The following is a 103,680-nucleotide window of genomic DNA, read 5'->3' as shown; positions in this document are numbered from 1 at the left end:
AGCACATTCTGCTCGGCGGCGACAACATGGACCTCGCGCTCGCCCACGTGGTCGCGCGCAAGCTCGCGACCCAGGGCACGCAGGCCGATCCGTGGCAACTGCGCGCGCTGACCTATGCGTGCCGCTCGGCCAAGGAAGCGCTGCTGAGCGACGCCTCCGTCGATACGGTGCCGATCGTCGTGCCGAGCCGCGGTTCGAAGCTGATCGGCGGTTCGATCCGCACGGAACTCACGCGCGCCGAACTCACGCAGATCATTCTCGAAGGCTTCTTCCCGCAGGTGGACGCCGCCGCGCGTCCCGCCGTGCGCACGCGCGTCGGTCTCACGCAGCTTGGCCTGCCGTATGCGCAGGACGCGGGCGTTACGCGCCATCTCGCGGCCTTCCTCGGCCGCCAGGTGCAGGCGCTCGCGGAACTCGAAGGCTTTGGCGCGCCGCCCGCAGGCGCGAGCTTCCTGCATCCCACGGCGGTCCTGTTCAACGGCGGCGTGTTCAAGTCGGCGCTGCTCTCGCAACGCGTGCTCGATATCCTCAACGGCTGGCTCGCGGCCGAGGGTGCTGCCCCCGCGCGTCTGCTCGGCGGTGCCGATCTCGACCTCGCGGTGGCGCGCGGCGCGGCCTATTACGGCTACGTGAAGCGCGGCAAGGGCGTGCGCATTCGCGGCGGCACGGCGCGCGCGTATTACGTGGCCGTCGAATCGGCCATGCCGGCGGTGCCGGGGCTCGAGCCGCCGGTGTCGGCGCTCTGCGTCGCGCCGTTCGGCATGGAAGAGGGCACCGAGGCGGCGCTGCCGCCGCAGGAGTTCGGCCTCGTCGTGGGCGAGCCGGTGCACTTCCGTTTCTTCGGCTCTTCGGTGCGGCGCCTGGATCAGGTCGGCACGATGCTCGACTACTGGTCGCCCGAAGAATTGCAGGAGCTGGAGGAAATCCAGGCGACGCTGCCGACCGAAGGCCGCACGCCCGGCGAAGTCGTGCCCGTGAAGCTGCACGCGCGCGTGACGGAGGCGGGCACGCTGGAGCTCGAAGCCATGCCGAGCGGCACGAACGAGCGCTGGAAGGTCGAGTTCGACGTGCGTGGCGGAGCAGGCGACTGAGCCCGATGAAGCAATACGTCGTCGGCATCGACCTGGGGACGAGCAATACCGTCGTGGCGTACGTGGAGGCTGGCGGCGACGCCATCCGCGTGTTCGACGTCGAGCAGCTCACCGGCCTCGGGGAAGTGGGCGCGGAAAAGATGCTGCCTTCCGCGCGCTATCACCCGGCGGCAGGCGAGCTTGCGGCAGGCGATCTGCGTTTGCCGTGGCGCGCACCGACGCCCGGCGACGACGCCGTCATCGGCCGCCTCGCGCGCACGCTCGGCGCGCAGGTGCCGGGCCGGCTCGTGGCGAGTGCGAAAAGCTGGCTCTCGCACGCCGCGGTGGACCGCCTCGCGCCGATCCTGCCGTGGGGCGCGCCCGACGACGTCGCCAAGGTTTCGCCGGTGACCGCGAGCGCGAGCTATCTCGCGCACGTGCGCGCCGCGTGGAACCATCGTTTCCCGCATGCGCCGCTCGAAGATCAGGACGTGGTGCTCACCGTGCCCGCCTCGTTCGACGACGGCGCGCGTGCGCTCACGCTCGAAGCGGCGCGCATGGCGCAATTGCCCGCGCTGCGTCTGCTCGAAGAACCGCAGGCCGCGTTCTACGACTGGCTGTATCACCATCGCGCGACGCTCGATGCGGAGCTGGGCGCGTCGCGCCTCGTGCTCGTGTGCGACGTGGGCGGCGGCACGACCGACCTCACGCTCATCAAGGTGCAGTTCGACGCCGGCGAGCCGCAGCTCACACGCATTGGCGTGGGCAATCATCTGATGCTCGGCGGCGACAACATGGATCTCGCGCTCGCGCATCTGGCCGAAAGCCGGCTCGCGAACGCGCAAACGCGGTTGAGCGCGGCGAGCCTTTCGCAGCTCGTGGAACGCTGCCGCGTCGCGAAGGAGCAGTTGCTCGACACGAGCGCGCCCGAGTCCGTGCCGATCACGCTGCTCGGTGCCGGCGCGCGTCTCGTGGGCGGCGCGCGCACCACGCAGCTCGGCCGCGAGGAAGTCGCGCAGATCGTGGTGGACGGCTTCTTTCCCATGGGCACTGCCGGCGACCTGCCGCGCCGCTCGCGCGCGGCGATCGTCGAGTTCGGCTTGCCCTATGCCGCCGATCCGGGCATCACGCGCCATATCGCAGCGTTCTTGCAGCGCTTCGCGGCGCAGTCGCGCGAGGCGCTGGGTTTGTTTGGCGCTGCCGGTGAACCGGAAGCCGCGCTGCCCATGCCCGACGCGCTGCTGCTCAACGGCGGCGTGTTCCGCGCTCGCTCGCTTGCGCAGCGTCTGGCCGATACGCTCGGCACGTGGCGCGGCGAGCCGCTCAACGTGCTGCAGAACGATCAGCCCGACGTGGCCGTCGCGCGCGGCGCGGTCGCCTATGCGCTTGCGAGGGCAGGCAACGCGCCTCGTATCGGCGGCGGCTCGCCGCGCAGTTACTTTCTCGTTCTCGATGAAGGCGCGGGAGCCGATGCCGCTCCGCGCGGCGTGTGCGTCCTGCCACGCGGCACGGAGGAAGGCCACGAGCTGCATCTGGACGACCGTACGTTCGCCTTGCAACTGGGCCAGCCGGTGCAGTTCCACCTTGCATCGACGGTGGCCGACACCGCGTGGCAACCCGGCGAGCTGGCCGACCTCGAGGCAGCCGACTTCGTGCGCCTGCCGCCGCTCGCAACCGTGGTGCCCGCGGGCGGCGATGCAAAGACGGCGCGCGAGCGCCCCGTCAAGCTCACGACCGCGCTCACCGAAGTCGGCACCCTGGAGATGCACTGCATCGCCACCGACGATGCTTCGCAGCGCTGGCTGCTCGAATTTGCGCTGCGCCGCGCGGAGCACGAGGGCGGTGCAGGCGCGGCAATCGGCGAGTCGCGCCATGCGGGCCTCGACGAAGCGATCGAGGCGATCGAGCGCGTGTTCGGCGCGCGTTCCGCCAAGGTCGACGCGAAGGAAGTGAAGCGCTTGCGCGCGCATCTCGAAGAGCGGCTCGGGCCGCGCCAGAACTGGGACGGACCGCTGTTGCGCGAGCTGTTCGGCGCGCTCTGGGAACGCGCGGGCAAGCGGCGGCGCTCCGCCGATCACGAGCGCCTGTGGCTCAATCTCGCCGGCTTCTGTCTGCGTCCGGGTTTCGGCTATCCGCTGGACGAATGGCGCGTCGAGCAACTCTGGTCGCTCTTCGACGACGGCATCCAGTTCGTGGGCGAAGGCCAGGTGTGGTCGGAGTGGTGGACGCTCTGGCGGCGCGCGGCGGGCGGCCTGAACGAGGCGCAGCAGGACGAGGTGCTGGCGGCGATGACGTACCTCGAAGAGGCGGCCGGCGCGAAGCGCCACAAGCTGCCCTTCGACGCCGCGAAGCTGGGCGTGCCGGACATGATCCGGCTCTATGCCTCGCTCGAGCAGATTGCGGCCGAGCGCAAGATCGAGATCGGCGAGCGGCTGTTGCAGCGGCTCCAGAAGCCTACCGAGAATCATCAGACGTGGTGGGCCGTGGGCCGCATCGGCGCGCGCCAGCCGTTCTACGGCAGCGCGCACGGCGTGGTGCCGCCGCACACCGCAGCGCTTTGGCTCGATGCGATTCTCGCGCTCGACTGGAAGAAGATCGAACCGGCGATGTTCGCCGCCGCGCAAATCGCGCGCATGACGGGCGACCGTTCGCGCGACCTGCCCCCCGAGTTGCGCGAGACCGTGGTGCGTCGGATGGAATCGGCGAACGCGCCGCCCACGTGGGTCACGATGGTGCGCGAAGTCGTCGCGCTCGATACGGCCGACACGGGCCGGGTGTTCGGCGAGGCGCTGCCGGCGGGGCTGAAGCTGATCGCGGGCTGAGCGCGGACTGAGCGATGTGTGACTTCTGCAGGAAGCCCGGCGCGCGTATGATCGAACGCCTGATTCCAACAGAAACACAGCGGACTGATCTGCCCATGAATTCTCCTGCCGATGCTTCCTCGCCGCGCGCATTGCGCGCGCTCTCGCCGATCGAGGCGCGTATCGTCGGCGTGCTGGTCGAAAAGCAGCACACGGTGCCCGACACCTATCCGCTCTCGCTCAACGCACTCACGCTCGGCTGCAACCAGAAGACCGCGCGCACGCCGGTCATGAACGTGAGCGAAGCCGAAGTGCTGGCCGCCATCGAAGACCTCAAGCTGTTGAGCCTGGTGTTCGAAGGCAGCAGCAGCCGCGTGCCGCGCTTCGAGCACAACCTGAACCGCGTGCTCGGCGTGCCGAGCCAGGCCGTTGCGCTCCTGACGGTGCTGCTGCTGCGCGGCGCACAGACGGCCGCGGAATTGCGCCTGAACTCGTCGCGCCTGCACGGGTTCGCCGACGTCTCTTCGGTCGAAGGCTTCCTCGAAGAACTGGCCGAACGCGAGCCGCCGCTCGTCGTGAAGCTGCCGCGCGCGCCGGGCGAGCGCGAAAGCCGCTGGATGCATCTGATGTGCGGCGAGGTCAACACGGCAAGTTTCATCGCCGCGGGGACCATCGCTCCCGGGGCGCGCGAGGAGGCCGGCGAGAGCGTTTCGCTCGCGGACTTCGAAGCAGTACGCGCCGAACAGCAGCGTCTCGCCGATGAAGTCGCGCGCCTGCAAACGCTCGTCGCTCGCATGGCCGCCGAGTTGGGCATGTCGCTCGACTGAGCGCCTTCGCCTCCGTCGCGCCATGGACGCCGCCGCATCCACCGCCCGGCGCCTGCGCCAGGTGCGCGACCTGCCATGCCCGCGCGGCTTGCCGCTCATCGGCAATCTGCATCAGCTGAATGCGCCCAAACTGCATCGTGTGCTCGAACAGTGGGCGGAGGAACCTTCGATGATCGAGGAAATCACGGCGTTCGCGATGGTGCCGAATCGCATGCCGGTGCGGCTGGAATTGCGGCCGACGGTTGAGTCGGCTCGACTACAGGCGACCTATCAACCGGGCCGTGACTGAAGTCTCAACCCTGCGTGATGAAGGTATGGACGTGGGTGTTGAAGAGGTCGGGGTGCGTGCCGTTCATGCCGTGCGTGGCGCCCTTGATCGTGACGCGGCGCGCGAACTCGATCCACTCGTCCAGCGCTTCGACGTTGTTGCGGAACATGAGCGGGCTGCGCTGGCCGTCGATCAGCAGCGTGCGGCACTTGATCTCGCCGGCGGCGCGCGGCGCATACGGCGGCAGCGGGTCCTGCAACTGCTTGGGCAGCGTCGTGGCGTTGGCGATGGCCATCTGGCGAAATGCCGCCGAGCCTTTCTTCCACGCGCCCGGCACGCTCACGGAGTCGACGAACAACTCGAGCCCCGCTTCGACTTCGCCGGCATGGATGAGGTCGGCCGCGCGCGTGCGCAGTGCGTTGGTGGCAGGGGGCAGCGCGGCTTCGTCGTCGTCCACGCGCGAGAGCGGGCCGCCCGGGTCGGCCAGCACCAGCGTGCGCACGAGGCGCGGATAGCGGCGCGCCAGATGCCACGCCACGCAGCCGCCCCGCGAATGACCCACGAGGTGCACCGATTCGAGACCCAGCGCGGCGATGAAATCGGCCAACTCGGTGACGTGGCTCTCCCAGCCGAAATCGCCCTGGATACAGGCGTCGGCCGCGGGCCAGTAATGGCTCAGGCTCGGCGCGATGCAGCGAAAATGCTCCGACAGGCCGTTGAGCTGCGGCATCCAGTAGCGGTAATCGCAGAGCGATCCGTGGACGAACAGCAGCGGCTCGCCATCGCCGCGCTCCAGGAACGGCAGGGCAATGCCCGAGTGCAACGTCGCGTACGACAGGTCGGGCACAGCAAGTAGGGAGGGATCGATGCGTTGGTTCAAGGAGTGGCTCCGAGCGTATGAGCGTCACTTTGCCGCAACCGAACGATTAAGGGAAACTCAATAAACTGAAGGAATCGATAAGCTTTTCTGATTCGAAAAAGGGACGTAACGCTGCGAGGCCCGTCGCGCGGGGCTGTTCTCTTTCAGCGGTGAAAGCAAGCGGGTGCGCCCGCCCCGCCGGCGGCCTGGAGCGCGGCGGCAGGATCGTGGTTTGTAGCGGCGCCGACCGCGTTCGCGGCGGGGAATTTACGCCTTCGGCGCCACGAGATTGGCGTCACGCGCGAGCAGCCAGCGTCCGCTCGCGTCCTTGCGCACCAGCGTGAGCGTGTAGCCTGCACGGCGTATGGGCCGGGGCGCGCCCGGCGGCGTAATGGCGATGTCGATGCGATTGCGCAGAAAGGCCCAATCGCCCAGCACCTGCAGTTCCACGATCTCAGCCGTGCCCTCTATGCGCATGTCTTGCTGCGCTTGCGAGGCCGCCGCGAACTCGGCCTTGCCGAACGGCTCCTGGCCGGGCACCGTGAACACCACGTCGTCGGTCATCAGGCTCAGGACTTTGGCCGTGTCGCCGGCGCGGCTGGCCTCCATCCAGGTTTGCACCAGCTCTCGAATGGCACGTTCGTCATCGGTCATCGTGGACTCCCTCGTCGTTCCGTTCGATGATTCTAGAATGCGGCGCGCGACGCATCAGAATGCACTGCGATAAGCAAACAAGCCCGGCAAGCCGCCAGTCATGACGAAGAGGACGTTCTCGCCGCGTGCAAGGCGCCCCGATCGCGCGGCGTGCACGAGACCCGCGAACGCCTTGCCGCCGTACACGGGGTCGATCAGCAGGCCTTCTTTCGAAGCGACGAGACGCACGGCCTCGCGCATCGCGTCGGTTGGAATGCCGTAGCCTTCGCCGAGCTGGGCTTCGTCGATCACGATCGAGCGGCCCTCGATGCGCCGCGCCTGATCGATCAGCTCGAGCGTCTTGCCGGCCTTTTCGAACGTTGCGGCGTGGGCCTGCCCGGCCTTCGCCAGCACGGTGTACGCAAGCACGAGGCTCGGGTCGATGCCCAAGGCCGCGAAGCCGGCGGCGAGCCCTGCGTGCATGCCGCCGCTGCCGTTCGGCACGACGACGCGTGCGAAGCTCAAACCCTGTGCATGGGCCTGCGTCATGATTTCCGCGGCGCACGCCGCGTACCCCAGACATCCGACCGGGCTCGATCCGCCCAGCGGGCACACGTAGACCTTGCGGCCCTGGGCGCGCAGCTCGTCGGCGCGGGCCTGGGCGAACTCCAGTGCGTTGGCCGTGCCGGGCAGGTCGTGCACGCGTGCGCCGAGCAGGTCGTCGAGCAGGATGTTGCCGTTCTCCAGATACTCGAAATCCGCGCGCGGCACGGCCCGCGTGAGCACGAGTTCGCACTGCAGGCCCGCTTGCGCCGCCGCAGCCGCCGTCAAGCGCGCATGGTTCGACTGGCGCGCGCCCACAGTGATGATGGTGTCCGCGCCCGCAGCCAGCGCTTCGCCCATCAGGAACTCCAGCTTGCGCAGCTTGTTGCCGCCGCCGCCGAGGCCAGTCAGATCGTCCCGCTTGACATAGACATTGACGCCCCCCAGTTCGTGGCTTAGCCGCGGCAAGGGCTGGATCGGCGTGGGTCCTTCCAGCAGTGCGCGGCGAGCATGCCGCGAAAGATCGAGCTGATAGGGGACGCGGCATGCGTCGTGGCATTCGTTACGGTAGTCATCGGGCTCTCGCTGTTTCGCACTCAGGAATGGGAGCGTGGCTGGCGGCATTTGCGTTTGCCAGGCGTCGAATAGTAACCAGGGTACTTCTCGAATAATGCGCAACGCCTCAGGGTTCTCACGTCCACGTAATTCCGTATTGCGTCGCAGCAAGGAGGTTTTTAGACTGATTCTTATCCAGGCAATCGTCGGAGACGATATTCCCACCACGGGAGGCTTCAAATGAATATTTTTCAATCGCCGAGCCAACCATCGAGTCCGAAGCTGCACGTATTTGAACAGGAAGGCGGCTGGCACTGGGGTATCACCATAGAGCGTTCGGCAGGCGGCGGGTTCAAGGTCATCGCGTACAGCGAGAAGACTTTCCGCGCCGAAGACGAAGCGCAGTCCGACGGCGACCGCGCCCTCGTCAATCTCGCCGAACTGGTTTGAGCCGCGCGCCGCGCGGCTTCGTGTTTTTACGTCTGCGGCACCTTTCCTCGCATCCTTCCACGTTTGCGGCCCGCGCTCCCCGCGCTGCGCCGGCATCGATGTTTCTTTTCGTCTGATCGCTTTGCCTGCATGTGGGCGGGCCGCGTCCATCGGCCTCACCGATCGATCGTGCGACGTTTGCTAAAAATCAGCGCGCAATCTCATGCGCCCCGGTATCTTGAAAAATTGCCCGAGTGGGCTTTCGGACCGTTTCTGAGCGCAGTCACCCCCTTGATGAATTCACCCGCGCCGCGCACCTCGCCGACACTTGCGCCCGATCTGCAACTGGGCGAACCCATGACCGATACGATGCATGCCGAATTCGTCGCGCTGGTCGACGCGCTCGCGTGCGCGAGCGACGAAACCTTGCTCGGCGCGTTCGACGCGTGGGCGGCGCATACGAAGCAGCATTTCGCGCAGGAAGAGGCATGGATGGAGGAGATGAACTTTGGTCCGCGCCATTGCCATGGGAGCCAGCATCGGCACGTCCTGAACGTGGCCCGCGAGGTGCGCAGGCAAGTCGCCGACGAGGGACGCTTCGACAGCGGGCGGCAACTGGTGAGCGAACTACGCGAATGGTTCGCCTGGCACGTGAAGTCGATGGACGCGCTCATGGTCGAAGCCCTGCGCGAACGCGGCATCGCAACGGCCGATCAGGCCGATCTAACCGATCAACCCGTCTGAATCACATTCCAATCGTTCGGTTCATGCAAGCAGATATCGTAATCGTGGGCGCCGGACCGGTGGGGCTGTGTCTCGCGCGCTCGCTCAGTGGTGTTGGCCTCAAGATCGTCATCGTCGAGCAGCAGTGCCTCGCCGACATCAGCGAACCGCAGTTCGACGGACGCGAGATCGCGCTGACCCAGAAGTCGGTGCGCGCGATGCGCAGGTTCGGGCTTTGGGATCTCATCGACCCGCACGCGCGTGCGCCGCTTCGCAGCGCGAGGGTATTCAATGGTCCTTCGCCGGGGGCGCTCGAGATCGGGCACGACCTGAGCGGCCACACAGAGCTGGGCTGGCTGGTCTCCAATCACCTGATCCGCAAGGCTGCCTGCGAGGCGCTGCGGCAAAGCGCGGCGGAGCATGGCGACGTGACGCTGCTGGCAGCGCAACAGGTCAGCGCGGTGAACGCCGGTGAGGATCAGGCGAGCGTGACACTGGAGAGGGGTGAAACGCTCTCAGCGAAGTTGATCGTCGCGGCGGACAGCCGCTTCTCGTCTACGCGCAAGATGATGGGCATTGCTGCCAACATGCACGATTTCGGCAAGGCTATGCTGGTTTGCCGCATGACACACGAAGCGCCTCACGAGCACGCCGCGTGGGAATGGTTCGGCTACGATCAGACGCTCGCGTTGCTGCCCATGAACGCGGAGCGCTCGACGAACGCGCATCAGTCGTCGGTCGTACTCACGCTGCCCGTGGGCCACGTCAACGAGATCGCCGCGCTTGCGCCCGACGCATTCGCGCGCCATATCGAGGATCGTTTCATGCACAGGTTGGGCGCGATGAGGCTGGCGAGCACGCGGCATGTGTATCCGCTCGTGGCCGTTTATGCGGAGCGCTTCGTCGGCAAACGCTTTGCGGCCGTGGGCGACGCGGCAGTCGGCATGCATCCGGTGACCGCGCATGGATTCAATTTCGGTCTGCTCGGCGTGGAAACATTAGGTAACCGAATCATCGAGGCGCACAAAAGCGGCCTCGATATCGGGGCTCCCTCGGTTTTGCAGCGCTATGAAACCCAGCACCGCCGCGCGACGAAGCCGCTCTATCTCGCGACCCGGTTCATCACCGACGTCTATACGAACAACACCGCCCCCGCGAAACTGGCGCGCGAGTTCATGCTGCGCGCGGCTTCGAAACTGATGCCGTTCAGGAAGGCCATCGCGGCTTCTCTGACCGGCTGACTTCACGCCCCCTCGCGCACATCGACCGCAACGATGCGTTCGAGGGCGGCCACCGCGTTCGCCACGCCACTCGTAGCACCTTTGGCGCCAAACATCAAACAGTAAATGGCGCCGGATTAGTGACAAGCTGTTCGATCATGTTCGTTGCGTGCGCAACAAATCGCTGATTGTCGCGTCTCACCCTCTCCATCCGTTAGCCGTTTGCCGACTCGCGCCCGTCTGCGCCTTGGTCAGCGCGCATTTGCGGCTTGCCAGGACTTATCCGGTCGCCGGGGACTGCATTGATTAGACGATTCGTCCTAGTGAAAACGAGGATGCCTTTGACGCGAGTTAGCCTTGCGCACCTAAAAATTATGCTACAGAATCCTCAAAAAATCCCACAGACGCTTTGTGGCATACAAACGGCGAGCCGAACATGACGTACGGTTCACCTCGGAGACACCAAATGAAGGAACTGACGGCCCCGAACATCGGAGCGAGGTCCGAAACCGGCTGGTACCGCAGCTGGTTTCTGCTACTCCTCGTTCTGATCTATGCGTCGAGTTTTGTCGACCGGATCATCATCGCGGTCGTCGGCCAGTCGATGAAGATCGAGATGAACCTGAGCGACCTGCAACTCGGGCTGCTGAACGGGCTCGCGTTCTCGATCTTCTATTCGCTGTTGGGTCTGCCGATCGCGCGTCTCGCCGAGCGTTTCAACCGTGTCGTGCTGATCGCGCTTTCTATTGGTGCCTGGTCGGTCATGACGGCGCTGTGCGGCACTGCCGGCGCGTACTGGCAATTGCTGCTCTACCGACTTGGGGTGGGCATTGGCGAGGCCGGCAGCACACCCACCGCGCACTCGCTGATTTCCGATCAGTTTGGCCCGCGCCGCCGCGCGAGCGCGCTCTCCATCTATGCGTTCGGGCCGCCCATCGGCGTGCTTGCCGGCGCGCTAGGCGGCGGCTTGATGGTGCAGCACATGGGCTGGCGCCCGGTGTTCTTCGTGGTCGGCCTGCCGGGACTCATCTTCGGTCTGCTTGCCTGGATCACGCTGCGCGAACCGAAGCGCGGCGGGGCGGAGGAGGGCGGTGCGCACGCTGCGGCCCCCGTGCCGCCGCTGCGCGATGTGCTCGCCGTTCTGTTCAAGAGCCGCGCCTTCGTGCACATGCTGCTCGGCACCGTGATCGGCGGGTTCGCGCAGTACGGCGTCAACCTGTTCATCCCCGTCTATCTGAACCGCGTGTACGGCCTGAGCTTCGCGCAGGCCGGGCTGATCTTCGGCCTCATGATCGGTGTGGGCGGTTTGCTCGGCAACCCGCTGGGCGGCCTGCTCGCCGACTCGCTGGGCGTGAAGAATCGGCGCTGGTATGCCTGGGTGCCCGCGCTCGGCACGGCAATCGGCTTTCCGCTCGTGGCATTCGCCCTCACCCTCGGGCAATGGCACGCCGCGGTGGCACTGATCTTCTGCGCCACGATCATGCTGAGCATGTGGAATGGCCCGACCTTCGCCGTCGTGCACGGCATCGTCGAACCGCGCATGCGCGCCACCGCGTCGGCCTGTGTGTTCCTGCTCATGAATCTGGTGGGTCAGGGTTTGGGTCCGACCACTGTAGGATTCCTGAGCGATCACCTTGCGGCACGCCTGTTCACGCAAGGCCAGTTCAAGCTGGTTTGCGCGGCTGGCGGCGCACACGGCCTGCATGGCGCAGTTGCCGCAGGTCAGGGAGCCTTCGCGTCGGCCTGTCACGATGCTTCGGCTCACGGCATTCGTTACGCGATGCTGGCGGTCAGCGTGGCGCTCGGATGGTCGGCTGTCCATTACTTCCTGGCCTCGCGCCACCTCTCTCGCAGCAAGTAGTTCGAAGCCGGCGCCAGCCGATGGGAATACACCAGCAATAAAAGCGGGTGCAAAAGCCCGCAATTTCAGGAGATCGTCAAGTGAAGAAGAAGGTTTTGGCGGGCGCGATAGCGGCCGTGATGGCGGGTGGCGCGCACGCGCAAAGCAGCGTGACGCTGTACGGGATTATCGACAATGGCCTCACCTATGTGAGCAACGCGGGCGGTCATTCGCTCTGGAAAATGGATGACGGCATCAACCAGGCGTCGCGCTGGGGCTTGAAAGGCGTGGAGGATCTGGGGGGCGGACTGAAGGCGATCTTCACGCTGGAGAACGGCTTTTCGCTGAACACCGGCGCCGCGGGCCACGGCGGCGCGTTGTTCGGCCGCCGCGCCTTCGTGGGACTGTCGAGCGACAGGTTCGGTACGCTGATCGCGGGCTACGATTACGACTTCATTTACGACTACATCTCCTATTACACGAACGTCGCGCAGTTCGCGCCTTCGTATGCGTTCCACGGCGCCTACGACATTGACCGCCTCGCGGGCGAGCCGGTGAGCAACATGGTGCGCTACGAAACGCCTAACTGGCATGGCTTCGGCGCGGGCGTGATGTACGGCTTCAGCAATATCGCAGGCGCTTTCGGCGGCACGCCGACCGGTAACCCGCGCGTGATTAGCGGCGGCATCAAGTACAGCCCGACCGGCACGTTCAACGCACCGTACTCGATGGCTGCCGTGATCACAAAGACGGACGGCGGCAACGCAACGCGCGGCGTCGGCACGATGGCGCAGGTTGCGCTCGACGCGGAGTCGATCTACACGGTTGCCGTTGGCGGCATGGTGAACCTGAACGATGCGTGGTCGGTCAATGGGTTGTACACGTACACGAATGCGTCGAAGAGCCCGCGTGGTGTCGTCACGGTGAACGCCTACGAGGTCGGCACGAGCTACAGGATCTCGCCGATGCTCACGGTGGGCGGCGGGTTCACTTATGTAGACCAGCACCGCCTTGGCAAGTACGACCTCTACAGCGCCGGCGTGGACTATCACCTTTCGAAACGCACCGACGTCTACATGTTCGGCGTATTCCAGCATGCGTTCGCGGGGCAGAAGTTCGCGGACAGCTTCCTCGTTTCGACGCCGTACTCGGTTCCGGGAGCAGGCGGCTCGCTGTACGGTAACCTCGCATCGACCACGGCCAACCAGCTGGCTATGCAGATCGGTATTCGACACACTTTCTAATCGTTTCGCGACGCGCCGGTAGCTGGATTGAGTTTCCGGGTGCCGGCGCTTTTTTAAGGAATCCTACTCGACAGGTCGGCCGGTTCAAACCGTTTGTCTACATGCCCGCCGGGACCGCATGGACCTGGCGGGCATTCGCGCGCGAAGCCCTGGGGGCGCCAAGCCGGGGTAAGGAGAATGCCACTCTCTTGCGCGGGTTGAGTTGCTGTCCGCGCGCACGGATGCCCTCCGGCGACTCGATCATTCCCTTTTCATTGGGGTAACACACAGTTGGGCGTTTGGTATACCTGACGGTATCATATGGATTTTAAACGCCATCGGCAGTTGCAAGCCGCCGATATGGCCCTTCGAACCCACTGTCAGCCATTCAATGAGTCTGCCACCCAAACTGAGCCGGTCCGCCGAAATCAAGGCGCTCCTGGAATCGGAAATCGAGCGAGGCGAACTCGTGCCGGGCGCCGCGCTCGACGAGCGCGCGCTCGCCGCGCGCTTCAATGTGTCGCGCACGCCCATTCGCGAGGCGCTGCAGCAGCTTGCCGCGCAGCAGTATGTGCAGATCGTGCCGCGCCAGGGCGTGTTCGTGACAAAGATGACGGTCCCGCAGCTGCGGAACATGCTTGAACTGCTGCACGAGCTGGAAGCCGTTTCGGCGCGCCTGGCCGCCCGCCGCATGAACGACGAGCAGCGCGTGGAACTGCAGCGCACGATCGACGAAGGCGTGGAAGCGCTGAACCAGAGCGACGCCCGCCGTTTTGCGCGCAGCAATGCGGAATTCCATGAGGTGATCTGTCAGGCCTGCCACAACGACTACCTGGCCGAGCAGATCCGGGCGATCCGCCGCCTGATTTCACGCTATCGCCCCAAGCTGTTTCTGGCGCCGAGCCGCCGGGAGAAGGTGATCGCCGACCACCAGCGCCTCGCGCAAGCGCTGCTTTCGGGCGACGAGGCGACCGCCGAGGAAGTCATGGCGCAGCATTCGCCGGGCGGCGACGCGGGCTTCTCGGAGTTCCTCGCCACCTTGCCGGCCGAGTTCTTCAACGACGCGCCGATGAGCCACGCGCGCGAAACGGCTTCGGCCGAGGCCGGGTCGCTCGACGCCGAGCAGGACGAAGAGTGAAAGCGTCGCCCGTTCGGCCGGGCGCCGTAACGGCCGCCGTGCGCGTACGCGCGGCGGCTGCGGGACAGCGGTTGCGTCACAGATCGCCGAAGCGGCCGTTCTCCGCCGCGAGCTTTTCCAGGAGCGGTGCGGGCTTCCACCAGTAGCCATACTCCTCATGGAGCCGCTTGATGTCGCGATAGACGTTCGCCAGGCCGATCTGGTCTGCGTAGTACATCGGGCCGCCGCGGTGCGCGGGAAAGCCGTAGCCCGTCACGTAAACTACGTCGATGTCGCTCGCACGCAGCGCGATACCCTGTTCCAGCAGCCTCGCGCCTTCGTTGATCATGCCGTACACGCAGCGCTTGACGACTTCCCCGGCGGATATCGGGCGGCGGGTAATGCCCATGCGTTCCGATTCCTCTACGATGAAGCGCTCCAGTTCTTCGTCGCGCTGCGGCTCGCGGCTGCCCGCCTCGTAGCGATACCAGCCCTTGCCGCTTTTCTGGCCGAGCCGGCCCATTTCCACGAGCTTCATGATGAGATCGTTCCAGCGGCGGTCGGTGGGACGTGTCGCCATCTGCGCCTTGCGCGTCTGGTAGCCCACGTCGTTGCCGGCCATGTCGTGCACGGCGAAGATGCCCATCGCGTAGCCGAACGCCTTGAGCGCCGCATCCACTTCGTGCGGCAGTGCGCCATCTTCGACAAGAAAGTGCGCTTCGCGGTTGTAGTTGCGAAAGAGCGCATTGCCGATAAAGCCCGGATAGATGCGCGAGAGCACCGACACTTTGCCCATGCGGCGGCCCAGATCCATGAGCGTGGCGATCACGTCGTCGGCGGTTTGCGCGGCGCGCACGACTTCGAGCAGGCGCATGACGTGCGCGGGGCTGAAGAAGTGCGCGCCCACCACGTCGGCGGGGCGCTTCGTAACGGCGGCGATCTCGTCGATGTCGAGGCCCGAGGTGTTGGTGGCGAGGACGGCGCCCGGCTTCGCGTGCACGTCCAGCTCGCGGAAGATGCCCTGCTTGAGCGCGAGGTCTTCGAATACGGCCTCGATCACGATGTCGGCGTTCTTCACGTCGGCGATCGAGAGGGAGCTCGTGATGCACGCGAGACGCTCGTCGCGCACGGCGGCGTCGAGCTTGCCGCGCTTCACGCTGTTTTCGTAGTTGTCGCGAATGCGGGCGAGGCCGCGCGCGAGGCTTTCCTCGTTCGCGTCGATCAGCGTCACGGGGATGCCCGCGGCGGCCAGCGCCATCGCAATGCCGCCACCCATCGTGCCTGCGCCGATCACGGCGGCCTGCGCGACCGGGCGCGGCGCAGCGTCGCCGACCGGGATTTGCGCGGCTGTCTTCTCGGCAGCCTTCACGTGCGCGAGCGCCGCTTCGCGCGCGACCGCTTCCTGCGGATTCAGTTCGTTTGATGCATTCATGATTCGTTGCGCCTCACGCTGTCGTTATGCCGTGGTCTTGCGGGTGTCGGGGCGCTCGAGCGGCTTCGCCTTGCCATCCACGAACGCCTGCAGGCGCTTCGCGGTTTCGGGCGAGCGCGCCATATTCGAGCTCATGTATTCAAGGAAGAGGCCGTCCTCGTGCGAAAGATCGTTCACGCGCGGCAGCAGGTTGGTGATGCGCCAGTTCGTATCGGGCGCGTTCTGGGCGATTTTCGCGGCCAGCTCCTTCGCCTTGGCGAGCGCTTCGCCCGGCGGCGTGAGATACGTGATGACGTGCTCGCGTAAGCCTTCTTCGGCCGAGAGCAGGCGCCCCGTGAGCATGAGGTCGGCCATGACCGTGTAGCCGATCACGCGCTGAATGCGCACCGTGCCGCCGCCGCCCACGAAGATGCCGCGCTGGCCTTCGGGCAGGCCGAAGAACGCTGTCGAGTCGCCCACGCGCACGTGGGCCGCCGTCGCGAGCTCGAGGCCGCCACCCACCACGGCGCCGTGCAGCGCCGCGACGAAAGGAATCGGTCCGCGCGCAATGATGTCGAACACTTCGTGCCATGAGTGGCGGCGGCGCTTGCGCGGGGCCGCGGTCTCACCGGTTGCGCGCGCAAGCGCTTCGCGCAGGTCGAGACCCGCGCTGAAATTGCCGCCGTGCCCGAACAGCACGCCAACGTCGGCTTCTTCGCCCGCGCGCATGACGGCGGCGCGCAGTTGGGCGATCACGTCTTCGTTGATCGCGTTGCGCTTGTCAGGGCGGTTCAGGCCGATCAGGGCGACCGGGCCGTCGAGTTCATAAGTAACCAGGATTTTGCTCATTCTGGATTCCGCTTGAATTGCGTGGAAAGTGTTAGAGGTCGAGCACGAGGCGGCCGCTCTTGCAACGCGACACGCAAGCCTGCATGACCTTGCCGCTGGCCTTGTCCGCCTCGGAGAGATAGACGTCGCGATGCTCGATCTCTCCGCTGCTCACTTTGGTCGTGCACAGTCCGCAGTAGCCGGCGCGGCAGTCGTACATCACGTCGGCGCCGTTTTCGATCAGCGTATCGAGCAGAGACTTGTCGGCGGGCACCGTGAAGCATTTGCCCGATGACTTCAGTTCGACTTCGAATGCGGCGTCGCCTTCGTGCGCCACGGCCTCGGCAAACAGCTCGTAGTGCAGATCACATTCATGCCAGCCGCGCTGGCGCGTCGCTGAAAGCACCGCTTCGATCATGCCCGCCGGTCCGCACACGTAGATCGGCTGGTTCACCTGAGCGCCGTCGAGCAACGCGTCGACCGAGAGGCGCGTGGCCGGATCGTCGTCGGCGTGCAGCACGAGCCTTTTGCCCGCGAGCGCGCGGAGTTCATCGACGAAGGGCAGCGCCTCGCGCGTGCGGCCGCTGAAATGCAGTTCGAATTCGCGTTGCTGTGCGGCGAGGGCGCTGGCCATCGAGACGATCGGCGTGATGCCGATGCCGCCCGCGACGAGCAGCACGCGCGGCGGCGCGGCGAGCCGGAAATGGTTGACCGGCGCGCGCACGTTGAGCGTGGCGCCCACTTCCAGCGCATGCATGTGGCGCGAGCCGCCGCGGCCTTCGTCCTCGCGGCGGATGCCGAGCCGGTAGGCCGGAACGCCACCGCGAGGATCGACGGACGGATCGAGATGGATCAGCGAATACGAACGCCACTGCGGTACGCCGCCCGTCGGGGACGGGATCTCGACCTGAAGGTGCGCGCCAGGCTCGAAGCCGGGCAGCAACGCGCCGTCGGCCGCTTCGAGCGTATACGACTTGATGAGCGAAGTCGCGGTGTCGATCGCCGCGACGCGCAGCGTGAGCAGCAGGGGAGCAAGCATCGAAGTCATTCCGGAGATACGGTGTTATGCGGGTGTAATTCGGTCGCGTACGTAGGATTGCATACGATTACGTGGCATCGGTCAACGAACGCCAGTCCGAACCGACCGGCAGCACGCCGCCGATCGAGATCGCGCGCGAGTAGTCGAGTTCGGGGTTGTCGGCGAGCGTGGGCGTCTTGCCGGCCATGAACTCGCGTGCCGACTTGAGCAGCAGCCCGCGCACGCGCAGCACGGCGCCGTCGGCGGAGCAGAGTTGCTCGGTGGTGCGGTCCGCAATCGGGCCCTGGCCGAGGAACATCGCGAAGTCTTCGGTCCCCAGGTGCTGGTGAAAGCCGGTGGCGTGGCCGCGCTTCATGAGGTCGCGGTTCTGACCGAAGCCGGTTTCGCGCGTTCCCGGCGGCAGCGGCGGGAAGTTCCACACATCCGGCGTAGCCGACATCACCGTCATGCCGAGCTTGCGCGTAGGGTTGAAGTGCACGAACCAGGCGCGGTGCGTGACGTCATCCACGGGCGTGGAGAAGAACACCGTGCTCGGCCCGTTCGAGTCCGGCGCGCAGATGATGCCGTACCACGGCATCACGAAATTGTTGACGCGTGCATAGACCTTTTCGTCGGGCAAATCGCGTAGCGCGGCGTAGCGATAGCCGTATGGCCGGTCCTCGAACTCGAGGCGTGGCGCGAGCGCTTTCGTCATGTGCATGCGTTCGTTGCCGCCACCAGCCGTGATCTGCGTGGTCGATTCGTGCAGCACGCCCACGTGCGACGAATCCATCGACGCCTCGACGCTCTGCACCCAGTTGGTCGGCACTTCGACGCAGGTGACCGAGCGCTGCCCGGCGGGCAGCTGAGTGAACGGCAGGTCGGGGAAGCGCGGCGGCCCGGCGTTCTCGCCGCCCTTGCCGAGCCATATCCAGACGATGCCGCCGCGCTCCTCCACGCTGTACTGACTCGTCTTCACGCGCTTGCAGAACTGCGCCTGGTCGCCGACCTGGTTCGGCGCTTCGACCACCTGGCCTTCCACGTTCACCTTCCAGCCGTGGAAAATGCAGCGCAAGCCGTTATTCTCGTTGCGCGCCATCATCATCGAGGTCTTGCGGTGCGGGCAAAGCTCGTCGATCACGCCGGCCTTGCCGTCGGTGCCGCGAAACGCCACGTAGTTCGAGCCAAGCAGGCGAACCAGCACGGGCGCGCCATCCGCTTCGAGCTTCGCCGACGGCACGGCAGGGATCCAGTAATGCTGGCGGATCATCTCGCCCATCGGCGCGCCGTTTTCGACGCGCGTGAGCAGATCGTTTTCTTCAGCGGTCATGGCCATGTTCAAGCCTCCTGATAGTGGCGGAACGCACGCGGATAGACGCGCTGGCAATTGCACTCGAACACGTTCCTGCGTTGTTCCTCGGTGAGCCACTCGATGCTTTCGATCACCGGCTTCATGTCGTCGTAGTCGCGGCCCGAGATCGGGTCGCGCGCGCTGCCCGTGCCCGGCTTTTCGGTTCCGAACAGCACGTTGTCGGTGCCGGCCACCTTGAGCAGCAGCTCGATCGAATCTTTCGAGTAGTTGCAGGTGTCGAAGTAGAGCTTGCGCAGTTGTTCGTCGAAAGTCTGTGGATGATTGCGGCGCACGGCCCACGAACGGAAGCGGCCCATCTGGTAGGGAATCGCGCCGCCGCCGTGGCCCACCACGATCTTCAGGTTCGGGAACTTCTGGAACACGTCCGATTCGAGCAGCGAAATGACCGCGATGTTTTCTTCGTTGATGAACTTCAGCGTGTACGACTCGCGCGGGCTGCAACTGCCGGCCGAGTGGATCAGTGCGGGCACGTCGAGCGCCGTCATCGTTTCATAGAGCGGATACCAGAACGGATCGCCGAGGCCGGCCGGCGCGGGGCCCTCGCCTTCGGTCGGATCGGGGTTCAGCAGCGTGCCGACGAAGCCCAGTTCATTCACGCAGCGCTTCAGTTCGGCCACGCATTTTTCGGCGGGCGATTCGTTCATGAACTGCGGCAGGCCGGCCACGCCACGGAAGCGGTCCGGGAACATGTCGACGAAGCGCTTGATCAGGTCGTTGCAGTGACGCGTCCACAGCTCGGTCACGCGCGCCGGCTTCACCGAATGCATTTGCAGGTAGGGGCGCGGCGAGATGAACTGAACGTCGGTGCCGACGGCGTCCATGCTGCGCACGAGTTCCTCGGCCTGCTTGCGCACCGCTTCGTCCGGGATGTTCGGGTTGGTCGACGGGTTGGCGCGTCCGCCAACGAGCTCCGCCATGTAGCGGAAGCTTTGCGGTGGCATGACGACGTGGGCGTGGGAGTCGATGATCACGTTGGAACCTTTTTCAATGAATGGAGGGATGCGCTGCGTTGCTTGACGTTGGTGGTGGAGGCCGCGCGTTCAGGGCGCGACGGCCATTGCTTCGAGCTGAAGAGCCATGCCGTGCTGCAGGTCGTGCACGACGATATGGCGTGCGGGCCGCTGCGCCGGGTCGGGCCAGAAGGCGAGCCAGTGCGCGTTGATGTGTTCGCGCACGCTATCGTCTTTCACATGGACGGTGAGTTTCACGACGTCCGCGAGCGTCGCACCGCCTGCGTCGAGAAAGCGCTCGAGGTTGTCGAACGCGAGGCGGGCCTGGTCGGCGGGGCCGGCGGCGAGCTTGCCGGTGGCCGGGTCCTTGCCGGCGATCGCCGACGAGCACAGCACGTTCGCCACGCGGGCGCCCACCGGAATCGGGGCGTTATGCGAGAGGCCTGGGACGTCGATGGAGCGGGGCATGGTGTCTCCGTATGGATTATTCAGGATGACTGGATATCTCAGTCGGTGCCGAAGTCGAAGAAGTGGCGTGGCACGGCGGCGAGGAATTCGGAAAAGCCGGTCGTGCCCGCGGGAACGTGACGCCGCATCACCTCGGCGGCTTTCGCTTCGTCGCCGGCCTGGATGGCGCGCGCGATCTCGAAGTGCTCCTGGAGCGAGCGGCTGATCTGGCTGCGGTTGCGCAGGTCGGCCACGCGGTAGCGCGCCGACTGGCGGCGCGCGGCGCGAATCTGGTCGGCGAGGCACTCGTTGCGGCTGCCTTCGTAGATCGTGTCGTGAAAAAGCGCATTGGCGCGTGCGTACTCGCCGGCGTCGCCTTCCACTGCGGCCTGCTGGCACGCCATCAGCGCGCGGTCGAGCGCCTCGCGCAGGGTGTCGCTCGCGCGCCTTGCGCAAAAGCGTGCGCACAGCGCCTCCAGTTCCCCGATGTACTCCAGCATCGAGCGCACCTTGGCGATCGACAGCCGCGCCACGGTCATGCCCTGGCGCGGCGAGATCACCACGAGTTCGCGCGCCGCGAGATGCTGAAGCGCTTCGCGCACCGGCGTGCGCGACACGTTGAAGCGCGCAGCGAGCGCACGCTCGTCGATCGGCATGCCCGGCGCGAGCTGGCCAGTTTCGATCTCGGCCTGAAGCGTCTCGCGAATGTCGTTCGCGAGACTCGCTCGCATACGGGGGGCGGCTGCCGGATGGGCGCGCGCTGCGCCGTCGCGTTCGGCGGTCAGGTCGGCTACAGGTTTCATGGAAAGTACGGTCGTTGGGGTTCGGATGGCTTAAATATACCAACATGATGTTGTGGCATTCAAGGCGGCGTTTTTTCTTATGCGGTCGCGCCGTTTGCTGGATGTACGTCGAGCGACAATTAAAAGACATTAAAATCAATGAGATGCCGTTTGATAGGTGGCCCGGGTGGGTGCGGTTAGGGAAAAACACTAACCTAGTAAATGTGCCTCTGGTGTATTGAGAAAGAGGTTGTGGTATGCCAGAATGACTCTCAATCGAACTGATCCTGGTTTGCCAGTGCCGGGATCGCAATCAAGAAGAGGCATGACCTGATGAGTAAGTCACTCTCCGAAGCAGGCGGCGTGTTGTCCGTCGAACGCGTGCTCAAGCCGCGCTCGATCGCGATCGTCGGTGCTTCCGCCGATCCCCGCTCGTTCGGCAACTTCGTGCTGCAGAACCTGGAGCGTTTCGGCTTTGCGGGCGCGATCCATCTCGTGTCGCGCAGCAGCGAGGAAATCAACGGCCGCCCGTGCGTGAAGAGCGTGGACGCGCTGCCCGAAGGCATCGACCTCGTGGTGCTGTGCATTCCGGAAGCCGGTGTGCTCGACGCCGTCTGCACGCTGGGCGCGCGCGGCGCGGGCGCGGCGGTGATCTTCGCTTCGGGCTACGCCGAAGCAGGCGAGGAAGGCCGTGCGAAACAGCAGGCGCTCACTGAGGCCGCGAACGCCGCGGGCATCGCGCTGATCGGCCCGAACTGCATGGGCTTCACCAACTTCCAGGCCGGCGTGCCGGTCACTTTCGAGGCGCTCGCGCCATATCCGTGCGCGGGTCGCAAGGGCGTTGGCGTGGTTGCGCAAAGCGGCGCGATGGCCGCGAACCTGCGCGACGCCTTCATGGGCCGCGGCCAGCCGATCACGGCGGCCGTTTCGACCGGCAACGAAGCCGTGCTTGGCATCGAGGACTATCTCGCGTGGTTCATCGCCGACCCGCAGACGACTGCGATCGCCGTGTATGCGGAGCAGGTGCGCCGCCCGCAGACTTTCCTCGCGCTGGCGCGCGAAGCGCGTGCGGCAGGCAAGCCGATCGTGATGCTGATGCCGGGCAAGAGCGCGCGAGCGCGCGAAGCGGCACAGTCGCACACCGGCGCGCTCGCAGGCGACCATGCCACGGCGAGCGTGCTACTCGCGCGCGAAGGCGTGGTGGTGGTCGATTCGCTCGATGAACTGTTCGACACCACGACGATCCTCGCGCGCTTCCCGGTGCCGCCCGCAGCGGGTACGGCGGTCATGACGGCATCGGGCGCGGTGAAGAACATTACGCTCGACTTCGCCGACGACATCGGTCTGAACCTGCCGCCGCTCACCGAGCCGACGCTCGGGAAGCTCACCGAACTGCTGCCGGACTTCGCCCTGGCCGACAACCCGCTCGACTACACGACGATCGGCGTGCGCAACCCAGGCCTGATCGGCGAACTGATCGACACGGTGCTCGCCGACCCGAACATCGGCAGCCTCGTCCTCTCGATCATGGGCGGCCCTCCCATCGCGCAGCGCGACAAGGCCGACCACCTCGTGCCCGCGCTCGCGCGCGCCACCAAGCCCGCGGTGCTTGCGGTAATGGGCGACAACAACGTGCTGGAGCCGTTCTTCATCGAAGCGATTGCCGCGAGCGGCGTGCCGTTCTTCCGTTCGCCGGACCGCGCGCTGCGCGCCTGCGCACGCGTGGCGGCCTACGGCGAATCGCTGCAGCGAGCGCAGCGCGCGCAAACGGCGCAGCCAGCCGCGATCGCGCTGCCGGGCGCCGTGCCGGCGAACGGTATTTATGCCGAATATCAGGGCAAGCAATGGCTTGCCGCAGCGGGTCTGCCGGTGCCGCCGGGGCGACTCGCGAAGACGATCGACGAAGCGCAGAAGATTGCGGATGAAATCGGCTATCCGGTCGTGCTCAAGGCGCAGGCGAGCGAACTGCCGCACAAGAGCGACGTGGGCGGCGTGGTGGTCGGTCTCGCCGATGCGGCCTCGCTGCGCGCCGGCTGGGACAAGCTGCACGCGAGCGTGGCTTCGCATCGCCCCGAGCTGCGGCTCGACGGTGCGCTTGTCGAAGCGATGGGCCCGCGCGGTCTCGAACTCGTGGTGGGCGCCAGGCGTGACGCCGAATGGGGCCCCGTCGTGCTGGTCGGCCTGGGCGGCATCTGGATCGAAGCGCTCAGGGACGTGCGCCTGATTCCCGCCGACATGGCCGAAACCGACATCGTGGTCGAGCTGCGCCGCCTGAAGGCCGCCGCGCTGCTCGACGGCGTGCGCGGCGCCGAAGGTGTGGACGTGGCCGCCATCGCGAAGGCCGTGGCCGCGATCGGTGCGCAGATGCGCGCGAACCCGCAGATCACCGAGATCGATGTGAATCCGCTCGTTGCCTACCCGGACCGCGTGCTCGCGCTCGATGCACTCGTCGTGTGCGGTTCGCAGGGCGCAAACAGCGGCGCACATCACTAATAAGGACAATGAATCAATGAGACTGGAATTCTCCGCAGAGGACGAGGCGTTTCGCGCCGAGGTGCGCGAGTTCGTCAAGAAGAACCTTTCGCCCGCACTCAAGCGCAAGGCCGAACTGGGCCTGCGCATCGAGCGCGCCGATTATGTCGAGTGGTACACGCATCTGTACGAGCGCGGCTGGATCACGCCGTCGTGGCCGAAGGAGGCCGGTGGCCCTGGCTGGACGCCGCTGCAACGCTATATCTTCGACGAGGAAACGCTCGTTGGCGGCGCGCCGCGCATCATCGCGAGCGGCATCAACATGCTGGGCCCTGTGCTCAATGCGTTCGGAACGCCCGAGCAGAAAGAGCGCTACCTGCCCGCAATCCGCCGCAGCGAAACGTGGTGGGCGCAGGGCTTCTCGGAGCCGGGTGCGGGCTCCGACCTCGCCAGCGTGCGCACCACCGCCGTGCTTACCAGAGACAGCGACGGCGATCACTTCGTCGTGAATGGCCACAAGGTCTGGACTTCGTACGCGCACTGGTGCGAGATGATGTTCGCGCTGGTGCGCACCGACCCGACCGCCAAGCCGCAGGAAGGCATTTCGTTCCTGCTGATCGACATGAAGTCGCCGGGCGTGGAGCTGCGCCCCATTCGCATGCTCGAAGGCGGCACCGACCTCAACGAGGTCTATCTCGACAACGTGCGCGTGCCGGTCGAGAACCTCGTCGGCGAGATCAACAAGGGCTGGTCGTACGGCAAGTATCTGCTCGGCCACGAACGCACCGGCATTGCGGGCATCGGCTCCTGCAAGCAGCAGCTCGCGCGCGTCAAGCAGCTTGGCAAGCAGCAGGGCCTCGCCGGCGATCCGCTATTCGAGGCGCGCGTGAGCCGCTTCGAAATCGAGTTGATGGCGCTCGAATTCACGGGCCTGCGCATGCTGAGCGCAAACCAGCAGAGCCCCGTGCCGGCGGTAGAGGCGTCAATGCTCAAGGTGCGCGGCACCGAGCTGCGCCAGGCGATCTACGCGCTGCTCGCGGAAGTCGCAGGGCCCGACGGCATTCCGTTCGACGAAGCCGCGCTGCTCGACCAGGCGGGCCACGAGCCGCCGAGCCCGGAAGAGACCGTTGCCGTCGCGGCCAACTACTTCGATGCACGCAAGCTGTCGATCTACGGCGGCACGAACGAAGTGCAGCGCAACCTGATCAGCCGCGCGTTCTTCAATGCCTGAAGCGGGACACGAATAAACATGGACTTTTCTCTGACTGAAGATCACGTCGCGCTGCAAGACGCGGTACGCCGCTTCTGCGACGGCGAGTTTCCCGCGCACCGGCGCGGCGACACCGAAGACGCGGCGCTTGCGGCACACCGCCGCCAGGGCTTCGCCGAACTCGGCATCACGGGCCTCATCATCGACGCCGGACAGGGCGGCAGCGGCTACGGCGCGGTGGAAACGATGCTCGTCGCGCAGCAACTCGGCCGCGCGTTGGGCGGTGCAGGCTGGCTGTCGAGCGGCTTGCCGGCGGCTGCGCTGATCAGCGCGGCGGGCAGCGCGCAGCAGCGCTCGCAATGGCTCGAAGCGGCCGCGTGCGGCGAGAAGGTGCTTGCGCTCGCGGTGGGCGAAGCCGATGCGCGCTACGAGCTTGCGCGCATCGCGGTGCGCGCGAAGGAAACGGGCGACGGCTGGCGCATCGACGGCACCAAGACACTCGTGTTCGACGGCGCGATCGCCGACGCATTCGTGGTAGCCGTGCGCACCTCGGGCGAGCGCGGCGACATGCATGGCCTCTCGCTTTTCCTCGTCGACGCCAAAGCGCAAGGCATCACGCTGCGCCGCTTTGCGACGATCGACGCACGCGAAGCGGCCCACGTGAGCTTCGCCAACGTGATCGTGACCAAAGCCGACCTGATCGGCGAGGCCGGCGAAGCGCACGCGCTCATCGAAGCCGCGCTCGACCGCGCGAACGCGGCGCTGTGCGCAGAGTCGGTCGGCGCGCTGGAAGCGCTGCTCGAACTGACCGCCGAGCACCTGAATACGCGCTCGCAATTCGGTGCGCCGTTGGCGAAGTTTCAGGCGCTGCAACACCGCGTGGCCGACATGCTGATCGCGCTCGAACAGGGCAAGTCGATGGCGTGCGCGGCGGCCATGGCCGTCGATGAAAACGACCCGGCGCGCCGTGGCCGCTTTGTTTCCGCCGTCAAGGCCTTTATCGGCGATGTGTGCAAGAACGCGGGCGAATGGGCGATTCAGCTGCATGGCGCGATGGGCATGACGCAAGAGTGCCGCGCGGGCCACTACGCAAAGCGCATGTTCGCGATCAACATGACCTACGGTGACGCCACCTGGCATCTGAACCGCTTTACGGTGCAACGACTCGATAAGGAATCCGAATGACTCTGAACGGACAAGCCTGTATCGTCGGCGCCTATGAGCACCCCACGCGCAAAGCGGACGACCTTTCCGTCGCGCGCCTGCACGCCGACGTCGCGAAGGGCGCGCTGGAAGACGCGGGCCTGACGAAAGACGACATCGACGGCTACTTCTGCGCGGGGGATGCGCCCGGCCTCGGCACGACGACCATGGCCGAATACCTCGGCCTGAAGCTGCGCCACGTCGATTCGACCGAATGCGGCGGGTCCGCGCCGATCCTGCACGTCGCGCACGCGGCGCAAGCGATTGCGGCCGGCCGCTGCAATATCGCGCTGATCACGCTTGCGGGTCGCCCACGTGCGGCGGGCGCAGCGCTTTCGCTCAAGGCGCCGGACCCGGACGCGCCCGAAGTGCAGTTCGAGCTGCCGTTCGGCCCGGCCACACAGAATCTGTACGGCATGGTCGCGAAGCGCCATATGTACGAGTACGGCACCACAAGCGAGCAACTCGCGTGGATCAAGGTCGCGGCGTCCCACCACGCGCAGCACAACCCCAACGCGATGCTGCGCAACGTCGTGACCGTCGAAGACGTCGTGAACTCGCCGATGGTCGCTGACCCGCTGCATCGTCTGGACTGCTGCGTGATGAGCGATGGCGGCGGCGCGCTCATCGTGGCGCGTCCCGAGATCGCGAAGCAGTTGAAGCGCCCGCTCGTGAAGGTGCGCGGTACGGGCGAAGCGCCCAAGCACGCTGGCGGCGGCAAGATCGACCTCACGTGGTCGGCGGCGAAGTGGTCAGGCGCGGCAGCGTTCGCCGAAGCAGGTTTGACGCCCGCCGATATCAAGTATGCGTCGCTCTACGACAGCTTCACGATCACCGTGCTCATGCAGCTCGAAGACCTCGGCTTCTGCAAGAAGGGCGAGGGCGGCAGGTTCGTGCAGGACGGCGGCCTGATTTCGGGCGTGGGCAAGCTGCCTTTCAATACCGACGGCGGTGGCTTGTGCAACAACCACCCCGCGAACCGGGGCGGTGTCACGAAGGTGATCGAGGCCGTGCGCCAGTTGCGCGGCGAAGCGCACCCCGCCGTGCAGGTGCCGAACTGCGATATCGCACTGGCGAACGGAATCGGCGGCGCACTGGCTTCGCGTCATACGGCCGCAACGCTCATTTTGGAACGGGCTTAACGATGAGTACGACTAATCAGAACCCCGTTGCCGAAAAGTCGGCCAAGGCCGCCGCGGCCACCGGCCGGCGCCGCATTTCGCCTCCGCGCGTGTTGCCCGAGGCGATGCCTTTCTGGGAAGCGGCGAAGGATGGGCGCCTGCTCGTCAAGCGCTGCGCCGACTGCGGCGAGACGCACTACTACCCGCGCGACATCTGCCCGCATTGCCTGAGCGCGAACACGGAGTGGGTCGAGTCGACGGGCAAAGGCGCGATCTACTCGTGCAGCACGATGGGCAAGGAAGAGGCGCGCTACACGCTGGCCTATGTGACGCTCGACGAAGGCGTGCAGATGCTCAGCAATATCGTCGACTGCGACCCGGCCACGCTCGCCATCGGCCAGCGCGTGCAGGTCGTGTTCGAGCCGAGCGATGGCGGCTATCCGGTTCCGATGTTCACTCCGGCCTAAGGAAAAAACGCCCATGAGCGCAGAAAACAAGGACACCCAGCACGACCAGGGTGCGGCCACCGCCCGTAAAGGCGCGCTGTCACGCTTCACGATCATCGACGCCTCGCGGGTGCGAGCGGGCCCGACCGCCATGCGTCTTTTCGCGGACATGGGCGCACGCGTAATCAAGCTCGAAATCCCGCCCGGAGCGCCAGGTGGCGACGACATGATCGGCGGCCGCGACCACAATCGCGCCGATTATGAAAACCTGCATCGCAACAAGGAAAGCCTCACGCTGAACATGAAGGACCCCGCGGGCCGCGGGATTCTCCGCGAGCTGGTACGCCGCGCCGACGTGTTCATCGAAAACTTCCGCCCCGACGTGAAGGACCGCCTCGGCATTGGCCCGGACGCGCTGCGGGCGATCAATCCGCGCCTCGTCTACGCGAGCATCTCGGGCTTCGGCCAGGACGGTCCCTATGCGAACTGGCCGGGTTTCGATTCGATCGCGCAGGGCATGGGCGGCCTCATGAGCGTGACGGGCAAGCCGGGCGAAGGCCCGATGCGCGTGGGCATCCCAATCGCGGACCTGTGCGCGGGCCACTTCTGCGCGATGGCGATTCTCACCGCGCTACTGGAGCGTGACGCGTCGGGCGAAGGCCAGTGGGTGCAAACCTCGCTGCTGGAGGCACAGCTCGCAATGCTCGATTTTCAGGCCGCACAGTGGCTCGTGGACAAAAAGGTGCCGCAGCAGGTAGGCAACGAGCATCCGCTCACGGTGCCGACCGGCGTGTTCGAAACGAAGGACGGTTACCTGAATCTCGCTGCCATCGGCCAGACGATGTGGACACGGTTGTGCGAGGCGCTCGGCCTCGAACATCTGGCGCGCGCCGCGGGCTTCGATTCCGATCCGGCGCGCGTGGCCAACCGCGACGCCGTGAACCGCGCTGTGGGCGAAGTCTTCAAGACTCGGACGACGAAAGAATGGACTGCAGTGCTGATTAAATCGGGCGTGCCTTGCGGCCCGATTCACCGCATCGACGAGGTGTTCGAGGACCCGCAGGTCAAGCATCTCGGCATGGCGTGGCCGGTCGAGTTGCCGGGCAAAGGCGAGGTCGCCTTCGTGGGCCAGCCGTTCCGGCTCTCGCGCTATCCGCGCGAAGCGTCGCCGCGGCTTGCGCCTGAGCAGGGCGAGCATACGCAGGCCATCTTGCGCGAACTCGGTTACGCGGACGAACAGATCGAACAATGGCGCGCGGCATTCGTGGTCTGAGCGCGCGCCGGCAAAGCAATAACGCACAGGAGAAGGAGACGAAATGGCACGTTTGGTAGCGGCATTCGGCTCGTCGCACAGCATCATGCTGGTGTCGCAGCGCGAAGACTGGCAGCACGGCTTTCGCGCGGTGGACCCGAAGAATCCGCATTACTACGACAAGGCGGGCAATCACGTTACGTACGGCGACCTGCTGGAACGCGTACCGGCCGACGCCGAGGCGATGGTCACGCCCGAGCGCATGGGCGAGCGCTACGACCGGTCGGAAGCGGCGATGGATGAATTGCGTGAGCGTATTCGCGCAGCCCGGCTCGATGTGCTGATCGTGGTGGGTGACGATCAGACCGAGTTGTTTCGTACCACGAATAACCCGGCATTCGCCATCTACTATGGCGAGACCATCCGCAACGCAAAGCGCGAGACGAGCCCGAACGACAGTTGGTACGCCCGCGCCCGCACCATGCGCCAGGAGCCGGATGCCGACGTGCACTATCCCGTCAAGTCGGAGATGGCACGCTGGATGATTCGTGAACTCTGCGAGCGCGACTTCGACATGGCGGCGATGGACGGTCTGGAGCGCGGCCAGTACGAGGGCCACGCGTTCTCGTTCATTCACCGCCGCTATCTGCAGGGCCTCGACTTGCCTGTCATTCCGGTGATCGTCAATACCTTCGATCCGCCGAACCAGCCCACGCCGCGCCGCTGCATTCAGCTTGGCGCCGCGCTGCGCGAGCTGATCGAGGCATACCCCGAAGACCTGAGGGTGGGCGTGCTCGCGTCGGGCGGCCTCTCGCACTTCGTGGTGGACGAGGCGCTCGACAACGGCATTATCGAAGCGATCCACCGCAAGGACAGCGCGTGGCTTGCCGCGCTCGATCCGAAGCAGCTACAGGCGGGCAGTTCGGAAATCCGCAACTGGATCATCGCGGTCGAGGCGGCCAAGTCGCTCGACCTCGAATGGGTTTCGTACACGCCGGGCTATCGCAGCCCCGCGCTCACCGGCACGGGTCTTTGCTTCGCCGCGTGGCGCACGCTGGACTGATCCGCTTCACTTGCGCAAGACCTTCACGGAAGACTAGAACATGGCTGACCAAAATGTACAGCGCCTGCGGCGGCTCGACTGCTGCGCCGTCTCGGACGCGCTCGACAAACTCAAACTGCCCGGCGTGGTGAGCGGGTTGCCGCAGCGCTCGGGCCAGGGCCGCATTGCGGGCCGCGCGATCACCGTCAAGCTCGGCACCGGTGACGCGCCGCCCGGACCGCCCGTGCACCTCGGATGTACCGCAATCGAACAGGCCGACGCCGACAACGTGATCGTGGTCGAGCAGCGCAGCGGCGTGGAAGCCGGCTGCTGGGGCGGCCTGCTCTCGCTCGCCGCGAAGGTGCGCCAGGTCGCCGGCGTCGTGGTCGACGGGCCCGTGCGCGATATCGACGAGGCCATCGGCTACGAATTGCCCGTGTTCAGCCACGCCACCACGGCGCGCACGGCACGCGGCCGCGTGGTCGAAAAGGGCACCAATGTGCCGGTTCAGATCGGCGAGGTGCAGGTGGAGGCAGGCGACTACGTCGTGGCCGACAACAGCGCCGTGATCTTCATTCGCGCTGCCGATATCGGCCTCGTGCTGGACACCGCGGAGACGATTGTGGCGAAGGAGGCCGCGATGGCAAAAGCGATTCTTGCAGGCGTCCCAGTCGGCAGGGTCATGGGCGGCAACTACGAACACATGCTCGCCTGAGCGCATATTCACAATTCACGCAAGCGATCCAGAACCATGACGACGAACGACAACCGCAACGTGGAGCGCGCCGGCAAGCTCGACACCGCCACGCTCTCCGACGCGCTCGACAAGCTCGGCATCAACGGCCAGTGCTACAAGATCAAGGCGCGCAGCACGGACTTCCGCCTCGCGGGACGCGCCTGGACGCTCAAGTACGGTCCCGCCGCCAACCCGCCGGGCACGGTGGGCGACTATATCGACGACGTCCCGGAAGGCGCGGTCATCGTGCTCGATAACGGCGGACGCGAAGATGCGACCGTGTGGGGCGACATTCTCACCGAGATCGCGCATCGCCGTGGCATTGCGGGCACTGTGATCAACGGCATCTGCCGCGACGTTTCGCTGTGCCTGAAGCTCGGTTATCCGGTGTTCAGCCGCGATCACTGGATGCGCACCGGCAAGGACCGCGTGCAGGTCGAGGCGACCAATATTCCCGTCAACATGGGCGAGGCGCGCGTGCAGCCCGGTGACATCCTGCGCGGCGACGCCGATGGCGTGCTCGCGATTCCGCGCGAGCACGAAGACGCTGTCCTCGATGCCGCGGAGGCGATCCATCATGCCGAGGAAGCGATTCGAGAGGCGTGCCGCGGCGGTATGCGTCTGGACGAAGCGCGCAAGCAGTTCAAGTACCACCAGTTGCAAACGCGGGAGCAAAAGGTATGAAAGAACACGATTCGGCAACCACTATCCGCACTTCAATCGAACGCGTCGAGGCACGCGTGGTCGACGCGGCCCGCCAGGTGCCCGCAGCCACGCTGCACGAAGCCGGCGGCAAGATCGGCGCGCTGCCCGCTGCGATCAAGCCTGTCGCGCCTGGCTTCAGGATCTGCGGCACGGCAGTCACCGTGCATTCGCCGGGCGGCGACAACCTCTGGCTGCACCGCGCCATTCTGCTTGCTCAGCCGGGCGACGTGCTGGTGGTCTACACGAACGGCGTGTACGAACACGGCTACTGGGGCGAGGTGATGACGACAGCCGCGAAGGTGCGCGGTCTTGCGGGGCTCGTGATTGACGGCGCGGTGCGCGACGCCGACCTGCTGGAGTCGATCGGCTTCCCGGTGTTCTCGCGCGGGCTGTCCATTCGCGGCACGGGCAAGGACTTTGGCGCGATCGGCTGGATCAACGAGCCGGTGATGATCGGAAACGTCACGGTTTGTGCGGGCGACCTGATCGTCGGCGACCGCGACGGTGTGGTGGCCGTTCCGCGTGCCCGCGCGGCAGAAGTGGTGGAGAAGGGCGTGCAGCGCGAAGCCGACGAAGCCGCGATCTGCAAGCGCATCGAGGGAGGCGAAACTACCATGCAGATCTACAACTTCCACTGAGGCTGACGATGACCTCGAAACCCGCTCATTCAGCAGGTCAGGCGCCGGAACTCACCGTCGCCGGGAAGATCGCGACCATCACGCTGCGCCGCCCCGAGATGGCGAACCGCCTCGAATTCGAAGACCTCGCCACATTGCGCGGTTTCATTCGCGAAGTGAACGCGCAACGCGAGGTGCTCGTGCTGCGGCTGTGCGCCGAAGGCAAGCACTTTTGCGCCGGGTTCGACATTGGCAGCGTTGCCGACGAGAACGCGGGGGCGAGTTTCGAGGCGCTCGCCAACGAACTCGAAGAAGCGCGGCCTGTGACGATCGCCGCGATCAACGGCGGCGTTTATGGCGGTGCGACCGATCTGGCGCTCGCGTGTGACTTCCGCGTCGGCGTCGAAAGCAGCCAGATGTTCGTGCCTGCGGCCCGGCTCGGCCTGCTGTTCTATCGCGGTGGTTTGCGGCGCTACGTGTCGCGGCTCGGACTGAACGTGGCGAAGAAGCTGCTGTTGTGCGCCACGACCCTCGATGCCGGACAGATGCGGGCTTGCGGTTTTCTCGACACAGTCGTTGCGCGTGCAATGTTATTCGACGAAGTCGAGCGCCTGAGCGGCGAACTGGCGGCAATGGCGCCGCTCGCTCTGCTGGGTATGAAAAAGCACCTGAATCGGATCGCGAGTGGCACGCTCGACGAAGACGAATTCCAGCGCGACGTGAAAGAAGCGGATGCCTCGCGCGATCTATGCGAAGGTTCGCTCGCCTGGAAGGAGAAACGAAAGCCGGTATTTCGCGGCGAGTGAGCCGCGAGCGGCAAAACACGAGCACCCCCGCGAAGCTATACGAAAAGGACGGCATTCATGGAAATCGAAGATAACCCGGCTCTCGCGCGTCTGTACGGCGTGAACGGCGCACCGCCGATCACGACCACGCTGGGCGCCACGTTTCTCTCGCTGAGCGACAATGCGCTCGAGGCCGAGTACGAGGGCGCCCTGTCGTTTCGCAACCCGGCGGGGCAAGTGCAGGGCGGCATGCTGTGTGCCATGCTCGACGACGTGACGGCAACGCTGGTTACCTCCACGCTCGCCGAAGGCGAGCACTGCGCGACGCTCAGCCTGAACACTTCATTCCTGAGGGCCGCAAGGCCCGGGAAGCTGACCGGCCGCGCAAACCTCGTGCGCAGAGGGCGCGGCGTATGCAACGTGCACGGCGAACTCTGGCAGGAAGACAAGCTCATCGCCACGGCAACGGCAGTGTGCATGATCGTCGCACGGTAAGTGCCGCCGCGCGCGGGGCAAGGTGGCGCTTTGTTGAGTCTGATTCGTTATCCTTATAAAAAAATACAAACATGACGTTGAATCGCAAGCTCCTGTCGATGATCGCCGTGCTGTGGATCGGCCTCGTATTGATCGGCGGCTTTGGTGCATGGCAAATGCGCTCGACCATGCTGGACGACCGGCGTGATCAGTTGAAATCGCTCGTGCAGCAGGCCGAAACGCTCGTCAAGCACTACCACCGCCTCGCACAGCAAGGTGTGCTCAGCGACTCCGACGCACGCAAGCAGGCGCTCGCCGCGCTAGCGGGGCTGCGCTACGGCAAGGACGGCTATTTCGCGGTCATCGACTCGCATCTCGTGATCGTGATGAACCCGTTCCTGCAGCAAATGACCGGCAAGGACGTGAGCCGCATGATGGACGGGGCCGGTCAGCCGCTGTTCCCGAAGCTCGTGGCCGCGGGCAACCAGCCAGGTGGTGGCTTTGCCGACTATGTTGGCCGCTAGAACGCAGCACTGGTCGAAGAAGCCGCGGCTGCTGCGCACTCGTTGCGCGATCAGGCCGCGAGCTTGCGCGAGGCGATTGCGCGCTTCGTGCTGCCTGCACAAGGATAGGCAGCATGACTGTAGCCATCCGGGTGGCGGCCGATGTGTTCGCGACTGAACCGATGTCACTGCCTGCGGGGCGGATCAGTGATGCCAGAAGAGGGGCTCCTGGCGAGAGCGGCTGTCGCCTGCCTGCGCATACTGGCTTTCCCCTGGCCATGTACGGCGATTGCGCTTGCCGGCGGCCGGCTGGTGCTCGGTGCCGGCGAGCGTGAGCAGGTGCCTCGCTTCGCGGCTCGATGCGTCTACTTCCACCGCATGCCCCGCGTCTTGCCGCACACAAGCCCATTGGCGCTCGTGCTCGCATTGCCGCGCCTCGCCGATCAACGCGTCGCGCTGCTGCTCGCGCGTGACGAGTTCGGCCTGCATCTGCTGCGCTTCAGGGTTGCCGGGCTCGACGGCTAGCGCACTCGTGAGCGCCCTGCGTGCGGGCCAGAGGTTGTTCTTGTCGAGACTCAGACGCGCGCTGGCCAGATTGCTCGCGACCTCGGGATGCGCACTCGCATAGCGCGGCGCGGCGAGCGGATGCGAGACCGCCGGCGTATTCCGCTGGGCGACGCGGCGCTGCGCCGCGTTCGCATGCGGCAGGACGGCGGGTGGCCGATTAGTCACTGCGGCGACACTGCGGCTGCTGCCGTGAGTGCCCCGCGTGCCCTTCGACCCGCTCACGGCCCCCTGGACCACCTGTACGCCGAGCTTCGGCTCCCATTCGCCGCGATGCAGGAACGCGTAGCCGGTGAGCGCGATCGCGAGCGCGCCGAGACCCGCCCAGGCATAGCGCGGCAACCGCTTACGCTCGGCGACGTGTTCCTCGTCGATCGAAGGGTACTCGCCGTCGTAGGGCCGATTGGCGCCAAGGGCCAGGTTTGCACGCACGCGCTCGGCTACCCCGTGCGCGCGTTCGTCCGGCAAGCCTTCGTCAGCGCCTGCGATGCGCGCGGCAGCGGCCTGTTGATTCGCTCCGCATTGGGGGCAGAGTGCAAGCGGCGCATTGAACCTGGTCCCACAGTAGGGGCATTCCGACGGATCGGAGTCGTCGTGACCAGGGGTGTTGAGCATGGGAGGAGCGCGCTTTCGCTTCGATTGACGAATTGCCGCAAAACCGGTGCCTGATGTACGCACTCACTTGAATATGGGCCACTTCGCCGCGGAGATCAATCGGCGGATTCCGCCAGTTTGGCGGATACGGACAGGCGAAACGGCGGCGAGGGCGCCTCTGCCTTATCCCTTCACGCAGCCGATGACCGTGGCGATTGCAGTGGCATCCAGCGTCAAGCCGATGTGCCCCACGCCGGGTACGATCGTGACCGGCACGTGTGCGCCCGCTTCCTCGAACGCCGCCGCGTATTCGCTGGCGTGAAAAAACTCGTCGTCGGCGCCGGCCAGCACGTGCACCGGCTGCCGCGCGCCGCGTATGTCCGCGCGGTAGTCGTCGTGCGGGCGGAAATTCTGCATCAGGTTGAACGAATACTGCGGCGTGAGCTCGTCTCGGACCTCGGGCGCGAGCGCATAGGCGATCGTCGGCAGATGATTGAAGACGCGGATGCGCAAGCCGTTAAGCATAGCGAGCACGATGAGGCGAGGTATGCCGACCGAGACCCAGCCGCCGACCTCGTTGCGCGTGGTGCGCGCCTTGTGGTGCAGGAAGGGTGCGAGCAGCACGTAACGCTCGAACAGGCGCTGACGTGTACCGCCCGCAAAGCGCAGCGCAAAGCCGCCGCCGGACGAGAAGCCGATCAGCGTCCTGGGCAGCGCTGCCAGCTCGCCCGGCAGTGCGGCGAGCAGATCTTCGAGATCGTCTTCCAACTGACCGATGTAGGCAATCGTGCCCTTGCGCCCCGATTCACCGTGGCCGCGCATATCGGGCACGCAGGCCGCGTAGCCCGCGGCGGCGAACTGGCGCGCAAGCGGGTGGAGACTCGCGCTGCTTGCCGACGATCCATGGATGAGCACGACACACGCTTGTGGCGCGCCCGCCTGCGGCAGGTAGGCGCGCCAGGCGAGCGACGCACCGTCTCGCGCCGGATAACGGCGCACCGCAGGAAGGTCGGAAAAGTCGACCTCCTTGAACGGCGCGTTGATCGATTCGAGCGGCTCAGGCTGCCTCGGGCCGCCCTTGGCGAGCGCGACGGCCGCGGCGGCGATGGCAGCGAGCGGAACGGCTTGCGAAGCGGCAAAGGCGCTGAGAGCCACGGGTGGACCTCGTGTACGTTATGGGTTGATGGTCTTGCCGGCAGTGATGATAGCCGACTTGCCGCCCATATCATCGGGTCTCCGAAACATTATGCGCTCCGGATTGCGGTGCAGCGCGCTCAGATGAACAGCGAAATGATGCCGCCCAGTGTGATGCCCGCCGCGATCCAGCGCCCAAGCGTATAGGTGTGGTTCGGGTCGGCGGGCGCGTCGGGACGCTCGAGGCCTAGCGCGCCATAGACGAGCGATTTCACGGGCTGCGCGTTGGCCGGCGTCGATGTCGCGTCGGTTGCGTCGCTCGTGTCGGTGGCATCGCCGGTATCGCTCGTGTCGCTCGCATCGCTCGTGTCGGCCGCTGCGTCGCCGCTGTCCGCGCTATCGTCGGTCCATGCAGCCGCATAGCCTTGCGGCGAAATCTGCACGGCCTCGTCCTGCGATGTGGACGGCGCGACATTCGTCGATGCGTGGCTCGACTGCGTGCCGTCCTGTTCTGCCTGGTCTGAAGCCGCGCCCGCACGGAGTGTGCTCGTGTTGGCGCTACCGTTGGCGAACTGTGTCGCCGCCCCGATTTGCATGGTCGACTCCTTTCGACTTTCTTATGCCTGCAATAATCGCAGGTCCAGCGCTGAAGCGACTCACGAATAACGCCGAAAAATTCGCGATATTCCGCGGCCAATTCTTTTGCGGAGCCTGCGACAATATCGGTATCCGTAACGTCGTGCGCGTATTACTGCGCGACGTCTGCGTGATCCTCCCCACCCGCAAGAAGAAGCACGCCTCGACGTCGAATGTGGATGAAGTCTCTGCGCCTCACAAATCCGTTCACGTTCGCGAAGAGGCGAGCTTGAAGCGCCCGTCACGCCGCGAGATTTTCGAGGCGCTTTATCGCACGCTCTATCTGCAAGTCCACACGCGCCTGCCCGATGCGCTCGAGCGCGATCAAAACGACGATTATTCGCAAAGCGGCGCGCAGATCGCGTGGGAGATCTGGCAGGCCGCGCACTCACACGCCATCGAGCTTGCGGCGCAGCAATGCGAGCGTCGTCAGAATCAGCACGCTCATCAGGACCACAAAGCAATCTGCCGGATTTGTGCGTGCGATATTCGCGCTCTGCAGACGGATGCAGAGCGCGACGAGGATGTGACGTAAGGAACGTGCCGCTTTAACCTAGACGGGGACGGAAGCGACGAGGCGCAGGCGGTTCGCGGAACGCTTTGGATCGAGGGCGCGCGTGACTTCGGCGAGCGTGTCGCGCATGGTTTCGCGCATGGTGCCCGAAAGTTCGCCCACTGCTGCTGCGGCGCGGCCCCGCGTGGCGGAGGCGGCTGCCGGGGCATCGGATTCCGTCGTGCGGCTCGCGCGTGCGGCACGCGTCATGCCGGCGCGCGCGGGCGGCATGCAAATGCAGCAGGCGGTGGGCTTGTGTGCGTCGCGCACGTGGCGCACGAAGCGGCCGTGGCAAACGGTGCAGCTCGACAGCGTGAGCAGGCCGCCTTCGAAGAAGCGCAGCAGCGTCCATGCCCGCGTGAAGCTCAGCACGCGCTCGGTTTCGGCGCTGTCGCAATGCTCGAGATAAAGGCGGTATGCACGCGTGAGGGCATCGAGCCGGCTGCATTTCGCTCTATCCGTAAGAAACAGATAGATGTTGTAGAAGAGCGACGCATGAATGTTCGGCAGCCATGTGAAATACCAGTCTGCCGAAAACGGCAACATGCCCTTGGGCGGCGAAGCATTCTTGAGTTCCCGATAAAGCCTGATCAAACGATTGCGCGAAAGCGTCAGTTCTTTTTCGAGCACAGGCATGCGTGCGCCCAGCTGGATCAGCTCGATTGCGCGCAGCACTTCACGCGCTTCTTCGGTCACACTGCCTTTGTACATGACGTGGTACTCCCAGGGGCAGCCGACGACCGCCACGGTGGTCCAGGCGAATGCCTGAATTCACGGGCGATTATAAAAGCGCAACAAAGAGCGTCAAGGATAATATTTGGAAAGAAACTGGAATATCTATAAAGAGAATGGCCTGTGCAGCCGATATTCAGGTGTGGATTGAAATGGGAAATAACCGCGCATTACCACGGCAATTACCTGTTCGGTGTGAATAGAAAGGTACGGTAAGAATATAAGTACAAACCGGCGGAAAATATCAGTGCGCAATGCACCGTGGATCGGAAAAAATTATTACCGCGTTTTGCGCTTTTACCTTTTCAGGCGCATCTGCCGGTAAACTGCGGCCTTTCCGAACGCATGCGACGTGCGACGTTGCAGCGGCCCGCGCGAACTGCGGGTTCCCTACATAAGCTGCCAACCGATGAATTTGTCTTTCTCCGCCTACACTTCTTCGTTCGCGCAGGCGCGTAAGCGTTTGCCTGTGGCCGCGACCGGCAACTTCAACCGCAGTGGCGGCGGCGCGCTCGACAACCCGCCGCGCCGCGCGCTGCTCAAGGGCACGGTGAGCCTGCTCGCGCTGAGCGGTTGCGCGAGCACGTTGTTGAGTGCGTGCGGCGGCGAATACACGGGAGGCGACGGCGCGCAGGATGCGCCCACGCCGGTGATCGGCTCCGTCGCGAACTTCCGCGATCTGGGCGGCGCTGCGCCTGGCTACTCGACGAGCGACGGCGCGCACGTGCGCCGCGCCTTGATTTACCGCTCCGACGCGCTCACGCCGAGCGCCGCCGACGCCGCGACGCTCGAGCGCATGGCGCTGTCCAACATCTACGATCTGCGCACGCCTGCTGAGATCGACGCGGCGCCCGACGTAACGCCCAGCACCGCCAGTTACCTCGCGCTGAATGTGCTGGGCACGCTCGAGCCGCCGTCGTTCGGGGGCATGCTGGCCGGCGAACTCGATGCGGCGATGCAAATGCATTGGCGCATGCTCGTGACAGGCCGCACGCAATGCTCGATCTACGGCGCGCTGCTCGAACACATCGCGGACGCACCGGGGCCGCTGCTAATCACGGGTGGCACAGGCGTGGACGTGGCGGGCTGGGCGTGCGCCCTGTTGCTGCTGATCGCAAACGTGCCGCTCGAAATCATCGTGAAGGATTTCATGCTGACCGATGCGTGGCGCTCGACGGGTGTGGATTCGACCAATCTGACGCCGCCCGTGCAGGCCAGCTATCTGCAGGCCGCGTTCGACGCGGTGCAGGGCAGCTACGGCGACCTCAACCGGTATCTCACCGCGGGTCTCGGCCTTGCGTCCGACACGGTGAATCGTCTGCGCGGCCGGCTAGTGGTCTGAGCGGCGCGCAGCGCTGAATCAACAGGTAATCCGAGCGGGCTTACACAGCGGAGCGTGCATCGGTCGGCAGCGCGATACGCACGCGCAGCCCGCCTTCGGGGTGATTGGACAGCTCGCAGCGGCCACCCTGATTGCGCGTGAGGCGCGTCACGATGGCGAGACCCAGCCCGCAATGGCCTTCGCCGCCGCGCGCTTCGTCAAGGCGTACGAAGGGTTTGAGCGCCGCGGCCACGCGCTCGGGCGGGATGCCGGGGCCATGATCGCGCACTTCGATGATCCACTGCGTGCCTTCGCGGCGCGTGGCGATTTCCACGGGCGGCACGCCGTGTTCGAGCGCATTGTCGACGAGATTCGACACGAGCCGGTCGAGCAGCGTGCGCGGCAGCCTGAACGCCGAGCCCGCGCGCAGATCGAGCCTGAAGAGCGCATCGTCGTCATCGCCTGCATCGGAAAAGAACTGCTCGCGCAGCAGCGCATCGACATCCACCTCGGGACCCGATTCGGGCCGCTGGCGGGCAAATTCCAGGAACTGCTGGACGATGTCGTTCAGCGAATCGACTTCGCGGATGAGCTGTTCGCGCTCGCGCTCGGAGCCCATCATGCTTGCACGCAGCTTCAGGCGCGTGAGCGGCGACTTCAGATCGTGGGCGACGCCCGCGAGCATGACGGCCTGATCGTCGTCGGCTTCGTTGAGCTGCTTCATCATGCCGTTGAATGAGCCGATCAGTTCGCGCAATTCGCGCGGCCCGTGCTGCTTGACGGGCGCGGGACGATCGCCGGTGCCGAATGCGCGCGCGGCCTGGGCCACGAGCGAAAGCGGCCGTTGCATCTGCCACATGGCGAGTAGCGCGAGCAGCAGCGAAATGGCGAGCATCGAACCGAACAGCGGCAGCAGGTTTCGCGGTGGCGGCAGATCGACGGGCGCGACGATCCACGTTGGCTGCCCCGCGAAACGCACCCACAGGGCTTCGCGATGGCGCAGGTCGGCGAGAATCTCGGTGCCGGGCGGCAAATCGCGCAGGAGTTGCTTGCGCAAGTCGGCAAGCGGCTCGCGTTTGGGCACTTCGAGCCGCACATCGGCGGGCATGTTCCAGGTGGGCACGAGATGCACGCGCAGGGCTGGCGCGAGGTCCATCTCGTTAGGGGGCGTGCTGGGTGCCGCGCTCGTCGCCGTACCGGGCGCTGCGCTGGTTGCCGCGTGCAGCATGAGCAGCAGACCGCGCTCGAAGCCTTCCACTTCGTGGCGGCGCGGCTGCGGCGCGAACACGATGAACCAGCATGCCTGAATGGCGAACAGCAGGAGCGCGGACATCAGCGCCATGCGTCCGAACAGCGTATTCAACGGATTGTTCATGCAATTACGCGTTCAGGCTGCGGCCGCTGTCGTCTGCTGGGGGGTTGCCTGCGTCGCCTTCGATGCCGACCCCGCTCTGCGGCACGAACACGTAGCCTTTGCCTCGCAGGGTCTGCACGTAGCGCGGCTGTGCGGGATTGTCTTCGATCACGCGGCGCAGGCGCCAGACCGGTACATCGAGGCTGCGCTCGTTGAATTCGAGGCCGTCTGCGTGGAGCAGGTCGTGAATCAGCACGCGTGAAAGCACGCGATACGGATGCTCCGTGAAAATCTTCAGGAGGACGAACTCACTGCTGCGCAATGGCACGCGCTTGCCGTCGCGTTCGAGCGTGCGCGCCATGAAATCGAGCTCGAAATCGCCGAAGCGGTAGCGTTCGCGCGCCACGGGTGCGCCCGCGGGGCCGTTGCCGCGCCTGCGCAGCACGGTCTGGATACGCAGCAGCAATTCCTGCGGATCGAAGGGCTTGGCGACGTAGTCGTCCGCGCCCAGCGTGAGACCCGCAATGCGGTCGCCCACCGCGCCGCGTGCGGAGGCGAAGATCACCGGAATGTTGTCGCCCTGCGCGCGCAAGGCGGCGAGGGCGCGCAAGCCGTCCGTGCGCGGCATCATGACGTCGAGCACGACGACCGATGGCCGCTCGCGTTCCAGCCGAGCGCCGAGATGCGTGCCGTCGTGGAGGACCGAGGCCTCGAAACCATTGGCCCGAAGAAAGCTGGAGAGGAGATCGCGCACGACCGGATCGTCGTCGACGATGAGAACGTGTGGACTCATCGCCGTATTTTATTTGATATCGACAACCGGCAGAACAGCGCGCGACCGCAGATTTCTTGCCGTAGCTTACATGGCGTGTTACTTCATGGCGACGGCGCCTGGCTCGATGGCTGCCTGCGTAGCGTGCGCGGATTCCGTCGACGCGACGGATGCGCAGTTGAGTGCGCTCGCCTGGTCCGCCGGCTTCGCGGCTGCTTCATTGGCCGCGGGGCTCGCGGGCTGTGTGGCCGGCGCGTCGATGGATGCCATGCCTGCCGCTTTGGCGAACGCCGAGTTCGCGCCAGCCATTTTCGCGGTCATCGCCGAAACGTCACCCGTCGGGGCGACATCCTTTTGGGGCAGGCCATGCGCGTGTGCCTGCGCCTGCGCTTGCGCGAGTCGCGTCTGGCGCGCGTCGGCGGCCACGCCGCTCGGCATCTTTTGCAGGTGCAGCGACGCATCGGCTTCGGCACCCGCGACCTTCGCGCCCGCCTTCTTCACACTTTTCGTGCTGTCCGCAGAGGGCGCGGCCGCTGCGCTATCGTCCTTCGGCGCGGGCGGGATGCCGTGCATTTCGAGCACGGCGTCTTGTGCCGACGGGGCGAGGTGCTGGTCGACGACGCCTTCCTTCACGCGGCGCGCGGCAGCCTGCTTGCCATGCTTGAGATCGCCTTCGAGTTCGGCGATGCGGCGGTCGTACCAGTCCGACACACACGCCTTGTCCTTGCAGTTGTGCTGACGCCATTGCCACTGGCTCACGCGGTCGGCTTCGAGCGCGGTGGTGTCGGTGCTCGCGTCGAACGCGCTGCGATAGAGCGCGGCGAGTTTGTCGTCGAGCGCGGAGAGCGTCGGATCGTTGCACACGAGCCGCTCAGAGGCGGACGCGTTATGCGGGCAGTGAAAGCTTGCAGCGTGCGCGAACGGCGAGCCAGCGAGCGACGCGAACAGCGCGATCGCAGCAGCGTTCAGGCCGCGCTTCAAGAAGTGGGCGCGACGGATTTTCGGTTCTCGGTTCATGGCAGCCATGATGATGTTGAAAGAGCAGGAGAAAGACAGGAACAGCGTGTGGCTCGTCCGGCGTCGCAAAGGCGCGAGGCGCCGCAGTGAGAACCGCAGTGAGAACGATAGCGCGGCGGTGAATCCGCAATGTCTCGCTCAGCGGGGAGAATGCAGGAGCGCTTACGAAACATTACACGCGCAGCCGCCCGCGGTCGTGACCGAAGGTCGTTGAGCGCTTGTGGTGCGCGCCTCCGCGTTGAAACGGCGCACACGAGTGCCGTTCAACGCCTTACCAGGCGGGAGGTTTTTGAAGAAGTGGAAAGTGGCATTCAACATTGACCGATGTCCCGGCCATCGCGCGCATCGCTTTGCGCCGATCATGCGTGGCGAGTCCTGCAGGGAATGTGTCATGTTCCGCGCAGCCCATCAACGCATCGGGTATCCGCTCCCATGCCACATGAAATCGTGTCATACGTCAGCCGTGCGAGGGCGCGCGCGGTGAAACTCGGCGCCCCGTGCGCCGCGGCGCTTGCGCTCAACGGCTGTGCATGGACGCTCATCACCGCGGCCGATGCGACCGGCTCCGTGATCCAGGCGGGCTACGCAGTCGCGTCGAATTACTCCTCGCCTAAATTCGTGTCGGGCCGGCCGGTCAATCTCAGTTCGATCTGCATCGAGAACAATCCCATGGTCACGTCGGGAGACTTCGTGCCATCGCTGCAGCTCGTGCTCGCGCAGCGCGGCGTGACTTCGGACGTCTACGGCGCCGGAACCGAGCCGGTGAGTTGTGAAGGACGCCTCGTGTATAACGCATCGATCGAATTCGGCAAGCCGACGTTCAGCGACGAAAGCCGGGCCTATCTTTCGACAATCAATCTGACGATCTTCATGCACAATCATATTGCCGTTACGGGGCGTTACGAAGTGCACGGCCTTGGCACCGACCGCTATTCGAGCGCGGCGGTGAAGCTCAAGGGGCTGTTGGACAGCATGGTGGTCGACCAGACGCAATTGGGCAATTCATTCCAGTCCGCTTCGAGCGACCAGTAAAACGGGTGTCCCACGCGAGGCGTGGGAAAGGATTGGTAAGGCTGCGGGCCTGTACCGGCTCGTTCTCGTCCCTTACGATTTACGCATGGCAAATAATATCTTTCTCGTCGACGACGATCCGGTCGTGCGCGACGTCACGTCCGAATATCTGCAGATGCGTGGCTTTACTGTGACGACGCTGCCTTCCGTGCGCGCGATGCAGGAGCGGCTGCGCTCCGAGCGGCCGCAGGTTGTCGTGCTCGATATCATGATGCCGGAAGTGGATGGCATCAGCGCGCTGCGCGCTTTGCGCGAAAGCGGCGACGACTTGCCGGTCATCATGCTCACCGCGCGTAACGAAGTGATCGACCGCGTGCTGGGCCTCGAATTCGGCGCCGACGACTACGTGGGCAAGCCGTTCGATCCGGGCGAGCTGGTGGCGCGCATTCGTTCAGTCATGCGCCGGCGCAGCATATCGAATCTCACGGGCGCGCCGGAGAGCCGGGAATCGTTTCGCTTCGGCCCTTTTGAACTCGATTTTCGTTCGCGGGAGTTGTATCGCGAGGAAGTTCGCATGCCGCTGCGTTCCAGTGAATTCGCGTTTCTCAAGCTATTCGTCAATCACTCAATGACGATTCTTTCGCGTGAGCGCATTATTGAAATCGTGTATGGGGAGGCGGGGCGGTATCGGAACCGCAGTCTCGATGTCGCGATCTGGCGTTTGCGGCGGCTCATAGAAACCGATCCTTCTGAACCGCGGTATCTTCAGACTGTTTGGGGGCATGGGTATGTGTTTGTGCCGGACGGTGAGGTGGGGTTTGCCGAGCGGTTTGGTGAACATGCTGCTCGGGAGCCGGCCGGTGAAGGCGGCAGTGAATATGCCGATGAGTTTGAAGGTGAAATGCCTGATGGTGAGGATGACTGAGCGGCTTTTTTGTGCTTTTCGTTAAACCGTTGGCATTTTCTTGTTTTCGCGTCGGTCTGCCTGGGTTGCCCCTGTGCGGGGCGGCACCTACTTTCTTTGCGGCGGCAAAGAAAGTAGGCAAAGAAAGCCGCTCAAACCGCTAATGCCTGCCACAGTTCACATCTCGCCATAAATGGTGAATGGCTCCGGAGCGTCTGTCACCTCGCGCCTTCAAAGGTAGTGACAAGGCGCTCATCCTTCCGGCGGCGCTGCGCGCGCCGAAGGGCATAACCCAACACCAGCGGGGCGCGTGCATTCTCGCGAACCTTGGCAATACCCCTTGGTTTCCCATGCAGACCCGACCGCAGTGCGCGCAGCGAGCAGCGGGATGAATGACTGCCTTGTCACTCACTTGGGTGGTGCGAGGCGACAGACGCTCCGGAGCCATTCACCATTAGTGGTGCGATGTGAACTGTGGCAGGCGCTGGCGGTTTGAGCGGCTTTCTTTGCCTACTTTCTTTGCCGCGGTGTATGGACCGGAGACATGGGTAACAGGTGTGCGGGGACATGGGTAACACTTCGGGCGAGTGATTGGCCTGGAGCCGTTCATGCCCTGGAACCCGAGAAACACCATGAACCTGCGTCTGGAATTCGTGAATCTGGCCTTGCAGGAAGGCGCCAACCGGCGTGAACTATGCCGGCGTTTCGGCATCAGCCCGAAGACCGGCTACAAGTGGCTTGCCCGGCATGCACAGGATGACGGCGCCACGGCGTTGGCGGACCGCTCGCGCCGGCCCCTGCAGAGTCCGGCGCGCACCATACCCACAGTCGAGCAGCAGGTGGTTGAACTGCGCCAGGCACATCCCGCCTGGGGCGGGCGCAAGATCAAGCGGCGCCTCGAGGATCTCGGCCACACCGCGGTGCCCGCACCGAGCACGGTGACCGGCATCCTGCACCGCCATGGCCTGATCCGCGCGGAGGCTTCGGAGGCGGCCACACCGTGGCAGCGCTTCGAACACGAGCATCCGAATTCACTCTGGCAGATGGACTTCAAGGGCTGGTTTGAGCTGCAGGACGGGCGGCACTGCTCGCCGCTGACGGTGCTGGACGATCATTCGCGTTTCAACCTGACGCTCGATGCGTGCGGCAGGACCGACACCTCCACCGTACGCGCGCATCTGCGGCAGACGTTTCGCCGTTACGGGCTGCCGCTGCGCATCAACGCGGACAACGGCTCGCCATGGGGCAGTCCCGGCCAGCCGGGACAGCTCACCGAACTGGCCATCTGGCTGATCCGGCTCGGTGTGCGTCTGTCCCATAGCCGGGTGGCGCACCCGCAGACCAACGGCAAGGACGAACGGTTTCACCGCACGCTGAAGGCCGAGGTGCTCAGCGGCCGTCGCTTCGACAGCCTGCGCAACGCCCAGCGGGTGTTTGACGAGTGGCGCACGGTCTATAACCATCAGCGCCCGCATCAGGCCCTGCAGATGGCCACTCCGATCACCCGTTACCGGCCCAGTGCGCACCCGTATCCGGAGACACTGCCGCCGATCGAATATCGCAGCGACGACACGGTGGTACGCGTGGGGTGGAATGGAGAACTCCGTTTCCGGTGCCGCTGTTTCAAGGTTTCAAGTGCGCTGCACAAGCTGCCGGTTGCGGTGCGCCCCAGCGCAGGAAGCGGCAACCGCTATGACCTGTTTTTCCTGCATCATCATTTCGGAACCATCAACCTGGACCATCCCGAATGAGCGGATCATGTGTTACCCATGTCCCCGCACACCTGTTACCCATGTTTCCGGTCCATACACCGCCGCAAAGAAAGTAGGTGCCGCCCCGCACAGGGGCAACGCATGCATACCGACGCGAAAACAAGAAAACAAGAAAACAAGAAAACAAGAAAACAAGAAAACACAAAAGCAAAAACAATCAAAACGTCAGCACACTAAGAAACATACGCTGCAACCACCCAACAGTAGTCGCATCATTCAGCAACCCACGCCCCACCTGCTCGATCCGGGCATTGGCAATCTTCCCCGACTCAACGTAATTATCGGCTTCGACATCGTTAGGATTAACGATCCCGGAAAGCCGCAACCGTTGATGCTCACCGCTCATCGCGATAATCTTCTCGCCGGACACAACCAGATTACCCGTAGGCGTCTTGCTGATGACCGTGACGGCCAGCGTGCCGGTCATGTCGCTCGAAAGCGTGTGACTGCCGCTGCCGTTGAACGAGGTCGAAGCCGAGCCGATATTGAACAGGCGCGCAAGTCGCGCCGCCGCGCCGGTCGACTGGTCGGCGGCCGTGGCCGTGATGTTGCTGTCGCGCTTCGCAGCCGCATTCGCGACATCGTTGCCGCTATAGGTTTCGGAAAGCCGGATTGTGAGCACGTCGCCGATTCGCTGCGCCCGCGGTGTTTCGTACAGCGAGATGGCGGTGCCCGACTGATAGATCGCGCCGCTGGTGTTGACGTTCAGCAGCGGTTCCGCGAGCGGCGGCGTCATCGGCGTGTTGACGATCGACTCCGGCGTCGCGCAGCCAGCCAGCGCCGCGCCGAGCGACGCGCACAGCAACACGTACCGCAAGCTTTTCGAACGAGTCGTCCGGCATGCGCTGGACATTGAGGATTCCGATTGATCGTAGGGCATGGCGGTGGGGCGGGTGCAAGAGTGATTCATCGGATTTGGCGAATTCAGCGAAGTCAGCAGATTCGTCGAGTTCGTTCGGGCGACGGGTTGGCGCACATCGTTTCAGCCTTCATCGAATTGGCTCAGCTTGAGCGTCTTCTCGCTGCCTCTGCCGCGCAGCGTGGCGGGCTTGAGCAGGTAGGTGAGCGTCGCGCGCTGGCTGTCGGGCAGCAGGCAGATGGTGATCGTGCTCGATGCGTTCTCCCACACGAGCAGCGGCAGCGAAGACGCGCCGAGCACGCGCGGCGCGCCGTAGCGCGAGGCGAGCAGATTGCGCAGGTCGAATGCCGTTGTCGAGTCCACGACGAACGACATTTCATAGAGCCGCAGCGGGTCGCCCGCCGATGCGTGCGCAAAGCGCAGGATATGGTCCACCGCGGGCACGCCGTCCACGACGGCGCGCGAGGGCGTCCAGCCTTGCGCCGTATGGTGAGCCCACCGGCAAGCGACCGTCTGGCTCGTGTAACTCTTGACCATCATGCCGATGTCGCTGCCCGCGATGTCGGTCTCGCAAAGCAGTTCGCTCTCGTGCGGCGTTGCGCGCACCATGTCCGTTTGCCGTAGCGCGCTCAGCGGCGTACCGAGCACAATGCCGCGAAACGCAAAGGGCGATTCATCCGGCGCCGGAACGCGCGGACGGGTGGGCGGTGAAGCGGGCGACGGCCGCCGTTTTCTCGGCGGTGCCGCGGGCGGTTTCGCTGCGCTTGCCTCATGCACCGCGTTCGCGGTAATCAATGCGCTCGGCGGGCTCGCCGGCGCGGGGGCCTGCGGCGCGACGTACATTTGCACGCGCCCTTCGTAGTGCGTGTCCGCATGCGCGGGCGAGAGCGGCGCGGCCAGGCATGCGCCGCTCAAAGCGCAAGCGATCAATGACGCCCGTTTCATCGGCTAAACCTCGATCAGTCGACCGCCGCCGCGCACGCGTCGAACGGCACTGCTGCGGGATGGCCGACCAGCGGCACGATCTTCAGCGTGGCCGATGCGACCCGGCATGGAAAGGCCACCACGGCGCAGCCGTCGAGCGGCAGAGCCAGGCAGGCGAGGGCAATGGCCGACGCGGCGCGCGCCAGATGCGTTGACAACCGGGGTGTCAGGCACATGGGCGAGCGCTGCGTCGACGGCTCCCGTGACAGCGAAGTGGTCATGCCGAAGTGTTGATGTTGTGGCCGAGCGGACCGATCGGTGGGGCCGGATTCACGGTTTCCTGCTGCGGAAAGGGGTTACCGGCGGTACCTCCCGTGCTGGAGTTCCTGGTGTTGCGGTTTTCGCCCAGCGTCGTCAACGAGGACGTGTGCGCGATGTTGCTCGAACCGATAGGGCTGGTCATGATGGGCCTCCTTGGCGCAATGGAACAAAAAAGGGGCGCGCCGAGAAGGGGGAAGCGCGCCCCGCCTTACGCCGATCGGGGGCAATCGACGTGCGGCGAGGCAAATCTTCGCTTCCAGAGCGTGTGCATGAAGCGGGAATCAGCGTGGCCTTTGGCCAATCGCTTACGAGTCCTTCCAGGGGTATACGAATGTGCAAGTTTGAAAGGCGGGAATTCGGCGGGGAGCCGCTGACGAGGCGCAGAACTAGGCTGGAACCGAAGGAAATCCGCAAACGCGATTTGCGCGCGGCGTGTAAGGGGTGGGGAGGACGAGGAGGGTGAGGCGAGCGCACGTTCCCAGGCTGGCTGCCTGGCTCAGCAGCCTGGGTGAAAGCAAAATAAGGTGGAAGCAGGCGGCGTCAAACCCTCTTCATGCGTTCCCAGCCGTGCCGCACGGCCGCCTTGAATCTTTCCCAGCCGCTTTCCGGGTAGCGCGACTCCCAATCCTCGCGAGCACTCGGCTCAATGCCTTGCCAGTCGTGTCCGCGATACCGCTCATCCTGGCTGAGCGTTGCGCCGTGCTCGTAGGCTGCGCAATATTCTTCGTAGGACATGCCGGAGTCCGCGTAATTTGCGTCATAGTCTTTGCGGACTTCCGTCTCGTCGGATCCGTCGTCGAGCGGGGTGCCCATGACGGGATCCCCTACGAGGCCTCTCGCCGATGTCTGTGGCGCATTGGCCGATGTCTGTGGCGCATTGGCCGTGCTGGAGGTCCGTTCGGGTTCCGTCGCTGTGCGCGTCGAGACCTGCTGCATGCTGCTGACGACAGTTGGCACTGCAGATGAATAGGCGGCGTGCCGTGTTTCGGCGGGCGCTTCGGGCGACGTCTGGTGAAAACTGCCGGCCGCGCGAGCCGTACTCCTGGAGGGTGCAATGCCCGACGAAGCTTGGTGCCAGGCACGGCTGCGTTCCTCGATGTCCGCTGCACCCGCGCTGCGCATCACATCGCGGGCCAGATTTACCTGCATTTCGGAAACGTCTGCACTGACGACGGTTCCGCCTCGACGGATGAACTCCCGGTAATCTTCGGTCACCGGCGGATACGCGCCGGGCGTGAAGAGCCGCGCGAACAAGCGTTCGAGCTGATCGAATACCGGCGTGCGTTGCTCAGTATCGCTCGCGCCCGCTGCATACACCCGCGGCCCTTTTTCCACCGGGGTCTCCGTCGACATCGAGTAAATGGCGATATCGGCTTGCGCGACGCCTGCGTCGCCTAGCGCCTTTTGCGCGGAACATGCGCTCCCATAGCTGTCGTAGACGCCCAATACGGTTTGCCTCATGACTGTCTCCCTTCGCTTTCGACGGGCGGTGCCGCCGCGTACGAGGCGTGGGCGCAACGGTCATGCCCGATTGCGGAACTTGCGATACGGGCGATCTGGCACCCCGGGGAAAACGTCCGATTCAGGTGCAATCGGCACAACGCGGCAATCCATGCCAACGCGCGCCTGCGCTCGTCAAGGCGCGATCGTATAACGCAGGATCCGGTCGCGCGACTGCTCGAGCAGGCGCGTCATCGCAGCCGCCGCAGCGTCGGCTTCGCGCGCGACGATGTGCCGGCGCACGGCATCGTGCAGTTCGAGATCTTCGCTAGGTTTCGCGGCCTGGCGCTGCATCATTTCCGACGACACGCGCAGCGCGGCCTTGATGGCGTTGCCGATCGTGATGAACATGCCGTTTTGCGAGGCCGTGATGATGGCGAGGTGGAACTCGAGATTCGCGTCGGCGGCCGCGCGTATGTCCGAGGCGCCATGCTGGGCAGACTGGCCGTAAGCGCTAGCCAATTCAAGGTAGCGGCGCTCGATGATCTGGAAGGTCTCTTCCTTGCCGTGGCGTGCGGCAAGAAAGCTCGCGCGCGGCTCGAAGCAGATGCGCATTTCGAAGATGTCTTCGACGATCTTCGAGTCGAACTGCGCATTGAGGCGCCACGCGAGCACATCGCGGTCGAGCAGGTTCCAGTCGGAGAAGGGCAGGACACGTGTGCCGATCTTGGGCGAAACGGCAATGAGCCGTTTGCCCGCCAACTGCTTGATCGCTTCGCGCAGGGTGGTGCGGCTCACGCCGTACGCGCTGCACAGTTCGCTTTCGACCGGCAGCGCGTCGCCGGGCGCAAACTCGCCCGAGACCACGCGCATGCCGATAATCTTGGCGATCTGCGTTGTTATATTGCCAACGATCGGTTCGCGCTCGAACATCACTTCCCCTTCATGGACGTCGTGCACAGCGTGTCCGTGCTGTGTTATCGGGCGGTCGTCACAATCACGTTCCACGAGCCCGGTTTGAGCTTCGCGCGCACGCGTTCCCCCTCGACCGTCACGGCGTTGTTCACTGCCGGCGCCACCGTCGTTGGCGCTTCCACCGTGTTCACCGCTTTCATGTTGGCATGATACAACTCGAGCGCGTGATCGAGCGTACGTTCCTTGCCGAGCCCGCGCAGCTCGACATCGAGTTCCATTTCGTCGCTCAGGTGGCGGTTGAGCGCGAAGAGGGTCGTCGTGCCCGTGACGCGATCGTCCACCACCGCTGCGCAAAGATAGGGGATCTCCGGAAAGGTTTCCGCTTCATAGGTGGGAGAATCGATCACCGGTTTGAGCACGCGGCCATGGCCGAATTTCGAGGCCTGCGCGAACGGATGGAAGATGGTCTGGCGCCAAGCGCGGCCGCCAGGCTCCGTCATGATCGGCCCGATCACGTTGACGAGTTGTGCGAGACAGGCGGTCTTCACGCGGTCCGAATTGTTCATCATGGTGATCAGCGCGCCGCCCACCACGAGCGCGTCTTCGTGGTTGTAGACCTCCTCGATCAGCCGTGGCGCCTCGGGCCAGCCCGGCTTGCGCAGGTCGTTGATGGTGCGCGCCTTGTACCAGACATTCCATTCGTCGAATGAAAGCATGATGCGCTTGGACGAATGCTTGCGCGCGGCCACGCTGTCCGCCACCGAGACGATTTCCTTGATGAATAGATCCATCACTTCGATGTTGCCGAAGAATTCCGCGGTCGAATCGCGCCGGTTCTCGAAGTAAGTATGTAGCGAAATGAAATCGACCTGCTCGAAGCAATGGTCGAGCACGCGGTCCTCCCACGCGCCGTAGGTGGGCATTTCGTGCGTGGAGGAACCGCACGCGGCGAGCTGAATGGTCGGGTCGACCGAGCGCATGAGCTTGGCCGTCTCGAGCGCAGCGCGCCCATATTCTTCGGCGGTCTTGCGGCAGATCTGCCACGGGCCGTCCATTTCATTGCCGAGACACCAGAACTTGATGTCGTGGGGCTGTTCATAGCCGTGCTCGCGGCGCAGGTCGGAGAGCGCCGTGCCGCCTGGATGATTGCAGTATTCGACGAAGCGACGCGCTTCGTCGGGGCCGCGCGTGCCGAGGTTCACGCCGTACATGGGTTCGATGTCGAGCGAGCGGCACCATTCGATGAATTCGTTCGTGCCGAACTGGTTGGTTTCGGTGGAGTACCACGCGAGATCGAGCCGGCGCGGGCGTTTTTCGCGCGGTCCCACGCCGTCTTCCCAGTTGTAGCCCGAGAGGAAATTGCCGCCAGGGTAACGCACGATCGTCGGGCCGAGTTCGCGCGTGAGCGCCATCACGTCCTTGCGGTAGCCGCGCTCGTCGGCGTCCGGATGGCCGGGCTCGAAGATGCCGGTATAGACGCAGCGGCCCATGTGCTCGACGAAGACGCCGAACAGGCGCCGGTCTAGCTCAGAAATGACGAAGTCGCGATCGACGATGAGGCGGGAAGCGATCATGGTGTTCCTCTATCCGTCCTGTAGCGGTGTGAAGTGAGGCGGCCGCGCCGGGCGGGCGCGGACCTAACGTGGCGTTATCGCGCGAGCAGGGCGTTGGTGCGTTGTTCGGCTTCCTTCTGCACGTCGGCGACCGACTTGCCGGTCGAGAGCATGTTGCTGATCTCTTCGCCCACGATCTGCTGGATCGCGAACTGGCGCGGCACCGTGTTCGGCAGTGCGTAACCGGTGGTGGAGATTTCCTTGATTTCGGCGCGATGCGGCAGCGCGTTGAACGTGGCGCTCGTGATGATCGACTGGCGCGCGGGCAGATGGCCGGTGCGCGCCCAGTCGCCATCGTGGTCGTAGAGGAACTTGAGGAAGACGAGCGCGGCGTGGCGCGTCTTTTCGTCCTTCGCGCCGCCCTTGAGCATGACCCACGAATGGCCGTCTGCCCAGACCGCCTTCTTCTGATACAGATTCGGGAACGGCACCACGTCGTAGCCATTCGCGAGCGGGGAATCGGGCTTCTTCGCGAGATTCGTGAAGTCCTCGATCATCCACGTGCCGACCATCAGCACGCCGGCCTTGCCGTTCTCGAACGCCTGGTTGGCAGCGCCATAGTCGAGCCCCGGCGTGACGTCGCCCGCCTTCATGAGCTTGTCGTAGAGCGTGAGCGCGTTGGCGGCTGCCGGCGTGTGCATGTCGATCTTCGTCGGGCCGGCGGGGAACAGCGTGCCATTTTGCTGATAGACCCACGTGTCGAACGTGCGCGTTTGCGCGGCCGATTCATTGGCGATCGGCACGGCGAAGTAGGGCAGACCCGTCTTGTCCTTGAACTGCTTCGCCTGCGCAAGCAGTTCGTCGGGCGTTTTCGGCAGGATGGGCTTGCCGCTCGCGTCGACGAGTCCCGCCTTCTTGAACAGGTTGACGTTGATGTGCCAGAGCCACGAATGCGTGTCGAACGGCAGCGCATAGGTCTTACCGCCGAACGTCACGGCGCGGTGGGCCTGGGGCGTGAAATCGTTGGTGTCTACGCCGACCGACTTGAAGCCGTCGTCGAGCGGCTCGACCAGATTGCGCTTCACGTAGTCGCCCAGGACCGCCTCGTGCATGACTGAGATGGTCGGCACGTCGCGGCTCAGAATGCGCGCATCGATCTGCGTATAGTAGGGCGCCCACTCGATGATCTGCGGCTTGACGACGATGTCTTCCTTATTCGTCGCGTTGAACTGGTTCACGAGCGTCGTGATGATGCCGCATTCGCCCGAGGCCTGGCTCACGTCATTGACCTTGCCGTATTCGGCGTCGCAGGCGCCGAAAAAGCGTGACAGTGTGATTTCCGTTTTGGCGTGGGCCGGCGCGGTCAAGGTCGCCGCGAGGCCGAGCGCAGCCAGCGTGAGTACACCGCGCACCAACGATCTTCTCATGTCTCTCTCCTGTGCAAGACCCCGCTGGCGCGTTGTTCACGTGCTACCAGTGGATCGTTTTGTTTGTACTACGAATCAATTGGCGACCGGCCGATGTATGGTTCGGGGTCACCGCCTACCGAACTGCGGTGCCGGCCACGGCCGCCACGATGTACTTCTGGAAGAACAGATATAGCACGAAGATGGGCAAGCCGGCGAAGACGGCCTGCGCCATGAGGTAGCCGATGCCCTCGGACTGCGCGAAATTGCCTTGCGTGGAGGCGAGCCCGATCGTCAGCGTGTACATCTCGGGCTTGGACGCGGAGACGAGCGGCCAGAGATAGTCGTTCCACGCACTGAGAAACGTGAAGATGGCGAGCGTAGCCTGCGCCGGCAGCGAAAGCGGCAGCACAACGCGCCAGAACACCTTGAAGCGCGAGGCATTGTCGAGCAAGGCGGCCTCCTCGATCTCGATGGGCACGGCCTTGAAGTACTGCGTCATGAGATAGACGCCGAACGGCGAGGCAAGGCGCGGCAGGATCAGCGCGCCATAGGTGTTGTGCCAGTCGAGCGTGGCGAAGATATGGTGCAAAGGAATCACGAGCGCCTGTTCGGGCACCGCGAGTCCGCAAAGGCAAAGCACGTAGATATAACGCTTGCCGGGAAACTCGGTGCGCGCGAAGCCATAGCCAGCGAGCGAGGCGATCACGAGCGTGAGCAGCGTCTGGCCGATCGAAACGATGAGGCTGTTGACGAGCCACCCGCCCACCGCCGAGGTGTTGAGGATGTTCGTGTAGTTCTGCAGCGTGAAGGGCGGCGAAAAGAGCACGTCGGTGTGCCGTTCGAGAAATGCATTCGGCTTGAACGAGAGGCACAGCACCCAGACGAGCGGGGTGATCCAGAAAAGCGCGAGCATGACCACGGCGCCCAGCATCAGGCGGTCGCCCATGCGGCCCGTCAGCGAACCGCGGGAGCGGGTTTCGAAAGCGAGCGTGCTCATGCCCTCTCCTTCTTGCGCAGAAGCCAGGCCTGTGCAACCACGCCGATCAGCATCAGCGCGAACAGCACTTGCGCGGCGGCGGCGGAATAGCCGAACGACCATTGGCGGAAGCCGGTTTCGTAGATGAATTGCACGAGCGGTCGCGTGGAATTGTTCGGGCCGCCGTCCGTGAGCAACTGGGCCTGGCCGAACAATTGAAAATGCAGCACGGCTTCGATCACCGCCACGAGCGCGACGGTGCGCCAGATGGAAGGCAACGTGATGTTCGTGAACGTGCGCCAGCGCGAGGCGCTGTCGAGCGCCGCGGCCTCGTAGAGTTCCTGCGGAATCTGCTGGAGCGCGGCCAGGAACAGCATCATCGGCAGGCCCATGATCCACCAGACCGTGACGACGGCGATGGCGGGCAGCGCGGTGGCCTCGTGCATCAACGGAACGAATTCCGGCAAATGGAGCGCGTGGCTCAGGTCGGCGAGCAGGCCGTTGCCGGGCATCATCACGAGTTTCCAGACCAGCGTGACGATTGTGACCGATAACACGGAAGAGCCGAAAAAGAGCGCGCGCAGCGCGGCGCCGAAGCGCCCTGGCCGGTTCAGCACCAGCGCGAGCGCGAGGCCGAGCAGCACGAACACGGGAACCGTGAGGATGACGAAGTAGAACGTGTTGCGCAGCGCGCCGCGGAAGATCGGGTCGAGGGTGAGGTCGAGATAGTTGCGAATGCCGATGAATTCGCTCGTGCCGGCGAGCAAATCCACGCGTTGCAGGCTGAGCCACCAGCCAAAGCACAGCGGAACGATCAGCAACAGGACGTAGACGATCACGAAGGGCAGCACGAACAGCGCGTTGGACCACGGCGCCCGCAGGTTGCGCCGCCGGCCCTTGCGCGATTGCGGAAGCCGCATGGCGAGCGAGCGGTTAGAGGCCATGCCAGGCCTTGCCAGTTTCATCGAACACATGCAGGTGGGCTGCGTCGAGACTCATGCGGATGGTGTCGCCCGTCTCGATTTCGAGCTCGCGTGCGCGCGGCAATTCGGCCACGAGCAATTGACCGTTGGGCATGCTCACATGCGCGAGCGAGCGGTCGCCCAGCCGTTCGATGACTTCGGCGCGGCCGACCAGCGGCCCTTGCGGGTCCAGCAGCACGTGTTCGGCACGCACGCCCAGCGTGAGCTTGCCTGCTGGCAGGCTCGCCGCGGCAATCGCGGTGGGCGCCTCAACGCCATCGAACGGCAGAGCGACGATTAGCCGGCCCCCGTTGTCGCCAACGCGCTCGACATCGATGAAGTTCATGGCCGGCGTGCCGATGAAGCCCGCGACGAAGCGCGTGGCGGGCCGCTTGTAGATGTCGAGCGGTGCGCCGATCTGCTCGATACGCCCGCGGTTCATGACGACGATGCGCGTGGCGAGCGTCATGGCCTCCACCTGATCGTGCGTGACGAACACCATGGTGGAGTGCAGGCGCTGATGAATGCGCGCGAGCTCGAGCCGCGTGCGGGTGCGCAACGCGGCGTCGAGGTTGGAGAGTGGCTCGTCGAAGAGAAATGCTTCGGGTTCCTTGACGACGGCGCGGCCGATGGCGACGCGCTGGCGCTGGCCGCCCGAAAGCTGGGCAGGGCGGCGCTGCAGCAGCGGGCTGAGTTCGAGCATGCGCGCGGCCTCGTTGATGCGCTGGTCGACTTCGCCCGCGCTCACGCCGGTATTGCGCAGGCCGAACGCCATGTTGTCGTACACGGTCATGTGTGGGTAGAGCGCGTAGTGCTGGAACACCATCGCCACGCCGCGCTTGCCTGGCGGCTGGTCGTTCACGCGCCGCTCGCCAATGTCGATCTGGCCGTCGCTCACGGTTTCGAGGCCGGCGATCATGCGCAGCAAGGTGGATTTCCCGCAACCCGAAGGGCCGAGGAAGACGAGGAACTCACCGGATTGAATGTCGAGGTCGAGGCCGGTGATCACCTCGGTTTCGCCATACCGCTTCGTTACGCCGCTCAGTCGGATGCCCGTCACGGTGCCTCCTGTGGAGTAGTCTCGTACCGCCGCATTCAGTGCGTTGATATTATGAAAAGAGTGGCGTGCTAACCCATTCGTGTAAACACTTAATCATTCGACGTCCCAAATAATGGGTTTATGCGTATTGCGTCGAAGAGGAGGGTGATTGCGCGCGCGTATTCGCGAGGCAAAAAAATACCCGCACGAGGCGGGCAAGAGGTTTGAGGAGACACCAAGAGAGGACGCAGGGGCGCCCTCGATGCAAACTGTAGCCTGTGCCGCGGCATTCCACACCTATCAGAACGGAGAGGGCTAGCGAAATGTCTGCGTAAGTAGATCGCGCGAATATTAATTTGGAATACTGAGAGAATTAATGCGGAAACGGGATCTGTTGGAACAACCGTGACAGAGCGCGGGCTCTGCCCGTTGACATCGTTTCCGCAGCGTTGTCGCCCATTAAGCCCAAAGCGAGCCAGACTCAATGCGACGAAACATATATCGCATCCGCTAACGGCTCCGGAATGGCAAAGCTCGCGCGCATCCGCTTCGTTTCCGCTGCAGGCGTCAGGCCGAAGAGTCTTTTGAACTCCCTGCTGAACTGGGATGCACTTGTGTAACCCACTGCGAGGCTCGCTGCTTCGGCGGTCAGGTCCTGGCGGAGCATCAACAGACGAGCCTGATGCAAACGCATCGACTTGACGTACTGCATAGGCGAAACCTGTGTGATCGCCTTGAAGTGGCTATGGAAGCTCGGAACGCTCATGCCCGCTTCTTGCGCCAACTGCATCACGTCCAGCGGCTTTGCATAGCCGGCATGGATCATGCGTAGCGATCTGCCAATTCGGCCGAACTGACCGCGCATCGCCAAAGCCTCGCGCATCGAACCGCCTTGTGCGCCTGTGAGCACCCGGAAATAGAGTTCGCGCAGCAGGCACGGGCCCAATACTGCGGCTTCGAGAGGCCGATGCATCGCTTCGAGCAAGCGCAGCACAGATACCTGCATTGCGTCATCCATCCGCGTCGACATCATGCTTTGGGGCGCTTGCACGTGCCCGGTTACGCCTTCGCGATCGATCTGTACCGCCAGTTCCGCGGCCAGCGTGAAATCGAGATGCAAGTAGAGCGCAAGCAATGGCCGCTGCTCGGTCGCATCGGTTTCCATGCTGAACGGCACCGGCACGGACACGGCGAGATAGTGCTGTTCGTCGTACAGGTAGAGATGGTCGCCGAAATAGCCTCGCTTGCTCCCCTGGCAAACGATCACGATGCCGGGGTCGTAGAGCACCGGCGTGCGTGACAGCGGCCGGTTCGAACGCAGAATACGCACGCCGGGCAGCGCGGTGAGGTTATAGCCCTCCTCGGGCGCCAACGCGCGAAGCAACGCAATGATGCGCTTGCGGCTGCGCGACGGGAGGTCGGGATTGTGGGTAGAGGCCCGCTTCGTGCTCATAGTTTTAGGCAAGAAAAATAGCGGAATTTTGCTTTGCGCGCTCCGCGCGTCAGACTAGTATGCACTCACCAGCCAACATTCGGGAGAAGCTTCAATGGAGTCCGGCAAAATTCTGCTCATCACTGGCGTAAGCAGCGGCTTTGGCCGCGCGCTTGCGCAAGAGGCGCTTGTGGCAGGTCACAAAGTCGTCGGTACCGTGAGAAGTGTGGAGGCGAAGCGCGAGTTCGAGTCTCTCTCTGCGGATTGCGCATTCGCACGCGTGCTCGATGTGACCGACTTCGATGTGATCGACGGTATCGTCGAGGAAATCGAGGCGAGCGTCGGGCCGGTCGACGTGTTGGTCAACAACGCCGGCTACGGGCATGAAGGCGTCATGGAAGAATCGCCGCTGGCCGAAATGCGCAGACAGTTCGACGTCAATGTGTTTGGCGCTGTCGCCATGATGAAGGCGGTTTTGCCGTTCATGCGTGCGCGCAGACGTGGCCACATTCTGAACATCACGTCGATGGGCGGCTATATCACCATGCCGGGCATCAGTTATTACTGCGGGAGCAAGTTCGCACTGGAGGGCATTTCCGAGGCGCTGGGTAAAGAGGTCAAGGCTTTGGGCATCGCGGTGACAGCCGTCGCACCTGGCTCCTTCCGCACCGACTGGGCCGGTCGCTCGATGCAACGGACGCCGCGTTCGATCCCGGATTACGACGCGATATTCGACCCTGTCCGCAAAGCGCGCGAGGAGAAAAGCGGCAAACAACTGGGCGATCCCCAAAAGGCTGCACGCGCAATGCTTGCCGCAATTGCCGCGGACCACCCGCCCGCGCATCTTTTGCTCGGTAGCGATGCACTGGGGCTCGTGAGGGGCAAGCTGTCGGCGCTGGAAGACGAAATTCGTGCCTGGGAGAGCGTTACGGTCTCGACTGACGGCTGAAGATTGCCGGTGTATCGGGGCTTCTCACCCGGCTTGAGACTGCTGGCACTCCGTTGCAAACCACTGCTCGACCCGGTGCTGCGCCACTTGTAGATCCTCGGGGTAGTACGGGTCGTTCCATGGTGACGGGGCGTAGCCTGCCTTCCTCAACGCTGCAACCTCGCTTTGGTGTTGCGCCATCGTCGGAGGCGCGTTGCTCCTGAGTGCGGCGAGGTCACGGCACTCCGTTGCGCTCAGATGTGGCCCGCCTGGTGGGACGCCGCCGGCGGCACATCCAGCCAGCTGGAGCGCCAACGCCGTCAGCATGAAGCGGTTTTTCGGGCGGCGTTCCATGGCGCATCTCCACGCGTGCGATTGGCGCGACGAGCGGTGCCACCCGTCGCGCGTGATTTCCGCGTTATTTTGCCTTAGACCAGTCGCGGGGGAGGCGCAGTAGATACCGAAAGACTCGCGAAGCCTATGAGGCAGAGTTGCGCCGCTCGATCGAGGAGGTCTCGGCGGGGCTGCCCGACGAACCCGGCGCGGTGCGCGACGACCGTGCGATCGCGCTGCTTGCGATGTTGTCGGGCGGAGTCACGCTGGCGCGCGCGGTGCCGGATCCGGCGCTGTCGAAGCGGATCGCCGACGCTGTCGAGCGATCTGCGGTCGCGCTGACTTCGGCGCGACGCAAGCAAGGACGACGACATAGCAATGTATTCCACCGATGACGTTTCTGGACGTCGATCCAGGCTATGTAAAGCTTTCAGCGCGCGGGGAAGCAACATTTCAACCCTCCTGGCGGCGTCCACGGCGGCTTCGCGGCAACGGTACTCGACTCCGCAACGGGCTGCGCAGTTCATTCGATGCTGGAAGCGGGCGTTGGATACGGCACGATCGATCTGCAAGTCTAGATGTTGCGACCCGTACCGATCGGTCAGGATCTGGTGGCCGAGGCTCGCTCGGTCCACATCTCTCGAAACATCGCGACCTCGGAGGGTACATTGAAGTCCTTCGATGGAAAGCTGTTAGCGACCGCTACCGCAACCTGCTTTTTGAAGAGAGGGCACATCCCGGCTCAACCCATCGAGCCGGGCGTAAGCATCACTCGCTGATCCGGAAATACTCGCCTGGAACCACCCCAAGAAGCGGAAGATGCAACGGCAGCACCAACCCTGTCGCTATGACGCTTCGGCGTGGCAGCCGTCCTCGATCACTTGACCGGCCCGTTGGGGGTCAGGATCGGTGGTTCAATACCGCCCGTATCCACGGCGAAGCCGCCCCAGGGACCCGAACCGGGACTCGGGCTGACGCCACCCGGCGGGCCGTACTGGCTGCTGACCGGTATGGCGGCTGCCGTACTACGAGTGCCCGTGCCCGTGCCAACGGCGCCTGGCGGGCCGTAGCCGGTATCCGAGGTCGCCGTCGAGGAGGCGTTTGTGCTCCCGCCCGCACCCGCCCTCGGTTGGCCGTATGTTGCCGGCGCGGGGTGCGCGATGGAGTTCGGCGCGGTCCGGGGCATTACCGCGACTACGTTCTGCCTCATGCGCAGCCGGGCGAACATGCTTCCCAGGGCGCTGGCCGATGCCACGCCAGGGCCGCCAGCACTCGCATTACCACCGCCGGCGCCTCCACCTGCGCTACCCGTGCCCGAATTGCCTGCACCGGAGCTGCCTGCGCCAGAGCTGCCTGCGCCAGAGCTGCCGGCACCGTGGCCGCCCCCTCCCGAACCCGCACCATTGCCACCCGAACCGGCACCGGCGCCACCCGAACCGGCACCGGCGCCACCCGAACCGGCACCGGCGCCACCCGAACCGGCACCGGCGCCACCCGAACCGGCACCGCCGCCACCCGAACCGGCACCGCCGCCACCCGAACCGGCACCGCCGCCACCCGAACCGGCACCGGCGCCACCGGAGCCGGAACCGCTACCCCCCGAGCCCGCACCATTGCCGCCGGAGCCCGCACCCGCGCCGGCACCCGCGCCGCCCGAACCGGCCCCGGCACCGGCACCACCGGAGCCGGAACCGCTGCCTCCCGAGCCCGCACCGTTGCCGCCTGACCCGGCACCATTGCCGCCGGAGCCCGCTCCCGATCCCGCACCTGCACCGTTGCCACCCACACCCGCACCGACGCCCGCACCGACCCCCGCGCCATTGCCACCCACGCCCGCACCGACGCCCGCACCGACGCCCGCACCGACGCCCGCACCGACGCCCGCACCGACGCCCGCACCGTGGCCGCCATTGCCGTTGCCATTGCCATTGCCGTTGCCATTGCCATTGCCATTGCCATTGCCGTTGCCGTTGCCGTTGCCACCCACGCCTGCGCCTGCGCCAGCACCGTGGCCACCGCCGTTGCCGCCCGCGCCGCCACCGTGGCCGCCACCGCCGCCGCCGCCGCCGTTGCCACCCGCCGCTGCGTAAGCCGCACCGGACAGCGCTAAAGCCACCACCCATGTCGCCGTGTATTTCGTCGCTCGGTTCATCGTCCGCCCCTTTCTTCCTACAAACCGCTTCGAAAGTGCGCCGGTGCACGCTCGAATTCTGCGCGTAGGCCAGCAGCCGTCTCGCGCATACGATGTGCCACGATGAGCAGGGGAATCGATTCTAGTAAGGATAACTACGAAAAATACGATGCATCGCCCGATGCAGCCGCGCTCACCCTGGCGTTTCCTGGTACGGTTGGGTGTTTTCGCCGATGGCATTTTGAAGAATTGGCATCGGCAAAGTCTCCAGGCGTCATGTACGGATCTGACCACACGTCATGCGTGTGATCCCCGTCGAGGGGCGGGCTTGAATAAGAGTCTTTATCAATCGCCGGGACAGCATGAACCGTGCGCAGATTCCGGAGAAGAGGAACCTGGAGGAGCCACAGAATTCCTCGGAACACCGGGGCTGACGTTCCGATCGGCGTCAGAGTTTCCCGCTTTGCGCAAATTCGCGGATGCGCGTGGCGAGTGCCGGTATGCCAGCATTGCGGGCCACGTAGTGGGAAAGCTGGCGTGTGGCCAGATCGACGGTCACCTGGTCGTCGGGCGCTTTGGTATACGGTCCGTCGACGGCAGCGTGATATTCGATGCGCAACTGCGTGGCGTTTGCGACGATGCGCAAATAGCCGTAATTCTGGTCGTCGTAGTTTTCGATGACCACGGCATCGGTGGTCTTCGTTGCGGCCTGGATCAGCTGCGGTGCACGAAGCGGCGGTTGCCCGTTGGTGGTCAGTCGTTGTACGTTGTGTCCGCCGTTGCCGCACACGATGTACGGAATGTGGGTGCCGTCCGGACGCGTGCGAGTAAAGCGCTGATAGTTGTGCGCGTGTCCCGCAAGATCGGCATGAGGCCATACGCCCACCTCTTCGCATATCGCATCGATCTGCTGCTGCATCTCGATACTCCAGCCGTGACGTCCGCGAGCGACATACGGCGGATGATGATGCGCGAACAGTAATGCGCCCCTGTAGCCCTCCTTTTTCACCCGCGTCAACGCCGCCTTGAGAAACTTCAGCTGGCTGTTGCCGATGTCGCTGTTCGAGATCACGCCAGGATCTTCGAGCGTATTGCTATACAACGCGATGATGCGCACGAACGGCGCTTCGAATGTAAAGAAGACGCCCGGCTGAATTTGCGCAGTACGTGAAAGATTGCCTGCATCGGGGGAGACCTGAAAGCAGTCGGAGCAGAAGTTTCGCAGAAACGCCTGCAAACTCTTTTCGTGCTGCAAAGGCGAGATCATCCCGTCATGATTGCCGGCAACGGCGAGGATCGGTGCGTGATAGTCGCGATAGGGTTCGTAGAACTGGTCGTAGTAGTACTGCGCTTCGCCGAAGCTGTAGACAATGTCGCCCAGCAGAAAGTTGAATTGCGGCACTTCGGCAGGATCGGTTTCGTCGAAGTCGCTGACCATCTTGTCGGAGACTTCGTTCTGCGTTTTGGGGCCGCGGGTACTGCCGCAATCGCCCGTCGAGTGAAAAACGATCTGTGCGTTCGCGTTGATCTGGTCGAGGACGGTCTGATCGTTGTCGATCACGTCCGCGAGTGTCAGGCGGGGCTCGACGCCGCCGCGCGGCGCAGGAAACGGAAGGGCCTTGAGTTTGTGCTCGCGGTTGAGTTCGTCGATCATCCGGTAGGCCGCCACATCGGAGGCGTGCCTGACGATGAAGGTTTGCGGATCTGGCGTTGGCTGCGGCTGCGAGAAGACGGGGGCGGCGAGAACGCGGCCGTTGCCGCCGTCACTGCCATTGCTGGCTGACGTTCGAACTGAGCGCTTCTTTGGCATGTTTTGTTTCCTCCGATCGCGGTTGAAAGGCGGGACCGCGTTTGACTGACGCGATCCCCTGCCGAATGCTCCGGGTGAGACGGTGGCTTGCGGGAGAGGTTCAGTCGTAGTCGTTGCAGGTCGTAACAGGCGATTTTTTTCTCCGCTTATACTCACTCTCGCCTGAATGGCGCATGCCCAGGTCCCACGCTGCACGCCGAGAAAAAACCATGACATCAGTCGACAACACGGCACGCGATTCACGTTTCGTAACCGCGGTTCTTACATGACAGGTGGGACCTTTTATGCTAAATCGTGCTTTTGGCGCAGTGATTTCATCGTTGCTCGTGGCCGGCGCGGCCGCTGCACCTGCCATCGCGCATGCCGAAGACAGCTTCGCGCAGGACGACGACGCGTCGCATGGCCGAGCAGTCAAGGTGATGATCATTTCGATGTTCGGTCCGGAAGGGCAGGTGTGGCTCGATCATCTCGGACCGTGGCAGGACATCACCGTCGCGGGTCTGTCCCCCGATTACCCGGCCGTGCATTGCAACCGGCAGGATATCTGTGTGATGACGACGGGCATGGGGCACGCGAACGCCGCCGCGTCGATCATGGCGCTGACGTTCTCGCCGCGTTTCGACTTGCGCCACACATACTTCATGGTGGCGGGCATCGCCGGTATCGATCCGCTTCAGGGGACCGTGGGTTCCGCTGCGTGGGCGAACTGGCTCGTCGACTTCGGGATTCAGTGGGAGATCGACGGACGCGAAATTCCGGCGGGCTGGAACACCGGCTATCTCGGCATCAACACGACGGGCCCGACGCAGAAGCCGCCGCTCGACTATCGCACCGAAGTGTTCCAGTTGAACCCCGCGCTCACGAAGGCGGCATTCGCGCTGTCTCGCAACGTGACGCTCACCGACGACGCCCAGGCGCAGGCCGCGCGCGCCAGGTACAGCTATGCACCCGCGAACCGTCCGCCGAGCGTGATCCAGTGCGACACGCTCGCGGGCGACACCTGGTGGTCAGGCACCGACCTCGGCGAGCGAGCGCGGCAATGGACGAAGATCCTGACCGACGGCAAGGGCACCTATTGCACGACGCAGCAGGAGGACAACGCCACCTTCGAGGCGCTGACGCGTGCGGCAAACGTGCATCGCGTCGACCTGAATCGCGTCGCGGTGCTGCGCGCCGGCTCGGACTTCGACCGGCCGTATGCGGGCCAGTCGAGCGCCGATAATCTGCTCAACTACGCGTCGCAAGGCGGCTTCACGATCGCGATCGATAATCTGTTCCTCGCGGGCAATCCGCTGGTTCAGGACATCGTCACGCATTGGGGCGAGTGGCGCAACGGCGTACCGCAGCGGTAACGCATTTGAGGTGCGGTGACGCGGGCCGGGTGCCGGCCCGCGCACGCATCGCGTGTCTGCGCCATTGATTCATGTGCTGCGTCGTGGGCGGTGGTCACGTGTAAACCAGCGCAGGCCGGTGGCGTCTTGCGGCACCGGCTCAACTTTCTTCATCTATCCAGGCATTCTTTCGGATGCCTTTCCATTGGCGCGCCACAACCCGGCGGGAATATTCGAGGTGCCTTCTCGTTTACGCAGGACGCGAGTCGCGCGAAGCAACGCTGCGCGACCCGTCATGATCGATCAGGTCCATCGTACGCGCAGGAGGTGTCGAATGGAAACTTCACGTTTACTGTCCGCATTCAGTTCATGTCGCTAGCGAGCCCCCTACCAAAAATAGAGGGGGTTGACCCATCGCGATTCTGATTGCGCGTTTGCACAATGAAGACGTCGCGTGCGTGCAAAGGGTTCATCGTGAACGGTTTCACCAGCTGGAGCCTCGCGCTCCTCGATCGCCGCGGCACACGGAATACGGACTCCAGCTCTCACTGCCGACGCGATGTATTTGCTCCATGCGGCGCAGGAGTGGCAGCCATGACAAAGTTACTCGTCAGTCATGCAGCATTTCATCACTGGCTGTTCTGTGGCTGGGCACTCGCATTCGTGTTGCTCGCGTTGTTGCCGGCGACCATCGCACACGCGCTGCCGATCTTCGCGCGCCAAACCGGCCAGAGTTGTGTGGCTTGCCACGCCGGAGGACAATTTCCTGAGCTCACGCCATATGGGCGAATGTTCAAGCTCACCGGTTATACGCTCGGTGAACGCACGATCCCGATTGCCGCAATGGCAATCGGCAATCTGAGCCAGACGCGAGTCAATACTGATGCGAGCGGCAACACCATCAACACCAAGAATGGTCTGCCGATCTTCGACTTTGCGAGCATCTTTCTTGCCGGAAAGATCACCGACAAAATTGGTGCATTTACGCAGTTCACCTACACGAACTACGACCATCAGAATGGCGAAACGAACAAATGGGAAGGCCACTGGGCATCCGACAATACAGACTTCCGGTTCGTGGACCGGATCATGGGCGAAGCGAACGACCTGATCCTCGGAGCAACGCTGCACAACAATCCAACCGTGCAGGATGTCTGGAACTCCGCGCCGGCATGGGGTTATCCGTACATTTCATCGACGATCAGTCCGGTTGCCAAAATCCCCAATCTTCCCGTTATCGAAGGAAGTCTTGCGTCGCAGGTGGTGGGTTTCGGCGGCTACCTGTACTGGAACAAGACGGTCTACGCCGAACTGACCGCGTACAGCACGGCCGATGGCATCTGGTCGTTCATGAGTCACGGCAACCGGGAAGGAAACGCGGCTCACCCGCAAATTTATCTGCGCGGTTACAACCCGTATGCACGCATTGCGTTGACGCGGGACTGGGGGCCTCATAGCGCAATGGTCGGCGCGTTCCTGTTGAACGTGAACATCTATCCGAACGACTCGAACCAGTTCCCGATCTTTACGCAGGGCGTGACGCGCTACCGCGATTACGGCGTGGACGCGCAGTACGAGTACCTGCTCGAGCCGCACACGATCACCGCGCAAGCCCGCTACGTGCGTGAGAACGTCCACGATCCGAATAATCTGGTCCTGAGCGACAGCACGTCGGGGAATCTCGACTCGTTGAGGATCAAGGCATCGTATGTGTATCAGGCCAAGTACGGGTTCAGTCTTTCGTTCTTCAATACGACAGGTAGTCCAGACAGCACAGCCTACGCGGCCAGCGCGAATTTCCACCCCAATACGCAGGGATGGACGCCAGAAATATTCTGGATACCGAATCAACGCATCCGGATAGGTATTCAGTACACGCACTACACCAAATTTCTCGGTGCGACGTCGAATTACGACGGCGCGGGCCGTAATGCGAGAGACAACGACACGCTTTTCATCTATCTGTGGGCTGCTTCATGGTGATGTCCCAGTGGCTACCGGGGACAGCAAAGGCTGCAGCAAGGAGGTTGTTGCCATGAACAAGGTGACGCATATCGTCTCCATTGGGATGCTGCTGGCCGGGTCGGCGTGTCAGGACCTCGAGCATTCGCGACAGGTCGATAACCCGCAGGTGCGCGGAAAGACCATCGCCTTGCAGGTGTGCTCGAACTGCCATGGTGTGAACGGCGTTTCGGTGTCGCCTACGTTTCCGAAGCTCGCCGGGCAGCGCAAGGAATATCTGGTCGATCAACTGACGGACTTCAAGAGTCATTCGCGGGCCGACCCGAATGCGCAGCGTTTCATGTGGGGATTCACCCATTTGACCGACGCGCAGATCGACGAGCTCGCGACGTACTTCTCGAGTCAACCCGCGGTTCTCGGCGAAGCGAGCGATCTCGCGCTCATCAACGAAGGCAACGCGATCTATCATTCGGGCCTGCCGGACAAGGGCGTCTCGGCGTGCATGGCTTGCCATGGACAGCATGGCGAAGGGATAAATCAGTTTCCCCGGCTCGCGGGCCAGCACGCGGACTACGTCATGAAGCAGCTCAAGGTCTTCCAGCAAACGGATACCCGGCCTCGCGGCGCAGTCATGAAGGCTGTGTGCGCCAACATGTCGGACCGTGACATGCGTGCCGTCGCGGCCTACGTCGAGGTGTTCCCGCCGGAAGGGGAGGCGTCCGTCAGTCCGGCAGACGATCGATGAGCAATCAGGCGCGCAGACCGCGATCTTTCGACGTCGTCTTTGAATAGCGAATGCCATGAAATCATCCTCACCGTCTTCCGATGCTGCGATGGCGACGCCAGCGGCACTACATCGGCCACGATCCACGTGGCGAGCGGCTCAAACGAGCCTGCTGTCCGACGAACGCCCCTTTGCGAGGCGCCTCGGTGCATTCGACTGGCTGTTTGCCCTTGCGATGGTTGGAGGCGCTGGCTTTGCCTTGTCGCGCTACCACGCGTACATGAGCGTCTATGACCAACTGGTGCTGGTGTGCTCGGTGCCGGCCTTCGTCGTGCTCGGCTGGCGCTGGAAGCCGGCACGGCTGCTGATCGCGGCAATCGCAGCGCTGTCGCTGTTTGCAATCCAGTTGTACCAGGGCGACCTGGGGCGCGCCAACAGCACGTTCTTCCTGAAGTATTGCCTGTCCAGCCAGTCGGCCATTCTCTGGATGAGCGTGCTTTTCGTGCTCGCCACCTTGTTTTACTGGCTGGGCACGCTGTCGCGCTCGCCGTCTGGCGGCGCAATCGGCTCGAAACTGACGTGGGCCGCGGTATTGATGGGTTTCGTCGGGATGATGGTGCGGTGGTATGAGTCGTATCTGATCGGTGCGGACGTCGGCCACATTCCGATTTCGAATCTCTATGAAGTGTTCGTGCTGTTCTGCGTGATCACGGCGCTCTTTTACCTGTACTACGAGGAGCACTACAACACGCGCGCGCTTGGCGCCTTCGTGTTGCTCGTGATCAGCGCGTCGGTCGGGTTCCTGATGTGGTACTCGATCGCACGCGACGCGCAGCAGATCCAGCCGCTGGTGCCGGCGCTACAAAGCTGGTGGATGAAGATTCACGTCCCGGCCAACTTCATCGGCTACGGCAGTTTTGCGCTGTCCGCAATGGTCGGCGTGGCGTACCTGCTGAAGGAGCGGGGTGTGCTGTCGGACCGGCTGCCGACGCTCGATGTGCTCGACGACGTCATGTACAAGTCGACCGCTGTCGGTTTTGGGTTTTTCACCATTGCGACGATTCTCGGCGCGCTGTGGGCCGCCGAGGCGTGGGGCGGTTACTGGAGCTGGGATCCGAAGGAAACGTGGGCGCTGATCGTCTGGCTGAATTATGCGGCCTGGCTGCATATGCGGCTGATGAAGGGGTTGCGGGGGCATGTTGCCGCGTGGTGGGCGCTCACGGGCCTGATGGTCACCGCCTTCGCATTCCTCGGGGTGAATATGTTCCTGTCCGGGTTGCATAGCTACGGCCGCCTATGAGGATAACGAACGAATGCGATGACGTATGAAGCTTCTGTTCTCGCCACAAGGCCCTATCAGGGTTTGAGCTTCGCGAGGCGCGGTGCGAAGCGGCACATTACGAGGGGGAGCAGTGCCAGGACGGCGCCGGCAAAGAATGTGGTGGACGCGCCGTGCCGATCCCACAACCAGCCGGCGATGACGCTTGCAAACAGCAGGCAGATGCCGCTTGCGAGATTGAAGACGCCGAACGCCGTGCCCCTGAGCGATTGCGGCGCGGTTTCGGCGACCATCGCAGCGAGAAGGCCTTGCGTGAGCCCCATGTGCAGGCCCCACAGTGCGACGCCGATGAGCACGGTGATGATCGACGCACTCGCGCCGAGCACCAGATCCGCCGCGATCAGTGTGACGATGCCGAGCGCAAGCAAAACGCGACGGTCGGTTCGATCGGACAGCGCGCCCGCGGGGTACGCACTAAGTGCATAGGCGAGACTCATCACCACCATCACGCCGGGAATCCACGCGATATCGATGCCGGTCTGCTGGGCGCGCAACACAAGGAACGCTTCGCTGAAGCGCGCGAGGGTGAAGGTCGCGCCTATCGCGACCACGAACCAGTAGCGCCCCGGAAATTCCCGCAACGCTTTCCAGCGCAGCGGTGACCGGAAGCTGCGAGACGCCTGTTCATGAGCCGGCTCCTCGATGCCGAACACAATCAGACCGACCGCAATGACGGCTGGCACGACAGCGAACCAGAGGACGGCGCGGATGTGATCCGAGAAGCGCAGCATCAGCACGATGGCCACGAGGGGCCCGGCGAACGCGCCTATCGTATCCATCGACTGTCTGAGCCCATAGCACGCACCGCGAATCTCCGGCGGCGCGACATCCGCGAGGAGCGCGTCGCGCGGCGCACCGCGAATTCCCTTGCCGGCACGGTCGATGAGACGCGCCACCGCGACAAGCGCGGGCGTGTGCGCCAGCGGAAAAAGCGGCTTGGACAGCGCGCCCAGCCCGTAGCCGAGCAGCAACAGCGCCTTGCGCTTGCCGAGCCAGTCGCTCACGGGGCCCGAGAAGATCCTGACGATCATCGCCGTCGCTTCGGCGGCCCCTTCGAGCAAGCCCAGCGCGCTCACGCTCATACCCATCGTGGTGACGAGGAAGACAGGTAGCAGCGCGTGAATGAGTTCGGAGGAAAGGTCCATGAAAAGGCTCACGTATCCCAGCATGCGTACCGCGCGGGGAATGGGGATGCGTGAGGTAGCGGGCGTCTCAGGCAGCACTGCGCTTGCTCCGGAGATACGTGTACTCGTGCCACGTGAGGGCGATGACGACAATGTCCAATGCCGTCACCAGCAGCGGCTCGTGCAGCAAGCTGATCCTACCGCAGTTCTTCCATGCGTTGCGGCTGCATCGGTCGCGACTGATTCGTGTTTCCGCCTCGCCTGCCCGTTGGCTCGCATGCACGTAACATGGAGTTGCGGCGCGATGGAACCCCGGGTTGCGCTGCGCCCATCAGACGCGTGGAGATGCGCCATGAAGAGCCTCTCGAGAATGTCCCCGACGCTGACTGCGTTGGCGCTCCTGCTGGCGGGATGTGCCATCGGCGTGTCACAAAGCGTGCAACAAAGCGGGCCACATCTGAGCCCAACCGAGTGCCGTGACCTGGCTGCGCTCAGAAGCAACGCGCCCCCGACGATGGCGCAGCACCAAAGCGAACTGGCGGCCCTGAGGAAAGCGGGTTACAACCCGTCACCCTGGTACGACGACCCGTACTACCCAGACGATCTGCAGGCGGCGCAGCACGTGGTCGACTATTGGTTCAACACGGAGTGCCACCCGTCTGCGCCCGGGTGAGAAAGGTGGATTCGCTCCACTTCCCGGCAACAACGCGGAGTTCTGCTACCGGGTCTCTCGCGAGTGGACTATCCTGAAAGGATTAGTGGAGGCTGGTTTTCTTCTCCGCATTCGACAGGAGGTGTGCCATGTCGATGTCGACCACTTTGCAGGAGCGCCTGCGCAGCAAGGGCTCACGCTACGAAATCGTGCGCCACCCATACAGCCATTCGAGCATGGAAAGTGCTGCTGCGGCGCACATTCCCGGCGACCGTCTAGCAAAAACGGTGCTGCTCGAGGACGAGCACGGCTATGTGGCCGTCGTGCTGCCGTCAACCTATGCCGTGCAATTGTCCGAGCTTTGGAACAAGACAGGGCGCAGGCTCGGCCTTGCTACGGAAGACGAGCTGCGTGAGCTGTTCAAGGACTGCGATGCGGGGGCGCTGCCGCCGATCTGTGCGGCGTATGGGATGAAAACCTACCTCGAGACGAACCTGGCCGGCCAGCCGGACGTCTACTTCGAGGCGGGCGATCACGAAGAACTGGTTCATATGGACGGGGACCAGTTTCTGGCGCTAATGGACGACGCGGAGCGAGCCCATTTCGCAAGACGCATGCGAGGCATGGGTGGACGTGCGTGAGTGAGTAGTCGAACTGCGTACGTTCAGGCGGGGGCGGTGCCGATTGACCACATCGCGCCGGGGCAATCGCGTCCTGGTTTCGTGCGCATGGGTGGTTGCGTAAGCAACGATTAACGGCGCCGTCCTCGCAATCGTATCAATTAACCGGGAACAGGAGAGAAAATGCCTATCGCCAGACAAATATCGGCCCTGCTCGTCGCGGCATCGCTTGGGAGTGGCACAGTGACACCAACCTTCGCGCAGGACGACGCTTCGGGTGCAGCCAATGTCGCAGTGCCGGGGGGCGCGTCGTCCGCGAAGCCAACCAAAGCGGAGCGCAAGCAGGCCCGAAAGGAAGCCCGGGCGAAAAAGAACGCCGAATTGAAGAAGCTGGAGGCCGCGGGCTATCAACCCGGCCGCGCCAATGATCAGAACTATCCGCAGGATCTCCAGAACGCGCAAAAAAAGGCGGGGATTGGGCAGGGAGCCAGTCAATAGCGGCCGAATGCCTCAAAAATCCGCATGCAGGGTAACGTAGGCGCTAAGGGGCTCACCAAGATAGGCGCCGGCCTCATTGGCGGCGATGAAGTAGCGCCGGTTGGTCAGATTGTGGACATTGAGATCCACGCCCCAGTGATTCGCCTGATAGCCGAACGCCGCATTGGCGATGACATAGGATGGCACCGAATTGATGTTCGAGATGTCGCTGTACACCTTGCTCATGTAATTGATGCCCGCTCCGAAATGAAACCCGGGATGTCCCGCGATAGCGAATGTGTAGGTCGACCACAGATTCGCCATGAACGCGGGCACGTCCTGCGGGCGGTGGCCGACCGCCGTTATCCCTTGGGGATTGCTCGTGACATAGGCGTGCTGCGCCGTGAAATTGGCGATCACGTGCCAGTTGTCCGTAATGCCGGCATCGAGAGACGCCTCGCCGCCTTGTGTGCGCTGGCTGTCGTACACGACGGTTTCGATGTTGTTGACGGTCGTCGGCGTCGCCACGTTGTCGCGCGATACGTCGAAGAGTGCCGTGTTCAGAACGTATTGGCCGTCGAGCAATGAAAACTTGACGCCCACCTCGTACTGCAGCGCCGATTCAGGCGCGCCGATACCCGTCTGCGTGTTCTCCGAGTTGAAGTTCGTCAGATAGCTCTTCGATATGCCGAAGTACGGCGACATCCACGGCGTGAGCTTGTAAAGCGCGCCGATATTCCAGCTCACCGGCGCATCATTGCGCGAGTAGGTATTGCCCGCCAGTATCGGTACGCCTTCGTTGTCCACCCGTCCAGGCACGGTGATATTCGGTGTCAGCGAAGTCTGCCACCAGTCCTTTCGCACACCGACTCGTATTTTCAGCTTGCTCGTCGCATCCACCTGATCGGTGGCGTACAGGCTGTAGAAGTTCGCAACCAGATGATCGTTGTCGCATGAATGCTTCGCATCGCAAAGGAAATGCAGGCTCGCAATCGAAGTTTCAGGCGGCACCGGTGCGAACACATCTTCGATATTCGGAAGGTCCGCCGTGGAGCGATCGGTATTGATGGTCTGATGCTGATACTCGAAGCCTGTCAGCAGCGTGTGCTTGACGTTTCCCGTTGCGAATTTCCACACAGGTTCGAGCTGATAGTCGAGCGTATTGTCCGAATCGTTTTGTTGGCGCAACTGCCGGTTGACGACCTCGTTGCCGACCACCTTCGTCTTCGAACTATCCCCGTTGCCAAAGAACTCCAGGGAGCGGTGAAGGAACGAGAGCCGGTTGTTGATCGTCAGCACGTCGCTGACCTTCCACTCGTCGGTGAGGGTCGGGCGAACGTAGCTTGCGCGCGCATAGGCGAACGGCGTCGAATATTTCGCGTCGAATGGAACGTTCCGGATGGGGGTGCCGTTGTAATAGATGATGCCGTACGAATCCGGCGTCGAGCGGGAGTCTTGCGCCTCGAGCGAGAAGTCGATCTTGTGGTCGCCGATCTTCCATTCGACTGCAGGACGGATCTCCTTGTCCCAGTACGACAGGCTGCGGTATCCGTCCGATCTCGCACCCGTCGCGTCGACGCGATAGTTCAAGCCCGAGAGGCCGGTCGGCCCCGTGACATACGCGCTGCCCCAGACCGTGCCGAATGAACCGGCCTGGATGCTGCCTCCATATTGAAGCGTGGGAGACGGCGTGTAGTGGACGATATTGATCGTGCCGCCCGGCGGTCCGCTGCCAAAAAGTGATGAACCCGGTCCTTCGAGAACCTCGATGCGCTCGACACCATTCAGCGAATGCGAAACGCCGTTGACCTGATCGCCGTCGGAAAACCCGTCGGTGTAAATCTGCGCCTGGAGGCCGCGGATCATGAAGTGATCGAAGAAGCCCTTGGCATCCGGTCCGCCGGAATTCACCCCGGTGGCGTTGCTGAGGCTCTGCTGAAGCTTCGTGGCGCCTTGCTCCTTGAGCAGCCCGCTGGGGATTTCCTGCACAGTCATGGGCAGGTCGCCTATCGGCGTTCCGGTCTTGCTGACGTCTGCAGTCTGGTCAGGATCGTTGACGTTGTCGGGGGCGGTCGTCGGTCTGGTTGCGCGAACAACGACCGTGTTCAATGTGGATGGCGGTTGAGATTGTTGGGCCTGTTGAGCGTTCGCTGCGCTAGAAAAAGACAGCGTTGAAAACGCAACCGATACGGCGATTGCGATGAGAGACGGGGACGATTTCATTAACGTCATCCTGTTTTTGGGGATTTCTGATAATTCGTCGCCCCCTATATTCTTGAACGGAAATGACTTGCATATGTAAGCTGCAAATAGACAACGCGTGGGCCGTTTTACGAGCAGCCCGCCCGCTACCTCGAAGCAGCTTGGTGAAGCAATGGCCTACGGTTTGGGCTCGGTGACGAATCCGATCTTCGTCAGGCCGCCTGCATAGGCAGCTGACATCACTTGCGCCACCGCTTCGTATGCCACCTTGCGATCTGCGCCGAGATGCAGTTCGGGAAGCGGGTTCTCGTGTGCGGCCGCGGCGATTTTCGCGCGCAGCGCACTGGGGGTGACTGGCTGCCCGTCCCATAGCACGGTGCCATTGGCCTCGATCGAAACATTGACCTGCGCCGCCTTCGCGTCCTCCTTCTGACTGCTTGCGTGTGGTAGTTCAACTTTTACCGCATGGCGCAACGCAGGGATCGTCACCATAAAGACGATGAGTAAAACCAGCATGACGTCGACGAGCGGCGTCATGTTGATTTCGCCCATCAGACCATCGTCTTCGTCGTCACTAAACGGGGTTATGGCCATTGCCGTATCTCGAGGTCAGTCGCTGCCGGTGGCGAGCCGCAGGCCGCTGTCGTGGACAGTCGGCGAGAGGCTCGAACCGGTCACGAAGTACGCGTGAAGCCGATGCGCGAACCGCCTCAGCTTTCCGGCGAGCGCCTTGTTGGCGCGCGTCAACGCGTTGTAGCCCAGCACGGCGGGAATGGCCACGAAAAGGCCGAATGCCGTCATGATCAGCGCTTCGCCGACGGGGCCCGCGACCTGGTCGATCGACGACTCGCCAGTCGCCCCAACCGCCAGCATGGCGTGATAGATGCCCCACACCGTACCCAGCAATCCGACGAACGGCGCAGTGCTGCCGATCGATGCCAGGATAGAAAGACCGCCCTGCATTTGGGCGACACTCTCGTCCATCGTGTCTTTCAGGCAGCGCGTTATCCAGTCCGATACGTCCATGCGCTCGCGCAAAAGCGGCTGCGCGCTGCGATGATGATCGGCGGCCTCCTTGCCGGCCAGCGCGAGTGCGAGAAACGGATTGTCTCGCGTGGTGCTTGCGCGGTTTTCCGGTTGCCATGCCCCGTCCGTGAAATCGTCGAGTTGTGCGATTGTCGGATCGATGTCGCGAGCCAGTTTTTTGAGCCGGATGACATTCCAGCCCTTGACGATGATCACGCTCCACGAGAGCACCGACATGACCAGCAGTACCAGCGCGATGCCGCGCGTCACAAAGTCTCCGGCTGCCAGGAAGTGCGAAATACCATAGTTTTGCATGGCGGGTTCCCTATAAACGTCCGCGCTAGTTGTTCAGGGCGAATACGAAAGGCACAGACGTCGGCACACGGCGCGGCGTTCCGTTCTCGAGATACGGCTGGCACGTGCTGTCGCGCACAGCGGCAAGCGCCGCTTCGTCGAGGCGGTCGTGCCCGCTGCCGCTCTTCAGTTCCACGGATTCAGGCTGGCCCGTCAGTCCCACGATGAATTTCACCATCACAGAACCTGTTTCGCCTCGTCGTTGCGAGAGCGCCGGGTAGGGCGGTTGTGCGATGCTGCAATGCAGATGCGAGATATCCTGCGGAGCGGCCAGTGCGATTGTTGGGCGGGCGGAGACGGCATCGTGCGACGACGCGGCTGCCTGCTGTGCAGCGGCCATGGGTGCCGCTGGTGTCGAGGTGGAGGTAGTGCTCGACTGCGCCGAGACGGGTTCGGTTGCAGCAAGCCTGCGCGGTGAGGGAGTCATGGTTTCATGCAGCGTCGTCACATGATTCGGTTTCCTGATATTTTGCGGCTGCACCTTTGGCTTCGCAATGTCGACGGATGTCGCACGGTGCTCGAGCGGGGAAGGAGGCGACTGCGCGACGGCAGGTGCCGTAACCGGCGCGGGACTCAGCAGCTCGGCCGTGATCGTGCGCGGCTCGGCGGCCGGCGGCACAGGATCGTTGCGACTGCTCGACACGACCGCGAGTAGCACCGCGTGTATGGCAGCGACGACAACGATGGCGCTCGTTGCGCGGACATTGGGTCTGTCGGGCCATGCCGGCTCGCGATCGGCACTAAAAGGAAGCGAAATGTGCATGCGTTAGATCCGGTTCAAGCGGTTCGCTTTATCGAACGTCTGCGCAGTCGATGCCAACGGGCGGCTGCCCCTATGGACAGCCGCCCGCCGATGCCAGCTACAGTGCGCTTAACGCAGCGGGCGTCACGATCCCGTCAACGCAACGCCCGGACGACGTGATTCGCTCAATCGTCATCGTCGTCAGCAGCGGCGACCGTCTTCGCGCCATCGGTCGTGGGCTTCGTATAGACCGAGTGCGGCTCCGGATACGGCTTATTGCCCATCACGCCCGCCCACAGCACGCGGTTGAACACTTCCGGCGGGACGCGATCTTCCTTGGAGAAGTCGAAGCCCTTCGTCGCGTTCGCCCAGTAGGTCGCGTCATGCAGCGGATGAATGTCCGGACCCTGTGCATACTGGTTGCCGTCGTTGCCGCTCGACGTCGGGCCAGTCGCCACGTTGCCCACGTTCGTGCCCTTCAGGATCGTCGACGCAACGGCGGTGTAGGTCCACGAACCGTCCGAACCGGTGTCGAAGACATCGGCCATCGGTTGCGCGTACGCCGTGTTCAGGTCGATGTGCTGGGTGCCGAGCACGTCTTCCATGGTGCGGACCGCGTTGACCTGGCTGTAGGCGGTGCTGACCACGGCGTTCTTCTTCACATACGCGCCAACGACGTAGGCCGGAGCACGGTGCGAATCGACGTGATCGGAGCCGGCCTGCGAGTCGTCTTCGACCACCACGATCAGCGTGCTTTTCGCGTACGGGCTGTGCGCGACCGTCTCGATCAGCTTGCCGACCGCGAAGTCGTTGTCCGCTTGCTCCTGCTCGGCCGTGCCCATCTGGCCGACGTTCTGCGCATAGCTGCCGGTGTGATCGGAACCCATGCGGACGAATTCAAACGACGGGAGATGGCCGTTCGCGACGTACTGCTGGAATTCGCGGTTCCATTCGAGTTCGCGGAACGTGTCCGGATAGGCCTGGTCGAAGCCGCGATAGTACGGGTCCGTCAAGGTGACGAGCGACGGCTTGAGCGGGTAGACCTGAATATTGCCGGAGGCGAACGGGGTGAGGAGGGGGCTGGCGATCGTGCCGATCGAGCCGGTGTTGTTGACCATGCCGCCGTAGTTGCGGACCGTACCGCCGGCTTGCAGCACCGCATCGTAGATGCTCGCTTTCTGGTAGCCGAACGGGGCATCCGGCACCGAGATATCGGCGATTCCCGGCAGCGCGTTCGCCGTGCCGCCCGGCAGCGACGACGTTACCGTGGAGTAGGCGCCGCCCGAGGCGGTGTCGCGCATGGCAGTCGTGGCGAGGCCGACCGGCAGACCGCGGTTGGCGCCTTCGGATTCATACGACATGCCGCGGCTTACGCCAGCGTAGTTTTCCTGCTGCGAAACCTCCTCGGTCGGCGTGACGTGCGCATGCTGCACCCACGACCAGCCGTCCATCGAACCGTCGCCCGGATCGGTGAAATTGTCGATCGTGACGAAGTTGCCGGCGATATTGTGGAAGTTCGGCGTGGTCGACTTGCCATACATCGTCAGCGAGGGATCGCCGTTCGAGCCGTTGCCAAGGTCGCCGAGGATCTGGTCGAACGTGCGATTCTCCTTGACGACATAAATCACATGCTTGATGTGATCGCGCAGGAAATGCATCGTTTGGCGCTCGCTTTCCGACTCTCTGATCGAGTAGTGATTGTTTTCAGCGACCTGGCTGGTCAGCCGGGCAAGCGCGTCGCCCCGCGGAACCGGTGCGCTCACGAGGCTGCTCTGCTCGAGACCGAACTGGTACTGCGCCGAGGTACCCGAGGTGTACAGCGGGTTCGGACCGGTGTTCGACTTGCCATTGATGATGTACATCTGCGACCCGTCGGCGCTCAGCGTGATGTCCTTGGGCGCATAGGCCGTCGGGATCAGGCCGGTGACGTGGTAGCCTTCGTCGCCATCGAGCGAGATCACGGCGATCGAGTTGTCGCCATTGTTGACCGCATACAGGGTTCTGCCGTCGCGTGACACGGTCACGTTCACCGTGTCGCGGCCGCTGTATTTCTTGTTGTTGCCGTGGCCCTGATCGTCGCGGTCGCCGTCGTCGGACTGGCTGGCGATGTCGATCGTCCTCTCGACCCTGTGGCTGGCGGTATTGATGACCGCAACCTGGTCGGTGTTCGCCACGGCGACATAGAGTTTCGACTGATCGGGCGAGAGGGTCATGCCATAAGCATTGCCTTTCACCGGGATGCGAGTGATGAATTGCGGTGCGGCCGGGTTCGACAGGTTCAGCACCACGACTTCACGGTCCCGCACCGACGAGATAAACGCGGTGTCGTCGGACTTCAGTGAGACGGCCCACGGGTATTCGCCACCTGCGGCGCCTTGCGTGCCCGATGTGTTGAACGGACGCAGATCGTATTCGGACGTAACCGTGTTCGTCGTCGTGTCGATGATGGTAATCGAGTCGTTGTAGTTGTTCGCAACGACGAGGATCCGGCCATTGCCGGAGAGGGCGAGACCACCGGCGTTCGGTTTCACACCGTTGCCGATCCCCTTGCTGTGATTCAGGGCGATGGCTGCAGTTTGCGACCATTGGGCCGACGGAAGCGCCGATGGGCGGCCGTACACGTAGACCGCGTCGTCAGCGCCGCCGGTGCCGTACAGGGTCTGGTTTCCATTCCAGACGAGGCCATCGAACGCGTTGTTCTGGTGAATGGCCTGGACGAACTTCGGATTGGCCTTGTTGGCGCCCGACACGTCATAGATGAATATGTACTGAGTCGAGTCAGTCTTGTCGAGCGTGCTGTTACTGGGGCCCGTGTAGACGGTGTTGTAGCCTGCCGTGATCACGGCGAGGGTATTACCGTCCGGGCTGAGTTGTGACCGGATGGCGCCGCTGACGACCTGGGTCGGCTTTGCGGCGAGTTGCGGGTTGAGCAACTGCTGCACAGCACCCGGAATGGCTCCCGGGGAGATGAACTGGCCCGTCGGCAGAAGTTCCATGTTGCCTTGCGGCGGTGCTGCAAATGCAATACAGCTAGTCAGTAATCCTAATGCAATGCCAGATTGAACGACGTTTCGATTCATTTTGGTTCTCTCCAGATAATCAAAACAGAAAAGCCAAATTCGATTCAAGCGGAATCATTTGTCAGGTCTGTTGCCCCTGATTGCGGAGACGTGCAAGCGATTGGACCAGGTGGGATGTATTGCAGTGGCGCCATCCCGGCGCTTTCAGCCCGGTAACATTTAGTCAGTTTCGAATGTCAATCGAATGACATGTTCTGAGCGTGGATATTCAGAATGCGAATCGTTCTCTGTTGCTTCGTCGGTTATTTCGGCATACTGAGTTATATATGTGCCGAAAAAATGAGGTCGAGGTGCGATGCGGGGGGGCGCTAGCCGTCTTTGGTGCGCAGTCGGGGCCCGGTGCATTGTGGCACTCAATGCCTGCGTGGTTGCGCAACGGTTCGCCATAGAGACTACGAGTCTTGCATGACAGATGGGTGAAGGTTGTAGAGGCCGGCTATCATCTCGTTGCGCTCGCAAGTAAGATGCGCAGATTCTTCGATGCATAAGATGGCATGTCTACTCGCATGTTGTCCCTCACGTCGACATCAGGCTGCCCAGAATGGGCAGTTTTACCGGTGCTGATGGCCGGGATGCGCCACGTCGAGGACACGTCATACCTTTCTTTATCCTTTTATTCACCTTTCATTTCGCAAGATCGATGGGGCTTCCTCGGCACTGCCCGCAGCGAATTCCGTAAACAAGAAAGAATAGATGCCGCTACGCCTGGAGCTTTGACGCGAGGCAGATCGTCGTCGCGGGCAAGAGCATGGGTCAGCGAAAAGGAATCTGAGCGACAACCGGTAACTCCTACGCAAATCGCAAATCCCACAACACATCGAGTACGTGTTGCGTGGAACGTTCAACGTACCCCGCGCGATATGCAATGCCGAGCCGTCGCCACAACGCCGGGCGCAGTGGACGCATGACAATGCGATTGTCGGGTAATGGCGTGGTGGCCTCATGGGGCAAGAGCGCTGCGCCGTAACCCGCCGCTACCAGACTCTTGATCGCGTCGTTGTAGTTGAGCTGTATGCGCGGCGAAGGATGGTGCCCCGCGGTCGCGAACCACTCCGCAGTCAGACGCGAGAGACGCGTGGTCGAGTCATTGAGAATGAGCGGTTGGGCGGCGAGCCATTCGGGGGTGACGCGGGCCGGACACCGCCAATGCGCCGGCACAAAGGCCATCACAGGGTCGCGGCGCCAAGGCTTTATCACGAGTCCAGGCACCGGGGGCTGAGGCAGCGCGACCAGCCCGACATCCAGCGTTCCATCCACCAGCCGGGACAGCGTTTCTTGCGAAGTCAGCACTGCAATCTGAATGTCGATGGCAGGGTGGTGCTCGCGCAGGACCTCGAGCGCTTGCGGCAGCAGGTGCGCAATCACGCCCGTGGACGCGCCGAGACGCGCACGCCCTTCGAGCCCCTCTACCTGGCGTTGAATATCGTCTAACGCCTGCTCCGCGTCGGCCAGCAGTCGGCGCGCGCGCTCCACCAGCACCTCGCCGATCGAGGTCGGCCCCACATTTCCGCGCTTGCGTAACAGGAGGGGAGCCCCAACGCGGTCTTCGAGTTCGGCGATGTGAAGGCTGACCGTTGGCGGCGCCAGGTGCAATGCACGCGCCGCATCGGCAAATGAACCACGGTCGGTGACGGCGACCAGAGTGCGCAGGCGGTCCAGGCTGATCTCTCGCATGACGACGTCCAGATTCAGAAAAACTGAATGTTTGCGTTGTGAAATTCAACTTTCACTATTCTAACCGTCCGCGCAACATAGGGGTTCGTTTACCTCGGTTCAACTGTTCCAATCCATATCAGCGGAGTCATCCACATATGAGCTCTCCCGTAGTTTTCATCGACGGCGACCAAGGCACCACCGGGCTGCAAATCCACGACCGGCTGCGCAACCGGACCGACATCAGACTGTTCACACTTGCCGCTGCGCAGCGCAAGGATTCGCGGCGTCGCGCAGAAGCCATCAATGCCTGCGACATTGCTATCCTCTGTTTGCCGGATGCCGCCGCGCGCGAGGCAGTGGGCGCCATTGCCAATCCTGCCGTCCGGGTGATCGACGCAAGCTCCGCTCACCGCACGCAGCCGGACTGGACTTACGGTTTTCCGGAAATGACGCCGGGGCAGGCTGAGCAAATTGCGAACGCATGTCGGGTCACCAATCCTGGTTGTTATCCGACCGGTGCAGTCGGCCTGCTGCGTCCGTTGGTGCACGCCGGGCTCATACCGGGCAATTACCCGATCAGCATTCATGCTGTATCCGGCTACTCCGGGCGCGGACGTGCCGGTGTGGAGGAACATGAGGGGCCGCGAGCCGCCAACGCGCCCTCATACCAGGTCTATGGCCTGGAACTCGCGCACAAACACACGCCGGAGATCCAGCAGCATGCCGGGCTTGCGCAGCGTCCCATCTTCATTCCTGCGTACGGATCGTTCCGTCAGGGCATCGTGCTGACGGTGCCGCTGGCGTTGCCGCTGCTGGCACCCGGCGTGGATGGCGCCACGCTACACGCATGCTTCGCACGCCACTATGCCGAGGCAACTCACGTACGAGTTTTGCCGTTGCACGAATCGAGCGCCTTAAAACAGCTGGATCCGCAAGTACTGAACGGCACGAACGACATGCACTTGAGCGTATTTCACGACGAGGAACACGGGCACGTCCTGCTGTCGGCAGTTTTCGACAATCTTGGCAAAGGCGCATCCGGAGCTGCGGTTCAGAACCTGAACCTCATGCTCACGCGGCAATAGTGGCCCATGCCTTGAGCTTCCGTTTTCGACGCTGAATGTCTCCTGGTTTTCGCGGCAGCAGACATTCCTGTAGCGACGCGAAGGAGCGTACCCTTTCGTTGTGAGCCGACTGATGGCGTCGGCGCGCAACTGCCAGTCTTCTATAGGAGACGACCATGAAAAAGGAGCGAAAAACAGCCCGGCAAATTCTGTCCGGGAACCCCCGGGAGGTGATCTCGGTGGGCCCCGCGGACTCAGTGCTGACGGCGCTGCGTCTAATGGCCGATAAGGATGTCACCACCGTGCTGGTGCTGCAGAGCAGCAATCTTGTCGGCATCCTGTCTCAGCGCGATTATGCGCGCAAGGTCGAACTGGCCGGGCGCAACGCGGCAGAGACGAAGGTCGGCGAGATCATGACTTCCGAGGTGATTTACGTCACGCCAGAGCATATCTGTGACCAGTGCCTGGCGTTGATGCATACGAGGCGGATCCGGCATCTGCCGGTCATCGATTCAGGACAGGTAATCGGCGTGCTATCCACTAGCGATGTCCTCGAAGAATTGATCCAGGAAGACGAACATTTCATCAGCATTCTCGAGCATGACATGCTTTACCTGACCGTCGATACGGGTGGCGCCTATTAATTCATTCGCGGGCGGCGAGGAGCGCGCCAACTGATTCCCGGCCAGATCACCAGCACGCATTTAGCGATGCGCGTGGCCGATCTGACTTTGTCGCAACGCGCCGCTATTTGAACTTGACGAGATCCTTGAAGATCAGCTGAGCCCAGCTATTCCCCTTGGCCTGGACAAGCGAGCCGCCATCCTTGAGCGGGCCTAGCGCAATGGGCGCGAAACCGAGCTGTTCGGCCAAAGCTGCGACCGGTGTCACCGCATTTTCGTCATCGCTCGACAGAAATACGACACGGCTGCCGCCCTTCACGTTCGGATCAGCGGCCAGAACGGCAGCGGGCAGATGGTTAAAGCCCTTTACGAACCTGGCGCCGGTAAACGCCCGGGCGACAACCGCGGACGACGGCAGTCCTTCCAGGTCTGCGACGGGAACGCCGAAAGCATTTGTCGTGTCGATGATCGTCTTGTCCTGCCAGGTCGTGAGCAGTTTCGCGACTTCGCGATGTTCCCAAAACGGAACTGCCAGGAAGATCGTGTCGGACGCGATCGCATCCTGCAGCGTTCTCGGGACAACGGTGGGGCCGATCGCTCGTGCCTGCTCCATCAACGCATCGGGTGGGCGCCGGCTGGCGACGCTCACGTCGATGTTCTTTCTTGCAAACGCTCGGGCGAGCGCCTGGCCTACGGCGCCAAAGCCAATAATCGAATAGCTCATGCGAACTCTCCATGCAGGCGGAAATTCCGCCTATTGATCAGGAATCCATATTTATATACACAATCTGGATCACTCACTCCTGGCTTTACGGCACGATTTCAGATAGCCGACAAGCCGCCGTCGACGGACAACTCCACCCCATTCACGAAACTCGAATCGTCTGAAGCAAGAAACAACGCGACCGTCGCGATTTCCTCGGGGCGCCCCATCTTTCCCCGCGGGATCACGGATTCGAACATCCGCTTCGCCTCTTCGTCGAGAACCTGGTCTTGCATCGGTGTGGCGATCGGCCCCGGGCTCAGCACGTTCACGCGGATATTCCTGCCCTTTAGCTCGTTGAGCCACGTGCGTGCGAATGAGTGCAACGCCGCCTTGCTCGCCGCATACACGCCGTAACCAGGAAAGCCTTTTACCGAAGCGACTGACCCGGTCATGAAGATCGATCCGCCATCGTTGAACAGCGGCAACGCCTTCTGAACCGTAAACAGCGTGCCGCGCGCATTCAGGTCGAAGATCGCGTCGTAGTGCTGCTCGGTAATCTCGCCCAGTGGTACGGCTTCGCCCCAGCCGGCGCTCGCGTAGAGGATATCGATCTTGCCTTTTTCCCGCTTGACGGTATCGAACAAGCGGTCGAGATCGTTGAGATTGGCGGCGTCGCCGCGCACGCCGGTGACGTTCCGGCCAATCGAGTTGACGGCTTCGTCCAGCGTTTGCTGCCGCCGGCCCGTGATGAAAACGTAGGCACCTTCTTCAACGAACCGCTTGGCGCTTGCCAGCGCCATGCCGCTCGATCCACCGGTGATGACTGCAACCTTACCCTCGAGCTTTCCCATAATGGCTCCTTTCGTGGTGTCGGACAGCGTCTCTGTTCCCATTTGCACAAATTCGCTGTATCTTGTGGATCACTGATCCACATCCAGATTCCGAAGATACGGATCACCGATCCACTTGTCAAGAAAACTATGCGGGCCGACGCCAGAAAGAATTACGACCATCTATTAGCAGTCGCGCGGGACGTCGTCACCGAGCATGGTGCCGATGCGTCAATGCGAGATATCGCCCGCCGGGCCGACGTCGGGTTGGCCACGCTGTTTCGTCATTTCCCGACTCGAGAAGCCTTGTTCGAAGCGCTGCTGCGAGAGGATCTGGACGCGCTGACGCAGAAGGCAGTCGAACTCGAAAGGTCGAATCCACCTGATGAAGCGCTCGTGTCCTGGTTTCGCGAAGGGGTGGCATTCGTCCATAGCTATAGCGGCGTTGTCGCGATGATGGCGAGTGCCCACGCGACCCCGGACTCCGCGCTTTACGCTTCATGTGCAGCGGTGCACTCAGCGGGCGAGCGCTTGCTGCTCCGTGCTCAGGCCGAGGGGTCCGCGCGTGCCGATGTGAATGGCGACGACCTGTTCGCCCTGATGTCGGCGCTCGGCTGGCTCGGTGACCAACCCTCATTCGCACCACGGGCCGACCATCTCTTTCAGGTCATCGCGAGCGCCATTCTGTCTGAGCGCACGAGCGGCGATGTCAGGAAAGCAAGGTGTTGAATCGGATCGGCGATCGGATGCGCGGGGCCGAGACGTCGCACATTTGCGGTTGATGGCGTAAGTGCCGGCCCACCGTCTCGTGCGCCGGCAGCCGACCGCTATCGCGCCGGCGAGTCGAAACAGGTCGAGTTGTGAGTTCAAGTCTTCGCCCTTGCCCCCTTCTTGCTCAGCGTTGACTCAGTCGGGCTACGGTTCTTGCAGTATCGGGATAGTGGATAGTTCCTTCCCTACGACATGGGTCTTCGTCTGGTGGCGGGTCTCCCCAATGCCGAATTCCATATGTTCAACCGCTGTGGTCACTGGGTGCAATGGGAACACGTGGACAAGTTCAATCGCATGGTGCTGGACTTCCTGTCCAACTAAGCGTCGCTGGTGTGGAAGCCGCCAGGATTGCAAGCGGGGTTCGCCGTCGGCGTCCAGGTGAAAGCCGCCTGTTCTTCGGTCCGGGTAGTTTCGCAACCGTGACCTGAGACGGATTGTGTAGCTAATCGGCAAATGAGTTTGCCAGTCCTGGAGGCCAGGGACGGCCTCAACCGTGCGGCATGCCCTTCGGCGAAGCGATCTTCAAACGGCTCAGCGGCACCGATTACGAAGCCGTCTTCGTCGCCATGCGCTGATAGACGCGCAGCACCTCGTCGTTGTCACCCGGACGGCTGCCTTCCCAGTACAGTCGCCAGCCCCCGACGGGCGACTGACCGTCTGCAGGTCGACCCTGTTCGATGAGCCAGTTGCAGGACGTGGTCTGAGGGTCCGCGGTGGGCACGTGCATGACACCGGCGAAGTAATAGAGCATGGGCGCTTCAGATTCGCCCAGCCCACTGCTCGCCATGCAGTCTCCGGCTTTCCAGGTGCTGTTCAGTTTGGCACGCAGATCCTCGAACGGTGCGCGATAGCTCTTCGCGACGTCGAGCCAGGGCAGCAGCAGCGTGCCGACGAGCCCCCATGCGACGATGGCGCCCAGACACCAGCTGAATGCGCCGCGCCAGTTGCCCGCTGACTTGAGCCGGGGAAGCAGCAATACCCACCCGAGCGTGAGGGCGAGCGCCGCGATGATCAGCTTCGGCTGAATGGGCATCACCCATTCGAGCGGCAGCCAGCGGCCAAGCAAATGCAGGACACCGTGGGTCTCGGGGGCGCCCGTCATCTTCCACCACACGACCCATACAAGCACCACGAACGATCCGAACACGATACGGCTCGTGATATCCCACGCGAGGTGCACGCGCGGCGGCAGATAGCGGATTCCCTGCATGGCTAACAGGGAGAGCGGGGCAATGAACGGCAGGATGTAAAGTTCGCGCACTGTCGACGACGCCTGCAGTACCGCGAAGCCGATCCCCGAAAACAGCACCGGCAGTGCGACTTCGGGATGGCGTAGACGTCGCCATGCGCCGCCCGCAAGCGCCACGAGGGCGAGCGGAACGACCGGAAAGCCGACTGTCAACGCCGTGCGCAGCACAAACAGGTGCCCGACGTTTTCCGAGCCGAGTTGCGCCACCGAAAAGCCGAAGAAGCGGCCGATGTTGTTGTCCCACAGCCAGATCTTGAATAGCGCTTCGGAGCGCAGATAGAAGCAAAGCGGCCAGATCAGCGCGAAGGGAGCGAAGTACAGCGCCGAACGTGCCAGTGAGCGCGCAAAAAGGCTGCTGCGGCACGCAGGGTAAACCAGCATCGCCGCGCAGATGGTCGCACCCAACACGAGCGGCACGAACAGGCCTTTCGCCAGAAAGGCGATGCCGACGCCAACACCGAACATCGCAGCGGCATGACGGGCAGCGCGCCCTTGAATGCGGCTGTTCTCGCAGTCGCTGGACGCTTGCTGTGAAGTTGTGGATTCTGGCCACGCGGGTGCTGTGTTGCGGCCTCCGTTAGGAGAACGACGCAAGCCGCCTTCCATCCGCAAGTGAGCGCAGACAAGCTCGTAAAGTGCGCAGAATGCCAGCGCGGCGCCGGCCATCAGCGCGACATCCGTCATCATGTCGTGGATATGCTTGACGACTACCAGCGTGCTGGCGAAGAGTGCGAGCGTTCCGGGCACGCGCGGATCGGTCCACCGCACGGCGCCGGTAGCGCGCCGGGCGAGACGCGCCGTACAGGCAAGCGTGAGTGCAGCGAAGACGACGCTCGCGAGACGGGCCGCGTCGTGCAGCGGCAGAAAGCGGCCGAACATCCACGCGAGTGAGGCGGCTACCCAATCGTAGACGGGCGGTTTTTCCACGAAGGGCTGCCCGGCGCTGGTCGGGACGACCAGATCGCCGGTGTCGAGCATGTGCTCGATGATGCCGAAGGTGTAGGTTTCGTCCTGCTTCCAGGGATCGTGGCCGAGCGTGCCAGGCAGGAGCCAGGCGCAAACGAGCGCGAATGCAAGCAGCCCGACGAACAATCGTGAAGTCGCCAATGCCCGCGCGCCTTTGCGGGTAGCTGGTAATTCCGGGGGCAACGGAGTGACGGGCGGCGCCGGCTGACCGCCCGTGGTCAAGTCCCGCAGGTGCGCGACGCCAGTGGAGACGGAAGCCTGTTCGAGGCTAACTTGCGCGACGCCGGCGTCACCCTTGCTTTCCTGCATGTAACCTCTGCTCCCGGCGCGCCTATCTGGTCAGCGCCTTTCGTTATCGCCGTCGACGGACAGCTGTCACGAATACGATTGTATGCGCCGATTATTACCAAACATTACAGGGTGTAGTGTATTTGAAGGGTTTGCTTCCCACTATGCAACTGGAGCACTACACAAGCCGTCCGGCCTGCCTCATTTATTTGCATCCCTAACAAGCGCCAGTGACGCCGTGCAGGACGTCGCAAATTTTCTAGCACCTCGTTAGTGGAGCAATGAGCCAATTCGGGGCACGACCGCTCCGTGGTTTCCGAAATCAGTTTCTGGTATTTGTCGGTGGGAACGACCGATGCGGCGAAGTAGCCAACTGTATGGGAAATAGCGATGAGCCGCGTACTACTGGCTGACGACGATACCGCTTTTCGTGATGCACTTCAGACCTTGCTGGGCGACGCCGGCCATGAAGTCGCGACCGCCGGCAATGGCCTGGAAACGGTTTCGGCGGCCCTGGCCGCCACGCCAGAGGTGATTGTCTCCGACGTCCACATGCCTGTTCTCGAAGGGCCGGACGCCGTATCGATGTTGCGAGCTATCCCACGGTTTTGCGATGTTTCAGTCATTCTCATGTCTGGAGACGACACACGCGCAGGTATCGTTGCCGAAGGTTTTCTCCACAAACCTTTTGACCCAAGCCTGCTTCTCGATGCCCTTGCGAGCCTTTCAGAGCGCAAGAAGTGTGGAAGCGCAAGCGAACTCCCGAAGTCGCATCGCGCCGCGTACTGGTTGGGAAAATCGGGCATGACATCGGCAATCGCGAATCGGCAGCATCAGCGCGTTGCGCGCGCCTTCGAACTGGTGGCCGAGCAGGAGCGCCGGATATCCGGGCTTGAACGGCGCGGTATCGAGACCGGGCTGGCAATCGACTTGTACGAGATCATGGTGTGTAGCGTTGCGACGCTGACGCGCTTTGAGCAGATTACAGTTGACCCGATCAATACCGCCCCAAGCTGATCTTGCGTCTGCGATGCCGATAAAGCGCGGCGCGCGAAATGTCGATGCAGCCGCGCGGACTGGTGCGCCTGGCCGTGCCGATGTCGTTCGGCCTGCGCTGGGTCGCGCCGCTGCTGCCGGGCTTCTACCCCGAGGTGTCGATCGACCTGCATCTCTCCGATGCGACTGTCGATCTCGTGCGAGCTCGCGGATCATGTTACGCGCATATCGGTCACGGCCTACAATCCAAGGCGTGCAAGCTTCTTCGTGGCGGTCTATACGACGAACGCGGGCATGAGTTATGCGGCTTGCGCCGACAGGCGGCGAGGACGCCGCGCGCAATTGCGGAGGGGAAAGTCATGAGGCCAACCGTGTTAGGCGTGTACGACAGCTACGCGAATGCGAGTTCGGCGCAGCGCGCACTGGGCGAGGCTGGGATAGCCCAAGCGGATATTGCCATCTACTCGATATCGGCTGATGCTCCCCGCGAAAAGGGGCCACGTGTCTATGTGCAGGGCGCTGTCGATACGCACCACCACAAGAAAGTCTTCGATCGACTGGAACAGTTGTTCACGCGCATCTTCACGAAGGGAGCGTATCCATCCGATGCGGAGGATTACAGGGAATTCATCCGTCGCGGTGGCACGGTAGTCAGCGTCGATGTTTCTGAATCACAGGTCGATCAGGCGATTGAAACGATGAGCCGCATGGGCGCTGCCGACATCGAGGAGCGCGCCAATGCGTGGCGTACGGGTTCTGCGAAGGCGCAAGGTCCGGAACACACAGCGCATCCAGGCGGCGGCGTGATCGGCGAACGCGCCAAGCCGCTGGAAGTCACACACGGGTGGCCAGGCGACACGCGGGCCGCATCGGCGGCGCGGCCGGCGCCTTCCCCGGGTGCTCCTGCCGCGGCAGGGCGAGGGCCGACCCCGGCAGGGGAGAAGCAGCCTCACGCCGCGCAAGCGCCCGACGGCAACGCCGCCGCGGCAAACGCCCAGCGTCCAATGACGGGCTTCATGGGCGACCCCGGTCTCGGCGCCCAGCATGACGACCCACACCCGTACGACAGCGAATTTAAAAAGGACTACGACGCACATTACGCGAACACGGGTGCGTCATTCGACGAGTATCGACGTGCCTACTCACACGGCGCCACGCTCGGACGCGACGAGCGGTTTCGCGGGTCAGACTGGCAGGGCGTGGAAGCGAGTGCGCGCGCGAACTGGGAGTCGCGATATCCGGAAAGTGGATGGGAACGCTTCAAGACGGCTGTGAGGCACGGTTGGGAACGTGTCAGGGGCGGTGTATAGTTAAGAAGTCGGGCGCGCCAGGCTCCGAAAGCATCGACAGATTCGCTGCACGCGGCGAACGCCTGCAATTTAGTTAAGACTCCTACTGGTCACACGAACAAATCCACGCCGAATACTGGGTTGATGGCGCGAGGTCCGTAACTTGTCTGCACGAGAGCCTGCGGGAATATCAAGTCGACCTGTTCCGCTTGCCAGTCCTCCGCCGTTTCATACTCGCCAACGCAGGCAATCCTTGCGAATTGAAAGGCGGGTATCCGCAATTACCCCAAGGAAAAGACGCTGGCATTTCTCCGGCGGACATACTACGATTGCGCCGAATGTTACCGGTTACAGTAAACGGTAACATTGCGGCGGGCAAAGCCGGGATTCACCCCGGCGCGGCCGGAAGCGACCATTATTAATAGAACAGGAGACACGAGATGCATCTCGCCACCAACGCGCGGAGCCGTTCCAGGATTCGCTGGTGGGTTGCCGGCCTCATGTGGGCGGCGATCGCGATCAACTACATCGACCGCACGGTGTTGTCGGCGGCGGCGCCGCGCATCCAGTCGCAATTCCATTTGAGCGCGGTCGAAATGGGTGTCGTCATGTCGGCGTTCTTCTGGTCGTACGCGCTGCTGCAATTGCCCGCGGGGTTTCTCGCCGATCGTTTGGGCCAGAAGAAAGTACTGGGTTTCGCGGTGCTCTGGTGGTCGCTGGCGACGGCGGCCACGGGCGTGGCGAACGGTATCAAATCGCTCGTCGCGTTGCGCGTGGCGCTTGGCGTGGGCGAGGCGGGCGCGTATCCGAGCAACGCGGGCATTGCGTCGAAGTGGTTCCCGCGCAGCGAGCGCGCGACGGTCGCGGGCATTTTCGACAGCGGTTCGAAGCTCGGCGGCGCCATTGCGCTGCCGCTCATCGCCGCGATGCTCACGGCGTTCGACTGGAAGATCACCTTCGCGCTGACTGGATTGCTCGGCCTGATCTGGTACGTCGTGTGGCAGTTCACGTTCAGCGATTCGCCGCGTGACCACAAGCGGGTCAATTCCGAGGAACTCGCGCACATCGAGAGCGATTTGCTGGCGGAGCAAAGCGACCGGGCGGCGAGGCCGCCGCTGCGCAAGCTGCTCGCGCATCGCAACATCTGGGCGATGTGTATCGGCTTCTTCATGATCAACTACAACTCGTACTTCTTCATCACGTGGCTGCCCACGTATCTCGTGAAGGCGCGTGGCATGACGATGATGGAAATGGGCTGGATGGCGTCGCTGCCGCTGCTCGCCTCGATCGTGATGGAGATTTTCGCGGGTTGGGCCTCGGATCGCGTGTTTGCCTCGGGCAAGCTTTCGCTCACCGCCACGCGCAAGCTCTTTCTCGTGATCGGCTTGCTGATGGCATCGAGCATTGGTTTCGCCGCGTTCGCCGATTCGGCCGCCGTTGCGGTGCTGCTCTTATGCATTGCTAAGTCGGGCACGACCGTGGCGGCTTCGCAGGTCTGGGCGCTCCCAGCTGACGTCGCACCGCGCAACGCCGTGTCGATGGTTGCGGGCGTCCAGAACACGGTATCGAACATCGGCGGTGTGGTTGGCCCGATCGTGACGGGCGCGATCGTCGGCGCGACGGGTTCGTTCGTGCCCGCGCTCGTGGTGTCGTCGGCGCTGATCGGCGTGGCGATCATCAACTATCTGTTCCTGCTGGGCAAGGTCGAGCCGATTCGTCTCGACGGTGCCTCGACGCAGCCGCAGGCGCGCGAGTACAGCAACGCCCCGTAAATCCACCGGTTCGGCCCTCGTTTTGTCGATGGAAAAATTCCCGCTAATTCCTTTCAAGCCGGAATGCGTAGTACTCCTGTAAATATTAAAACCAGACAGGTCACCTGTATGAAAAAAGCACTTTTCGCAGCGGCCGGGCTTTTGTCCGTCGCACCCGTCGTGGCGCAGGCCCAGAGTTCCGTCACGCTGTATGGTCTCGTCGATGCCGGTATTGGCTACGTCAACAACATCAAGGGCGGCTCGGCGTTCCAGCTGACGAGCGGCCGCCTGAGCGGCAGCCGGTGGGGCCTGAAAGGCAACGAGGATCTCGGCGGTGGATTGAGCGCGGTGTTTACGCTCGAAGGCGGTTTCAAGCCCAGCGACGGCACGGCCGCGCAAGGCGGGCGTTTGTTCGGCCGCAGCGCGTTCGTAGGCATTGCGAAGAGCGGCATCGGCACGTTCACGCTCGGCCGCCAGTATGAACCGCTGGCGGATCTCGTTGCGCAGTACGCAGGTCCGGGCACGTGGTCGCCGTCCACCCACGTGGGCGACAACGACAACCTGAACCAGACGTTCCGCATCAACAACGCGTTGAAGTTCCGCAGCGACACCATCGCGGGCTTCACTGTCGACGGCATGTACGCGTTCAGCAACCAGGCGAGCGGCTCGGCCGGGCAAGGCTTCGGCAACAATCGCGCCTGGGGCGTCGCCGCGAATTACGTGAACGGACCGCTCTCGATCGGCGGCGGCTACGTGCTGCTCGATCATCCGAACACGACGACCAACACGAGCGGCGCGATCGGCGGCGCGTCGAGCACGACCGGCGACGACTACAGCGGCGGATTCTTCTACGGGCTCGACGGCGGCGTAGCCCGTCAGCAGATTGCGGTGGCCGGCGCGAACTACAAGATCGGCAGCGCGATTGCGGGCTTTGCGTTCAGCCACACCGAACTCAACTACAACGACGGTTCCACGCGCAAGTTCAACAACTACGACGCGAACCTGCGCTACCTGCTCACGCCGGCCACGACGCTGATCGGCGTGTACACGTTCACCGACGGCCGCGCGAACGGTCTGCCGGGCACGGGCGGCGCGACGCTCAAGCCGAAGTGGCATCAGTTCACGCTGGGCGTGGATTACGCGCTCTCGAAGCGCACGGACGTCTACCTTTCGGGCACGTATCAACTCGCGGCCGGCGACGCGTCGACGCGCGTGGGTTCGACTTACAGCCGGATCGCGGCGATCGCCTATGCGGGCGGCGCATCGTCCACGAATCGCCAGGTCGACGTGTTCACGGGCATCCGCACGAAGTTCTGAGCGCGCTTTCAGGCGCTAAAAGCAAAAGGCCTCGCGATGTTTGCGAGGCCTTTTTGCGTAGCCATCGCGAGACGACGAATCTCAGGCCGAGCCGCGCTCGATCAGCGTGAAACCGACGTCCACTTTCGCGCGCTTGCTCGTGCCGGTCTCGATTTTCTCGATCAGCATGGACGCCGCCAGCTTGCCGATTTTCGTGCCGTCGATGCGAATCGTCGTGAGCGGCGGGTCGGCGTCGGCGGCGAAATTCTGGTCGCCGTAGCCAATCACCCTGAGGCGTCCCGGCACGTCGAGCTTGCGCGCATGGGCTTCCATGAGCACGCCGAGCGCCATGATGTCGGCGCCGCAGAAGATTGCATCGATCTGCGGATGGTCGTCGAGCAGCTTTGCGAACGCGCGTCGTCCGTCGCCGAGATGCGCGGGTGAGGGCACGGCGGCCACGGGAATCTCGCGCTCGCTGCCGAAGGCTTCGATGAAGGCGTCGGCGCGCAGCTTCGCCCGGCGGTCGCCCGGGGTGACGATGGCCGGATGCCGCGCGCCGCGCTCACGCAGGTAGCGCGCAGCCGCTTCGCCCACGCGCGTGTGCGAGAAACCGATCAGCATGTCGAGCGGCGAGCGCGTGATGTCCCACGTTTCGACCACGGGAATGCCGGCCGCGCGCAGTTTCTGCCGCGACGCCTCCGAGTGGATCACGCCGGTGAGCACGATGCCGGCCGGACGCCGGCCGATGATGGCGTCGAGCAGCGCCTCTTCGCGCGATTCGTCGTAGCCGCTCTGGCCGAGCAGCAACTGATAGCCGGCCGTCTCCAGCTCTGCGGTCAGGGCCGCGACGGTTTCCTGGAACACGCTGCCCGCCATCGCCGGGATCAGCGCGACGACGAGGTGGCTGCGATTCGAGGCGAGCGAGCCCGCGATCAGGTCGGGCGTGTAGCCAGTTTGCCGCACGGCCTCGCGCACGCGCTCCAACGTTTCGACCGAAACGAGCTCGGGGTTGTTGAGGGCGCGCGAAACCGTGACCTTCGTGACCCCGGTCAGACGGGCCAGATCGCTGAGCGTGACCCGGCCGGTGTTCTTGCGGGCACGCCGCGACGCGGTCCCGGTGGCGGGCGGGGCGAATTCTGTCGAGGTCTTGGTCACGGGCGCGGGCGCTCCTGCTGCAAAAAGGTGTTGGCAATTATCCCAAAACTGTACTACGATGGCATCTATGTTACCGGTTACATTAACCGGTAACTTTGTTCCAGAACGATAGGCAGCGCGTTTCCCGGCGCCGCCAGCAACCATCTCGCATGGGACCGGAGCAGGTGCCCCTGCGCGCCGTCCGGATCGTCAGCGGAGACAGGCGAATGCTCCAGTCCAACAAGTCCTATAGCGGGCCGTTGATCCGGCTCAACCCAAACGACAACGTCCTGATCGCGCGCGAGCCGCTGACGATCGGGCATCAAGTCCTGATCGAAGGCGAAGCGATTCGCCTGCGCGCGCAGGTCGCCGCGGGCCACAAGGTGGCGGCGCGGCGCATTGCGTCGGGCGAGCCCATCCGCAAGTACGACACCGTGATCGGGGTGGCCGCGCGCGACATCGAGCCCGGCGACCACGTTCACACGCACAACATCACGCTCGTCGATTTCGACCGCGATCCAGGCTTCGGTCTCGACGTAAAGCCAGTCGATTACGTTGCGCCCGAGCAGCGCGCGACGTTCAACGGCATCGTGCGGCCCGACGGCCGCGTCGCCACGCGCAACTTCGTCGGCATCATCGCGTCGGTCAATTGTTCGGCCACGGTCATTCGCCATATCGCCGATTACTTCACGCCCGAACGCCTGCGCGATTATCCCAATGTCGACGGCGTGGTCGCGTTCGCGCAAACCAGCGGTTGCGGCATGTCCTCGCCGAGCGAGCACTTCGACGTGCTCCGCCGCACCATTGCGGGCTACGCGCGTCATCCTAACCTGGGCGGCGTGCTCATCGTCGGACTGGGTTGCGAGCGCAACCAGGTCGGCGATCTGCTCGACTCGCAAGGGTTGGAGACGGGCAAGGCCGTGCACGCGCTGGTGATGCAGGACACGGGCGGCACGCGCGCGACGATCGAAGCCGGCATCCAGGCCGTGCAGGACATGCTGCCTGCCGCAAACGACATCGTCCGTACGCCGGTGCCCGTCAGCCATCTGAAGATCGGTCTCGAATGCGGCGGCTCGGACGGCTTCTCGGGCATCACCGCGAATCCGGCGCTGGGCGCGGCGATGGACCTGCTCGTGCGGCACGGCGGCACCGCGATCCTCTCCGAAACGCCCGAGATTCATGGCGTCGAATACATGCTCACCCGCCGCGCCGTGTCGCCCGAAGTCGGCCAGAAGCTGCTCGACCGGCTCGCGTGGTGGGAGCGCTATACGCGCGGCCAGAATGGTCAGTTCAACGGCGTGGTCGGGCCGGGCAACCAGCAGGGCGGTCTCGCCAACATCTTCGAAAAGTCGCTCGGTTCCGCGATGAAGGGCGGCACGACGCCGCTGCAGGCCGTGTACGAATACGCAGAACCGATCGATCGCGCGGGCTTCGTGTTCATGGACTCGCCCGGCTATGATCCCGTCGCGGTGACGGGGCAGATCGCGAGCGGCGCGAACCTGATCTGCTTCACGACGGGGCGCGGCTCCATGTTCGGCTCGAAGCCCGCGCCGACGCTCAAGCTCGCGAGCAACACACCTATGTTCACTCGCCTCGAAGAGGACATGGACATCAACTGCGGTCTCGTGATCGACGGCGAACGCACGATCGAGGAAATGGGTCAGGACATCTTCGATCTGATAGTTCGCGCGGCTTCCGGCGAGCGCACGAAGAGCGAACTGCTCGGACTCGGCGACAACGAATTCGTGCCCTGGCACATGGGCATCGTGAGCTGAAGGCGCGTAACTGCGCGCCTCGAATCGGTATCAATAGAACAGGAAGGGAGACAGCAGATGCTCGAATCTGCACAACGGCATGGCCGATCGAAGATGCGCTGGTGGGTCGCGGGCCTCATGTGGGCCGCCATCGCGATCAACTATATCGATCGCACGGTGCTCTCGGCGGCAGCCCCGAAAATTCAGTCGGAGTTTCATCTCGACGCGATGCAGATGGGCATCGTCATGTCGGCGTTCTTCTGGTCGTATGCGCTGTTGCAATTGCCCGCGGGCTTGCTCGCCGATCGCCTGGGCCAGAAGAAAGTGCTGGGTTTCGCGGTGCTCTGGTGGTCGCTCGCGACCGCGATGACGGGCCTCGCGAGCGGCTTTCGCTCGCTCGTCGCGTTGCGCGTGGCGCTGGGCGTGGGCGAGGCGGGTGCGTACCCGAGCAACGCCGGTATCGCCACGCGCTGGTTTCCGCGCAAGGAACGCGCGACCGTCGCGGGCATCTTCGACAGCGGCTCGAAGCTGGGCGGCGCGATTGCCTTGCCGCTGATCGCGTGGATGCTGGCCGCATTCGACTGGAAGATGACCTTCGTGCTCACGGGCCTGCTCGGCGTTGTGTGGTTCGTCGTGTGGCTAGTGAGCTTCACCGATTCACCCGCCGATCATCGGCGCGTGAATGCGGCGGAACTCGCGCACATCGAAAGCGATAAAGGCGTGCACAGCGCGCAGCCGCCCGTGCGTCCGCCGTGGCGCAAGCTGCTTGCGCACCGCAATGTGTGGGCGATGTGCATCGGCTTTTTCATGATCAATTACAACTCGTACTTCTTCATCACGTGGCTGCCCACGTATTTGATGAAGGAACGCGGCATGAGCGTGCTGCAAATGGGCTGGATGGCCTCGTTGCCGCTGCTCGTGTCGATCGTCGTCGAGATTTTCGCGGGCTGGGCGTCGGATCGCGTCTTCGCGAGCGGCAAGCTTTCTCTCACGGCAACGCGCAAGCTCTTTCTCGTGATCGGGCTCGTGATGGCGTCGAGCATCGGCTTCGCGGCGTTCGCGCATTCGGCGCTCGTGGCGGTGCTGCTGCTGTGCATCGCGAAGTCCGGCACGACGGTCGCGGCCTCGCAGGTGTGGGCGCTGCCCGGCGACGTCGCGCCGCCCAATGCGGTTTCGATGATCGCGGGGCTGCAAAACACGGTGTCGAATCTCGGCGGTGTGGTCGGCCCGATCGTCACGGGCGCCATCGTCGGCGCGACCGGCTCGTTCGTTGCCGCGCTGCTGTTCTCGGCGGCGCTGATCGGCATAGCGATCCTCAACTATCTGTTCCTCCTCGGGAAGGTGGAACCCATTCAATTCGGCGACCCCTCACAGGAGACACGCATTCATGAACCCGCAGACGTCAGGGCTTAATCCGTTCAAAGCCGCGCTCGCCGCGCGCAGGAAGCAAGTCGGCTTCTGGCTTTCCATGGCCGATCCGTATCTCGCCGAAGTGAGCGCGACGGCCGGTTTCGACTGGCTCCTCATCGACAGCGAGCACGCACCCAACGAACTGCGCACGATCCTCGCGCAATTGCAGGCCGTGGCGGCGTACCCGGCCGAGCCGGTCGTTCGCCCCGTGAACGGCGATCCGGCGCTGCTCAAGCGGCTGCTCGATATCGGCGCGCGCAACCTGCTTGTGCCGATGGTCGATACCGCCGAAGAAGCACGCGCGCTCGTCGCCGCCGTGCGCTATCCGCCGCATGGCATTCGCGGCGTGGGCAGCGCCGTGGGCCGTGCGTCGCGCTGGAGTCTACGGACCGATTATCTAGATATTTCGGATGACGAAGTGTGCCTGCTCGTGCAAGCCGAAACGGCGACGGCGCTGGGCAACCTCGAATCGATCTGCGCGGTGGACGGCGTGGACGGCGTGTTCATCGGACCGGCCGATCTCGCGGCCTCGATGGGCCATCGCGGCAAGGCCACGCATCCCGAAGTGCAGCAGGCGATCGACAACGCGATCCGCACGATCGTCGCGTCGGGCAAGGCGGCGGGCACACTCACGTCCGACCCGGCGCTCGCGCGTCACTACCTGGAGCTCGGCTGCACGTTTGTCGCGACCGGCGTGGACATCCTGATGTTCGCGAACGCGGCGCGCAAGCTCGCGCGCGATTTCGCGGACGTGCGCACGGCGGGCTAATGCCGCGCGCGTTCGGTTCGCCGGTCACACCCGTCGCGACGGTTTAACGGATCACGACATCCCTTGTAGAAAGGAGCACGCAGTGAGTTTGGAGTTGACGCGAGGCGAACTGCTTCGACAGGATAATTTCATCGACGGCAAGTGGATCGCCGCCGCCGGAGGCAACCGTTACGCCGTGACGAATCCGGCGACGCAGGGCACGCTCGCGCAGGTGGCCAGCAGCAGCGCCGCCGACGCCCGCGCGGCGACGGACGCGGCGAGCCGCGCCTTGCCCGCCTGGCGCGACAGGCTGCCCCGCGAGCGGGCGCACGTGCTCAACCGTTGGCACGCGCTCATTGTCGAGAACACCGAGGACCTCGCGCGCCTCATGTCGATGGAGCAGGGCAAGCCGCTTGCGGAGGCGCGCGGCGAGGTTGCGTATGGTGCGTCGTACGTCGCATGGTTTGCCGAAGAGGCGACCAAGGTCTACGGCGACATCATTCCGCAGACACAGCGCGGCAAGCGCATGAGCGCGATCAAGGAGCCGATTGGCGTGGTCGCCGCGATCACGCCGTGGAACTTCCCGCTCGCAATGATCGCGCGCAAGATCGCACCGGCGCTCGCTGCAGGCTGCACAGTCGTGGCTAAGCCCGCCGAGGACACGCCACTTACGGCGCTCGCACTGGCCGCGCTCGCGCAGGAAGCGGGCTTGCCCGACGGCGTGCTCAACATGATCTCGGCCGCGCGGGACAAAGGGATCGCCGCTGTTGCCGACTGGCTCGCCGACGACCGCGTGCGCAAGATCACCTTCACAGGCTCGACCGCAGTGGGCAAGCATCTGGCGCGCGAATCGGCAGCCACGCTCAAGAAGCTCTCGCTGGAACTGGGCGGCAACGCGCCGTTTATCGTGTTCGAGGACGCCGACCTCGAGGCAGCCGTCAACGGCTTGATGGCGGCCAAGTTCCGCAACGGCGGGCAGACCTGCGTGTGCCCCAACCGCATCTACGTGCATGAATCGGTGTACGAACGATTTGGCGATCTGCTGGCGAAGCGCGTCGCAGCGCTTCACGTGGGACCCGCAACGGACCCGAAGGCGCAGATCGGTCCGATGATCAACGAGCGTGCGATCGAGAAGATCGCGAAGCACGTCGAGGACGCCGTGGCGAATGGCGCGCGCGCACTAGCGGGCGGCAAGCGGCTCGCCGAGCTGGGGCCGAACTATTACGCGCCCACCGTGCTCGCCGACGCGACCGACGCAATGGTGCTGTGCTGCGAGGAAACGTTCGGCCCTGTCGCGCCGCTGTTCCGCTTCACGGACGAGAACGAGGTCATCAGGATCGCAAACGACACGCCTTTCGGTCTCGCGGCTTACTTCTACACGAACGACGTGCGCCGGATCGATCGCGTGGCGCGAAAACTGGAAGTCGGCATCGTTGGCATCAATGAAGGCGCCGTGGCCAGCGAGGCGGCGCCTTTTGGCGGCGTGAAGGAGTCTGGCTATGGGCGCGAAGGCTCGAAGTACGGCCTCGACGACTACCTGAGCATCAAGTATTTGTGCCAGGGCGGGCTCGACTGATCACCCGCGAAGTGCGCGTGGGCTGAAGCGGCCCTGCTGGCCTGCGCGGCATGCAGCATCGATCAAAGCCGCGCAGGCCGGCGAGTCGGTACGAGGAAACGCGTAGAAACGCGCAACTGGCAACGCGGGCAGTCCTTCCTTGCGACCCAGCAAGCGCAAGCCATCGACTCGCTGACTATCGGCGATGACCGTCACTGCGAAACCCGATCTCGCCGCCGACAGGCAGCCCGCCATGCTGCTGCTCTCGAACACCAGGCGCCACGCTCGACCGGCTTTGTTCAGTGCGGTGATCGCCGACTCGCGATAAATGCAGGGATCGGGGAAAGCGGCCAGCGGCAGCGGCTGGTCGAGATCCAGATCCGCATCTTCCGCGTAGGCCCAGACTAGCGGCTCTTCCCACAGCAGCGTGCCGCCTTTGCCGACACGGCTGCATTGCTTGCCGAACACGAGATCCAGACGGCCGCGCTCCTGCTGACGCAACAGATCGGCCGTGATGCCGACTCTCAGGTCGATTGTCGCTTCGGGATGCTGGCGGCGAAAACGCTGCAACACCTGGGGCAGCCACGCGCCCGCGAAATCTTCCGATGCACCGACTCGCAGCAGCCCGCGCAGCGGCGTACCGCGTAGTTTCGCGCGGACTTCGCGTTCCAGATCCAGGATGTTTCGGCCGTAGGCGTACAAGGTGTCGCCGGCTTGCGTCAATTCCAGGTGGCGAGTCGTGCGTGTCAGTAGTCCGACACCGACGATCTGTTCGAGGCGCTTGATATGTCCGCTCACGGCCGAAGGGGTCAGCGCCAGACGCTCGGCGGCCGTGGCAAAGCTGCCGCTGTCCACGACTTCGAAAAAAGTGCGCAGCAACACGGTATCGAGCGGAACACCGTCGGCAGTGGGCAGCGTGTCCATCAGATCATTCAACGCGAAAAATCACCAATGATTAGTGATTATTCACCAATCGGCACGAGGCGTCGAGCTATCGTGGGACTTCCCTGTTTGCACGAGGAACACGATGAACACCTACCAGCATGCCGCCACCGGGCGGCTCGACATCGCCTGGCTCGAATGGAACCCGCAGGGGGCGCGCACAGCGGTGCTGGTGCACGGCTGGCCGGACAGCCCCCAGTCCTGGAAGAACGTCGCGCCCATTCTGGCCGATGCGGGTTACCGCGTTCTCGCGCCGGCGCTGCGGGGCTTCGCACCCACCCGCTTCCGCGATACGGCCACGCCGCGCAGCGGCCAGTTGTCCGCGCTGGGCCGCGATCTTCTGGATTTTCTCGCCGTGCTGGGCGTTGAGCAGCCGGTATTGGTCGGCCATGATTGGGGCGCACGCGCGGTCGCGAATGCGTGCGGCCTGCGTGACGGCGTGGCTTCTCATCTGGTGATGCTATCGGTGGGATACGGTACCAATCATTAGGGTACTGTGCGATAACTTAGGGCCATAAACGCATTGATTCCTTTGGATTTTCGGCCCGGTATGGCCCTACAGAAAACCTGATTGTCCCCGGAATTGTCCCTGAGATGCGGCGAATAGCGCCCAGCAATCACCGCAAAAGTAGCGGCGAATACCGGGCCCAGCTTCGGGCTAGAATAGCTGTATATCTATACAGGGATCAGCCATGGAACCACTATTCGAGTACCGCTACGTCTTCATCGAAACAGGTCATTGGGGCGGACGCAAGGAAACGAACTTCCACATGACCGACGCCGAAACCGCGAAGTGGTGGGCATTCGGTCTACCCGGTACTGAGCGCATCGAATCCACGAAGCGCGATCGGAACGCGAAGATTGATGTCTCGGCGAGTTTTACGGGATCGGGGAAGCCGTGGGATAGGGGTGGGGTGCCGTATTGAACGACAATTTTTAGAGCGGACTGAACAAATTTCGAGTGGAGGGGTGATGTTTGGGATATTTGGCGACGACGCCGATTGGGACGACGAGTACGATCCGACCGAATATGAAGCCCAGCCCGCATACGAGGGCGTCTCGGTCCAGAAGTGTTTTGGCTGCATACTCTGTCATGGCCAAATCATGCTGCTGATCCCATATTGGGAGCGGCACATGAAACATATGGTCGCGTGCGCGTGCGGAGCGGTGTTCCAAGTGGATCCGCTGCTTGCCGACCACGAATGGCGCGGCCCGACGCATGACGGCCCGACAACCGCACCATCCAATGACACCAAGCCCCGCGAGAACCACGTGCGCGATGCTGTGGAGGCTAACCGATGAAGCGAGAAGCCAGGAAGCTATTTGAGAGGGTGGCTCGGGCTAACGGCCTCAACACTCGCGGGCGGCGCGCATACAAGCGGCGATTCTTCCGGGAGTACCAGGAAACGCTGGCCATGGTAAGGCGGACGATAGAGCCGTTTGCTGGCAGGGAATGCAACAAGCAAACGATGCTCGATCTCATGGCATCGTTCGGTGCGGTTGGCCCAGATGTGCCACCGCCATATGTGATTTCGTTTAGCGAGCCAGTGGAGCGAACGGTGAATTTTCAGATCACGTTTCGGTCTGGATGCGCGCCGGTCGAGCTGATGGGAGATTTGGAGACGCCCGTCCATTGGACTGACGATGCGAATGAATAGGAGAAAGGGGTGAGCGACAAAGTGCAGGTCAGTATCGGGTTCCTGGGCTTGCCGGCAACAACGCCATTCAGGGGAAGCATTGAAGGCAACTTTGCGCCGGCGCCATCAAGCGCGGAGACGCTTCGGCAGATCGCCGCGAATCTCCAGGGCGACGATCCAATGCGAGTTGTTTTCGCGGGGATTCTGCTCAAGGCTGCGGCGGAGTTGGATGCTCGCATGACTGACGACGAAGCGCGCGAGATCCTGCGTGGTGGCAGCGCATGGATTGATTGGGATGATTCCGGCAATCGCCCGGACTGGGCGCATTGTGACAGCATAAGGCTAGATGGCGAGTTCACCGCGAAGGAACTACTGGCGATCCTGCACTTTGCGCCGAAGGACAAATCATGACCCGCGATCAAGTCGAAGCGATACTGGCGAAGCTGCAGCGTTGGGACGTGACGCCGGATTTTGATGGCGGATATGGCGTAGCTCCATGCGAGCAAGGCCAATCAGGCGACTTCGTTCATGTAGATGACCTTCGGGAAGTGCTAGAGGGGATGATAGAGCCGCAATGGGTCGGTGTAACCTGTTCGGTTATTGGTGGTGCGGCCAGCGATTACCGAGTCATGCCCGCGAAGCCGGAGGTGGAATGTGTTTATTCAGACGCGTTGCCGAGCGGCAAGCAATAGAGGGGTGCCGCTACACCCGAGGGCGTAGCGGGATACAGCGCTGGAACTGTTGCTGCGGTTTACAAAGGCTAAACTGTGACGCCAGCAAACTGCGCCAGCGCTGCCTTCGTGGTGGCGTAGCCATCCGTGTACAGGCGGTTCCGCAGCACAGGATTGAGGCTCTTGTCGAGCGGGCTGGCGTAGCCGCACGGCACTTGCGCCACGATGGCTCCAGTCATCTTTCCGATGGCAATGTGAGCGTCCTCGGTGGACTGGACCATCAGGTCGATCAGATGAGGCGCGATCTTGGTGATGCCATCCTCACCCGGCGACAGAGGCGAGTTCATGCCAGCCAGATCGATGCCGATTCGCGGAACCCCGTCTTCCGTCAGTTCATCTACGGGACAGTTCGACACCAAGCCGCCATCCACCAGAACCTTGCCATCAATCACGACCGGGACAAAGTAGATGGGGATAGAGGCCGACGCGCGGCCGGCGAGTGCAATCGGCGTTTTCGGTGTGAGCTTCTTACTGAACAGATACGGCACCTCGCTCGAGATGTCGGACGAAACGATAGTCAACTCCATATCGATATCATCGAACGTCTTGCCGGCGGTCTGCTTTTGCAGCCACTGAAGCAGGGCATTCCCGGAACTGTAGCCCTTGCCGGTGATGATCGACATGAGCGAGCCGGACATGAGAGGTGCCCAATCCATCGTCATGGCGAGTTCGCGGAGATCCGCCAAGGACATGCCACATGAATAGAGGGCGCTCACAAGGGCGCCTCCAGACGTGCCGCACATCTCGATTGGCGAGAAGCCCGCATCCGAGATAGCCTGAAGCGCCCCAACGTGAGCGGGGGCTTTTGTACCGCTGCCCGAAAGGGCAACCCGAATTGGACGCATTGCAAATCTCTGGGGAATAAAAAACCCCGCCGAAGCGGGGTTGATATATGAATGGGGAACAGTCAAGGACTGACCGGCTCAAGCGTCATCTCTGGAGTCCACCCTCGTTTCAGGCGGCGATGGATAGTCGTCTCGTTCAGGCCGAGTTCTCTGGCCCATTGCGCTACCGTTTGCCGCCGTCCATGGCGCTCGATGAAGACATTCTTGCGGGTATTGTTTGCCTGTTGCGTGGGAGTCGCCCAGCGGCAATTCCCGGGCTGATAGCCAATGTCATTGTCCTGTCGATCGATGCTCGCGCCAGCCGGACGCTTCCCCATGTCTGCAAGGAAGTTCTCGAACTTCATCCACCGCTCGCATACTCCAATTCCGCGGGCGCCGTAATCCTTGTATTTATCGTTGGCCGGATCGGTGCATCTGCGGATCATGGTGAGCCAAACGCCATAGTAGGCCGTCTTTGACATTCCATGCTTCGTTGACGCCTCAACAGTTCGATCAATCTTCAGGCAGCCGCAAGACCTAACCGCGCCCTGCCGAACTTGTGTGATTTCTTTCTCTATCTCGCGTCCGCACGCGCACCGAAACAGGCCAAGCCATAGGTGCTTGCGCTTCCTTTCAAGATGAGATAGGAAGGTCAGGCGATCGAAAGCGGCGCCGGGCTCCATGTCCTTACGGGCATTCTTGGCGCTCTCTTCGCGCTTTAGGCAGCCGCATGAACTTGTATTTCCGCTCGTGACGCTGCTGATCCGAAGATCAATCTCGTTGCCGCAATCGCACCGGAAAATGGCGTGACGCTTCGAATCGGATGAGGGGGTTTCTCGGACGTACGACAGGCGATTGAATCGTTGCCCGGGTGTATACTGGATAGCAGCCATCGTTCATGCTCCTTACATGGATGGTGGTCAGGGGTCGCAGTCGTGCTCATAACACA

At 63.5% G+C, this 103,680-nt stretch carries 97 protein-coding genes and 6 pseudogenes; 57 read left to right on the top strand and 46 right to left on the bottom strand.

Annotation, left to right across the window (positions count from 1 at the left end):
• The 4 genes and pseudogenes from AB4Y43_RS02050 to AB4Y43_RS02035 form a co-directional block, all read left to right on the top strand.
• Positions 1 to 1,091, top strand: a pseudogene (locus AB4Y43_RS02050) (Hsp70 family protein); the annotation flags it as partial.
• A gap of 5 nt (positions 1,092 to 1,096) precedes the next feature.
• Positions 1,097 to 3,892 (top strand): Hsp70 family protein, encoded by a 2,796-nt coding sequence (locus tag AB4Y43_RS02045; protein ID WP_368726909.1) that lies wholly within the window; start codon positions 1,097 to 1,099, stop codon positions 3,890 to 3,892.
• A gap of 95 nt (positions 3,893 to 3,987) precedes the next feature.
• Positions 3,988 to 4,698: a YceH family protein gene (locus AB4Y43_RS02040; protein ID WP_368684470.1), complete on the top strand. Its 711-nt coding sequence runs from the start codon at positions 3,988 to 3,990 to the stop codon at positions 4,696 to 4,698.
• 22 nt (positions 4,699 to 4,720) lie between these two features.
• Entirely contained in the window at positions 4,721 to 4,987 is a 267-nt protein-coding gene (locus AB4Y43_RS02035; RefSeq protein ID WP_368726908.1) for a hypothetical protein, read from the top strand.
• Between the two features lie 4 nt (positions 4,988 to 4,991).
• On the opposite strand, the gene AB4Y43_RS02030 is transcribed toward AB4Y43_RS02035, so the two are convergent.
• The 3 genes from AB4Y43_RS02030 to AB4Y43_RS02020 form a co-directional block, all read right to left on the bottom strand.
• Positions 4,992 to 5,846 (bottom strand): alpha/beta fold hydrolase, encoded by an 855-nt coding sequence (locus tag AB4Y43_RS02030; protein ID WP_069266760.1) that lies wholly within the window; start codon positions 5,844 to 5,846, stop codon positions 4,992 to 4,994.
• A gap of 246 nt (positions 5,847 to 6,092) precedes the next feature.
• Positions 6,093 to 6,479 carry an SgcJ/EcaC family oxidoreductase gene (locus AB4Y43_RS02025; protein ID WP_368726907.1) on the bottom strand — a complete coding sequence of 129 codons (387 nt, stop codon included), beginning with the start codon at positions 6,477 to 6,479 and terminating at the stop codon, positions 6,093 to 6,095.
• A gap of 54 nt (positions 6,480 to 6,533) precedes the next feature.
• Positions 6,534 to 7,625: a D-cysteine desulfhydrase family protein gene (locus AB4Y43_RS02020; RefSeq protein WP_368726906.1), complete on the bottom strand. Its 1,092-nt coding sequence runs from the start codon at positions 7,623 to 7,625 to the stop codon at positions 6,534 to 6,536.
• 171 nt (positions 7,626 to 7,796) lie between these two features.
• Here AB4Y43_RS02020 and AB4Y43_RS02015 point away from each other — a divergent pair, with 171 nt between their 5' ends.
• The 6 genes from AB4Y43_RS02015 to AB4Y43_RS01990 all read left to right on the top strand — a co-directional run bounded on the left by AB4Y43_RS02015 (position 7,797) and on the right by AB4Y43_RS01990 (position 14,129).
• Positions 7,797 to 8,006: a hypothetical protein gene (locus AB4Y43_RS02015; RefSeq protein WP_069266757.1), complete on the top strand. Its 210-nt coding sequence runs from the start codon at positions 7,797 to 7,799 to the stop codon at positions 8,004 to 8,006.
• 273 nt (positions 8,007 to 8,279) lie between these two features.
• Positions 8,280 to 8,729, top strand: coding sequence for a hemerythrin domain-containing protein (locus AB4Y43_RS02010; protein WP_368726905.1), 450 nt, complete (start codon positions 8,280 to 8,282; stop codon positions 8,727 to 8,729).
• A 23-nt stretch (positions 8,730 to 8,752) separates the two neighbouring features.
• The gene (ubiM, locus tag AB4Y43_RS02005) at positions 8,753 to 9,949 is read left to right on the top strand and encodes a 5-demethoxyubiquinol-8 5-hydroxylase UbiM (RefSeq protein WP_368726904.1); all 1,197 of its coding nucleotides are present in this window, start codon (positions 8,753 to 8,755) and stop codon (positions 9,947 to 9,949) included.
• Positions 9,950 to 10,394: 445 nt separating this feature from the next.
• Complete coding sequence (locus AB4Y43_RS02000; protein WP_368726903.1) at positions 10,395 to 11,789, top strand: spinster family MFS transporter; 1,395 nt, start codon at positions 10,395 to 10,397, stop codon at positions 11,787 to 11,789.
• A gap of 80 nt (positions 11,790 to 11,869) precedes the next feature.
• Positions 11,870 to 13,012, top strand: coding sequence for a porin (locus AB4Y43_RS01995; protein ID WP_342947213.1), 1,143 nt, complete (start codon positions 11,870 to 11,872; stop codon positions 13,010 to 13,012).
• A 370-nt stretch (positions 13,013 to 13,382) separates the two neighbouring features.
• Positions 13,383 to 14,129, top strand: coding sequence for a GntR family transcriptional regulator (locus AB4Y43_RS01990; RefSeq protein WP_342947214.1), 747 nt, complete (start codon positions 13,383 to 13,385; stop codon positions 14,127 to 14,129).
• A gap of 76 nt (positions 14,130 to 14,205) precedes the next feature.
• Here AB4Y43_RS01990 and AB4Y43_RS01985 read toward each other — a convergent pair whose 3' ends face one another.
• The 7 genes from AB4Y43_RS01985 to AB4Y43_RS01955 form a co-directional block, all read right to left on the bottom strand.
• Complete coding sequence (locus tag AB4Y43_RS01985) at positions 14,206 to 15,540, bottom strand: 3-hydroxyacyl-CoA dehydrogenase NAD-binding domain-containing protein (protein WP_342947215.1); 1,335 nt, start codon at positions 15,538 to 15,540, stop codon at positions 14,206 to 14,208.
• A gap of 24 nt (positions 15,541 to 15,564) precedes the next feature.
• Complete coding sequence (locus AB4Y43_RS01980; RefSeq protein WP_069266750.1) at positions 15,565 to 16,368, bottom strand: crotonase/enoyl-CoA hydratase family protein; 804 nt, start codon at positions 16,366 to 16,368, stop codon at positions 15,565 to 15,567.
• 31 nt (positions 16,369 to 16,399) lie between these two features.
• Positions 16,400 to 17,386 carry a 2Fe-2S iron-sulfur cluster-binding protein gene (locus tag AB4Y43_RS01975; protein WP_368726902.1) on the bottom strand — a complete coding sequence of 329 codons (987 nt, stop codon included), beginning with the start codon at positions 17,384 to 17,386 and terminating at the stop codon, positions 16,400 to 16,402.
• Between the two features lie 67 nt (positions 17,387 to 17,453).
• Entirely contained in the window at positions 17,454 to 18,701 is a 1,248-nt protein-coding gene (locus AB4Y43_RS01970) for a Rieske 2Fe-2S domain-containing protein (protein WP_368726901.1), read from the bottom strand.
• Between the two features lie 2 nt (positions 18,702 to 18,703).
• Positions 18,704 to 19,708 carry an amidohydrolase family protein gene (locus AB4Y43_RS01965; protein WP_069266748.1) on the bottom strand — a complete coding sequence of 335 codons (1,005 nt, stop codon included), beginning with the start codon at positions 19,706 to 19,708 and terminating at the stop codon, positions 18,704 to 18,706.
• Between the two features lie 69 nt (positions 19,709 to 19,777).
• Entirely contained in the window at positions 19,778 to 20,155 is a 378-nt protein-coding gene (locus AB4Y43_RS01960) for a RidA family protein (protein ID WP_368726900.1), read from the bottom strand.
• Positions 20,156 to 20,193: 38 nt separating this feature from the next.
• Positions 20,194 to 20,937, bottom strand: coding sequence for a GntR family transcriptional regulator (locus AB4Y43_RS01955; protein ID WP_368726899.1), 744 nt, complete (start codon positions 20,935 to 20,937; stop codon positions 20,194 to 20,196).
• A gap of 312 nt (positions 20,938 to 21,249) precedes the next feature.
• Between AB4Y43_RS01955 and AB4Y43_RS01950 the strand changes: the two genes are divergently transcribed.
• The 13 genes from AB4Y43_RS01950 to AB4Y43_RS01890 all read left to right on the top strand — a co-directional run bounded on the left by AB4Y43_RS01950 (position 21,250) and on the right by AB4Y43_RS01890 (position 33,503).
• The gene (locus AB4Y43_RS01950; protein ID WP_368726898.1) at positions 21,250 to 23,409 is read left to right on the top strand and encodes an acetate--CoA ligase family protein; all 2,160 of its coding nucleotides are present in this window, start codon (positions 21,250 to 21,252) and stop codon (positions 23,407 to 23,409) included.
• Between the two features lie 16 nt (positions 23,410 to 23,425).
• Positions 23,426 to 24,619, top strand: a complete 1,194-nt coding sequence (locus AB4Y43_RS01945) for an acyl-CoA dehydrogenase family protein (RefSeq protein WP_368684481.1) — start codon at positions 23,426 to 23,428, stop codon at positions 24,617 to 24,619.
• Between the two features lie 18 nt (positions 24,620 to 24,637).
• On the top strand, positions 24,638 to 25,783 hold the full coding sequence (locus AB4Y43_RS01940; RefSeq protein WP_368726897.1) for an acyl-CoA dehydrogenase family protein: 1,146 nt from the start codon (positions 24,638 to 24,640) through the stop codon (positions 25,781 to 25,783).
• Positions 25,780 to 26,943, top strand: coding sequence for a thiolase domain-containing protein (locus tag AB4Y43_RS01935; protein WP_368726896.1), 1,164 nt, complete (start codon positions 25,780 to 25,782; stop codon positions 26,941 to 26,943). The genes AB4Y43_RS01940 and AB4Y43_RS01935 overlap by 4 nt, the downstream gene beginning before the upstream one ends.
• A 2-nt stretch (positions 26,944 to 26,945) precedes the next feature.
• Complete coding sequence (locus AB4Y43_RS01930; protein WP_342947221.1) at positions 26,946 to 27,389, top strand: Zn-ribbon domain-containing OB-fold protein; 444 nt, start codon at positions 26,946 to 26,948, stop codon at positions 27,387 to 27,389.
• A gap of 13 nt (positions 27,390 to 27,402) precedes the next feature.
• A complete protein-coding gene (locus AB4Y43_RS01925; protein ID WP_368726895.1) occupies positions 27,403 to 28,641 on the top strand; it encodes a CaiB/BaiF CoA transferase family protein in 1,239 nt (412 codons plus the stop codon).
• A gap of 43 nt (positions 28,642 to 28,684) precedes the next feature.
• Positions 28,685 to 29,683, top strand: coding sequence for a protocatechuate 3,4-dioxygenase (locus tag AB4Y43_RS01920; protein WP_368726894.1), 999 nt, complete (start codon positions 28,685 to 28,687; stop codon positions 29,681 to 29,683).
• A gap of 40 nt (positions 29,684 to 29,723) precedes the next feature.
• Positions 29,724 to 30,377: an RraA family protein gene (locus AB4Y43_RS01915; protein WP_368726893.1), complete on the top strand. Its 654-nt coding sequence runs from the start codon at positions 29,724 to 29,726 to the stop codon at positions 30,375 to 30,377.
• A gap of 36 nt (positions 30,378 to 30,413) precedes the next feature.
• Positions 30,414 to 31,082 (top strand): RraA family protein, encoded by a 669-nt coding sequence (locus tag AB4Y43_RS01910; protein ID WP_342947225.1) that lies wholly within the window; start codon positions 30,414 to 30,416, stop codon positions 31,080 to 31,082.
• Entirely contained in the window at positions 31,079 to 31,741 is a 663-nt protein-coding gene (locus tag AB4Y43_RS01905; protein WP_368684485.1) for a 4-carboxy-4-hydroxy-2-oxoadipate aldolase/oxaloacetate decarboxylase, read from the top strand. The genes AB4Y43_RS01910 and AB4Y43_RS01905 overlap by 4 nt, the downstream gene beginning before the upstream one ends.
• A gap of 8 nt (positions 31,742 to 31,749) precedes the next feature.
• A complete protein-coding gene (locus AB4Y43_RS01900) occupies positions 31,750 to 32,526 on the top strand; it encodes an enoyl-CoA hydratase/isomerase family protein (protein ID WP_069266737.1) in 777 nt (258 codons plus the stop codon).
• Positions 32,527 to 32,583: 57 nt separating this feature from the next.
• Complete coding sequence (locus tag AB4Y43_RS01895; RefSeq protein WP_069266736.1) at positions 32,584 to 33,000, top strand: PaaI family thioesterase; 417 nt, start codon at positions 32,584 to 32,586, stop codon at positions 32,998 to 33,000.
• 71 nt (positions 33,001 to 33,071) lie between these two features.
• The gene (locus AB4Y43_RS01890; protein WP_368602143.1) at positions 33,072 to 33,503 is read left to right on the top strand and encodes a cache domain-containing protein; all 432 of its coding nucleotides are present in this window, start codon (positions 33,072 to 33,074) and stop codon (positions 33,501 to 33,503) included.
• A 183-nt stretch (positions 33,504 to 33,686) separates the two neighbouring features.
• On the opposite strand, the gene AB4Y43_RS01885 is transcribed toward AB4Y43_RS01890, so the two are convergent.
• The 3 genes from AB4Y43_RS01885 to AB4Y43_RS01875 all read right to left on the bottom strand — a co-directional run bounded on the left by AB4Y43_RS01885 (position 33,687) and on the right by AB4Y43_RS01875 (position 36,370).
• Positions 33,687 to 34,661 (bottom strand): hypothetical protein, encoded by a 975-nt coding sequence (locus AB4Y43_RS01885; RefSeq protein WP_368726892.1) that lies wholly within the window; start codon positions 34,659 to 34,661, stop codon positions 33,687 to 33,689.
• A 162-nt stretch (positions 34,662 to 34,823) separates the two neighbouring features.
• Positions 34,824 to 35,795, bottom strand: coding sequence for an alpha/beta hydrolase (locus AB4Y43_RS01880; protein ID WP_368726891.1), 972 nt, complete (start codon positions 35,793 to 35,795; stop codon positions 34,824 to 34,826).
• Between the two features lie 119 nt (positions 35,796 to 35,914).
• Positions 35,915 to 36,370 (bottom strand): hypothetical protein, encoded by a 456-nt coding sequence (locus tag AB4Y43_RS01875; protein WP_342947231.1) that lies wholly within the window; start codon positions 36,368 to 36,370, stop codon positions 35,915 to 35,917.
• On the opposite strand from AB4Y43_RS01875, the gene AB4Y43_RS01870 reads away from it, so the two are divergent.
• The gene (locus AB4Y43_RS01870) at positions 36,349 to 36,945 is read left to right on the top strand and encodes a hypothetical protein (protein WP_368726890.1); all 597 of its coding nucleotides are present in this window, start codon (positions 36,349 to 36,351) and stop codon (positions 36,943 to 36,945) included. The two genes, AB4Y43_RS01875 and AB4Y43_RS01870, sit on opposite strands and share 22 nt — an antisense overlap.
• A gap of 18 nt (positions 36,946 to 36,963) precedes the next feature.
• On the opposite strand, the gene flhC is transcribed toward AB4Y43_RS01870, so the two are convergent.
• Positions 36,964 to 37,674 carry a flagellar transcriptional regulator FlhC gene (gene flhC, locus AB4Y43_RS01865; RefSeq protein WP_368726889.1) on the bottom strand — a complete coding sequence of 237 codons (711 nt, stop codon included), beginning with the start codon at positions 37,672 to 37,674 and terminating at the stop codon, positions 36,964 to 36,966.
• Positions 37,675 to 38,104: 430 nt separating this feature from the next.
• Between flhC and AB4Y43_RS01860 the strand changes: the two genes are divergently transcribed.
• Positions 38,105 to 39,037: a tyrosine-protein phosphatase gene (locus AB4Y43_RS01860; RefSeq protein WP_368617090.1), complete on the top strand. Its 933-nt coding sequence runs from the start codon at positions 38,105 to 38,107 to the stop codon at positions 39,035 to 39,037.
• A 40-nt stretch (positions 39,038 to 39,077) separates the two neighbouring features.
• Here the strand turns inward: AB4Y43_RS01860 and AB4Y43_RS01855 are convergent, their stop codons facing one another.
• From AB4Y43_RS01855 to AB4Y43_RS01845, 3 genes are all read right to left on the bottom strand, one after another.
• Entirely contained in the window at positions 39,078 to 40,391 is a 1,314-nt protein-coding gene (locus AB4Y43_RS01855; protein ID WP_368726888.1) for an ATP-binding protein, read from the bottom strand.
• 4 nt (positions 40,392 to 40,395) lie between these two features.
• The gene (locus AB4Y43_RS01850) at positions 40,396 to 41,163 is read right to left on the bottom strand and encodes a response regulator (RefSeq protein WP_069266729.1); all 768 of its coding nucleotides are present in this window, start codon (positions 41,161 to 41,163) and stop codon (positions 40,396 to 40,398) included.
• Between the two features lie 78 nt (positions 41,164 to 41,241).
• Complete coding sequence (locus AB4Y43_RS01845) at positions 41,242 to 42,159, bottom strand: lysozyme inhibitor LprI family protein (protein ID WP_368726887.1); 918 nt, start codon at positions 42,157 to 42,159, stop codon at positions 41,242 to 41,244.
• A 480-nt stretch (positions 42,160 to 42,639) separates the two neighbouring features.
• Here AB4Y43_RS01845 and AB4Y43_RS01840 point away from each other — a divergent pair, with 480 nt between their 5' ends.
• From AB4Y43_RS01840 to AB4Y43_RS01830, 3 genes are all read left to right on the top strand, one after another.
• Positions 42,640 to 43,191, top strand: a complete 552-nt coding sequence (locus tag AB4Y43_RS01840; RefSeq protein WP_342947236.1) for a hypothetical protein — start codon at positions 42,640 to 42,642, stop codon at positions 43,189 to 43,191.
• An 85-nt stretch (positions 43,192 to 43,276) separates the two neighbouring features.
• Positions 43,277 to 44,095: a response regulator gene (locus AB4Y43_RS01835; protein ID WP_368602150.1), complete on the top strand. Its 819-nt coding sequence runs from the start codon at positions 43,277 to 43,279 to the stop codon at positions 44,093 to 44,095.
• A 587-nt stretch (positions 44,096 to 44,682) separates the two neighbouring features.
• Positions 44,683 to 45,825 carry an IS481 family transposase gene (locus AB4Y43_RS01830; protein WP_368726886.1) on the top strand — a complete coding sequence of 381 codons (1,143 nt, stop codon included), beginning with the start codon at positions 44,683 to 44,685 and terminating at the stop codon, positions 45,823 to 45,825.
• A gap of 178 nt (positions 45,826 to 46,003) precedes the next feature.
• On the opposite strand, the gene AB4Y43_RS01825 is transcribed toward AB4Y43_RS01830, so the two are convergent.
• The 12 genes from AB4Y43_RS01825 to AB4Y43_RS01770 form a co-directional block, all read right to left on the bottom strand.
• Positions 46,004 to 46,699 (bottom strand): flagellar basal body L-ring protein FlgH, encoded by a 696-nt coding sequence (locus AB4Y43_RS01825; protein WP_083245386.1) that lies wholly within the window; start codon positions 46,697 to 46,699, stop codon positions 46,004 to 46,006.
• Positions 46,700 to 46,828: 129 nt separating this feature from the next.
• A complete protein-coding gene (locus tag AB4Y43_RS01820) occupies positions 46,829 to 47,650 on the bottom strand; it encodes a hypothetical protein (RefSeq protein ID WP_368726885.1) in 822 nt (273 codons plus the stop codon).
• 14 nt (positions 47,651 to 47,664) lie between these two features.
• Complete coding sequence (locus tag AB4Y43_RS01815; protein ID WP_069266533.1) at positions 47,665 to 47,865, bottom strand: DUF6726 family protein; 201 nt, start codon at positions 47,863 to 47,865, stop codon at positions 47,665 to 47,667.
• A 41-nt stretch (positions 47,866 to 47,906) separates the two neighbouring features.
• Positions 47,907 to 48,092: a hypothetical protein gene (locus AB4Y43_RS01810; RefSeq protein ID WP_342947239.1), complete on the bottom strand. Its 186-nt coding sequence runs from the start codon at positions 48,090 to 48,092 to the stop codon at positions 47,907 to 47,909.
• A gap of 398 nt (positions 48,093 to 48,490) precedes the next feature.
• Positions 48,491 to 49,396 (bottom strand): hypothetical protein, encoded by a 906-nt coding sequence (locus AB4Y43_RS01805; RefSeq protein ID WP_368726884.1) that lies wholly within the window; start codon positions 49,394 to 49,396, stop codon positions 48,491 to 48,493.
• 189 nt (positions 49,397 to 49,585) lie between these two features.
• Positions 49,586 to 50,350 (bottom strand): FadR/GntR family transcriptional regulator, encoded by a 765-nt coding sequence (locus AB4Y43_RS01800; RefSeq protein ID WP_256094849.1) that lies wholly within the window; start codon positions 50,348 to 50,350, stop codon positions 49,586 to 49,588.
• Between the two features lie 17 nt (positions 50,351 to 50,367).
• On the bottom strand, positions 50,368 to 51,879 hold the full coding sequence (locus AB4Y43_RS01795; RefSeq protein ID WP_069266375.1) for an alpha-N-arabinofuranosidase: 1,512 nt from the start codon (positions 51,877 to 51,879) through the stop codon (positions 50,368 to 50,370).
• Between the two features lie 74 nt (positions 51,880 to 51,953).
• A complete protein-coding gene (locus AB4Y43_RS01790) occupies positions 51,954 to 53,285 on the bottom strand; it encodes an extracellular solute-binding protein (protein ID WP_069266376.1) in 1,332 nt (443 codons plus the stop codon).
• Between the two features lie 115 nt (positions 53,286 to 53,400).
• Positions 53,401 to 54,264, bottom strand: a complete 864-nt coding sequence (locus tag AB4Y43_RS01785; protein WP_368726883.1) for a carbohydrate ABC transporter permease — start codon at positions 54,262 to 54,264, stop codon at positions 53,401 to 53,403.
• The gene (locus tag AB4Y43_RS01780) at positions 54,261 to 55,187 is read right to left on the bottom strand and encodes a carbohydrate ABC transporter permease (RefSeq protein ID WP_368726882.1); all 927 of its coding nucleotides are present in this window, start codon (positions 55,185 to 55,187) and stop codon (positions 54,261 to 54,263) included. Before AB4Y43_RS01780 ends, AB4Y43_RS01785 begins: the two co-directional genes overlap by 4 nt.
• Positions 55,177 to 56,265 (bottom strand): ABC transporter ATP-binding protein, encoded by a 1,089-nt coding sequence (locus AB4Y43_RS01775; RefSeq protein WP_368726881.1) that lies wholly within the window; start codon positions 56,263 to 56,265, stop codon positions 55,177 to 55,179. The genes AB4Y43_RS01780 and AB4Y43_RS01775 overlap by 11 nt, the downstream gene beginning before the upstream one ends.
• A gap of 460 nt (positions 56,266 to 56,725) precedes the next feature.
• Positions 56,726 to 57,697: an AraC family transcriptional regulator N-terminal domain-containing protein gene (locus tag AB4Y43_RS01770; protein WP_368726880.1), complete on the bottom strand. Its 972-nt coding sequence runs from the start codon at positions 57,695 to 57,697 to the stop codon at positions 56,726 to 56,728.
• Between the two features lie 94 nt (positions 57,698 to 57,791).
• Between AB4Y43_RS01770 and AB4Y43_RS01765 the strand changes: the two genes are divergently transcribed.
• Positions 57,792 to 58,625, top strand: a complete 834-nt coding sequence (locus tag AB4Y43_RS01765; RefSeq protein ID WP_368726879.1) for an oxidoreductase — start codon at positions 57,792 to 57,794, stop codon at positions 58,623 to 58,625.
• A gap of 24 nt (positions 58,626 to 58,649) precedes the next feature.
• Here AB4Y43_RS01765 and AB4Y43_RS01760 read toward each other — a convergent pair whose 3' ends face one another.
• Positions 58,650 to 58,958 carry a DUF4148 domain-containing protein gene (locus tag AB4Y43_RS01760; RefSeq protein WP_342947245.1) on the bottom strand — a complete coding sequence of 103 codons (309 nt, stop codon included), beginning with the start codon at positions 58,956 to 58,958 and terminating at the stop codon, positions 58,650 to 58,652.
• Between the two features lie 137 nt (positions 58,959 to 59,095).
• Here AB4Y43_RS01760 and AB4Y43_RS01755 point away from each other — a divergent pair, with 137 nt between their 5' ends.
• Together AB4Y43_RS01755 and AB4Y43_RS01750 are read left to right on the top strand one after the other, a co-directional pair.
• Positions 59,096 to 59,332, top strand: coding sequence for a hypothetical protein (locus tag AB4Y43_RS01755; RefSeq protein ID WP_342947246.1), 237 nt, complete (start codon positions 59,096 to 59,098; stop codon positions 59,330 to 59,332).
• Between the two features lie 11 nt (positions 59,333 to 59,343).
• A pseudogene (locus tag AB4Y43_RS01750) lies at positions 59,344 to 59,716 on the top strand (PaaI family thioesterase); the annotation flags it as partial.
• 427 nt (positions 59,717 to 60,143) lie between these two features.
• On the opposite strand, the gene AB4Y43_RS01745 reads toward AB4Y43_RS01750, so the two are convergent.
• Entirely contained in the window at positions 60,144 to 60,848 is a 705-nt protein-coding gene (locus AB4Y43_RS01745; protein WP_368726878.1) for a hypothetical protein, read from the bottom strand.
• On the opposite strand from AB4Y43_RS01745, the gene AB4Y43_RS01740 reads away from it, so the two are divergent.
• A complete protein-coding gene (locus AB4Y43_RS01740; RefSeq protein ID WP_368726877.1) occupies positions 60,838 to 61,047 on the top strand; it encodes a hypothetical protein in 210 nt (69 codons plus the stop codon). The genes AB4Y43_RS01745 and AB4Y43_RS01740 overlap by 11 nt on opposite strands.
• A gap of 469 nt (positions 61,048 to 61,516) precedes the next feature.
• Here AB4Y43_RS01740 and AB4Y43_RS01735 read toward each other — a convergent pair whose 3' ends face one another.
• Positions 61,517 to 63,121, bottom strand: a complete 1,605-nt coding sequence (locus tag AB4Y43_RS01735; protein ID WP_368726876.1) for a metallophosphoesterase — start codon at positions 63,119 to 63,121, stop codon at positions 61,517 to 61,519.
• A 41-nt stretch (positions 63,122 to 63,162) separates the two neighbouring features.
• On the opposite strand from AB4Y43_RS01735, the gene AB4Y43_RS01730 reads away from it, so the two are divergent.
• From AB4Y43_RS01730 to ccsB, 4 genes are all read left to right on the top strand, one after another.
• Positions 63,163 to 64,230, top strand: a complete 1,068-nt coding sequence (locus tag AB4Y43_RS01730) for a purine nucleoside permease (RefSeq protein WP_368602158.1) — start codon at positions 63,163 to 63,165, stop codon at positions 64,228 to 64,230.
• Positions 64,231 to 64,803: 573 nt separating this feature from the next.
• Complete coding sequence (locus AB4Y43_RS01725; RefSeq protein ID WP_069266386.1) at positions 64,804 to 66,192, top strand: cytochrome C; 1,389 nt, start codon at positions 64,804 to 64,806, stop codon at positions 66,190 to 66,192.
• A 52-nt stretch (positions 66,193 to 66,244) separates the two neighbouring features.
• The gene (locus AB4Y43_RS01720; RefSeq protein WP_368602159.1) at positions 66,245 to 66,916 is read left to right on the top strand and encodes a cytochrome c; all 672 of its coding nucleotides are present in this window, start codon (positions 66,245 to 66,247) and stop codon (positions 66,914 to 66,916) included.
• 88 nt (positions 66,917 to 67,004) lie between these two features.
• Positions 67,005 to 68,195: a c-type cytochrome biogenesis protein CcsB gene (gene ccsB, locus AB4Y43_RS01715; protein WP_368726915.1), complete on the top strand. Its 1,191-nt coding sequence runs from the start codon at positions 67,005 to 67,007 to the stop codon at positions 68,193 to 68,195.
• 56 nt (positions 68,196 to 68,251) lie between these two features.
• Here the strand turns inward: ccsB and AB4Y43_RS01710 are convergent, their stop codons facing one another.
• Positions 68,252 to 69,403 carry an MFS transporter gene (locus AB4Y43_RS01710; protein WP_069266389.1) on the bottom strand — a complete coding sequence of 384 codons (1,152 nt, stop codon included), beginning with the start codon at positions 69,401 to 69,403 and terminating at the stop codon, positions 68,252 to 68,254.
• A 307-nt stretch (positions 69,404 to 69,710) separates the two neighbouring features.
• Here AB4Y43_RS01710 and AB4Y43_RS01705 point away from each other — a divergent pair, with 307 nt between their 5' ends.
• The 3 genes from AB4Y43_RS01705 (at position 69,711) to AB4Y43_RS01695 (ending at position 71,128) form a co-directional block, all read left to right on the top strand.
• Positions 69,711 to 70,031 (top strand): DUF4148 domain-containing protein, encoded by a 321-nt coding sequence (locus AB4Y43_RS01705; protein ID WP_368726875.1) that lies wholly within the window; start codon positions 69,711 to 69,713, stop codon positions 70,029 to 70,031.
• A 128-nt stretch (positions 70,032 to 70,159) separates the two neighbouring features.
• Entirely contained in the window at positions 70,160 to 70,651 is a 492-nt protein-coding gene (locus AB4Y43_RS01700) for an aminoacyl-tRNA deacylase (protein WP_069266391.1), read from the top strand.
• 162 nt (positions 70,652 to 70,813) lie between these two features.
• Positions 70,814 to 71,128 carry a DUF4148 domain-containing protein gene (locus AB4Y43_RS01695; RefSeq protein ID WP_368602160.1) on the top strand — a complete coding sequence of 105 codons (315 nt, stop codon included), beginning with the start codon at positions 70,814 to 70,816 and terminating at the stop codon, positions 71,126 to 71,128.
• 12 nt (positions 71,129 to 71,140) lie between these two features.
• Here the strand turns inward: AB4Y43_RS01695 and AB4Y43_RS01690 are convergent, their stop codons facing one another.
• The 6 genes from AB4Y43_RS01690 to AB4Y43_RS01665 all read right to left on the bottom strand — a co-directional run bounded on the left by AB4Y43_RS01690 (position 71,141) and on the right by AB4Y43_RS01665 (position 80,185).
• Positions 71,141 to 73,102 (bottom strand): TonB-dependent receptor, encoded by a 1,962-nt coding sequence (locus AB4Y43_RS01690; protein ID WP_368726874.1) that lies wholly within the window; start codon positions 73,100 to 73,102, stop codon positions 71,141 to 71,143.
• Between the two features lie 384 nt (positions 73,103 to 73,486).
• Complete coding sequence (locus AB4Y43_RS01685) at positions 73,487 to 73,903, bottom strand: ExbD/TolR family protein (protein WP_368617108.1); 417 nt, start codon at positions 73,901 to 73,903, stop codon at positions 73,487 to 73,489.
• A gap of 15 nt (positions 73,904 to 73,918) precedes the next feature.
• Entirely contained in the window at positions 73,919 to 74,650 is a 732-nt protein-coding gene (locus AB4Y43_RS01680) for a MotA/TolQ/ExbB proton channel family protein (protein ID WP_342947251.1), read from the bottom strand.
• Between the two features lie 25 nt (positions 74,651 to 74,675).
• Positions 74,676 to 75,137, bottom strand: coding sequence for an energy transducer TonB (locus tag AB4Y43_RS01675; RefSeq protein ID WP_368726873.1), 462 nt, complete (start codon positions 75,135 to 75,137; stop codon positions 74,676 to 74,678).
• A 479-nt stretch (positions 75,138 to 75,616) separates the two neighbouring features.
• Positions 75,617 to 78,427 (bottom strand): bifunctional YncE family protein/alkaline phosphatase family protein, encoded by a 2,811-nt coding sequence (locus AB4Y43_RS01670; protein WP_368726872.1) that lies wholly within the window; start codon positions 78,425 to 78,427, stop codon positions 75,617 to 75,619.
• An 873-nt stretch (positions 78,428 to 79,300) separates the two neighbouring features.
• Positions 79,301 to 80,185, bottom strand: a complete 885-nt coding sequence (locus AB4Y43_RS01665) for a LysR family transcriptional regulator (protein WP_342947253.1) — start codon at positions 80,183 to 80,185, stop codon at positions 79,301 to 79,303.
• A 137-nt stretch (positions 80,186 to 80,322) separates the two neighbouring features.
• Between AB4Y43_RS01665 and argC the strand changes: the two genes are divergently transcribed.
• Both argC and AB4Y43_RS01655 read left to right on the top strand, forming a co-directional pair.
• The gene (argC, locus tag AB4Y43_RS01660; RefSeq protein ID WP_368726871.1) at positions 80,323 to 81,252 is read left to right on the top strand and encodes an N-acetyl-gamma-glutamyl-phosphate reductase; all 930 of its coding nucleotides are present in this window, start codon (positions 80,323 to 80,325) and stop codon (positions 81,250 to 81,252) included.
• A gap of 155 nt (positions 81,253 to 81,407) precedes the next feature.
• Entirely contained in the window at positions 81,408 to 81,875 is a 468-nt protein-coding gene (locus tag AB4Y43_RS01655; RefSeq protein ID WP_368617112.1) for a CBS domain-containing protein, read from the top strand.
• A gap of 103 nt (positions 81,876 to 81,978) precedes the next feature.
• Here AB4Y43_RS01655 and AB4Y43_RS01650 read toward each other — a convergent pair.
• Positions 81,979 to 82,584, bottom strand: a pseudogene (locus AB4Y43_RS01650) (NADPH-dependent F420 reductase); the annotation flags it as partial.
• A 92-nt stretch (positions 82,585 to 82,676) separates the two neighbouring features.
• Positions 82,677 to 83,411, bottom strand: a complete 735-nt coding sequence (locus AB4Y43_RS01645) for an SDR family oxidoreductase (protein ID WP_342947256.1) — start codon at positions 83,409 to 83,411, stop codon at positions 82,677 to 82,679.
• 129 nt (positions 83,412 to 83,540) lie between these two features.
• On the opposite strand from AB4Y43_RS01645, the gene AB4Y43_RS01640 reads away from it, so the two are divergent.
• Together AB4Y43_RS01640 and AB4Y43_RS01635 are read left to right on the top strand one after the other, a co-directional pair.
• Entirely contained in the window at positions 83,541 to 84,119 is a 579-nt protein-coding gene (locus tag AB4Y43_RS01640; protein ID WP_368602166.1) for a TetR/AcrR family transcriptional regulator, read from the top strand.
• Positions 84,120 to 84,338: 219 nt separating this feature from the next.
• Positions 84,339 to 84,482: pseudogene (locus AB4Y43_RS01635) on the top strand (2-hydroxy-6-oxo-6-phenylhexa-2,4-dienoate hydrolase); the annotation flags it as partial.
• A 223-nt stretch (positions 84,483 to 84,705) separates the two neighbouring features.
• Here the strand turns inward: AB4Y43_RS01635 and AB4Y43_RS01630 are convergent.
• The gene (locus AB4Y43_RS01630) at positions 84,706 to 86,685 is read right to left on the bottom strand and encodes an ArnT family glycosyltransferase (RefSeq protein ID WP_368726870.1); all 1,980 of its coding nucleotides are present in this window, start codon (positions 86,683 to 86,685) and stop codon (positions 84,706 to 84,708) included.
• 369 nt (positions 86,686 to 87,054) lie between these two features.
• On the opposite strand from AB4Y43_RS01630, the gene AB4Y43_RS01625 reads away from it, so the two are divergent.
• The 4 genes and pseudogenes from AB4Y43_RS01625 to AB4Y43_RS01610 all read left to right on the top strand — a co-directional run bounded on the left by AB4Y43_RS01625 (position 87,055) and on the right by AB4Y43_RS01610 (position 92,017).
• The gene (locus AB4Y43_RS01625; RefSeq protein ID WP_342947259.1) at positions 87,055 to 87,681 is read left to right on the top strand and encodes a response regulator; all 627 of its coding nucleotides are present in this window, start codon (positions 87,055 to 87,057) and stop codon (positions 87,679 to 87,681) included.
• Between the two features lie 23 nt (positions 87,682 to 87,704).
• Positions 87,705 to 87,860, top strand: a pseudogene (locus AB4Y43_RS01620) (LysR substrate-binding domain-containing protein); the annotation flags it as partial.
• A gap of 1,529 nt (positions 87,861 to 89,389) precedes the next feature.
• Positions 89,390 to 90,721: an MFS transporter gene (locus tag AB4Y43_RS01615; protein ID WP_368726869.1), complete on the top strand. Its 1,332-nt coding sequence runs from the start codon at positions 89,390 to 89,392 to the stop codon at positions 90,719 to 90,721.
• A 108-nt stretch (positions 90,722 to 90,829) separates the two neighbouring features.
• Positions 90,830 to 92,017: a porin gene (locus AB4Y43_RS01610; RefSeq protein WP_069266406.1), complete on the top strand. Its 1,188-nt coding sequence runs from the start codon at positions 90,830 to 90,832 to the stop codon at positions 92,015 to 92,017.
• An 81-nt stretch (positions 92,018 to 92,098) separates the two neighbouring features.
• On the opposite strand, the gene AB4Y43_RS01605 is transcribed toward AB4Y43_RS01610, so the two are convergent.
• Positions 92,099 to 93,151: a LacI family DNA-binding transcriptional regulator gene (locus AB4Y43_RS01605; RefSeq protein WP_069266407.1), complete on the bottom strand. Its 1,053-nt coding sequence runs from the start codon at positions 93,149 to 93,151 to the stop codon at positions 92,099 to 92,101.
• A 206-nt stretch (positions 93,152 to 93,357) separates the two neighbouring features.
• Here AB4Y43_RS01605 and AB4Y43_RS01600 point away from each other — a divergent pair, with 206 nt between their 5' ends.
• The 4 genes from AB4Y43_RS01600 (at position 93,358) to AB4Y43_RS01585 (ending at position 98,618) form a co-directional block, all read left to right on the top strand.
• Positions 93,358 to 94,905, top strand: a complete 1,548-nt coding sequence (locus AB4Y43_RS01600) for a UxaA family hydrolase (protein WP_368602170.1) — start codon at positions 93,358 to 93,360, stop codon at positions 94,903 to 94,905.
• A gap of 57 nt (positions 94,906 to 94,962) precedes the next feature.
• Entirely contained in the window at positions 94,963 to 96,297 is a 1,335-nt protein-coding gene (locus AB4Y43_RS01595) for an MFS transporter (protein ID WP_069266409.1), read from the top strand.
• Positions 96,272 to 97,063 carry a 4-hydroxy-2-oxoheptanedioate aldolase gene (gene hpaI / locus AB4Y43_RS01590; protein ID WP_368684512.1) on the top strand — a complete coding sequence of 264 codons (792 nt, stop codon included), beginning with the start codon at positions 96,272 to 96,274 and terminating at the stop codon, positions 97,061 to 97,063. Before AB4Y43_RS01595 ends, hpaI begins: the two co-directional genes overlap by 26 nt.
• An 82-nt stretch (positions 97,064 to 97,145) precedes the next feature.
• The gene (locus tag AB4Y43_RS01585) at positions 97,146 to 98,618 is read left to right on the top strand and encodes an NAD-dependent succinate-semialdehyde dehydrogenase (protein ID WP_368684513.1); all 1,473 of its coding nucleotides are present in this window, start codon (positions 97,146 to 97,148) and stop codon (positions 98,616 to 98,618) included.
• On the opposite strand, the gene AB4Y43_RS01580 is transcribed toward AB4Y43_RS01585, so the two are convergent.
• The gene (locus AB4Y43_RS01580) at positions 98,619 to 99,521 is read right to left on the bottom strand and encodes a LysR substrate-binding domain-containing protein (protein WP_368684540.1); all 903 of its coding nucleotides are present in this window, start codon (positions 99,519 to 99,521) and stop codon (positions 98,619 to 98,621) included.
• Positions 99,522 to 99,624: 103 nt separating this feature from the next.
• On the opposite strand from AB4Y43_RS01580, the pseudogene AB4Y43_RS01575 reads away from it, so the two are divergent.
• From AB4Y43_RS01575 to AB4Y43_RS01550, 6 genes and pseudogenes are all read left to right on the top strand, one after another.
• Positions 99,625 to 100,023, top strand: a pseudogene (locus AB4Y43_RS01575) (alpha/beta fold hydrolase); the annotation flags it as partial.
• A 208-nt stretch (positions 100,024 to 100,231) separates the two neighbouring features.
• Positions 100,232 to 100,465, top strand: a complete 234-nt coding sequence (locus tag AB4Y43_RS01570; protein ID WP_368726868.1) for a hypothetical protein — start codon at positions 100,232 to 100,234, stop codon at positions 100,463 to 100,465.
• A gap of 46 nt (positions 100,466 to 100,511) precedes the next feature.
• Entirely contained in the window at positions 100,512 to 100,841 is a 330-nt protein-coding gene (locus tag AB4Y43_RS01565; protein WP_368726867.1) for a hypothetical protein, read from the top strand.
• Positions 100,838 to 101,197 carry a hypothetical protein gene (locus AB4Y43_RS01560; RefSeq protein WP_368726866.1) on the top strand — a complete coding sequence of 120 codons (360 nt, stop codon included), beginning with the start codon at positions 100,838 to 100,840 and terminating at the stop codon, positions 101,195 to 101,197. Before AB4Y43_RS01565 ends, AB4Y43_RS01560 begins: the two co-directional genes overlap by 4 nt.
• Before the next feature lie 9 nt (positions 101,198 to 101,206).
• Positions 101,207 to 101,587 carry a hypothetical protein gene (locus tag AB4Y43_RS01555; protein WP_368726865.1) on the top strand — a complete coding sequence of 127 codons (381 nt, stop codon included), beginning with the start codon at positions 101,207 to 101,209 and terminating at the stop codon, positions 101,585 to 101,587.
• Complete coding sequence (locus AB4Y43_RS01550; RefSeq protein WP_368726864.1) at positions 101,584 to 101,868, top strand: hypothetical protein; 285 nt, start codon at positions 101,584 to 101,586, stop codon at positions 101,866 to 101,868. Before AB4Y43_RS01555 ends, AB4Y43_RS01550 begins: the two co-directional genes overlap by 4 nt.
• Before the next feature lie 68 nt (positions 101,869 to 101,936).
• Here the strand turns inward: AB4Y43_RS01550 and AB4Y43_RS01545 are convergent, their stop codons facing one another.
• Together AB4Y43_RS01545 and AB4Y43_RS01540 are read right to left on the bottom strand one after the other, a co-directional pair.
• A complete protein-coding gene (locus tag AB4Y43_RS01545) occupies positions 101,937 to 102,752 on the bottom strand; it encodes a patatin-like phospholipase family protein (RefSeq protein ID WP_368726863.1) in 816 nt (271 codons plus the stop codon).
• A gap of 62 nt (positions 102,753 to 102,814) precedes the next feature.
• Entirely contained in the window at positions 102,815 to 103,624 is an 810-nt protein-coding gene (locus AB4Y43_RS01540; protein WP_368726862.1) for a hypothetical protein, read from the bottom strand.
• Positions 103,625 to 103,680 lie beyond the last annotated feature (56 nt).

It is taken from the genome of Paraburkholderia sp. BR10872, from assembly GCF_040965835.1.
Taxonomy (GTDB): Bacteria; Pseudomonadota; Gammaproteobacteria; order Burkholderiales; family Burkholderiaceae; genus Paraburkholderia; species Paraburkholderia nodosa_A.
This window is presented reverse-complemented; position numbering and strand designations above follow the sequence as displayed.

Coding starts and splice junctions, on each gene's coding strand:
- AB4Y43_RS02045 (WP_368726909.1), top strand. CDS start 1,097: ATGAAGCAATACGTCGTCGGCATCGACCTGGGGACGAGCAATACCGTC.
- AB4Y43_RS02040 (WP_368684470.1), top strand. CDS start 3,988: ATGAATTCTCCTGCCGATGCTTCCTCGCCGCGCGCATTGCGCGCGCTC.
- AB4Y43_RS02035 (WP_368726908.1), top strand. CDS start 4,721: ATGGACGCCGCCGCATCCACCGCCCGGCGCCTGCGCCAGGTGCGCGAC.
- AB4Y43_RS02025 (WP_368726907.1), bottom strand. CDS start 6,479: ATGACCGATGACGAACGTGCCATTCGAGAGCTGGTGCAAACCTGGATG.
- AB4Y43_RS02020 (WP_368726906.1), bottom strand. CDS start 7,625: ATGCCGCCAGCCACGCTCCCATTCCTGAGTGCGAAACAGCGAGAGCCC.
- AB4Y43_RS02015 (WP_069266757.1), top strand. CDS start 7,797: ATGAATATTTTTCAATCGCCGAGCCAACCATCGAGTCCGAAGCTGCAC.
- AB4Y43_RS02010 (WP_368726905.1), top strand. CDS start 8,280: ATGAATTCACCCGCGCCGCGCACCTCGCCGACACTTGCGCCCGATCTG.
- ubiM (WP_368726904.1), top strand. CDS start 8,753: ATGCAAGCAGATATCGTAATCGTGGGCGCCGGACCGGTGGGGCTGTGT.
- AB4Y43_RS02000 (WP_368726903.1), top strand. CDS start 10,395: ATGAAGGAACTGACGGCCCCGAACATCGGAGCGAGGTCCGAAACCGGC.
- AB4Y43_RS01990 (WP_342947214.1), top strand. CDS start 13,383: ATGAGTCTGCCACCCAAACTGAGCCGGTCCGCCGAAATCAAGGCGCTC.
- AB4Y43_RS01985 (WP_342947215.1), bottom strand. CDS start 15,540: ATGAATGCATCAAACGAACTGAATCCGCAGGAAGCGGTCGCGCGCGAA.
- AB4Y43_RS01980 (WP_069266750.1), bottom strand. CDS start 16,368: ATGAGCAAAATCCTGGTTACTTATGAACTCGACGGCCCGGTCGCCCTG.
- AB4Y43_RS01975 (WP_368726902.1), bottom strand. CDS start 17,386: ATGCTTGCTCCCCTGCTGCTCACGCTGCGCGTCGCGGCGATCGACACC.
- AB4Y43_RS01970 (WP_368726901.1), bottom strand. CDS start 18,701: ATGGCCATGACCGCTGAAGAAAACGATCTGCTCACGCGCGTCGAAAAC.
- AB4Y43_RS01960 (WP_368726900.1), bottom strand. CDS start 20,155: ATGCCCCGCTCCATCGACGTCCCAGGCCTCTCGCATAACGCCCCGATT.
- AB4Y43_RS01955 (WP_368726899.1), bottom strand. CDS start 20,937: ATGAAACCTGTAGCCGACCTGACCGCCGAACGCGACGGCGCAGCGCGC.
- AB4Y43_RS01950 (WP_368726898.1), top strand. CDS start 21,250: ATGAGTAAGTCACTCTCCGAAGCAGGCGGCGTGTTGTCCGTCGAACGC.
- AB4Y43_RS01945 (WP_368684481.1), top strand. CDS start 23,426: ATGAGACTGGAATTCTCCGCAGAGGACGAGGCGTTTCGCGCCGAGGTG.
- AB4Y43_RS01940 (WP_368726897.1), top strand. CDS start 24,638: ATGGACTTTTCTCTGACTGAAGATCACGTCGCGCTGCAAGACGCGGTA.
- AB4Y43_RS01935 (WP_368726896.1), top strand. CDS start 25,780: ATGACTCTGAACGGACAAGCCTGTATCGTCGGCGCCTATGAGCACCCC.
- AB4Y43_RS01930 (WP_342947221.1), top strand. CDS start 26,946: ATGAGTACGACTAATCAGAACCCCGTTGCCGAAAAGTCGGCCAAGGCC.
- AB4Y43_RS01925 (WP_368726895.1), top strand. CDS start 27,403: ATGAGCGCAGAAAACAAGGACACCCAGCACGACCAGGGTGCGGCCACC.
- AB4Y43_RS01920 (WP_368726894.1), top strand. CDS start 28,685: ATGGCACGTTTGGTAGCGGCATTCGGCTCGTCGCACAGCATCATGCTG.
- AB4Y43_RS01915 (WP_368726893.1), top strand. CDS start 29,724: ATGGCTGACCAAAATGTACAGCGCCTGCGGCGGCTCGACTGCTGCGCC.
- AB4Y43_RS01910 (WP_342947225.1), top strand. CDS start 30,414: ATGACGACGAACGACAACCGCAACGTGGAGCGCGCCGGCAAGCTCGAC.
- AB4Y43_RS01905 (WP_368684485.1), top strand. CDS start 31,079: ATGAAAGAACACGATTCGGCAACCACTATCCGCACTTCAATCGAACGC.
- AB4Y43_RS01900 (WP_069266737.1), top strand. CDS start 31,750: ATGACCTCGAAACCCGCTCATTCAGCAGGTCAGGCGCCGGAACTCACC.
- AB4Y43_RS01895 (WP_069266736.1), top strand. CDS start 32,584: ATGGAAATCGAAGATAACCCGGCTCTCGCGCGTCTGTACGGCGTGAAC.
- AB4Y43_RS01890 (WP_368602143.1), top strand. CDS start 33,072: ATGACGTTGAATCGCAAGCTCCTGTCGATGATCGCCGTGCTGTGGATC.
- AB4Y43_RS01885 (WP_368726892.1), bottom strand. CDS start 34,661: ATGCTCAACACCCCTGGTCACGACGACTCCGATCCGTCGGAATGCCCC.
- AB4Y43_RS01875 (WP_342947231.1), bottom strand. CDS start 36,370: ATGCAAATCGGGGCGGCGACACAGTTCGCCAACGGTAGCGCCAACACG.
- flhC (WP_368726889.1), bottom strand. CDS start 37,674: ATGTACAAAGGCAGTGTGACCGAAGAAGCGCGTGAAGTGCTGCGCGCA.
- AB4Y43_RS01860 (WP_368617090.1), top strand. CDS start 38,105: ATGAATTTGTCTTTCTCCGCCTACACTTCTTCGTTCGCGCAGGCGCGT.
- AB4Y43_RS01855 (WP_368726888.1), bottom strand. CDS start 40,391: ATGAACAATCCGTTGAATACGCTGTTCGGACGCATGGCGCTGATGTCC.
- AB4Y43_RS01850 (WP_069266729.1), bottom strand. CDS start 41,163: ATGAGTCCACACGTTCTCATCGTCGACGACGATCCGGTCGTGCGCGAT.
- AB4Y43_RS01845 (WP_368726887.1), bottom strand. CDS start 42,159: ATGAACCGAGAACCGAAAATCCGTCGCGCCCACTTCTTGAAGCGCGGC.
- AB4Y43_RS01835 (WP_368602150.1), top strand. CDS start 43,277: ATGGCAAATAATATCTTTCTCGTCGACGACGATCCGGTCGTGCGCGAC.
- AB4Y43_RS01830 (WP_368726886.1), top strand. CDS start 44,683: ATGCCCTGGAACCCGAGAAACACCATGAACCTGCGTCTGGAATTCGTG.
- AB4Y43_RS01825 (WP_083245386.1), bottom strand. CDS start 46,699: ATGTCCAGCGCATGCCGGACGACTCGTTCGAAAAGCTTGCGGTACGTG.
- AB4Y43_RS01820 (WP_368726885.1), bottom strand. CDS start 47,650: ATGAAACGGGCGTCATTGATCGCTTGCGCTTTGAGCGGCGCATGCCTG.
- AB4Y43_RS01815 (WP_069266533.1), bottom strand. CDS start 47,865: ATGTGCCTGACACCCCGGTTGTCAACGCATCTGGCGCGCGCCGCGTCG.
- AB4Y43_RS01810 (WP_342947239.1), bottom strand. CDS start 48,092: ATGACCAGCCCTATCGGTTCGAGCAACATCGCGCACACGTCCTCGTTG.
- AB4Y43_RS01795 (WP_069266375.1), bottom strand. CDS start 51,879: ATGATCGCTTCCCGCCTCATCGTCGATCGCGACTTCGTCATTTCTGAG.
- AB4Y43_RS01790 (WP_069266376.1), bottom strand. CDS start 53,285: ATGAGAAGATCGTTGGTGCGCGGTGTACTCACGCTGGCTGCGCTCGGC.
- AB4Y43_RS01785 (WP_368726883.1), bottom strand. CDS start 54,264: ATGAGCACGCTCGCTTTCGAAACCCGCTCCCGCGGTTCGCTGACGGGC.
- AB4Y43_RS01780 (WP_368726882.1), bottom strand. CDS start 55,187: ATGGCCTCTAACCGCTCGCTCGCCATGCGGCTTCCGCAATCGCGCAAG.
- AB4Y43_RS01770 (WP_368726880.1), bottom strand. CDS start 57,697: ATGAGCACGAAGCGGGCCTCTACCCACAATCCCGACCTCCCGTCGCGC.
- AB4Y43_RS01765 (WP_368726879.1), top strand. CDS start 57,792: ATGGAGTCCGGCAAAATTCTGCTCATCACTGGCGTAAGCAGCGGCTTT.
- AB4Y43_RS01760 (WP_342947245.1), bottom strand. CDS start 58,958: ATGGAACGCCGCCCGAAAAACCGCTTCATGCTGACGGCGTTGGCGCTC.
- AB4Y43_RS01745 (WP_368726878.1), bottom strand. CDS start 60,848: ATGGCGGCCACGGTGCGGGCGTCGGTGCGGGCGTCGGTGCGGGCGTCG.
- AB4Y43_RS01730 (WP_368602158.1), top strand. CDS start 63,163: ATGCTAAATCGTGCTTTTGGCGCAGTGATTTCATCGTTGCTCGTGGCC.
- AB4Y43_RS01725 (WP_069266386.1), top strand. CDS start 64,804: ATGACAAAGTTACTCGTCAGTCATGCAGCATTTCATCACTGGCTGTTC.
- AB4Y43_RS01720 (WP_368602159.1), top strand. CDS start 66,245: ATGAACAAGGTGACGCATATCGTCTCCATTGGGATGCTGCTGGCCGGG.
- ccsB (WP_368726915.1), top strand. CDS start 67,005: ATGGCGACGCCAGCGGCACTACATCGGCCACGATCCACGTGGCGAGCG.
- AB4Y43_RS01710 (WP_069266389.1), bottom strand. CDS start 69,403: ATGCTGGGATACGTGAGCCTTTTCATGGACCTTTCCTCCGAACTCATT.
- AB4Y43_RS01705 (WP_368726875.1), top strand. CDS start 69,711: ATGAAGAGCCTCTCGAGAATGTCCCCGACGCTGACTGCGTTGGCGCTC.
- AB4Y43_RS01700 (WP_069266391.1), top strand. CDS start 70,160: ATGTCGATGTCGACCACTTTGCAGGAGCGCCTGCGCAGCAAGGGCTCA.
- AB4Y43_RS01695 (WP_368602160.1), top strand. CDS start 70,814: ATGCCTATCGCCAGACAAATATCGGCCCTGCTCGTCGCGGCATCGCTT.
- AB4Y43_RS01690 (WP_368726874.1), bottom strand. CDS start 73,102: ATGACTGTGCAGGAAATCCCCAGCGGGCTGCTCAAGGAGCAAGGCGCC.
- AB4Y43_RS01685 (WP_368617108.1), bottom strand. CDS start 73,903: ATGGCCATAACCCCGTTTAGTGACGACGAAGACGATGGTCTGATGGGC.
- AB4Y43_RS01680 (WP_342947251.1), bottom strand. CDS start 74,650: ATGCAAAACTATGGTATTTCGCACTTCCTGGCAGCCGGAGACTTTGTG.
- AB4Y43_RS01670 (WP_368726872.1), bottom strand. CDS start 78,427: ATGGAACTTCTGCCGACGGGCCAGTTCATCTCCCCGGGAGCCATTCCG.
- AB4Y43_RS01665 (WP_342947253.1), bottom strand. CDS start 80,185: ATGCGAGAGATCAGCCTGGACCGCCTGCGCACTCTGGTCGCCGTCACC.
- argC (WP_368726871.1), top strand. CDS start 80,323: ATGAGCTCTCCCGTAGTTTTCATCGACGGCGACCAAGGCACCACCGGG.
- AB4Y43_RS01655 (WP_368617112.1), top strand. CDS start 81,408: ATGAAAAAGGAGCGAAAAACAGCCCGGCAAATTCTGTCCGGGAACCCC.
- AB4Y43_RS01645 (WP_342947256.1), bottom strand. CDS start 83,411: ATGGGAAAGCTCGAGGGTAAGGTTGCAGTCATCACCGGTGGATCGAGC.
- AB4Y43_RS01640 (WP_368602166.1), top strand. CDS start 83,541: ATGCGGGCCGACGCCAGAAAGAATTACGACCATCTATTAGCAGTCGCG.
- AB4Y43_RS01630 (WP_368726870.1), bottom strand. CDS start 86,685: ATGCAGGAAAGCAAGGGTGACGCCGGCGTCGCGCAAGTTAGCCTCGAA.
- AB4Y43_RS01625 (WP_342947259.1), top strand. CDS start 87,055: ATGAGCCGCGTACTACTGGCTGACGACGATACCGCTTTTCGTGATGCA.
- AB4Y43_RS01615 (WP_368726869.1), top strand. CDS start 89,390: ATGCATCTCGCCACCAACGCGCGGAGCCGTTCCAGGATTCGCTGGTGG.
- AB4Y43_RS01610 (WP_069266406.1), top strand. CDS start 90,830: ATGAAAAAAGCACTTTTCGCAGCGGCCGGGCTTTTGTCCGTCGCACCC.
- AB4Y43_RS01600 (WP_368602170.1), top strand. CDS start 93,358: ATGCTCCAGTCCAACAAGTCCTATAGCGGGCCGTTGATCCGGCTCAAC.
- AB4Y43_RS01595 (WP_069266409.1), top strand. CDS start 94,963: ATGCTCGAATCTGCACAACGGCATGGCCGATCGAAGATGCGCTGGTGG.
- hpaI (WP_368684512.1), top strand. CDS start 96,272: ATGAACCCGCAGACGTCAGGGCTTAATCCGTTCAAAGCCGCGCTCGCC.
- AB4Y43_RS01580 (WP_368684540.1), bottom strand. CDS start 99,521: ATGGACACGCTGCCCACTGCCGACGGTGTTCCGCTCGATACCGTGTTG.
- AB4Y43_RS01570 (WP_368726868.1), top strand. CDS start 100,232: ATGGAACCACTATTCGAGTACCGCTACGTCTTCATCGAAACAGGTCAT.
- AB4Y43_RS01565 (WP_368726867.1), top strand. CDS start 100,512: ATGTTTGGGATATTTGGCGACGACGCCGATTGGGACGACGAGTACGAT.
- AB4Y43_RS01560 (WP_368726866.1), top strand. CDS start 100,838: ATGAAGCGAGAAGCCAGGAAGCTATTTGAGAGGGTGGCTCGGGCTAAC.
- AB4Y43_RS01550 (WP_368726864.1), top strand. CDS start 101,584: ATGACCCGCGATCAAGTCGAAGCGATACTGGCGAAGCTGCAGCGTTGG.
- AB4Y43_RS01545 (WP_368726863.1), bottom strand. CDS start 102,752: ATGCGTCCAATTCGGGTTGCCCTTTCGGGCAGCGGTACAAAAGCCCCC.
- AB4Y43_RS01540 (WP_368726862.1), bottom strand. CDS start 103,624: ATGGCTGCTATCCAGTATACACCCGGGCAACGATTCAATCGCCTGTCG.